Below are 115,343 nucleotides of genomic sequence, written 5' to 3'. Positions count from 1 at the left end.
CCGCGAGACTCCCACACCGGCCGGAGCGCACGTCGCAGGCGGCCGGCAGCGATGAGTTCTGCGGGGCGCGTGGGTCGTCGTCCTCGTGGAGACCATCGCCGAGAGGTACCGCCGTCGCGCCGCCGCGTTCGAGCGCACGGTCACCGCCGTGCGGGCCGACCAGTGGTCGCAGCCGTCCCCGTGCGCCGCCTGGACCGCCCGCGACGTCGTCGCCCACGTGGTGGGCATGCACGCGGAGATGCTGCGGCCGGTCGGGCGGACCCTGCCGCCGGCCGGCGACGACCCCCTCGTGGACTTCCGCGCGGCCCGCGCCGCGGTGGAGGCCGTCCTCGGCGACCTCGAGCTGGCCGCGACCGCCGCGGACACCCCGGCCGGCCGGCTGACCGTGGAGGAGCACGTCGACCAGGTGGTCAGCGACGACCTGGTCGTCCACCGGTGGGACCTCGCCCGCGCGACCGAGCAGGACGGCCTCATCGACCCGGGCGACGTGGCGCAGCTGTGGGCGGCCGCGACCGCCGTGCCCGCCGAGCTGATGCAGCGGTTCCGCACGCCGGGTGCGTTCGGGCCGGGCATCGAGGTGTACGGCGCCGAGGTCCCGGTCGACGAGGCGGCGCCGCTGCAGGACCGGCTGCTGGGCTTCCTCGGCCGCGACCCCCGCTGGAAGCCCTGAGCGGAGTCCCACGGCCGCACTTCCCGCGCCGTGGGACTCCGCGACGTCAGGAGGCGGCCTTCTGCGGCTCCTGCAGCAGGGACGTCAGCAGGGCGTGCAGGTTCTCCAGCAGGGCGACGTCGCGCAGCGGGGTCCGGCGGTCGGGGCCGACGGGCACCTTGAGCGAGATCGTCTCGACGGCGGCCTTGTAGGTGGCGCCGTCGGCGAGCCGGGCGAGACGCATCTGCTTGGACTCGGGCAGCGGGACCGGCGAGATGCGGATCGCCCGCCCCTGCAGCGACACCTCGGTGATGCCGAGCCGCCGCATGGCCGCGCGGAACCGGGCGACCGCCAGCATGTTCAGCACCGGGGCCGGCGGGGCGCCGTAGCGGTCGGTCAGCTCCTCGAGCACCGCCTGCGCCTGGTCGTCGTCCTGGACCGAGGCCACCTTGCGGTAGGCCTCCATGCGCAGCCGCTCCCCCGGCACGTAGTCGTGCGGCAGGTGCGCGTCGACCGGCAGGTCGACCCGCACCTCCAGCGGCTCGGCCGGCGCCGCCTCGCCGCTGACCTGCGCGCGGTAGTCGGCCACCGCCTCGCCCACCAGCCGGACGTAGAGGTCGAAGCCGACCCCGGCGATGTGCCCCGACTGCTCGCCGCCGAGCAGGTTGCCCGCGCCGCGGATCTCGAGGTCCTTCATCGCCACCGCCATGCCGGCGCCGAGGTCGGTGTTGTGCGCGATCGTGGTCAGCCGGTCGACCGAGGTCTCGGTCAGCGGCCGCCGCGGGTCGTAGGTGAAGTAGGCGTAGGCGCGCTCGCGACCCCGGCCGACGCGGCCGCGGATCTGGTGCAGCTGCGAGAGGCCGAAGGTGTCGGCCCGGTCGACGATCAGCGTGTTGGCGTTGGGGATGTCCAGGCCCGACTCGACGATCGTCGTCGCGACCAGGACGTCGTACTCCTTCTCCCAGAAGCCGACCATGATCCGCTCGAGCTCGTGCTCCTTCATCTGCCCGTGGCCGACGGCCACCCGGGCCTCGGGCACCAGGCCGCGGATCTTCGCCGCCGCCTTGTCGATCGACTGCACCCGGTTGTGGATGACGAAGACCTGGCCGTCGCGCAGCAGTTCGCGGCGGATCGCCGCCGCCATCTGCTTGTCGTCCCACGCGCCGACGTAGGTCAGCACCGGGTGCCGCTCCTCGGGCGGGGTGAGGATCGTCGACATCTCGCGGATGCCGGTCAGCGACATCTCCAGGGTGCGCGGGATCGGGGTGGCCGACATCGACAGGACGTCGACCGCCGTCCGCATCGTCTTGAGGTACTCCTTGTGCTCGACGCCGAAGCGCTGCTCCTCGTCGACGATGACCAGCCCGAGGTCCTTGAACCGGGTGGTCGGCTGCAGCAGCCGGTGGGTGCCGACCAGGATGTCGATCTGCCCGTCGGCCAGCTCCTGCAGGATCTGCCGCGACTCGGCGTCGGACTGGAACCGGGAGAGCACCCGCACCTTCACCGGGAACTGGGCGACCCGCTCGGAGAAGGTCTTGTAGTGCTGGTTGGCCAGCAGCGTCGTCGGCACCAGGACGGCGACCTGCTTGCCGTCCTGCACCGCCTTGAACGCGGCCCGCACCGCGATCTCGGTCTTCCCGTAGCCGACGTCGCCGCAGATGATCCGGTCCATCGGGACCGGCTGCATCATGTCGGCCTTGACCTCGTCGATCGCGGCGAGCTGGTCGGGCGTCTCCTGGAACGGGAAGGCGTCCTCGAGCTCGCGCTGCCAGACGGTGTCCGGCCCGAAGGTGTGGCCCCTGGTGGCCATCCGCGCGCTGTAGAGCCGGATCAGCTCGGCGGCGATCTGCTTGACCGCCCGGCGCGCCTGGCCCTTGGTCTTCTGCCAGTCGGCGCCGCCGAGCTTGGACAGCGCCGGCTGCTCGCCGCCGACGTAGCGGGTGAGCTGGTCGAGGGAGTCGGTGGGCACGAACAGCCGGTCCGGCGGCTGGTTCCGCTTGCTCGGCGCGTACTCGACGATCAGGTAGTCGCGCTGCCCGCCGTTGACCGTGCGGCTGATCATCTCGACGTAGCGGCCGATGCCGTGGTGCTCGTGGACGACGAGGTCGCCGGGCTGCAGCTGCACCAGGTCGACGGCGTTGCGCCGGCGGGCCGGCATCTTCACCGCGTCGCGCATGGTGGTGCCGCGCTGGCCGGTGAGGTCGTGCTCGGTGAGCAGCGCCAGCCCCACGCCCGGGAAGGCGAACCCGGTCTCGAGGTTGCCCTGGGTCACGTGCGCCAGGCCGGTCTCGGGGGCGGTGCCGATATCGGGGACCAGCCGGACGCCGAGGTCGGCCTCGGTGAACTGGTCGGCGGCGCGCTGCGCCGGGCCGGGACCGGCGAAGGTGACGACGACGGCCCACCCGTCGCGGGACCACGAGCGCAGCCGGTCGATCGCCTTGGGCAGGTCACCGGAGAAGCGGTCGACCGTGGTCGCGTCGAGGGTCACCTGCCGCTCGTCGTCCTCGGCCTGGAGGGTGAACGCGCCGGTCGTCCACCACGGCAGCCCGCGGCCGCGGGCGGCGGCCTCGACGTCGGCCAGCTCCCGGAAGGACGACGCCCCGAGGTCCAGCGGCGCCTCGCCGGCCTCCGCGGCGGTCGCCCAGGAGGCGGCGAGGAACTCCTCGGCGGTGCGCACCAGGTCGGCCGACCGGCTGCGCACCCGCTCGGGGTCGCAGACCAGCACGTGCGTGCCGCTCGGCACGAGGTCGGTGAGCAGCTGCAGCTCGCCGCGGATGAGGGCCGGCGTCAGCGACTCCATGCCCTCCACGGCGATGCCCTCGGCCAGCTTGCCGAGCACGTCGACCAGGCCCGGGTGCTCCGCGGCCAGCTCGGCGGCGCGGGCGCGGACGTCGTCGGTGAGCAGCAGCTCGCGGCACGGCGGCGCCCACAGCCGGTCGGGCCGCTCGTCGAGCGAGCGCTGGTCGGCCGCGGAGAAGTAGCGCAGCTCGTCGACCTCGTCGCCCCAGAACTCCACGCGCACGGGGTGCGGCTCGGTCGGGGGGAAGACGTCGAGCAGGCCACCGCGGACGGCGAACTCGCCGCGCTTCTCCACGATCTCGACGCGGGTGTACGCCGCCTCGACCAGGGCGCGGGCGACGTCGTCGAGCTCGGCGGAGTCCGCCGGCGCCAGCTCGACCGGGACCAGGTCGCCCAGCCCCGGGGCCAGCGGCTGCAGCACGCTGCGGACCGGGGCCACCAGCACGTCGATCGTGCCGTTCGCGCCGGGGTGGGTGAGGTCGCGGAGCACCGCAAGCCGGCGGCCGACGGTGTCGGCGCGGGGCGAGAGCCGCTCGTGCGGCAGGGTCTCCCAGGCCGGGAAGGTCTCGACCCGGCGCTCGGGGAGGAAGCAGCGCAGCTGGGCGGCGACGGCGTCGGCGTCGCGCTCGCCCGCGGTGACGACCAGCACCGGCACCCCGCCGTCGTCGCCGCCGCGGGCCAGGGCGGCCGCGACCAGCGGCTGCACCGGCGGCGCGGCGGTGACGGCCAGCTCGGCGGCCCCGGCCGACGCGACGACGCGCGCCATGCCCGGGTCGGTGAGGACGACGTCCAGCACGCCGCGCAGGGTCACGAGGATCGACTCCCGAGGATCACCGGCCCCGCGACGGTGCCGCCGAGTGCGGCGGGGGCCGGCACCCGAGGTTAGTCGTCTCCTCCGACACCTGCCGTCGGTGTCAGCGGACCGGGACCGCCCCGCTGAACACGGCCGGGAAGCGGTGCCCGTCGACGTCCACCGACAGGGTCACGCCACCGAGCTGGTCCTCCGGCACCGCGAAGGAGTAGACCGCGGTGGCCGTGCCACCCGGCTCGACGACGCCGGAGAAGTCGACCGTCCCGTCGTCGTAGAGCGGGCTCGCCTGGGTCGCCGCGGACCCGTAGGCCGCCTGCACCACGACGGCGCCGAGGTCCAGCGGCGCGCCGGAGCCGTTGGTCACCTCGAGGGTGAACACGACCTGGGGCTGCCCTGCGAGGGCGCCGGGACCGGTGTCGCTGGTGATCCCCTGCCGGGCCTCGACCAGCCGCACGGCGGCGCCGTCGGACCACCGGGCCGGCTCGGTGAAGTCCGCCGGCGTCGCCTCGACCGTGCGCGCCGACTCGGGCACTCCCTCGCGCAGCACCACGGGTGCCGCGGCCGCCTCGGTGGCCGGGGCGACCGGCTCCGTGGGCGTGGGGACGGCGTCCGGGTCGACCGGCTCCTCCTCGGCCGGCGGCGGCGCCGAGGAGGGAGCCGGCGCGGCCGCCGTCCCGGGGTCGTCGCCGCGGCCGAGGGTCAGCACCAGGGCGAGCGCGGCCGCGAGCAGGAGCACCAGGGCCGGGAGCAGCCGACGGCCGCGGGCCCGCAGACCCGCCGGGCCGCTCACGCGATCTCCCGGGCGACGAACTCGGTGAACCGCACGTCGACCGGCGCCGTGGCACTGCCGGACACGTACACCAGCAGTCCGACGCTGCCGGGGGCCTGCAGGGCCGCCGTGGTGTCGGTGCGGGTGAGGGTCGGGGTCGCCGGCTCGGTGGCCCCGGTCCACACCGTCGCCGTCAGCTGCGTGGTGCCGGTCCCGGCGACGGTGACCCGCACCTGGAGCTCCAGCCCCGGCGTGTAGGTCAGGCCCGTCACCGGCACCTCGGCGCCGATGAGCGTCTCGGTCGAGCCGGTTCGCCGCACCAGCCCGAGCCGCACGCTGCCGTCGCCCAGGACGCGCACCCGGCCGGAGTACTCCTCGCCGGCGGCGATCCGGCGGCCGGTCACGTACAGCGACGTCCCGCCGCCGGTCGGCACCGCGGACAGCGACACCACCGTCCGGACGTCGGCGGCCGTCTGCGACAGCGACCCGAGGAACGCGCCGGTGTTGGTGCCCCGGCCGGCGGCGAAGGTGGCGAGGCCACCGTCCACCGATTGCCGGGACGTGCCGGCCGACGCCGTCCACGCGCCACCGACGTCGGCGGTGCCCAGCCCAGCGGTGACCGACCGGTCGAAGGTGTCCGAGGCCAGCACGCCGTCGGCCGGCGGCTCCTCGACGTCGGGCTCGGTCACGGTGACCGACCGGGTGGCGGTGCCGGTGGCGCCGTCGTCGTCGGTGACGGTCAGCGTGACGGTGTAGGTCCCGGCCGCGGCGTAGGTGTGCGTCGCCGTGGTCCCCGAGCCCGCGGCGGTGCCGTCGCCCCAGTTCCACGACCAGGACGCGACGTCGCCGTCGGCGTCGGCCGAGGCGGTGCCGTCGACCGACACGTCGAGGTCGTCCGTGGTGGCGTCGAACGCCGCCGTCGGCGCCGCGTTGACCGGGGTGCCGCTCTCGACCGGGGTGACCCGGAAGGAGGTGACGCGCACGGCCGTGGCCGAGGTCGTCGACGACGGCCGGTAGGCCGCCAGGCCGACGCCGCCGGGCGCCTGCAGCGACGCGGTGGTGTCGGTGCGCACCAGCTGCGGGGACGCCGGCTCGGCCGAGCCCTCCGCCCACACCGTCGCCCGGATCTCCGTCGTGCCCGTGCCCGACACCTGCACCCGGGCGTTCAGCGTCGACCCGGGCGCGTAGGTCAGGCCCGGCACCTGGATCTCACCGCCCGGCCAGGACTCCGAGACGGCCAGCCGGGAGAGGGCCAGCCAGACCTGGCCCTCGGGCGTCACGCGCACGCGGACCCGGTAGTCCTGGTTGGCCGCCACCCGGCGGCCGCTGACGTAGACGTAGGTACCCGCGCCGGTCGGCATCGTCGAGAGGCGGAACGACGTCCGCACGTCGGCGGAGGTCTGGGACACGCCGCCGAGGTAGGAGCCGGTGTTGTTGCCGGCGCCGGGCAGGGCCAGCTCGGCCACGCCCGGGGTCACCGACTGGCGGGCGGCACCGGCCGCCACCGTCCACGGGCCACCCACGTCGGCCGTGCCGAGGCCGCCGGTGACCGACCGGTCGAAGCCGTCCTCGGCGAGCACGTCAGCCGCCGGGGCGGTCACCGTGACGTCGCGGGTCGCGGTGGCCGTCGCACCGTCGTCGTCGGTCACCGTCAGCGTCACCGGATACGTGCCGGCCGCGGCGTAGGCGTGCGTCGCGGTGGCGCCGGAGCCGGCGGCGGTGCCGTCACCCCAGTTCCACGACCAGGAGCCGACGCTGCCGTCCGGGTCGCTCGAGGCGTTCCCGTCGACGGAGACCTCCAGGCCGCTGACGGTCTCGGTGAACGAGGCCGTGGGCGCGGTGTTGGCCGCCGTCCCGGTGGCGAGGGCGAAGTGCTGCGCCACCTGCGCCGAGCTCAGCGCGACCGGGTAGACGGCCACCTCGTCGATCGCGCCCGTCAGGGACGGACCGGCGGGGGCGTCCGGGACGCCGGAGGCCACGGTGCCGCCGCCGAACATCCAGTACGCCGGCCCCACGCGGGTGTTGGCCCGGGTCATCGTGGCGTCGGCGGCCACCTGCTCGCCGTCGACGTAGAGCACCGTGCCGGTGCTGCCGACCGTGGCGACGAGGTGGTGCCACTGGCCATCGGTGACCGGCTCCGCGCTGCGGACGGTCTTGTACGTGGTCGCCCGTGGAGCGGTCGGCGCACGGGACGAGAGGCCGAAGGACACCCGGCCGCCGGAGTCGACGTACAGCGCCCGGTCCGTGTTCGCGACGTCGGCCGCGGCGAGGTCCTCCCCGTACTGGGCCACGAGGCCGCCGGCCGACGACGAGGTGCGCACCCACGCCTCGACCGAGAACGCGTCGCCGGGGGTGGTCACCGTGGCAGCGGTGGCGGCCAGGCCGGCGGTGGTCCCGTCGAGCGTGATGGCGGTGTCACCGGCGACGGCACCGGCGGTGCCGCGGGCGACGCCGGCGCCCTCGGTGAGGTTCGCCGTGCCGACGTGGTCGTAGGCCGTCGTGCCGGTCGACTCCCCGAGCCGCCAGTACTGGGCCGGCCCGTCGGCCAGGACGCCGTTGGCGTAGGCGCTGGTGGTCGAGGCCGCCGCCACCGAGTTCGACACCGCGCTGGTGACGGTGTTGCCGAACGGGTCGGTCACGACGACCCGGTACGTCGCGGTGGAGCCCGCGGGCACGGTGTCGGTGAACCGCTGCTGCGGCATCGTCCACCACGCGGAGGACACGGTCGCGGTGTGGATCGGCGTCGTCCCGCCGTTGCGGAACAGCTGGTAGGTGAGGTTCTCGTTGTCCATGTCCCACGACGACGGCCAGACGACCTCGACCTTGCCCGCGGTCACCGAGGTCGCCTGCGGGCGCATCTGGGCGGCCGACAGCTCGGGGCCCCGGTCGTTGGGGGCCACCGAGGACTTCGCGAAGCGGACCAGACCCGACTGCGCCCGCCCGTTCACCGAGGTGAACTCCCCGCCGAAGACGACGTAGTCGCCGCTGCCGGCGACCGACCAGGGGCCCTGGAACTGCTGCGTGTAGGTGCCGGCGTTGATCGTCGGCCAGAAGTGCAGGATGGTCGGGCTCGGCCGCCCCTCCCAGCTGGTGTAGCGCGGCAGGTCCGTGGTCGCGGTCAGCGTGCCGGTGGCGGCGACGGTCATCGCGGTGGCGCGCTGCCAGGTCCGCGGCGCGGGGTCGGGGAAGCTGCCGGCCGTGCTGCAGTCGTGGGCGTGGTTGGCGTTGTACAGGACGGTGCCGTCGGACCACGTGTCGTACGGGTCGCCGTGGCAGTCGTTCATCCACACCAGGTCCATCGTGGTGGGGTTGAAGGCGACCACACCCTCGACGTTGCCGACCTGGTAGGCGTAGACCGTCGCGTAGGCGACGCCGCCGTACATCTTCAGGCTCCAGGCACCGGCCGGGTCGCCGTGGTTGTTGATCCCCCAAGGCTGCGGCACGGTGTCGCCGCCGGAGGTGCTCACCGATGCGAGGGAGTAGGCGGTGACCCCGTTGACCTGGTCGAACTGGCCGCCCAGGACGATGCGGGTGCCGGTCGGGTCGACGACGATGCCCCGGACCGTGTTGTTGGCCGTGGGCGCCCAACCGGTCAGCGCGCCGTTCGTGGCCGAGAAGGCCGCCAGCCGGGTGCGGCTCTGCCCGCCCGCCGACGTGAAGTTGCCGCCGGCGTAGACCGTCGACCCCTGGACGGCGATCGAGTAGACCGCCTGGTTCGTCGTCGGCGCGAAGCCCGGCACGAGCGCGCCGGTGGCGACGTCGAACGCGGCGATGTGCCCGCGCGCGACGCCGTCGACGGTCGTGAAGTCCCCGCCCACGTAGATCCGCGAGCCGTCCGGCGAGGCGACGATGATCCGTCCCTGGCCGTTCAGCGTGTGGTTGAAGCTGTTGATCAGCGCACCCGTGCGGATGTCGAAGGCCAGCAGGTTCGCCCGCGGCGTGCCGGCGCCACCGCCGGCCGGCGTGGCGGTGGTGAAGCTGCCGGTGGCGTACACCGTGTTCCCCACGGCGACCATCGACCAGACGACCCCGTTGGTCTGCACGGTCGGCAGGGCGTCGGCGGACACGGTGCCCGGGGCCGGGGACGTGGGCGCGGTGTCGGCCCGGGCTGCGGATGCCGCGACGGTGCCGAGGGCGACGGCTCCCACGGTCAACGCCAGGCCGAGGCACGCGGCGACGGCTCTGCGGCCGAGACCGTTCACCATCGGAGATGCGGGATCGCTTCGCTTCACTGGCATGTCTCCCCGTCGAGATGGGTCGCCGCGCCGGTGCGGCGGACCGGGCGTGGGCTTCCCCGGCCTGTGGGCGATGGGTGGGTGCTGTCTCGGGACCGCGGTGCGGCGTCGCGGCTCGGAGAGGCCGGTCAGACGACGCGGGCGGGGCGGCCGGGCTCTCCGGCGCTGATCGCGGAGAGCGCCTTGCGCAGCATCGAGCTCGAGGTGTGCATCGTGTAGGGGAAGTACTTCACCTCGACCCCCACCGCGGCGAAGTCGCGCTCCAGCTTGTCGCCCTTGGGAGTGCCCCTCCAGTCATCACCCTTGAAGATGACGTCGAAGCGGACCTGCTCCCAGGTGTCGATCTTGTCCGGGACGACCTCCGCGTGGACGTCGTCGACGAAGCGCAGGCTGCGGACGATCTCCAGCCGCTCGGCCAGCGGGATGACCGGCAGGCGGCCCTTGGTCTGCAGCAGCATCTCGTCGGAGACGACTCCCGCGATGAGGACGTCGCAGTGCTCCTTGGCGTGCCTCAGGATGTTGAGGTGCCCGATGTGGAACAGGTCGTAGGCACCCGGCGCGTAGCCGACCACCGTCATGGGATCCCCCCGATCCTCCGCGGCCCGCCACTCCTCTGGGAGCCGTCGCCTGATGACAATGCGTCACGCAGGAACGACGACGGCGGCGCTCTGCTGCACGAACGCGGCGAAAGCTAACCGAGCCCGGTCACGCATGGTGATCTCTGGACGAAGCTTCACCCCATCGGGCGGCCGCGTCCCCCTCCTCGCGCCGACGGGGCCCCCTGACGGGTGAGGCGCTCCCCGGAGCGGGCTCCGACGGCCATCCACCGGGTTACGGTTTCGCTTTCCGACTGGGGCAACGGCCAGCGGAGCCGCGCCGGGACCGCCCCGCCGCCTCTGCTGCGAGTCGCACGGGGACAGGGAGCTGGGACGGGATGGAACTGAGGGACTACCTCGCGGCGGTGCGCCGGCACTGGGTGCTCTGGATCGCTGCCACGGTGGTCGGCGCGCTGGTGGCGCTGCTGGTCGTGGCGCAGACGCCGAAGACGTACGAGGCCACCTCGACGGTGTTCGCCTCCGTGTCACCGTCGATCCCGAACAACTCCTCGTTCGTGCAGTCGCGCGTGAAGAGCTATCCGGAACTCGTCGACAGCGCGGCGGTGCTCACCCCCGTCCTCGACGACCTCGACCTGGACGAGTCGCTGGCCGACCTGCGCTCCCGCGTCTCGGCGACCAACCCGGCCGACACGACCCAGCTGCTCGTGACCGTCAGCGGGCCCGACCCCGACGAGGCGGCCGCGGTCGCCAACGCGGTTGCGGACCAGTTCGCCGATGTCGTCGAGACGCTGGAGACGCCCTCGTCGGGCGACGAGCCGATCCACCTCACCCTCGCCGACCCGGCCGTGGCTCCGACGTCACCGTCCTCGCCGGTCACGCTCTACGTGGTTGCGCTGGGCGTGCTCGTCGGGCTCTTCCTCGGCCTGGCCGCAGCCGTCGTGCGCAGCCGGCTGGACCCGACCGTCCACGACGAGGACGACCTCCGCCGCGCGCTGGACGACGACGCACCCGAGCTGCTCGTGCAGCCGATCGGTCGCGGACGCCGCAGCGCGCTGACCGGGCATCCGGCGGTGACCCTCGCCCGCCGCCTCGAACTGCGTGCCGAGGAGCGGCCGATACGTGTGGTCCTCGCGTCGCCCTCGCCCGCCGAGACCCGGGCGACCCGCGCCTTCGCCGACCAGGTGGCCGAGGTCCTGCGCGGCCGCGGGCTGACGACCGCCGTGACCGGCCCGGACGATGCCGCCGGCGACGAGGAGGCGCGGGTGCGCCTGGAGATCGTCGACCCGCTCGTGCCGCAGCGGGTGTGGCAGCAGGTGGCGCGACGCTCCGATGTCGTGCTCGTCGTCGCCCGTGGCCGGGTCCAGGGCCGCGAGGTCCAGGAGATGCGCAGCATCCTGCGGGCGGTCGGCATCGTGCCGCTCGCCGTCGCGCTGGTGCCGCGTCGGCTCCGCCGCCTGCCGAAGGCCGCCGGACGGCCCCGCATTGACCCGCCGGCCGTACCGGGTGCCGGGCGGGGACCGGCCGACGCGCCGGCCCCGGTCGCCGGCCGTCCGGCCGAGGAGGAGCACGCCGGCGCGGAGCCGGCGGCCGCGTCGTCGGGTGGGGAGCACAGCCAGAGGTGGTGACGAGCTCCGCCACGCGCACCGGGCGTTCGGCGGAGGCCGCAGCGGCTGCACTGCTGCAGCGGCCGCCCCTCCGCCTCGTGGCGTGCACCTTCCTCCTGGTGCTCACCACGGTGGGCTGGCGGCGCGGGGAGTACTTCTCCGGTTCGCTGGACCCCGTGGTCCTCGCCAAGGGCCTGCTCAGCGTCACGGCCCTCGCCCTGGCGTTCCTCATGGCCCAGAAGGCGCGCCGGCTGGGCCTGGGGACCGGAAGCCTCTGGGTGCTGGCCGTGGTGCTCGCCACCTCCGCGCTGGGAGCGCTGACGCACGGCGTCGCGTTCGCCGGCGGGGTCGTGGCCGTGCGCGCGGCCATCCTGGCGGTGACCGTCGTGCTGCTGCTGCGCGCGTTCCCGTCTGCGCAGGTGTTCACGGCGCTCACCTGGTGCTGTGCCGCGCTCGGGGCCGTGGCCGCGACCACCGGGATCTCGACGCTGGGAGGCGGTCGGCTGTCCGGCGGCGTCCCGGAGATCGACCCCAACGAGCTCGCGCTGCTCGCGTCGTTCGTGGTGCTCCACGCCGCCTGGCGACTGGTCCTCGGCGGCGTGGGTCCCGTCGATCTCGCCGCCGCCACCGTGGCGTCCGGCGTGATCTGGGCGACCGGCTCGCGGACGGCGCTGCTCATGCTCGTCGCCGCGATCGTCGTCGTCCTGCTGCACGTCCGCCGTCCGCCGGTCGCGCTGGTGGTCGGCGGCCTGGTCCTGGCAGCCGTCGGCTGCCTGCTCGCCGCCACCGACCCCGGGGTGCTCACCGGGTTCCTGGAGCGGGACGGCGCGGGCACCAGCACCCTGGAGTCCCGCTTCATCGCCTGGGATGCGGCCACCACGTGGGCCGACGACGCCTGGCAGCTCGTCTTCGGAGGCGGCCTGTCGGTCAAGATCATCCCGGTCGCGGGCCAGTGGTGGGACACGCAGCCGCTGGACAGCAGCTGGGTGTCGCTCCTGGTGCAGACGGGCGTGCTGGGCCTGCTGGTCTGCGGCGCCTGGGCGCTCTGGGCCCTGCGCGGCGCCTTCCTGGCCCCCCGGGAGCACCGGGCCCTGTTCCTCGGACTCCTGGTCTTCCTGCTCGGCCGCAGCGTGCTGGAGAGCGGGCTGTTCGACGCCACGCCGGCCTTCCTGGGCTTCGTGGCGGTCTCCCTGCTCGCCGAGGGCGGGTCGCGCCGCCGGCTGGGCGACGAGCTGCGCCCGGCCGCGGTGGCCCCCTCCGCTCGCCCGGCCCCCGTGGACACCGTCCCGCACGCCGGCTGAGGGCTCGCCCCGCGGCCCGCTCCGCACGACCGCGCGAACGAGGGCCCCAGGCTCCGTCCTCTGCGCCGAGCCGGGACCCCGGCCGGGTTGGCGACCGGCGCCCGGCCGCCGGCGCGGTCAGGCGGGAACGGGCTCCGGCTGCCGGCGGGCTCGGCGGGTCATCGGCACGACCACTGCCTGCCGGACCGCGACCGCGGTCAGCGCGGGGCCGGCCGCGAGGGCGAGCGGCGCCCAGGCCACCGAGCCCGGCGCCAGGAGGACGAGGGCGGCCACGGCACCCAGGGAGCCGAACTCGAGGATGCGCAGCAGCAGCACCCGCTGCTGCCCGCCGTGGACCGAGGCCAGGGACGAGTACGGCAGCAGCACGGCACCGGCTGCGGCGTACGCGGTCCAGCCGATGACGGCCGCCACGGGGACCGCGTAGCCGCCGCCCGTGAGCGCGGGTCCGAGCCACGGCAGCGCGCCCAGCCCGGCGGCGCCGATCAGCAGGATGCCTGCGGTCAGCCCCAGTGCGGCACGGTCCGCGGTGCGCAGCGCCGATGGCGCCGCCGCCCCCCGGTCGCGCAGGACCACGAAGTGCGGGAGGAGGAACGACCCGACCCCTGCGACCAGGGTCAGCATGGGAGCGGTGTAGACCCGCGCGGCCTCCAGCGGTCCGTACGCGGCCGCGCCGACCGCGGCCACGACGAGCACGCGCAGCAGGGTCAGCGAGACCGGCCGGATGGTCTGGGCGGCTGCCCGCCAGGTGCCGAAGGCCGCGACGGCGCGCAGGTCCGGCCGCCGCCAGGGGCCGGACGGCCGCTCGGGCCCGGGCACCAGGAACCAGGCGACGACGGCGGCGGCGGTCTGCCCGGCCAGCAGGGCCACCACGAAGGAGCTCAGCGTGACCCCGCCGGCCAGCCCGGCCGCGCCGAGCGCGGCCATCGCGCCGACCAGGCTGGTCGTGTCGACCACCGGCAGCGCCCGGTACCGGCCGGTGGCCATGAGCAGCCGGCGCAGCGTGTCCTCGACGACGAAGGCGGCGCACGCGGGGCCGAGCAGCAGCCCCGCCCACACCGGTACCAGCCCGCTGACCAGGGCCGCGCCCGCGCCGGCGAGCGCGGCGGCGGTGGAGACGAGCACCGTCCAGACGTGCAGGCCGGCGCGCACCCCCCGCTCGCGCCGATCGAGGACGGTCAGGGAGTCGCCGACCATCCCGCTGCACACCGCGGTGACGAGGACGAGCGCGCCGTAGACGAGCGCGAAGACGGCGAGCCCACCGGCGCCGAGCAGCCTCGCGGCGGCGACCTGGAGCGCGAGGCCGGCCACCGCCTGCGTGCCCTGGCCCAGCACCGCCGCCGTCGCCCGCCGGCGCAGCAGTCGCAGCACCCAGGAGGTCACCGCGGGATCCTCCCGGACGTCAGCGGGCGTCCGCGGCGACGGCGCGCCGCTGGCGCAGGGAGTGCCGGACGAGCCGGGCGACGACGTGCCCCCGGGTGTCCCGCGGGCTCACGTAGCAGCGGGGCAGGGTGACCCGGTCCCCTGGGACGTAGTCCCCCGTCACGCAGGCGTTGTCGTAGCCCGCGGCGCGGACGGCGTCGGCCGCGGCCGCGTCGTAGGAGCCGTACGGGTAGCAGAAGCCGGGGACCTCGCGCTGCAGGACGTCCTCGAGCACCCGCCGGCTCTGCCCGACCTCGGCGGCGAGTTCGGCCGGGTCGGCATCTGCGAGCCGGGCGTGGGTCATGGTGTGGCTGCCGACCTCTTGCCCGGCGGCGGCCACGGCACGCACCTGGTCGGCGTCCATGATCCGGAAGCGCGGACCGGTGTCCCAGGTGTTCTCCCCGCCCATCCGCCCGGCGACGACGTACACCGTCCCGGTCATGCCGTGCCGCTCGAGCACCGGGACGGCGTGGTCGAGGAAGTCGGTGTAGCCGTCGTCGAAGGTGAGGCCGACCAACCGGTCGGCCGCACCTCGGTCGACGGCGCGCACCAGCTCGGTCTGCGAGACCCCGCGCAGGCCGAGCCGGCGCAGCAGCCGCAGGTGCCGGTCCAGCCGGTCGGGGTGCACCCGGAGGTGGTGCGGGTCCGGCTCCGTGGACGGGCTGATCGAGTGGTACATGAGGATCGGGGGGACGGGCAGCCGAGCGCCCGCGCCGCTCACCGGGAGCTCTCCGCGCTCGCGAGCGCCCCGGCCGCGGGCACCGCCACGGCGGCACCGCGCCCGGAGCCGGCGCCTCCCAGGGCGGCCACCGCCGCCACCAGCTCGGCGGTGTACCGCTCGGGAGCGTGCAGACGGCGGGCCCGCGCGGCGTCGGCCAGCGCGGCCTCGCGGCACCGGGGCCACTCGTCGACGATCTGCTGCACCGCGTCTGCCCAGTCGCCGGGCCGGCCGGGGTCGACGGCCCGCGCCGCGGCGTACCCCGCCACGGCCTCCCGGAGGCCGCTGTGGGCGCTCACCACCAGCGGCCGGGCGGCCTGCAGGGCCTCCACCGCGGTGTTGCCGAACGACTCGTCCCCGACCGAGGGCACCAGCACCACGTCGGCTTCGGCGAGGTGCGGCCAGACGTCGGCCCGGAAGCCCGGGAAGTCGACGCGCTCGTCGAGGTCGGCGTCGGCCACTGCGGAGCGGAGCTCCTCCTCGAACCACTCGTAGCCCGGGAACACGGAGCCGACCAGGGTGAGGTGGGCGTCCACGCCCCGGTCCAGCAGCTCGCGCAGGCTCGCCACGGCGACCTGCGGGCCCTTGCGGGGCGAGAGCCGGCCGACGTAGAGCAGCCGCACCGGACCGGACAGCTGCGCGCGGGCCGGGACGGGGTCGGCCGGCCCGCGGACGGCGTTGTGCACCACCGTGCTCCGGCGGCGCAGGCGGGGTGCCACCTCGGCGAGCACGTCGAGGGTGAAGCGGCTGTTGGCCACGATGCGGTCCGCCAGGGCGGGGCACAGCGCCATGCCGTGCCGCAGCAGACGCGGCGCCGACTGCTCGGCCTCGTGCACGTGGCACACCGACCGCCGGCCGGCGAGACGGGCCAGCAGCGGCCAGGACGGGAGGGTCAGGGTGCTGACGTAGACCCCGGCGGCACCGTGCCGGCGCAGCAGCCGCAGCGCGGGCAGGAAGCCCCGGACGGCCTGGCCGACGAGTGAGAGGGCACCGCGCGGGCGCAGCGCCGAGTTGCGCAGGACCGGCATCGGGCACTGCTCCACGCGCAGGCCGCGGGCCTCGAGCTCGCCGACCAGCGGGCCGGGGCCGGGCAGGGCGACGGTCACCGCGAAGCGGGTGGCGAGCGCCGTCGCGGACTCCAGCAGCACCCGGTCGGCGCCGTACAGCTCCGCGCCCGGGTGCACGACCAGGAGCGGGGGGCGGTTCGAGTCCTCCGCGCTGCTCATCGCGGCAACCGCCCCATCTCCCGGAACCACTTCACCGCGGCGAGGGCGAGGAACCCGGCGGCCGCCAGGAAGAGGACGGCGTAGACGGGGACGAACAGCCACGGAAGGCCGAACAGGACGAAGGCGCAGGCCAGCAGGCCGTAATCGGTCGGCAACGTCAGGAGGGAGCGGCCGATGCCGACCTTCTCGGCGGTCGGCTGCGCGCGGGTGGGCACCCCGTGCTGCGCGCGCAGCGCCTCGTTGAGCATCGTCCCGAAGTACGTCACCGCGTCGACGACGCAGTAGCCGAGCGGCACCAGCAGCCAGCGCGGGTCCACGTCGGCGAAGCGGTGGAGCCCGATGAGCACGCCCAGGTGCAGGCTCGAGGCCTTGGCGGCGTCGACCATGTGGTCGAGCCACTCCCCGGCCGGCGACCCGCCGCCGCGCAGCCGGGCCAGCTGCCCGTCAGCAGCGTCCAGCGCGTAGCCGAGCACCAGGCAGCCGGCCACGGCCAGCCCCATCGGCACCGACGGCGGGACGAGCGCGAGCAGGGCGATGCCCGTGGCCGTGAACACGGCGCTGATCGCGGTGACCGCGTTGGGGGTGAGCCGGGCGTGGAAGGCCAGCGCGGCGAACAGCCGGCCGAGCCGCCGGTTGACGAACCGGGAGTACGCCGGTGCACCGGCGGCCCCCTTCTGAGCGGCCGACAGCCTGCGCAGCGTCTCCCGCAGCCCCGCCGCGGCAGGCTTCCCCGGGCGGGAATCGACGACCGCCGTCACCTGTGCCTCCGTGTCCTCTGTCCGTGCGGGCACGCCACCGTCCACCGGGCGGCGTCCTGCCCGTGTGACCAGCATCGACGGCCGACGCCCCCAGAGGGGAGACCTGGCGGGTTCCCCTCACCCACACGGGTCAGCGCGGGCCGGCCGTCACCCGACCGGGGGAACGGTCAGGCTGTCGAACCGGCCGCCGGCGACGACCTGGGTCCCGCCGCCGGTCACCACGAGCGCCTCGACCACGTTGCTGGTGGCGGTGTTGCCGTCGCGGTTGCCCTCGACCGGGCCGACGCCGGGCACCGGCGCCCAGGGGAGCAGGCTGCCGTCGCCGGCGCTGACGGCGGCGAGCCGGCTGCGGCTGACCCCGCCGACCGCGGTGATCGCGCCCCCGAGGTAGGCCCTGTCCGCGGTGGCCGCGATGGCCCGCACCTGGCTGTTCACGGCCGGCCGCCAGCTGTCAGCAGCGTCCCGGTGGCCGTGTCGAACGCGGCGACCCGGTTGCGGGCCTGCCCGTCGACCTGGGGGCGAAGGAGGAGATGAGCTCGCCCGTGCGGATGTCATAGGCGAGCAGGTTGCTGCGCGGGGTCTCCTGCTCCCCCGCCGGGCGGGCCGAGGTGAACAGACGCGGCGGTGGTCCGTGCGCTGCTCAACCCGTTCTCCCCGCTCTCGGTCCGCGGCCCGGTCGAGGGACCGGGCCGCACGGCAGCCTGTCACGACCGGTGACGGGCATGGATCACTCGTTGCGGTGCATTCCTCCTGGCCACGAGCGAACAGCCCCCGCGACCGCACGGAGGGTCACGGGGGCCGTGCGTCGTCACCGCGCGGCGGTGACGCTCAGCTCGTCGAAGCGGACCGCGGTGGCGGCGGTGGCGCTGCTCGGCCGGTACGCGGCCAGGCCCACCCCACCCGGCGCCTGCAGCGCCGCGGTGCTGTCGGTGCGCGCCAGCTGCGGCGCGGCCGGCTCGGCCTGCCCGGCCACCCACACCGACCCGGTCACCGTCGTCGTCCCGACCCCGGAGACCTGCACCCGCACCGCCAGCGTCGTGCCCGGCGTCCAGGTCAGCCCCGGCGCCAGCACCTCACCGCCCGGGTAGGTCTCCACGTTCCCGGTCAGCCGCGACAGCGCCAGGTAGACCGCACCGTCGGAGGTGATCCGGGCACGCACCCGGTACTCCTCCCCCGCCCCGACCCGCCGGCCGGTCACGTACACGTACGTGCCACCACCGGTGGGAGCCGAGGAGAGCATGAACGAGGTGCGCACGTCGGCGCTGTCGGTGCTCACCGAGCCCAGGTACGACCCGGTGTTGTTGCCGGCACCGGGCAGCGCCAGCTCCGCCACACCACCGCTCACCGACTGCCGGGTCGCACCGGCCGCCACGGTCCACGCACCACCGACGTCCGCCGTCCCGAGACCCCCGCTGACCGTGCGGCCGAAGGTATCGGCGGCCAGCGCGATCGGGGCGTCGGGGGCACTGACCGTGACGGTGCGCGTCGCCGTGGCGGTGGCGCCCTCGTCGTCGGTCACCGTCAGGGTGACCGTGTAGGTGCCGGCGGCGGCGTAGGTGTGCGACGCCGTCGTGCCGGTGGCCCGGCCACCGTCCCCGAAGGCCCACTCCACCCGGGCCACCCGGCCGTCGCCGTCGGTCGAGCCGGTGGCGTCGACCGCGACGGTCAGGCCGGTCGCCTCGGCGGTCAGGGCCGCCGTGGGCACGCGGTTGACGTGCGGACCGGCGCCCACCAGCCCCACGCGGAAGCTGCTGAGGCGGACCGCGGTGGCGGCGGTGGCGCTGCTCGGCCGGTACGCGGCCAGGCCCACCCCACCCGGCGCCTGCAGCGCCGCGGTGCTGTCGGTGCGCGCCAGCTGCGGCGCGGCCGGCTCGGCCTGCCCGGCCACCCACACCGACCCGGTCACCGTCGTCGTCCCGACCCCGGAGACCTGCACCCGCACCGCCAGCGTCGTGCCCGGCGTCCAGGTCAGCCCCGGCGCCAGCACCTCACCGCCCGGGTAGGTCTCCACGTTCCCGGTCAGCCGCGACAGCGCCAGCCACACCCCGCCGTCCGCGGCCACGCGCACCCGCACCCGGTACTCCTCCCCCGCCCCGACCCGCCGGCCGGTCACGTACACGTACGTGCCGCCACCGGTGGGAGCCGAGGAGAGCATGAACGAGGTGCGCACGTCGGCGCTGTCGGTGCTCACCGAGCCCAGGTACGACCCGGTGTTGTTGCCGGCACCGGGCAGCGCCAGCTCCGCCACACCACCGCTCACCGACTGCCGGGTCGCACCGGCCGCCACGGTCCACGCACCACCGACGTCCGCCGTCCCGAGACCCCCGCTGACCGTGCGGCCGAAGGTGTCCTTGACCAGCGGCGCCGTGTCGATCGGCGCGGTGGCCGTGACCTGCCGGATCGCACCGCCGGTGCCACCGTCGTCGTCGGTGACGGTCAGCGTGACCGTGTAGGTGCCGGCGGCCGTGTAGCGGTGCGTCGCCGTGGCGCCCGTGCCGGTCGTACCGTCACCGAAGTCCCACGCGTACGCGATCACCGAGCCGTCGACGTCCAGACTGGCCGCCGCGTCGACGGCGACGTCCAGGTCCGCCGCGGTGGCGGTGAAGGCCGCCTCGGGGAGCTGGTTGACCGGCGCGGACGCCACGGAGACCAGCGTCGTCGCCGTCCTGGTCGCGCCCTTGTCGTCGGTCACCGTCAGCGAGACCACGTAGGCGCCGGCGGCGGCGTAGGTGTGCCGCGCGGTGCCGCCGGTGGCCCGCTGACCGTCCCCGAAGTCCCAGGCGTAGCCGGTCACGCTGCCGTCGCTGTCCACCGAGCGGCCGGCGTCGACGCTCACGGTCAGCTCGTCCGCGGTGGCGGTGATGCGGGCCGTCGGCGCCATGTTCGGCACGACGGCGCCCCCGCCGGTGGCGTGCGTCCTGATCTGCTCCGCCGAGAGCGCGCTCGGGTAGAGCGCGACCTCGTCGATGCGGCCGGTGAAGGTGTTCACCCCACCGAGGGCCCTGTCGCTGCCGACGCGCAGGTAGCCGTTGTACGACTGGCCGCTCGAGGTGTCGGCGCGCGAGCCCACGAGGACGCCGTCGACGTAGAGCGCCATGCCGGACGAGCCCATCGTCGCGGCCACGTGGTGCCATGCGCCGTCGTTGTAGGACGCGGTGCTGGTCACGGTCCGGGGCAGGGTCATGCCGAGGATCGACGGGGCGTTGACCCCGAAGTTCAGCCGGCCGTTCCCGTCCAGGTAGACCTGCCGGTCGTACGTGGAGCTGTTGCCGCTGGCCTTGCTGGCGAAGCCGATGATGCGGCCACCGCTGGTCGACGTGGTCTGGAACCACGCCTCCTCGGTGAACGTGTTGGGCACCGCGCGGGCCGTGCCGGTGGCCATCGAGGCCGACGAGCTGCCGTTGAAGCTGTACGCGGTGTCGCCGGCCACGGCCCCGGTCACCCCGCGGGTCACACCCGAGCCGACGGTCATGGGGCTGGTGCCGATGGCGTCGGCCGCGGTGCCCGAGCGCTCACCGAGCCGCCAGTGCGACGAGGCGCCGTCCGCGCGCACCGTCTCGGCGTAGGGCCGCGTCTGACCGGCCGTCGGCGCCGGGACGACGTCGACCGCGACCCACGGCGTCGCCACGGTGTTGCCGAACGCGTCGGAGGCGGTGACCCGGTAGCGCAGCGCACCACCGACCCCGGAGTCGGTGGCCGACATGGCCGACCGCTTCCACCAGGTCGACGCCTGCACCGTCTCGGCTACCGGCAGCTCCTCACCCTCGCGCTCGAGGCGGTAGACGAGGGCGGCGTTGTCCTGGTCGGAGGTGGCCGTCCAGGACACGGTCACCTGCCCCGGGGCCGGGGAGGTGGCGGTGGCCGTGAACCCGTCCACGGACGGGCCCACCTGGTTCGGCGCGAGGTCGCGCAGCGCGTAGCGCACCAGGCCCTGCTGGCCGACCCCGTTGACCCGCGGGAACTCGCCGCCGTAGACGACGTACCGGCCGTGCCCGGTGACCGACCAGCCGGCCTGCTCCTGGCCGGTGTAGGTGCCCGGCGTCATGGTCGGGAACCAGGGCAGCAGCGATCCGGCGGGCGAGCCGCGGAAGTTGCCGTTGGTGATGGTCGAGTTCCCGACGGTGCCGGTCGGCGCGAGCGTGAAGGCGACACCGAACTTGTGCACCCGCGGGCTCTGCTCCGGGAAGCCGCCGATGTTGGCGCAGTCGTGGCTGTGGCTGGCGACGTAGACGACGCCGTCGGACACGTGGTTCGAGTACGAGTCGCCACGGCAGTCGTTGATCTCGACGATCGCGCCGCCGTCGGCCTTGACCACGAAGGAGCCCTCGAGGTTGCCCGGGCCGAAGTAGTCGTAAGCGGTGCCGATGACCAGATCGCCGGAGGTGCTCAGGCTGTAGACCGCCGAGTTCACACCCTGGTTGGTCAGCTTCTGGTTGATCGCGAACGGGTTCGTCGCGCCGGTGACCGGGTCGAGCGCCGTCACACCGGTGGCCTTGACACCGTTCATGGAGTCGAACCGGCCGCCGGCGATGACCTGGCCGGTGCCGGCGACGGTCAGCGCGAGCACGGCGTCGCTCGTGCTGCGGTTGCCGTCGGAGTTGCCGGTGGTCGCGCCGACGCCCGGGACAGGGGCCCAGGGCAGCAGGCTGCCGTCGGCGGCGCTGACCGCGGCGAGCCGGCTGCGGCTGACGCTGCCGACCGCGGTGATGCTGCCGCCGAGGTAGACGGTGTCGTTCGTCGCCGCTAGCGCGGCCACCTGGCTCTGGACGGCGGGCGCCCAGTCCGCGACCAGCGCGCCGGTAGCGGTGTCGAAGGCCGCCACCCGCCGGCGGGTCTGCCCGTCGACGGTGGTGAAGTCGCCGGCGGCGTAGAGCCGCGTGCCGTCCGGGGACGCGGCGAGCGCGAGCACCTGACCGTTGAGGTCGTGCGCGAACGACGTGATCAGCTCGCCGGTGCGGATGTCGTAGGCGAGCATGTTGTTCCGCGGGGTCTCGTTCGTGCCGACGGCGGCGCCCGCAGGCCGCGCGCTGCTGAAGGAACCGCCGACGTAGACGGCGTTGCCGACGACGACCTGGGCCCAGGCCACACCGTTGATCTGCACCGTCGGCAGCGCATCCGCCGTGACCGTGGTCGGGGTGGCCGCCGAGGCGGTGAGCGGCAGCGAATCGGCGCGGGCCGTGCCACCGGGCAGCAGGGTCATCGCCCCCGCCGCCGTCAGCACGGCCATGAGGCCGGACAGGGCGCGCGCGGACGCGCGCGCCGAGAGTGCGGTCATGCCAGTTCCCCCGTGTCTCCCCCTGGCCGGACCGGGCAAGCCACCCGACCGACACGTACGGAGAGTGACCATGACACGGATCCGCGAGCTCTCGTGTCACACGTACCGGTGATGACCTGGGCAGATACCCCGGACGAGGGAGCCCATGGTGGCCGTGCGTGAGTGCCACGCCCGGACGCACGCACAGGTCAGCCCCGGGCGGCGCGTGCCGCCCGGGGCTGTCCTGCGGGTCTTGCTGGTGCGGGGGGGTCAGTCGACGGGGCCGCTGAACACCAGCAGCGGGGCACCGGCCTCGTACCCGACCTCGACGGTGACCAGGTCGCGCTGGTCCGCCGGCACGGTGAAGACGTAGACGCCGTCCGCGGTCCCTCCCGGCTCCACCATGTCGAGGCCGAAGGGCCGCTGGGACGGATCATCCAGCGGGGAAGCGGGAGTGCGGTCGGCGCCGTAGTACATGTTGACCGCCGCGCCCGCCACCGCGATCGGCTGCGTCGTCCCGTTCTCGATGCGGACCGTCACCCGGACCGCCGGCCCGGCGATGTTGCCCGGGCCGTTCGCGGTGCCCTCGATCGCCTCGACGGCTGTCAGGGTGGCGACCACGCCGTTGCCGACGGGGGCCGGCGAGTCCAGCGCGACCTCGGGCAGTTCCGGCGGTAGCTGGTCGACGACCTCCGTCGGCCCGGTGGGCGTCGGCGTGGGCGGGTTCGGCACGACGCCGGCCTCCGGCGCGGTACCCGCGGTGCTCGAGGCGGCCGCGCGGTCGGAGTCAGACGTCCCGCCGTCCCCGTCGAGGACCACCAGCAGCGCCACCAGGGCCGCCACCACGACGGCCGCGACGGCGGCCAGGACGACGGTCCGCCGGTGGCGGCCGGGGGCGTCCGGCGCCGGACCCCTGGTCGGCGATTCGGTCGTGGTCACGCGGTCCACCCCCCGTGGACGCCCGTGCGGGCGTCATCCGTGCTGGAACTGATCGCGGCGAGGTCCTCCACGGGGCGGGCCGGGGTGGGCACGAGCAGGTCCCCCAGGGGGACGTCCTCGGGCCCGCCGGCGGCGACGCGTCGACCGGAGGGTCGCCGGCGCGGGACGTCGCGGGCGGCGAGCCGCAGCGCCAGCTGCTCGTAGCCGTCCGCCACGTCGTCCCAGTCGTAGCCTGCGGCGAGTTCCCTCGCCCGGGTACCAGCCTTGGCGACCGCGTCCGGGTCGGCCTCGGCAGCGTCGATCCGCGTGGCCACCTCGGCGGCATCGGCGAAGTAGCGTCCGGCATCGGCGACGACCTCGCGGTTGAAGTCGACGTCGAAGGCGAGGACCGAGGCGCCGGCACCGATGGCGCGCAACAGCGACGGGTTGGTGCCGCCGACCGAGTGCCCGTGCAGGTAGGTGAACGAGTGCGCGTACAGCTGGTCGAGCTGGACCTGGTCCCAGACGCCGCCGAGGAACCGGACGCGGTCGTCGGCGAGGCCGTGCACCGTGGCTGTGTACTCGTCGGAGTAGGGCGCCGAGCCGACCACGACGAGCGGCTTGCGGGCGTCACTGCGCACGTAGCCGTCGACGATGACGTCGACGTGGTTCTCGGGCTCGAAGCGGGCGACCACGAGGTGGTAACCGCCAGGCTCGAGGGCCAGTTCGGCCAGCCGGTCCGCGCCGGGCTCGATGAGCGGCGCCCCGTAGGCGAGCAGGGTGGTGGGCGCCTCGAACTCCCGGTCGTAGTAGTCGGCGATGCCCTGGGCGTCGGCGATGAGCACGTCCGACCAGCGCACGGCCAGTGACTCGGCGAGCCGGTAGTAGCGCCGGCCGGTCCTCCCCCACTTCGCGCGCTTCCACTCCAGCCCGTCGACATGCGTCGCGACCGGGATCCGCGCCAGGCGGAGGGCCGGCAGCAGCGGCGCGTTCGCGGCGTTGAAGACGATCGCGGCATCGGTGCGGCGCCGCACGAGGTGCGCGACGGAGAGCGCGGAGTGGCTCAGCGTCTCCAGCGAGCGCTTGCGGGCCGCGGGGAGGTGGACCAGCTGCATCCCGAGGTGCTCGGCGGGGCGGTCCTCCTGCCCGGGGACCGTGCGGCAGTAGACGACCACCTCGTGGCCGCGCTCGGCCAGCCGGCGGCCGACCTCCTCGACGGCGGTCTCGAACCCGCCGTACCGGGCGGGGACGCCGCGCGTCCCGACCATCGCGATCCGCATCGTTTCCCGTCCGTTCTCATCGCAGCGCTGTCCACGTGGCAACCGCTCACGCGGTCGAGCGCTCCTACTGTCGGTGCTCGGGGTCTCCTTCGACCCCGGACGGCGGAAGGGCGTCACCCTCAGGAGTGACGCCCTTCCGGCGGTCGGTGCGAGGGCTCAGTAGGCCCCGGAGCGGCTGAGCACCGCCCGTCCGGTCTTCCACAGGATCAGCAGGTCGAGGGCGAGCGACCAGTTCTCGACGTAGCGGAGGTCGAGGCGGACCGACTCCTCCCAGGACAGGTCGCTGCGCCCGGAGATCTGCCACAGGCCGGTCAGGCCGGGCTTCACGAGCAGCCGGCGGCTGACCTGGGAGTCGTAGTTCGCGACCTCGGCGGGCAGCGGCGGCCGCGGGCCGACCAGCGACATGGAGCCGCCGAGGATGTTGAACAGCTGGGGCAGCTCGTCGAGCGACAGCCGGCGCAGCCAGCGGCCCACCGGGGTGACCCGCGGATCGGCGCGCATCTTGAACAGCAGGCCGTCGGAGATGTTGTCGCCGCGCAGCTCCTCGAGCCGCCGGTCGGCGTCGGCGACCATGCTGCGGAACTTCAGCATGGTGAACGACTGCCCGTTGACGCCGATCCGCTCCTGGCGGTACAGCACCGGACCGGCGCTGGTCAGCCGCACGGCGAGCGCGATGCCGATCATCACGGGGGCCAGCAGCAGCAGCGCGAACGCGGCGGCGGACCGGTCCACGCCGCCCTTGACCACCCGGCGCCACCCCTCGAAGCACGGCTGCTCCACCGAGAGCAGCGGCAGACCCTCGAACGGGCGGATGTGCAGCCGGGGCCCGGCGACCTCGATCAGACCGGGGGCCACCAGCAGCTCGATGCCGGTGCCCTCCAGCTGCCACGACAGCTGCCGGAGGTACTGGGCAGCGGTCTCGCTGGCCGACGTCACGGCGATGGTGTCGGCGCCGAAGCGGCCGGCGAAGGCGACGACGTCGTCGAGTCCCCCGACGGGGACGCCCGTGCCCTCGGCGACCGTGACCCGGTCGGCCGGCGTGACGCAGGCGGCGACGACCTCGAGACCGGCGAAGTGCTCGCGCTCGAGCCGGGCGACCATCTCGAGGACCGCCCCGCCGCGGCCGACGACGACGACCTTCTTCGTGCAGCGGCCCAGGCTGCGCAGGTGGCGCAGGTACCCCCGGGCGGCGTAGCGCCCGAGGGCGGTGACCACGACCAGCGTCGGCAACGCGATGACCACGAAGGCGCGGCTGAGCTCGAGCACCATGGCGTAGGAGACGAACCCGGTGATCGCCAGCAGGAGGAAGCCGGCCCGCCCGACCCGGCGGTACTCGTCGCTGCCGGTGCCGAAGACCCGCTCGGAGTGCGCGCCGCTGACGGCCAGCAGCGCCGGCCAGGCGGCCACGAGGGCCACGGCCGACCAGAAGAGGTTGCTGCTGACGTCGATCCCGCCCGGGCGGGTCAGCACGACGGCGGCACCGGCGACCGCGGCGGCGAGCGCCTCGAACCCGACCAGCGCCGCCGAGTAGGCGCGGACCCAGCCCGGTGCGGCACGGCGGCCGAGCCGCCGGGACCTGGGCGGGGCGACCGCCGCCCCCGGCCGGCCGAGCAGAGACAGCTCCGCCGGACCGCGTTGGCTCTGCTGGAGCAACATGACTTCCCCCGTTGTCGTGACACTCTGTAGCCGACGCCACAGCCGGTGCTCCGACCACACGCACACCAACAGGTGGAATGCGAGGCCTCCGGCTCAATGAGAGGAAAACACTCACAGAGCGTCACAGGAGCGTCAATACGACCACCCGGTGCTTCACCCGTTCGGGAAGCCGTTCACCCCTTTGCGCAGCCGGGCACCGCGCAGCGTCATCAGCGCGGGTGGACCTCGTTCTGCGCCGCCTCGAGGCCGCGGGCGAGCAGCAGCTCGGCGGCGTCGGCGGCCTCGGAGACCAGGAACGGCAGTTCCTTGCGCTCGGTGGCGGAGAAGTCCTTGAGGACGAAGTCGGCCGGGTCCTGCCGGCCCGGCGGGCGGCCGATGCCGACCCGCACCCGGAGGTAGTCCTTGGTGCCGGTGGAGCGGGTGATCGACCGCAGCCCGTTGTGCCCGCCCTCGCCGCCGCCGCGCTTGAGCCGGACGCTGGCGAAGGGGATGTCGAGCTCGTCGTGCAGCACGACGAGGTCGGCGGGGTCGAGGTGGTGGTAGTCGAGCAGACCGCGGACGGGCCCGCCGGACTCGTTCATGTACGTCGTCGGCCGGGCGAGGACGACACGGCGGCCGGCCAGCCGCCCCTCCCCGGAGAGCGCACGTGCCCGCGCGCCCTTGCCGGGCGAGAGCCGGATGCCGGCCCGGGAGGCCAGCTCCTCGAGCACCATGACGCCGACGTTGTGCCGGTTGCCGGCGTAGCCCGGCCCGGGGTTGCCGAGCCCGACGACCAGGAAGGGGCCTTCGGGCACGACGACGGGGGCGCCGGCGGTGCCGGCGCCCCCGCGGGTCGTGTTCTCGCTCAGCGGGACCCTCAGCTGTTCTCGGTGGACTCCACCGACTCGCCGCTGCCCTGGTCCTGCGGCTCGGGGACGACGTCGCCCTCGCCGACGCCCTCGGCGGCCTCGGCCGACTCCTCGCGCTCGATGCCGGCCTCGGCCTCGGCCTCGGCGAGCTCGGCCTCGAGGGCCTCCGCGGACTGCGCGGCCGACACGTTGACGACGAGCGCCTCGGCGTCGGTGAGCAGCGTCGCGCCGCCCGGCAGCGCCAGCTCGCCGGCGGTGACGCCGTGGCCGGCCTCGCGGCCGGTGACGTCGACCTCGATCGTCTCGGGGATGCTGGTCGCGGCGACCTGCACCGAGACGGTGTTGAGCTCGATGTTGACGATCGTCTCGGCGGCGGCGTCCCCGACCACGGTCACCGGCACGTCGACGGTGACCTTCTCGCCGCGGCGGACGATCAGCAGGTCGGCGTGCTCGTGCTGGCGGGTCAGCGGGTCGCGCTGCACGGACTTGGTCAGCGCCAGCTGCTCCTTGCCGTCCAGGACGACGGTGAGCAGGGCGTTGCTGCCGCCGTTGCGCAGCGCCGCGGCGAACTCGCGGGCCGGCAGCGACAGGTGGACGACGTCCTGGCCGTGCCCGTAGAGGACGGCCGGGATGCGGCCCGCGCGACGGGTCCGGCGGGCGCTGCCCTTGCCGAACTCGGTGCGGACCTCGGCGTCGAGGCGGAAGTCAGCCACGGTGGTGTGCTCCTTGGTATCGGGTCTGCGGTCCGGCGCACGGCGCGCAGCACACCCGCGGAGGGCACACGCACGTCGATCACGGAGCACGAGCTCCCTCGCCGGGCTGTGCTCGAGGGTACCCCAGCCCGCGGGACCGCCGTCCGCCCGCCTCGTGGGGCGCACCGCCCGCCGTCCCCCCGCCTCGCCCGCGCTGCAGGACGGGTGGAGCGTGCGAAGAGCGGGCTCCGCGAGCCGTGCCCGCTACGAGGCGCCGCCGAAGAGCGACGTCACCGAGCCGTCCTCGAAGACCTCCTTGATCGCCCGCGCCAGCAGCGGGGCGATGGACAGGACGGTCAGCTTGTCGAACTGGCGGGCCGGCTCGATCGGCAGCGTGTTGGTGACGATGACCTCGCTGACCCGGCTGTTCTTCAGCCGGTCCACGGCCGCGCCGGAGAGCACCCCGTGCGTGGCGGTGACGATGACGTCGGCGGCGCCGGCCTCGAACAGCGTCTCGGCCGCCTTCACGATCGTGCCGCCGGTGTCGATCATGTCGTCGACCAGGATGCAGACCCGGCCCTCGACCTCGCCGACCACGCGGTTGGCGACCACCTCGTTGGGGCGCATCGGGTCGCGGGTCTTGTGGATGAAGGCCAGCGGGACCCCGCCGAGCTTGTCGCTCCACCGCTCGGAGACCCGGACCCGGCCGGAGTCCGGGGAGACCACCGTGAGGTCGCGGTCGCCCCAGCGCTCGCAGACGTGGCCGACCAGCAGGTCGAGGGCGAAGAGGTGGTCGACCGGCCCGTCGAAGAAGCCCTGGATCTGCGCGGTGTGCAGGTCGACGGCCATCAGCCGGTCGGCGCCGGCGGTCTTGAACATGTCGGCCACCAGGCGGGCCGAGATCGGCTCGCGGCCGCGGTGCTTCTTGTCCTGGCGGGCGTAGGGGAAGAACGGGGCGACGACGGTGATCCGCTTGGCCGAGGCGCGCTTGAGCGCGTCGACCATGATCAGCTGCTCCATGAGCCAGGTGTTGATCGGCGCCGTGTGGCTCTGCACGACGAAGGCGTCGCAGCCGCGTACCGACTCCTCGAAGCGCACGAACAGCTCGCCGTTGGCGAACTCGTAGGCGGCGGTCGGCGTGGGGGTGACGCCGAGGTGACCGGCGATCTCGGCCGTGAGCTCGGGGTAGGCCCGGCCGGAGAAGAGCATCAGGCTCTTGCTGGTGGTCTGCCGGATGACGCTCATCGGCTCGTCTGCCCCTAGTTCTCAGTCCGTGGTGGTGCCTCCGGGCGTGCCGGCGTCGGACTCCGCGGCCCGCGCCTCGGCCGCCTCCGCGGCCTCCGCGGCGGGTGTCCCGGCTCGGCGGCGGCGCACCCAGCCTCCCACATTCCGCTGCTGCGCCCGCGCGACGGCCATGGCCCCCGGTGGGACGTCGGACACGATGACCGAGCCCGCGGCGGTGTAGGCGCCGTCCCCGACGGTCACCGGGGCGACCAGCATGGTGTCGGACCCGATCCGCACGTGGTCGCCGACCGTGGTGTGGTGCTTGGCCACGCCGTCGTAGTTCACGAAGATCGTCGCGGCGCCGATGTTGGCGCCCGTGCCGATGGTCGCGTCCCCCACGTACGACAGGTGCGGCACCTTCGAGTCCTCGCCCACGGCGGCGTTCTTGGTCTCGACGAAAGCGCCCACCTTCGCCCCGCGGGCCAGCCGGGTGCCCGGGCGCAGGTAGCTGAAGGGACCCACGCTGGCCGCGGGGCCGATCTGCGCGCCGGAGCAGTGCGAGCGCACCACCTCGGCACCCTCGCCCACCTCGCAGTCGGTCAGCGTGGTGTCCGGGCCGACGACGGCGCCGGCCGCCACCGACGTGCGCCCGAGCAGCTGGGTGCCCGGCTGCAGGACGGCGTCGGGCTCGACGGTGACCGTCACGTCCACCCACGTGGTCGCCGGGTCGACGACGGTCACGCCCGAGACCATGAGCTCGTCGAGCACGCGGTCGTTGAGCGTCCGTCGACGCGCGGCGAGCTCGCGCCGGTCGTTGCAGCCGAGCACGTCGGCCGGGTCCTCGGCGACGTGCCCGCCGACCCGCGCCCCGTCGCGCACCAGCAGGGCCAGGACGTCGGTCAGGTAGATCTCGCCCTGCTCGTTGTCGCCCTTGACCTCGCGCAGCGCGTCACGGACGGCGGCGATGTCGCCCACGTAGACGCCGGCGTTGACCTCGGCGATCGCGCGCTGGCCAGGGTCGGCATCGCGCTCCTCGACGATGGCGCGCACCGCCCCGTCCCGGTTGCGGACGATCCGCCCCAGCCCCGTCGGGTCGTCGACCACCGCGGTGAGGACGGTCAGCGCGTTGCGGTCCTCCTGGTGGGTCGCCACCAGGTCGACGACGGTGGCCGGCCGCAGCAGGGGCGCGTCGCCGTTGACGATGAGCACCGCGCCCTCGATCCCGGCGAGCGCGTCGAGGCCGATCGCCGCGGCGTGGCCGGAACCCCGCTGCTCCTCCTGCACGGCCGGCACGGCGTCCGGGGCGATCCCGGCCAGGTGCTCCTCGACGGCCTCCCGGCCGGCCCCGACGACGACCACGGTGCGCGCCGCCCCCAGCGGCTCGGTCGCCGCGAGCACGTGGCCCAGCAGCGACCGGCCGCCGAGGGTGTGCAGCACCTTGGGCAGCCGCGAGCGCATGCGGGTGCCCTGGCCGGCGGCGAGGACGACGACGGCGGCGACCGTCGGGGCGGGCTGCGGGCTCACGGGACTCCTCATGCCTGTCGGACGGTGCTCTCGGCTGGGGGACTCGGACTCGAACCGAGACTTCCCGGCTCCAAAGGCCGGCGGGCTGCCGATTACCCCATCCCCCACCGGGCGGCGGCTCGCACCGGGCGCCCGGGAGCAGCCTAGGCCGTCGGCGATTCGCGGCGCGGACGGTTGGGGAGGCGGAATCGCGGGCATCCCTACGGCCACGTAGGTTACGGCGACGTAGCTTCGGTCGGCCCCGCCCCGGAGCCGGTTCCCCCCTGTCCGCCCCGCGCTCCCGGAGGCCCCTTGTCCGCTCCCTCGCTCGACCGGCCCGCCCGCCCCCGCGTTCCCCGGCCCGCCGGTCCCGCCGATCCGGACGCCGGGCTGCCGGCCAACGCCCTCGGGGAGGTGAAGCGCCCCGGCGAGCAGGTGGCCCTCTACGTCTTCGTGCTCGTGCCGTTCCTCGCCCTGGCCGCCGTGGTCCCGGCGGTGTGGGGCTGGGGGCTGTCGTGGACCGACGTCACGCTGTTCGCCGTCTTCTACGCGATCGGGCTGCTCGGCATCACCGTCGGCTACCACCGGCACTTCACGCACGGCTCGTTCAAGGCGAGCCGGCCGCTGCGCATCGCGCTCGTCATCGCCGGTTCGGTCGCCGTCCAGGGCCCGGTCGTGCAGTGGGTGGCCGACCACCGCCGCCACCACGCCTTCTCCGACCGTGCGGGCGACCCGCACTCGCCCTGGCGCTACGGCGACGACCTGCGGGCGCTGACCAAGGGCATGTTCCACGCGCACATCGGGTGGCTGTTCGACAAGCGCCAGACCAACCCGCAGCGCTACGCCCCCGACCTGCTCAAGGACACCGCGCTGCTCCGCACCAGCCGGCTGTTCGTGCTGTGGGCCGGCCTCGGCTTCTTCCTGCCGGCGCTGATCGGCGGCCTGGTCACGATGAGCTGGACCGGCGCCTGGACGGCGTTCTTCTGGGCCGGCCTCGTGCGCGTCGCCCTGCTGCACCACGTGACGTGGTCGATCAACTCGCTCTGCCACACGATCGGCAACCGGCCGTTCGCCGCCCGCGACCGGTCCACCAACTTCTGGCCGCTGGCGATCCTCAGCGCCGGGGAGTCGTGGCACAACCTGCACCACGCCGATCCGACCTGCGCCCGGCACGGCGTGCTGCGGGGCCAGATCGACATCAGCGCCCGGGTCATCTGGATCTTCGAGAAGCTCAGCTGGGCGCGCGACGTCAAGTGGCCCGACCCGGTCCGGCTCGCCGCAAAGCGACGCACCCCCGAGCCGGCGACGACGTGACCCGAGCCGACCCCCCCCCTCCTCCGCCCGGGCGACCCGGCCGCCGCCGGACGCCGGGGCGGAGCGCTTCCCGGGGCACGATGGCAGCCATGAGCAGCAGTGCGGCCCGCCCCCGGGTGCGGATGACCGGTGCGCAGCGGCGGCAGCAGCTGCTCGACATCGGCCGGGAGCTGTTCGGTCAGCGCGGCTACGAGGCCACCTCGATCGAGGAGGTGGCCGCCCGCGCCGACGTGAGCAAGCCGGTCGTCTACGAGCACTTCGGCGGCAAGGAAGGGCTCTACGCCGTGGTCGTCGACCGGGAGATGCAGCTGCTGCTCGACCGGTTCACCTCGGCGCTGTCGACGCCCGGCACGCCCCGCGAGCTGCTCGAGCGGGCCGCGCTCGTCCTGCTCGACTACATCGAGGACGACACCGACGGCTTCCGCGTGCTCACCCGTGACCTGCCGGTCACCAACAGCGCCGGCACCTTCTCGACGCTGATCGGCGAGGTGGCCAGCAAGGTCGAGCACATCCTGGCCGACCAGTTCGACCTGCGCGGCTACGACCCCCAGCTGGCCGAGCTCTACAGCCAGGCGCTGGTGGGGATGGTCGTGCTGGTCGGGCAGTGGTGGCTCGACACCCGGTCACCGGGCAAGCGCGAGGTCGCCGCCCACCTGGTGAACCTGGCCTACAACGGCGTCTCCCACCTGGAGCCCTCCCCCGGTCTGGTCGGCGAGGCCTGAGGACCCTCAGCCCACGAGGCGGGCGCCGGGCACCGGGCCGTGCACGGCCCGCACGGTCCGGAAGACGCCCTCGCCGGCCAGCGTGGCGGCCAGCCGGACCGCGGCCTCCTCGTCCTCGGCCAGCGCGGCCACGGTGGGACCGGATCCGCTGAGGAAGGCCGCCAGCGCGCCGGCGTCGGTCGCCGCCCGCAGCGCCCGCCGCAGCTCCGGGCGCAGGCTGACCGCCGGGGTCTCCAGGTCGTTGGCCAGCGCCTGGGCGAGCGCGGACGGCGGACCGCTGCCGAGCGCGGCGATGACCGGCTGCATCGACGGTGCGTCGGTGCCGTCGGGCAGCCGCCCGGTGGCGCGCAGCCGGTCGAGTTCGGCGTAGACCGCGGGCGTCGACAAGCCCTCGCGCGCGATGCCCAGCACCCAGTACGACTGCCGGCGTGCCAGCACCGGCGAGAGCCGCTCCCCGCGGCCGCTGCCCAGCGCCACCCCGCCGAGCAGGCTGAACGGGACGTCGCTGCCGAGCTGCGCGGCCAGGTCGGCGAGGTCGCCGCGGGTCGCGCCGGTGTTCCAGAGCGCGTCGAGGGCGACCAGCGCGGCCGCGGCGTCGGCGCTGCCCCCGGCGAGCCCGGCGGCGGCCGGGATGGCCTTGGCGATGTCGATGGCGGCGTGCGCCTTGACCCCGGCGTGCTCGGCCAGCAGGACGGCGGCGCGCCAGACGAGGTTGCGGCGGTCGGTGGGCACGTGGTCGACGCCCGTGCCGGGCGCCGTCCCCTCCCCCGAGACGGTCAGCGACAGCCCCTCGGCCGGCCGGGCCGTGACGGTGTCGAACAGGGAGACGGCGAGGAAGACGGTCTGCAGGTCGTGGTAGCCGTCGGGCCGCAGCGGACCGATCGACAGGTGCACGTTGACCTTCGCCGGCGCACGGGCCACCACCGCGCCGTCCCCGGCGATCCGCCCCGGGCCGCCGTGCGTCGACCAGCTCACGGTTGGCCATCCTCCGCCACCGGGGTGGCTGCGAGGCGGGCGAAGTCCACCACCGAGAGCTGCTCGCCGCGGGCCGCGGGGTCGATGCCCGCCGCGCGCAGCCGCGCCTCGGCGGCGGCGGGGCTGCCCGCCCACCGGGCGAGCGCCCCGCGCAGGCTCTTGCGCCGCATGGCGAAGGCCGCGTCGACCACGGCGAACGTCGCCGCGCGGTCCCCCGGCGGAGGCGGACGGCGGACCAGGGCGACCAGGCCCGAGTCGACGTTGGGCTCGGGCCAGAAGACCCGCCGTCCCACCGACCCGGCCCGGCGCACCTCGCCGTACCAGGCCGCCTTGACCGACGGGACCCCGTAGGCGGGGGTGCCGGGCTCGGCGGCCAGCCGCTCGGCCACCTCGGCCTGGACCAGGACCAGCGCCCGCTGCAGCGACGGCAGCAGCTCGAGCAGGTGCAGCAGCACGGGCACGGCGACGTTGTACGGGAGGTTGGCCACCAGGGCGGTCGGCGGCGGCCCGGGCAGCTCCTCGACGCGGAGGGCGTCGGCCCGGACGACGGTGAGCCGGTCGGCGAGCGCGGGCAGCCGCTCGGCCACGGTCCGCGGCAGCAGGTCGGCCAGCCGGGGGTCGATCTCCACCGCCACGACCGAGGCCGCGGCCGGCAGCAGGCCGAGGGTGAGCGAGCCCAGGCCGGGGCCCACCTCGCAGACGACGTCGTCGGGACGCACCCCGGCCGTGCGGACGATCCGCCGGATGGTGTTGGCGTCGTGCAGGAAGTTCTGCCCGAGCGACTTGGTGGGCCGCAGGTCGAGCTGCCGGGCCAGGTCGCGGATCGCGGCCGGACCCAGCAGCCCGTCGGCGGGCTCGGGCGACGTGCTCAGCGCGACCGGGTCACAGGTACCGGCCGCAGTGCGGCCACGAACTGGCACCGGTGCGCTGGTAGAGCAGCTGCGCCCGGTAGGTCTGCTCGTCGGGGGACGCCTCGGACGGCAGGCCCGTACCGCCGACCGAGCGCCACGTGGAGACGGAGAACTGGTAGAGGCCGTGGTAGAGGCCGTTCGCGCTGACGATGCTCGGGTTGCCGCCCGACTCGCAGCGCGCCAGCGCGGCCCAGTCGAGACCGTCGGCGGACGGGGTGTTCGCCGGGCGCTCCTTGGTGCCGACCGTGACCAGCTCGTCCACCGGCGGCTTGGTGACGGTGGAGGACAGCTGCTGGCGGCCGGTCTCGACGCCGTCGACGACCGTCACCCGCCACACCGTCGTCTGCTCGCCGTCCGCCCCCGGCTGGGTGACCGTCTCGTCGCCCTCGAACGCCTCGGGGTCGGGGGTCTCGACCCGGCCGTGCGGGACGGCGGTGACCTCGGTGACGTCGGAGACCTGGACCCGGAAGACCTGCAGCCGCATCCGGTCGAGCAGCGCCTGGGTGGGGTAGAGGCTGGTGCGGTCGGTCTCGCTCAGCACCACCCCCTGCTCGGCGAGCAGGTCACCGGCGGTCGCCGCGGTGGTGGTGACCAGGCGCTCCTGGCCGTCGACGACCAGGATGACCTCCTTGGGCGTGGTGATCGACAGCTGCATGCCGTCCAGCGGCAGGCGCTCGCTGCGGCTGGCGGAGAGCACCAGGTCCTGGGCGCGGAAGCCGAGCTGGTCGAGCGCCTCGTCGACCGACAGCGCGGTGACGTAGACCTCGCTGCTCACGCCGTCGACGGTGAGCTGCAGCGGGCGGGCCCGGTTGAGCACGACGGTGTCGCCGTCGCCGACCTCGGCGTCCTCGGCCGGCAGGACGACGTCGTGCGCGGCGGGCTCGAGGCCCTCCTCCTCCAGGACCTCCCCCACGGTGTCGGCGTAGGTGGTGACCGACCGGGACTGCCCGTCGATGGTGAGGGTCAGCGACTTCTGGGCCAGGTAGTAGGCCACCGAGCCGCCGACGAGCCCCACGAGCACGAGGGCGAAGAGGCTGAGCTGGAGGGAGCGGCGCACGACACTTCCACTGGGTCACGGAACCCGGGCAGGAGCCGGACCGCGCGCACCACCGGGAGGAGGAGTCCCGGTCGGTGAACGCCGCCCGGGTCGGTCTCCACCCCGGCTGTCAGTCACGACACGATAACGAACACGGTGCGAGGAGCAAGGTGCGACGGCAGTCAACCAGGTGATCGCCATGTCGCCTTGTGGGCGCGCCGATACGTAGAGTGACGGACGTGCCGGGTGTGACCGCTGGGACGGGTGCGCACGGTGGGTTCGGCCGGTGACCGACGCCACAGTGTGGCCGCCCTCTCGGGCGGGCAGGGGGACGGGTTCGCTCAGCCGGCGAGGGCGCGCTCGTCCACCCGGACCGGGCGCAGCCAGGTGAGCAGGAACCCGCCGACGGCGACCCCGGCGGCCAGCGCCGAGAAGCCGCCCGCGACCAGGGCCACCGGGAGCAGGTCGAAGCCCTCCGTCACCTGGTCGCCGCGCTCGATGCCGGCCAGCAGCAGGAGCGCGCCGAGGGGCAGCAGCGCGAGCACGCTGGCCGCCGCGGCGACGAGGTGGGCGGTCCAGGTGCGCAGCGCCTCGTCCACGGGGACGTCGGCACCCTCCGCGGGCAGCGGGCGGACGACCGCCCGCAGCAGGGCGACCTCCGCGAGCAGCCAGGCGACGAGCGGGACCACGAGGGCGACCCAGCCCACCGCGTCGGCGAGCTGGCCGTCGCGCCAGAGCAGGACGGCCGCGAGGACCTCGGCGGCGACGACCGCGCGCATGGTCCACAGCAGCCACGCCGAGATCAGCTCGCCCAGGCGGGGGCGGCGGGGCGGGGCGGTCAGCGGCCAGCGCGGCCGCGGCCGGGTGGCCTCGGCGAGCAGGACCCCGACGAGCAGCCCGACGGCCAGCGCCGGCACCCACAGGAAGACCGAGGCCTCGGCGAAGAGCACGATGCTGCCGACGATGCCGAGGACGCCCAGCAGGAAGCCGAGCCGGCGGACCCGGCGGCCGTGCTGCGCCTGCCGGCGCAGCGTCGCGACGCCGTCCTGGTCGGGGGTGGCGAACTCGACGGCGGCGGAGGCGACGGCCCGGCGGCCGGCCGCCAGCCACCAGGCCCGGGACAGCAGCACGCCGGGCACCAGGACGGCGATGAACAGCACGACGGCGATGAGGCGGCCCACGGCGTCCAGTGTGCATCGGTTCGCCGTGCGCCGGGATCCCTAGTCCCCCCAGGGGCCGAAGATGCGCTCCGCGTTGCCGGTCAGGGTCGCGCAGAGCTGCTCGAGCTCCACGCCGGTCACCTCCGCCAGGGCGCGGACGGTGTGCGGCACCAGCCGCGAGGCGTTCGGGCGGCCGCGGAACGGCACCGGGGTGAGGAAGGGCGCGTCGGTCTCGACGAGCAGCTGCTCGACCGGCGTGAGCGCCGCCGCCTCGCGCAGGTGGGCGGCGTTGGCGAAGGTCAGCGTGCCGGCGAAGGAGAGCACGTAGCCGCGCTCGACGCAGGCCTTGGCGAAGGCGGCGTCGCCGGAGAAGCAGTGGAAGACGGTGTGCTCGGGAGCGCCCTCGTCCTCGAGCACCCGCAGGATCTCCTCGTGCGCGTCGCGGTCGTGGATGACCAGCGCGATCCCGTGCTCCTTGGCGATGCGGACGTGCGCCCGGAAGGACGCCTCCTGCGCCGTCCACCCCTCCGGCCCGGTGCGGTAGCGGTCGAGGCCGGTCTCCCCCACGGCGCGCACCCGGGGGTGGGCGGCGAGCCGGTCGATCTCGGTCAGGGCGTCGTCGGTCGCCCGGCCGGCGCCGGCCTCGTTGGGGTGCACGGCGACGGCGGCGAGCACGTTCGGGTGCCGGGCGGCGAGCTCGGCCGACCACCGCGACGAGGCGACGTCCACGCCCACCTGGACCAGCCGGGGGACGCCGACCTCGGCCGCCGCGGCGATCTCGGCGTCGACGTCCTCGGGCGCCGGGAGGTCGCCCTCGTCGTCGTCCCCCGGGCGCGCGCCCAGGACGATGTCGAGGTGGGTGTGGCTGTCCAGCGCAGGGGACGGCAGCGGCTCCGGGGACGGCGGGAGCTCCCCGCGCCGGTTGGCGCGGGACGCGGCGGAGCGACTCACTCGCCCTCTTCCAGCCGGCGCAGCTCCTCCTCGACGACCGACTCGTCGAGCTTCTTGAACACCGGCGTCGGCGGCTGCAGCGGCGTCCCCGCCGCCAGCGGCCGCGAGGCCCACACCGCCTGCGCGGCGGCGTAGTCGCCGGTGATGATCGGGTACGGCGAGCCGTCGTCGAGGTCCTCGGTCTCGACCACCTGCGGTGCCGGCGACCACACGCCGGTGCCGCCGAGCAGCTCGTGCACCTTCTGCGCCGAGTGCGGCAGGAACGGCGTGAGCAGCGTGTTGCAGTCGCTGACCGCCTGCAGCGCGGTGTGCAGGACCGTGTCCCGCCGGACCGGGTCCTCCTTGAGCTTCCACGGCGCCTGGTCGGACAGGTACTTGTTCGCCTCGCCGACCACGCGCATCGCCTCGGTCGCCGCCGCCTTCTGCCGGTTGCGCGCGAGCAGGTCGCCCACGGTGGCGAACGCGGCCCGGGTGGTGGCCAGCAGACCGTGGTCGGCGTCGGTCAGCTCGGCCGGCGTGGGGACGGCGCCGACGTTCTTGGCCGCCAGCGACACGCTGCGGTTGACCAGGTTGCCCCAGCCGGCCACCAGCTCGTCGTTGTTGCGGCGGCGGAACTCCGACCAGGTGAAGTCGGTGTCCTGGGTCTCCGGCCCGGCGACGGCGATGAAGTAGCGCAGCGCGTCGGCGTCGTAGCGGGCGAGGAAGTCGCGCACGTAGATGACGACCTGGCGGCTGCTGGAGAACTTGCGGCCCTCCATGGTGAGGAACTCGCTGGAGACGACCTCGGTGGGCAGGTTCAGCCGGCCGAGGTCACCGGCGGACCCGCCCCTGTCGCCCTCGCCGTTGTAGCCGAGCAGCTGCGCGGGCCAGATCTCGGAGTGGAAGACGATGTTGTCCTTGCCCATGAAGTAGTAGGCGTCGGACTCCGGCGACTGCCACCACTGCCGCCAGGCCTCGGGGTCGCCCGAGCGGCGCGCCCACTCGATCGACGCCGAGAGGTAACCGACGACGGCGTCGAACCAGACGTAGATGCGCTTGTCGGGGCGGTCGCGCCAGCCGTCGAGCGGCACCGGCACGCCCCAGTCGATGTCCCGCGTGTAGCTGCGCGGCTTGAGGTCCTCGAGCAGGTTGACGCTGAAGTTCAGGACGTTGGGCCGCCAGCTCTTGCGGGTGGCCAGCCAGTCGCCCAGCGCCTTGGTGAACGCGGGCAGGTCGAGGAAGTAGTGCTCGCTCTCGACGAACTTCGGGGTCTCGCCGTTGATCCGGCTGACCGGGTTGATGAGGTCGGTCGGGTCGAGCTGGTTGCCGCAGTTGTCGCACTGGTCGCCGCGGGCGCCGTCGTAGCCGCAGATGGGGCAGGTGCCTTCGATGTAGCGGTCGGGCAGGGTGCGCCCGGTCGACGGGCTGATCGCGCCGAGCGTGGTCTTCGGGAAGACGTAGCCGTTCTTCAGCAGGCCGAGGAAGATCTCCTGGCTGATCCGGGCGTGGTTGACCGTCGTCGTCCGCGTGAACAGGTCGTAGGACAGCCCGAGGCTGGCCAGGTCGCCCACGATGATCCGGTTGTTGCGGTCAGCGATCTCCCGCGGCGTCACGCCCTCGGCGTCGGCGGCGACGGTGATCGGCGTGCCGTGCTCGTCGGTGCCGCTGACCATCAGCACGTCGTCCCCGCTCATGCGGTGGAAGCGGCTGAAGACGTCGGACGGGACGCCGAAGCCGGAGACGTGGCCGATGTGCCGCGGACCGTTGGCGTAGGGCCAGGCCACGGCGGTCAGGATGTGCCGATCACTCACGGCACGAGAGTAGTGAGCCCCGTCGAGCGGGTTCCGCTCAGCGGGTGGAGGAGACGGTCCCGCCCGGCATGCCGGCGTCGTTGCCGCCGGTCGTCGGGCCCAGCAGCGCGACGGCACCCAGGACCACGCCGATCACGGCGAGGGTCGCCACGCACACCCCCCGGTGGGTGGCCACCGGGTCGGGACGGCGCTCGCGCGGCCGCGGGCCGGCGGCCACCCAGTCCACCGCGGTCGGGGCGCCGGCGAGCAGCAGCTTGCCCACCGGCAGGGCGAGGGCCAGGAGGGCCACCGCGGGCAGGGGCAGGGCCCGCGGCAGGTAGGCGTCCAGGTCGGTCGTGAACAGGCCGACGAGGAAGAGGAGGGCGACCAGCGCCAGCTCGAGGTGGGCGACCCACGCGAGGATCCCGCGGCCGGCGCCGTCGACGAGGGTGGCCGCGCCCCCGGCGCAGCCGACGATCCAGGAGGCCAGCGCCAGCAGCACCAGCACGACCACGCCGCCGCTGGGCCGGTCGGGCGAGGTGAGCACCCCGTCCAGGCCGGTGAGTGCGCCGGCGAGCAGCGCCACCGCCTCGAGCAGCGCGATCGCGGCCGCGCCGACGACGGTCGCCGGCAGCCGGCGGACGGCCGGGGCGGTCTCCGGCGCCACCGGGCGGGTGTCGCGGGCGTCGAGGACGCTGGTCGCCACGGGGAGCTCCTAGGACGGGGACTGCTGTCCCCGGTTCCGTCGGTGCTCCCGCGGCGGCGCTGGATCCCCCGCGCGGGGGGCCTCACCCCTGGGGGTGAGGTCAGGTCTGCCCGGCCTCCTCCGGCGCCCGCTCGCGCCCGGCCAGCCGGCTGCGGCGGTACCCGTAGAGGAAGTAGGCCACGAGGCCGGCCGCCATCCAGATGAGGAACCGCACCCAGGTCTCGACCGGCAGGTTGGCCATCAGCCACAGGCAGGCGGCCGCGGAGAGCAGGGGCAGAGCCGGGACCAGCGGCACGCGGAAGGTGCGGTGCAGGTCCGGGCGGGTGCGCCGCAGGATCCAGACGCCGATCGACACGAGGAAGAAGGCGAACAGCGTGCCGATGTTGACCAGTTCGGCCAGTTCGCTGAGCGGGATGACCCCGGCGAGGACGGCGACGACCACGCCGGTAATCAGCGTGATCCGGTAGGGCGTGCCGTGCTTCGGGTGCACCTGGGCCAGGCCGGGCGGGAGCAGCCGGTCGCGGCTCATCGCGAAGAGCACGCGCGACTGGCCGAGCATGAGGATCATGACCACCGAGGTCAGCCCGGCCAGGGCGCCGACCGAGATGATGCTGGCGAAGATCGGCAGGCCGACGTCGGAGAAGGCGCCCGCGAGCGGCGCGTCGGGGTTGAGCTCGGTGTAGTTCTGCATGCCCACGACGACCAGCGAGACGGCGACGTAGAGCACCGTGCAGATGGCCAGCGAGCCCAGGATGCCGCGCGGCATGTCCCGCTTCGGGTTGCGGGTCTCCTCGGCCGCCGTCGCCACGATGTCGAAGCCGATGAAGGCGAAGAACACGATCGACGCCCCCGCGATGACGCCGCCCCAGCCGAACGTGGTGTAGCCGAAGCCGAACAGCGACTGGAGCAGCGGCGCGTCCCACCCGCTGGCGCCCTCCGCCGGTGGCTGCGCCGGCGGCACGAACGGCGAGTAGTTGTCGGCGGTCAGGTAGAAGACCCCGACGACGATGACCAGCAGGACGATCGCCACCTTGATCGCCACGATGATCGCGGTGACCCGGCTCGACAGCTTGATGCCGAGGATCAGCACGCCGGTCATGAGCAGGACGACGAAGATCGCCGGGATGTTGAACGACGCGGTCTCCCCCGCGATCGACTCCGGCAGGGGGATGCCGATGTCGTCGAGCAGCTGGTTGAGGTAGCCCGACCAGCCGACCGCGACCGTGGCGGCACCCAGCGCCAGCTCGAGCACCAGGTCCCAGCCGATGATCCAGGCGATGAACTCGCCGAAGGTCGCGTAGGAGAAGGTGTACGCCGAGCCGGCGACCGGGACGGTGGAGGCGAACTCGGCGTAGCAGATGGCGGCCAGACCGCAGACCACTCCGGCGATCACGAAGGAGATCGCGACCGCCGGGCCGGCCTGCTCCTGAGCGACCACGCCGGTGAGCACGAAGATGCCGGTGCCGATGATCACGCCGACGCCGAAGACGGTGAGGTCGAGGCCGGAGAGGTTCTTCTTCAGCCGGTGCTCGGGCTCGTCGGTGTCGCGGATGGACTCCTCGACCGTCTTGATCCGGCGGTTGGCAGCACTCACGGCGTCCCCCTCTGGGTGCGGGTGCGTGATCGACTTCCCCCGACACGCTGGGGGTAACCGCCGACCTACGCTGGCGTGCCGACGAGGAGGGCCGATGAGCGCGACGGATTCCCCGGGCACCCCCCTGGGGCTGCCCCCGACCCAGCGGCCGCGGCCGGCGGGTGCCACGCGGCCGCACCGGGTCACCCGCGAGTCGGAGAGCCCGGTCGTCGACTGCGCGGTGTACGTCGAGGGCCGGCGGCAGGAGGACGTGGCCCCGGAGGACGCCCTCGCGGTCGCCCGCGAGCGCGGTGGCTTCGTCTGGTTGGGGCTCTACGAGCCGACGCAGGAGGAACTGGACGCGATCGCCCAGCAGTACGGCCTGCACCCCCTGGCGGTGGAGGACGCCGTCGAGGCCCACCAGCGGCCGAAGCTGGAGAACTACGACGAGGCGCTGTTCATGGTGCTCAAGACCGGCCGCTACGTGGAGCACGACGAGCTGACGGCGACCAGCGAGGTCGTCTCCACCGGAGAGGTGATGGTCTTCGTCGACGGCGACTACGTGATCACCGTCCGGCACGGCGACCACGGCGGGCTCAACGAGCTGCGCCGCATGCTCGAGGAGCAGCAGGACCTGCTATCGCTCGGGCCGTCGGCGGTGCTGTACGCGGTCGCCGACTTCGTGATCGACCGCACCACCGACGTGGCCACCGCCGTCGAGGAGGACGTCGAGGAGCTCGAGGCGTCGGTGTTCAGCCCGGAGCGCACCGACGACATCAGCCGCATCTACCAGCTCAAGCGCGAGCTGATGCAGCTGCGCCGGGCCGTGACGCCGCTGGAGATCCCGCTGCAGAAGCTGGCCGAGCGGCAGATCGGCGTCATCCCGGAGACCATGCGCTCGTACTTCCGCGACGTGCTCGACCACGCCCTGCGGGTGCGCGAGCAGGTCGGCGCGCTCGACGAGCTGCTGTCGTCGATCCTGCAGGCCTCGCTGGCGCGGACCTCGCTGTCGGACAACGAGGACACCCGCAAGATCTCGGCATGGGCCGCGATGATCGCCGTCCCCACGCTGATCACCGGCGTGTACGGCATGAACTTCGAGTTCATGCCGGAACTGGGCTGGCGGTACGGCTACTTCGCGGTGCTGCTGCTCATCGTCGTCGTCTGCTGGGCCCTCTACCGCGGCTTCAAGCGCAACGGCTGGCTGTAGCCCGACGCCGGTGTGCGCCCAGTGCCCTTTCCGGCAGGGCGAAGGGGAACTGCGCGCACAGCATCAGCGCCGAGGAGATCCGCGAGCCGGGCGAGGATCTCGCCGGGCCGGTGCAGATCGGCCGCGGTCACGAATAGGACCCGCCAGCCGGCCGCGTGCAGCCGGTTGAGCCGCCGGCGGTCACGGGCGAACTGGCCGGGCTGGGCGTGCCACAGCCCGTCGTACTCGACGGCGACGCGCTGCCCGGGCCAGGCGAAGTCGACGCGGGCCACGAACCGCCCGTCGCCGTCCCGGACGTCGAACTGCGCGACGGGCGGGGGGAGGCGGCCGCGGAGCATGAGCAGCCGCAGGCGGGACTCCTGAGGCGACTCCGCCCGCCCGTCGGCCAGGGAGCAGACCTCCCGCGTCCTGCCTGCTCCCCTCCCCTGCAGCTCGGCGGCGAAGTCGCGCAGGCCCGCGACGTCGAGGAGCTGCGCAGCGGCGAACCGGTCCACCGCGACGACGGCTTCCTCCAGCGACAGCAGCTGCGCGAGCCTGGCCACGGTGGCCTGCGGGGTGGTCAACCGGACCCCGAGCCTGTGGCCGGTCCACTCGGCCGGCACCGCTGCCCGGCGCACCCTGAGGCCCGGGATGCGGACCGGGTTGCTGCCCGGCGGGAGGGTCAGCTCGACGACGTCCTCCTCCGGGACGATGTCGACACCCCACACCGCCGCGGCGCTCAGCCCGGTGATCAGGGCCTGCGGGAACAACAGGCCGGCCGCCGCCCGCGCCCGGAGCACGTGGTCGACGGGCACGTCCCGGTGCGCGTAGACGTCGGGGAACAGGCGCTGCCAGACCGGCCCGTGCAGCTCGCGCTTGGTGAGCAGCCCGGCCCGGAGTGCCTGCGTGCCGCGGAAGACCCGGCGCCGCAGGTGGTCGGGGACGTGGGGCGGCCGTGGCACCGGCGAAGGCTGCCGGACGGAGGCGGGCGGCCGCTGGCGATGTCCACAGCGCCGCCCCGCTGTGCGCGCAGTTCCCTTTCCCCGGCGCGGAAAGGGCACTGAGCGCACTCGTACGCGCGGCTCAGGAGCCCTTCGCGGTGACGACGGCGTCGTAGACGGTGCGGCGGGGCAGCCCGGTGCGGACGACGACGGCGCGGATGGCGTCCTTGCGGGAAGCGCCCGCGGCCTCCTCGGCGGCCACCGCGGCGGCCAGCTCCGCCGGGCCCAGCTCCACCGGCGCGGCCACCGCCCCGGCGACGACGAGGGTGATCTCGCCGCGCACCCCGTCGGCGGCCCACGCGGCGAGCTCGCCCAGCGGGCCCCGGCGGACCTCCTCGTGCGTCTTGGTCAGCTCGCGGCAGACGGCGGCGGCGCGATCGGACCCGAAGGCCGCAGCGGCGTCGGTGAGGGCGTCGGCCAGCCGGTGCGGGGACTCGAAGAAGACCATCGTGCGGCGCTCGTCGGCGAGCCCGGCCAGCCGCGACCGGCGCTCCCCGCCCTTGCGCGGCAGGAACCCCTCGAAGCAGAACCGGTCGCAGGGCAGCCCCGACACCGCCAGCGCCGTGGTCACCGCCGACGGGCCGGGCACCGAGGTCACGGCGACGCCGGCCTCGATCGCCGCGCGCACCAGGGTGTAGCCGGGGTCGGAGACCGACGGCATGCCGGCGTCGGTGAGCAGCAGCACGGTGGCGCCGTCGGCCAGCGCGGCCAGCAGCCCGGGCAGCCGCGCCCGCTCCACCGACTCGTGGAAGGTCACCACCCGCCCGGAGAGCGAGACGGAGAGGTCGGACGCCAGCCGGTGCAGCCGCCGGGTGTCCTCCACCGCCAGCACGTCGGCCGACGCCATCGCCTCCCGCAGCCGGGGCCCGACGTCGCCGGGCTGGCCCAGCGGCGCGCCGCCAAGCACCAGCCGTCCAGTCACGCCCGCAGCCTGTCACGACGGCGCCGACCCGGCCGCCACATACCCTGGCCCCCATGGCCGTGCCGGTGGACGAAGCCGCGCCGGCGGCACCCCCCGACGAGCCGCCCGCCGTCGCGGCGCCCGCGCGCGCCCGCCGCTGGCCGCCGCCACGGCCCCGGCGCGACGGCCACCCGCCGCTGCCCACCGACCGGCGCCTGGCGTGGGCGCTGGCTCTCGGGCTGGGCCTGGTCAGCTTCGTCGTCCGCCTGTGGGACATCAGCTACCCCGCCGACGAGCTGTTCGACGAGGCCTACTACCCGCCCGAGGCCCGCGAGATCCTGATCTGGGGCTTCGAGTACAACCGCGGCTACACGTTCATCGTCCACCCGCCGCTGGGCAAGTGGCTGATCGCCGGCGGGGAGTGGCTGTTCGGCTACAACTCCTTCGGCTGGCGGTTCCCGTCGGCGGTGGCCGGCTCGATCGCCGTCGTCGTCCTGGTCCGGCTGGCCCGCCGGCTGACCGGGTCCACCCTGCTGGGCTTCCTGGCCGGGCTGCTGCTGGCCCTCGACGGCTTCTCGTTCGTCATCTCCCGCACCGGCCTGCTCGACGTCTTCCTCCAGGTGTTCGTGGTGGCCGCCGTCGCGTGCCTCGTCGTCGACCGCGACAAGGTGCGGGAGCGCATCCGCGCCGCCGGGCCGCTGACCACCGGCTTCCGCCTGGGGCCGCGCGGCTGGCGGATCGCGGCCGGGTTCCTGTTCGGCTGCGCCTGCGCGGTCAAGTGGAGCGGGATCTGGTTCCTGGCCTTCTTCGCCGTCCTGTCGCTGTTCTGGGAGCGCGGCGCGTGGCGCGGCGCCGGCGTCGGCAGCCCGACACGGACGACGCTGCGCCGCGGCCTGCCCGGGGCGCTGTGGGCGCTGGCCGTCGTCCCGGTGGCGACCTACATCGCGAGCTTCACCGGCTGGTTCCTCGGCGAGACCAGCCAGGGCCGGCACTGGGCCGACCAGCACCCGGAGACGTCGTTCCCGTTCATCCCGGGCCCGCTGCGCTCGCTGTGGCACATGCACACCGAGTGGTGGACGTTCCACAACAACCTCTCCAGCCCGCACCCGTGGGAGTCGGGACCGTGGTCGTGGCTGGTGGACGGCCGGCCGATCCTGCTGTGGAACCCGCAGGGCCTGACCGACGAGTCCGGCGGGCAGGTCGTCCGCTACATCCTCATGGTCGGGACGCCGACCCTCTGGTTCGCGTTCGCGCCCGCGCTGCTGTGGCTGGTCTGGCGGATCGTCGCCCGCCGCGACCCCGCCGCGCTCACCGTGGGCGTGGCGATCGCCGCCGGGTGGCTCACCTGGTTCCTCAACCCCGAGCGGACCATGTTCATCTTCTACATGGCCCCGGTCGTGCCGTTCTTCGTGCTGGCGGTCACCCTCGCCCTGCAGGACGTGCTCGGCGCCCGGCACCCCGAGCCATGGCGGCGCCAGCTCGGGCTGGGCGCGGTCTGCCTGTACGTCGCCGTGGTCGCGGCGACCTTCGTCTTCTTCTACCCCGTGCTCACCGGCCAGCCGCTGCCGCACGCGGAGTGGCTGCAGCGGATGTGGTTCCCGTCATGGTTCTGAGGAGTGGCCGCACCAGATAGTTGGGCGTTCCAACGCCCGCGAGGTGGCCGACGAGTTCGGCGGCGCCCCGGGCGCCCTCGACGAGGAACGCCACGCCGTGCGGCCCTGAGCGACCCTCGCCTACGGTGACCCCGGCAGGCGCAGACGGCGGGAGGACGGCGATGACCTCGACCGACGAGCGGCCCCGGGTGCTCACCGAGGTCGACGGCCACGTCTGGCGGATCACGCTGGACCGCCCGGAGGCCGGCAACGCCCTCGACCCGGCGCTGGCCCACCAGCTGGCCGCCGCCCTGCGCGACCGGCCGGCGCAGACCCGGGTGGTGCTGCTGCTCGCCAACGGGCCGCGCTTCTGCGTCGGCGGCGACATCGGCTACTTCGTCGCCGCCGACGACCCCGGGGCGCAGGTCGGGCAGCTGGCGCACGACTGGCACGAGGTGATCCGGCTGCTGCTGCACTGCCCGGTGCCGGTGCTCGCCGGGGCCCAGGGCGCGGTCGCCGGCGCCGCGGTGGGGCTGATCGGCGCCTGCGACATCGTGGTCTGCGGCCGCTCGGCGAAGATCCGCCCCGCCTACCTCGGGATCGGGTTCTCCCCCGACGGCGGGTCGTCCTGGGCCCTGACCCGCGCGCTCGGCGCGCCGCGGGCGCTGGACCTGCTGCTCACCGACAGCGCGCTCAGCGCCGCCGAGGCGCACACCTTCGGCCTGGTCAGCCGCCTGGTCGAGGACGCGGACCTGCACAGCGAGGCGATCGCGCTGGCGCACCGCGTGGCCGCCGGACCGGTGCGGGCGATGGTCCGCACCCGCGCCCTGGTCCGGCGGGCCGCCGTCCGCACCCTCGACGAGCAGCTGGACGACGAGGCCCGCCTCATCGCCGAGTCCGCCGCCGACCCCGAAGGGCGGGAGGGCGTGCGTGCCTTCCTCGAGAAGCGGAAGCCCGACTTCCCCGGCGCGGTCTAGCGCCCCTCAGCAGCCGCCGATCGAGATCCCCCGCGCCGTCAGCCACGGCACCGGGTTCACGCGGTTGGCGTAGAGGCCGCCCATGTGCACCTCGAAGTGCAGGTGCGGGCCGGTGGACTGGCCCTTGTTGCCGACCTCGGCGATCTGCTGCCCGGCCGACACCACCTGGCCGGCGCTGACGAAGAACCGGTTGACGTGCCCGTAGAGCGTGATCGACCCGTCGCCGTGCTGCACGTAGACCGCCTGGCCGAAGCCGTTGGCGGCGCCGGCGTGCAGCACCGTCCCGCCCTCGGGCGCGTAGACCGGCGTGCCGATCGGCGCGGCGATGTCGACGCCCTGGTGCATCGTCCCCCAGCGCGGCCCGTAGCAGGAGGTCACGCGGCCGACCGTCGGGGGGACGGCGCCGCCGCCGGCCGCCGCGGCGGCGACCGTCTGCGCGGCGGCCTGGGCCGCGGCCTGCTCGGCCGCCTCCCGCTCGGCGAGGTCGGCGTCCGGGTCGCTGGAGCCGGTGGCGGCCAGCAGCGCGATCTGCGCCTCGCGGAGGGCGGCCTCGTGCGCGGCCTTCTCGGCCACGGCGGCGTCGTAGGACTGCTGGGCGGCGGTCAGCCGGGCGGCCGCGGCCTGCTCGGCGCTGGCGGCCTCGCGGGCAAGGGCGTCGCGCTGGGCCACCGCCTCCCGGGCGACCTGGTCGGCCTGCTGCTGCCGGGCCTCCACGACCTCGTGCTCGGCGAGGGTCTCGGCCCGTTCGTCGCTGAGCAGGTCGAGGGTGAGGGCGCGCTGCAGCACCCCCTCGGGCCCCCCCTCGCCGAGGAAGACCATGGCCGAGCCCATGGGGTGCTCACCCATGTAGCTGCGCCGGCCGAGGTCGGCGACGTCCTCGCGGGTCTCGGTGACCGCGGCGGTGGCCGCGGCGAGCTCGGCGGCGGCCGTCTCGGCCGCGGTCTGCGCCTCGGTGAGCGCCGCCTGGGCCTGGATGCTGGCGTCGGAGGCGGCCTCGGCCTCGACGGTGAGCCGCTGCAGCTCCGTCTCGGCGGTCGCCACGAGCGCCGTCAGGCGGGCCACCTCGGCGGCGGCGACGCGGGCGTCGTCCGCCGGTGCCGCCTGGGCGTGGCCGCCCGACAGCAGGACGGCGAGGCTCACGGCGACGGCCACGATCCCGGACTCGGGGGTCCGGGAACGGCGCTTGTTCGTGTTCTGGGCAGGGCTGTGCGGGCGGTGCAGGGTCGCCAAGACCGGCGGGCTCCTTCTTCCTCGCCGCCTACCGGGTTAGCTGACGGGTTCGGGCGGGAAGACGCCCTACCTGCGCACCCCCGTGCGCGCAGGATTCACCCCAGGGGAACCATGGGTCCCCGGTCCGACCCGAGGGTCGGTTCGGCGGGGCCGGCCAGTGCCCAGCGGGTTGCTGGGACGTGGTGCAGCCGGACCGCCGGGAACGGTACCCCAGATCACGGCGCGATCACGAACCGAGAGCTCACGCCCCATGAGCCACACCGGGAACCGCCCGGACGACGACGCCGCCGGGGCGGGTGCCCCGACGACGTGGGCGGAAGGGTGGGAGCAACGGTATGCAGTTCGAAGCATGCGACCCTGCTGAAGCGCCTTGCCAAATGCTCTGCCAGCGCTCCTCCGCGCCAACCCTCGCGCACGTCCGAGCCGTCGACCGCCACGGCAGTGGCGCTCTGTCCCGCCTCCAGAACGCCCGCCGCTCCTGCTGCAACTCCACACCACGCACCACGCCCGACCCCCAGCTCAGCAGGGCGTTGCGTTCACCCCTTGAGCCCCGGGTGGTCAAGCAAGCGGGGGTGGGACGGTCTGCCCCACCCCCGCCACCATCACACGATGGCCTGCGACCCGCGGAACGTCGGCTGGTAAGCCGCGTTGCTGCTGCCACGGGCCGTGCCTTGCACCGCTGATTCCGTCATGGCGAACGTCAGCAGGGCATGCGCAATGGCGTCCGTCATCTCATCCAGCGCGATGAGATTGATGTTGTCGAGGTCGTCGCAGGCCGCGTGGTAGCAGGGGTCAAAGGCGATACCGGCGGTGCCGCCCCACTTGGCCGCCTGTTCAGCGGTCTTGATGTCCTCGGCGCCGGTGAACAGGCCGCCAGCCGGGATACCGGCCGCCACGAAGGCGTCATAGTCCGAGCGCCCATCGAAGGCCGTCGGCTCGACTTCACGACCGATGGACGCGAAGTAGTCGAGGAAGACGTCCTCCACCACGCCGGATCCCGTCGAGCCAGTCGATGCCGTGTCCGAGGCGTCGCCGTCGTAGACGAACCAGCCCGGGTTCGGCGAGCCGACCATGTCGAAGTTCAGCATGACGGCGATGTCCTTCAGCTCGCGCTTGGTGAGCTGGCTGACGTAGTAGGCCGAGCCGACCAGGCCGGCTTCCTCGGCGCCGAACCAGATGAAGCGCACCTGGTTGACCGGCTCGATACCCAGCTCGGCCATCTGCAGGGCGACCTCGAGCTGGGCCGCCGAGCCGGTGCCGTTGTCGTTGATGCCGGGCCCCTCGATGACGGAGTCGAGGTGGGCGCCGGACACAACCACCCGGTCGGTGCGGCCGGTCGTCGTCTCAGCGATGACGTTCTCGGACGTGCGGACCTCCGACACGGTGCTGGTGCTGACCGTCAAGGTCACCTGACGGCCGGCGGCGGCCTCCGCCTCGATGTACTCCACCAGGGCGGCACCGGCCTCGGCGCTCATCTCGATCACCGGGACGTCCTGCGGGAACGAGGCTTGACCGAAGTCGACGCCAAGTCGCTCGTCGCTGTTGCCCTCGTTGAAGATGATGACGGCCTGGGCCCCCGCCTCGACCGCGTTGGCGATCTTCTCGTAGAAGAAGCAGGTGCCGCGCTGGATCAGCGCGATGTCGCCGGTGAAGTCGACGAAGTCGGCATCCGTACAGCCGGCGCTTGACGTGCTGTCGGGCTGGCCGACTGGCAAGGGGACGATGTTGCCCTCGACGCCCTGCACCACACCCGTCACCGTGCCGCTGCCGGAGTAGTCCATGGTCGAGATGTCCACGCCGTTCTCGTACGTGAACGGAAAGCCTGGCGACGTGCTGGTGACAGTCGGGGCGGCCAGTTCCTCGAAGAAGTTGTACTCGAACGGCTGGCGGCTCACCTCGTACCCGGCCGCCCCAAGCAGGCCGGCGACGTAGTCCGCCGAGAGCTCGTAGCCCAAGGTGCTGGCCTCGCGTGTGCCGTCGCTGAGATCGGCGAACTCTTGGAACTCGGCCAGGTGCCCCAGCACGGCTTCGACCGTGACTGCGTCCCGCAGGTCGCTGGTGTCGGTCACGGGGGCCGCATACGCCCCGGTGGCCGGCGCACAGACAAGGGTCCCGGCCATCAGCGCGGCAACGGCCCAGCGTCGCTTCACCATGCATGCCTCCATGCACCATGCCGACCCGCCTGGCGCAGGGCCAGCAGATTCCGGGGAGCCTATCCCCGATTCCGGCAGCCCAACGGGGCGAGCAGCGGGCCAACTTCGGCATCACGCAGTCGCTGGTGCGGTTGGGTGAACTAGGCCCTGTTTGATACGTCGCGGAGATGGATGTTGATGTTGGTGATCTCCACAGTGGCGTCGTAGCGGACGGCGAGCTTGTCCTACCGGGTGGCGAAGGCGCGGCTCTGCTCGTGCCGGTTGATGCCGCACTCCACGGCGTGCCGCTGCTTGCCGCGCTCTCGGGCGAGCGTCGGCGGCCGGGCCGCCGGCTGAGCCCTTCGCCCGGTGATGGGCCGACTGGTCCGTCTTGTTCGGGATCGTCGCCGGCACGCCGCGTCGACGCGGTTGGGCGCGGTTGACGCGACTGGAGTAGGCCCGATCGGCCAGCACGCGGTCCGGCCGGCTCCGGGGGCCGTCCGGGCCCGGAGCGTCGCGGCACCCGGATGCGGTCGAGCACCACGGGCAACTGCGGACCGTCGGCGCCTGCCCGGCGGTGAGCACCGTGGCCAGCGGCCTGCGGCCGGCCTCGACGGCCAGGTGCACCTCGGTCGTCAGGCCGCCCCGGGACCGGCCGAGCGCATGATCGGCCGGCTCCCCGACCGGCGGCTGGACCTGCTGCTCGGGGTGGGCGGCGGGCGCCGGCGGCGTGCTGATGGGCTCGGTTGACGGTGGAGTCCACCGCCACCACCCAGTCGATCAACCCGACCTCGTCGGCCAGAGCCTGCAGCGCGATCTCGATCGCTGCCCAGCGACCGGCCGGCTGCCAGGCCCGGAACAGGCCGTAGACGCACTGCCGGGTGCCGTAGCGCTCGGGCACGTCCCGCCACGGGCAGCGGGTGCGGGTGCGGAACCGGATGCCGTCGCTCAGCTGTCACAGCGTCCAGCGACGGGGGCGGCCCGTCCGCGGCCTGACCGGAAGCAGCGCCGCCAGGATCAGCCACAGCTCGCCGGTCAGGTCGTGGCGGGCACCGGCCGGTAGGGCCCCGTCCACGAGGTCTCCGTGGTGAGGGTCTCCCTGGTCGTCGACCCCTCTACCGGAGACACGCTCGATCGGCGCGCCGAGCGACTTTCTCAAACAGGGCCTAGACGGCCTGCAGGACGTCGTCGAGCAGGAACAACGACGCCGCCGGGGCGGGTGCCCCGACGGCGTCGGTGGAAGGGTGGAGCTGAGGGGATTTGAACCCCTGACCCCCTCGATGCGAACGAGGTGCGCTACCGGACTGCGCCACAGCCCCTCGGACGGAAAGACTACCTTCCGCCGGCGGCCCTCCTGCAGGGGCCCGCCGCGAGCTCGCGAGCGGTGGGGGGCAGGAGGGCCCTTTCTCAGCCGTTGACGACCCGGGCCGGGCGGTACTCGTCGATGTCGGCGAAGCCGATGTCGTCGTCGTCCAGGCCCACGACGGCGCTGTTCTGCCAGCCGGCCGGGGCCGCGGTGCGGGCGGCCACGACCCGACCGGGCCGCAGCGGGTGCACCGGGGCCAGGGGGAGGCTGGGGTGCGGCAGCGACGGCAGCGCCTCCTGCACGCCGGTGGGCTGCTCGGCCACGGCCGGCACCGGCGCCGGCCGGCGCTCGCTCGCCCGCGGAGCGGTTGAGGAGAGGAACGCCTCCCGGGCGGCCTGCCGCGCCGCGCGGCGGGCGGCGAGCCGCTCGCGGCGGGCGGTCCGGCGCAGCACCAGCACGTAGCCGACGACGGCGAGGTCGAGCAGCAGCTGCGCCGGCCACACCCAGGCGCTCACCAGCAGCGCACCGGCCAGGCCGAGCAGCGCCAGCGCGACCAGGGCCGCGAGGGTCCGCCGGCGCAGCTTGTGCACGTCCACCTTGAGCTCGCCGGTGGCGTGCAGCGCCTCGCGGTCGATGGCGACCCGCTCGGTGGCGGCGGTGACCACGGGGTCCACCGTGCGCCGCCGCTGCAGCGTGCGGCCGGTCGAGGCCAGCTCACCCCGGGCCGACTGCGCGTCGCCGCGTGTCACCACCATGGGCACCAGCACGACGAACCACAGCACGACCAGAGCGGCCAGCAGCGCGCCCGATCCCATCCTGAACACCACCTGTCACACGAGTCACCGGCTCCGGCAGGTTATGCAGGAAGTTCGCCCGACGCGGGGAGGCGCGCTGGAGTGTCGCGATGCGTGTCGTGGAACGGGTGTGACGACCGGGTCGGCGTGTCGACATGAGGACCGCGCGCGGGGCGGGTCAGCGTGGTATGCGCTGCCGCCAGCGGGTCAGGACGCCGCCGGGGACGTCCTCGGCGAGCAGCGCGAAGGTCAGGTGGTCGCGCCAGTCGCCGTCGATGTCCAGGTAGCGGCGCAGCAGCCCCTCGCGGGTGAAGCCCAGCCGCTCGACCAGCCGCTGGCTGGGGCCGTTCTCGGGGCGGATGTCGGCCTGCAGCCGGTGCAGGCCGACCGGGCCGAACGCGTGGTCGCACACCAGCGCGACGGCCAGGGAGGCCATCCCCCGGCCGGCCTCCGCGCGGTCGATCCAGTACCCGAGGTGCCCGGAGCGCATCGCGCCGCGGACGACGTTGTCGATCGTCACCTGCCCGGCCAGCCGACCGTCCACCCGGATCGCCCAGGGCAGCGACGCCCCCGCCCGGGCGCGGCGGGCGACGGCGCGGCGCATCACCCGGTAGGCCGCCGGGGTGTGCCGCAGCCGCCACGGCTGGGCCGCCGACGGCTCCCACGGCGCGAGCCACTCCTCGTTGGCCAGCCGCAGCCGGCTCCACTCCGCGGCGTCGCGCCGGCGCAGCGGGTGCAGCTCGACGGGCCCGTGGGACAGCGTCGCCGGCCAGCCCGGGTGGAGCAGCGGATCGGTCACGACCGGCGGTCAGCCGCCGAGCAGCAGCGGCATGACGGTGACCAGCCCGCCGGGGGCCACCTCGGTCACGTCCTCGTCGACGACGATCAGGCAGTTGGCGCGGGCCATGCGGGCCAGCTGCGCCTCGCTGCCGTCGCCGACCGGCTCGACGACGTAGCCGCCGTCGGGGTGCCGCATGACCGTGCCGTGCAGGTACTGGCGGTAGCCCAGCGGCGAGACCAGCTGCTGGGCCGAGATGGCTTGCACCGTGCGGCGGAAGAGCTGGCGCTTGCCGAGCATGAGGCGGATCGCCGGGCGGACGAACACCTCGAACGACACCAGCGCCGACACCGGGTCGCCCGGCACGCAGATCACCGGCACCGAGTCGCGGCCCAGCCGGCCGAAGCCCTGCACCGGCCCGGGGTGCATCGCGACCGGCGTGAAGGCGGTCGGCCCGAGCTCGGCGAGCACCTGGGGCACGGTGTCGAAGCCGTCGCTCGAGAAGGTGCCCGAGACCAGCACCAGGTCGCTGCGCAGCAGCGCGCTCTCCAGCCGCTCGGTCAGCCGCTCGCGGTCGGTGGGCAGGATGCCGCCGCGGTAGGCCTCCGCGCCGGCGTCGCGGGCGGCCGCGGCCAGGGCGTAGGAGTTGACGTCGACGGCCTGCCCCGGGCCGGGGTCGGCGCCCACGTCGACGAGCTCGGTGCCGGCCGAGAGCACGGTGATCCGCGGCCGCGGGCGCACGTGCACGCGGTCGCGGCCGACCGCGGCGAGCAGGCTGATCTGCGCCGGGCCGATCGGGGTGCCGACCTGCACGGCGGAGTCGCCGAGCGCGACGTCGTCCCCCACCTGCCGGACGTAGCTGCCGGCCGGGGGTGCGGCGTGGACGGCGACGCGCACCTCCCCCTGGTCGGTCCAGACCGCCGGGACGACGACGTCGGCCCCGGCGGGCAGCATCGCGCCCGCGGCGACCATCTGCGCCAGACCGGGGCCGATGGACGACTGCGTGGGGCTGCCGGCGGTGCTCACCCCGACCACGGCCAGCTGGACCGGCGCCTCGAGGGTCGCGTGCGCGACGTCCTGGGCGCGGACGGCGTAGCCGTCGAGGGCAGCCTGGTCGAAGGCGGGCAGCGCGCGCTTGCTGACGACGTCCTCGGCGCAGAGCAGCCCCTGCGCGTCCAGCACCGCGAGCTCGATCGGGTCGACCTGCGGGGCCGCGGAGAGGATCTCCTCGAGGTGCCGCTCCACCGTGCGCACCTGCGGGGTGGCCGGGGCGGGCGGCGACGGCAGGCGGTCCAGCCCGATCTGGGTGGTGTCGCGGGCGGCCCGGGCGTGCCGCGCGAGGGGCTCGCGCACCACGGTCCCCCGCCGCAGGTCCATCTGCGACGTCTCCCGCTGCGCTCCGGGCCCCCCGCTCGTGCCGTTCTCCGTCATGCCCACGGACCCGATGGTGCCTCCTGTCGCCCGCGCTCAGGCCGGCGACGCGCCATCGGCCGGCAGCTCGGCCACGAACTCGGCGAGCCAGGCGCGCAGCGGCGGACCCAGGTCGTCGCGCTCGGAGGCCAGCCGGATGACGGCCTTGAGGTAGTCCAGCCGGTCACCGGTGTCGTACCGCCGCCCGCTGAAGACCACGCCGTGCACCGGCTCACCGCGCTCGACCAGCGTGGCCAGGGCGTCGGTGAGCTGGATCTCGCCCCCGCGGCCGGGCGGCGTCTCCCGCAGCACGTCGAAGATCTCCGGGGCGAGCACGTAGCGGCCGATGATGGCCAGGCTGCTCGGCGCCTCGTCGACCGGCGGCTTCTCGACCAGCCCGGTGATCCGCACCACCTCGTCGCCGTCGGAGGAGTGCCCGCTGGGCTCGACCGCCACCGCGCCGTACTTGTCGATGTTCTCGCGGCCCACGTCGAGCAGGGCGATGACCGAACCGCCGTGCTCAACCTGGACGGCGAGCATCTGCTCGAGCAGGTGGTCGCGGGCGTCGATGAGGTCGTCGCCGAGCAGGACCGCGAACGGCTCGTGCCCGACGAAGGCCGCGCCCTGCAGCACCGCGTGGCCCAGGCCGCGCGCCTCGCCCTGGCGGACGAAGTGCACCTGGGCGACGTCGGTCGACGCGTGGACGGCGCCGAGCCGCTGCTCGTCGCCCTTCTTCTCCAGCGCGGTCTCCAGCTCGGGGACCCGGTCGAAGAAGTCCTCGATCGCCGACTTGTTGCGGCCGGTGACCATGAGCACCTCGCCGAGCCCGGCCCGCGCCGCCTCCTCGACGATGTACTGCAGCGCCGGGCGGTCGACCACCGGGAGCAGCTCCTTGGGGACCGCCTTGGTGGCCGGCAGGAAGCGGGTACCCAGCCCCGCCACGGGGATGACCGCCTTGCGGGTCGGGCGGGAGCTCGAGGTCGGCATGCAGGGGAGCCTAACTAGGCTTCGGCGGTGACTTCCCCGCACGACCCGGTCGCGGCCAAGGCGGCGCTGCGCGAACGATTCCTCTCCCGCCGCCGCACCCGACCGGCGCCGGAGCGGGCCGCGGCCGCCGCTGCGGTCACCTCGGCGCTGCTGCGCCGGCTGGCCGGCACCCGCACCCTGGCCGCCTTCGCCCCCGACGAGACGGAGCCCGGCCACGGCCGGCTGCCCGCCGCGTACACCCAGCTCGGGGCGCGGGTGCTGCTGCCGGTCGTGCCGCCGGAGGGCGGCGAGCTGACCTGGGCGGTGGACACCGGCCGGCTGGCGCCGGGGCGGTACGGGCTGCTCGAGCCGCTCGGGCCCCGGCTCGGATCCACCGCGATCGGCGCCGCCGACGTCGTCGTCGTCCCGGCGCTGGCCGTCGACCGCCGGGGCGTGCGGCTGGGCCGCGGGGGCGGCTACTACGACCGGGCGCTGGTGCACGCCCGCCCCGACGCCGTCCTGGTCGCGGTCGTCTTCGACGACGAGTTCACCGACGCGCTGCCCGCCGAGGAGCACGACCGGCGGGTGACCGCCGTCGTCACGCCCGCCGGGGGCTGGCAGGAGCTCACCCGGCAGCCCTGAGGCCTCGCTGGAAAGGTGATCGCCGACCCCACCTCGACGTCGCGGGAGGGACCGTGTCCCCGGAGATCGTCACCATCCTCGCGCTGGTCGTGATCTTCGCGATCGCCTCCTTCCTGCCGATCAACATGGGGGCCCTGGCGTTCGTGGCGGCGTTCCTCGTCGGCACCCTGTCGGTGGGGCTGACGACCGAGGACATCCTCGCCGGCTTCCCCGCCGAGCTGGTGGTGACGCTGATCGGGGTCACCTACCTGTTCGCGATCGCGCAGAACAACGGCACCGTCGACCTGCTGGTGCGGGGTGCGGTGCGCCTGGTCGGCGGCCACGTGGCGGCGATCCCGTGGATCATGTTCTTCGTCACCGCGCTGCTCACCGCGATCGGCGCGCTCTCCCCCGCCGCGGTGGCGATCATCGCCCCGATCGCGCTCACCTTCGCCGCCCGCCACGGGATCAACCCGCTGCTCATGGGCATGATGGTGATCCACGGCGCGCAGGGCGGCGGCTTCTCGCCGATCAGCGTCTACGGCGTCACCGTGAACGAGATCGTCGAGGCCGAGGGGCTCCCGGACTCGTCGGTCGCCGTGTTCCTCGGCAGCCTCTTCTTCAACCTGGCGATCGCGGTCGTGCTCTTCCTCGTGTTCGGCGGCCGCCGGCTGCTTGGCCGCAAGGTGGCGGTCGCCCCGGCGGCCCCGGCGGCCGAGGAGGCGGAGACCACGACGGTGCGCGGGCACGGCGCCGAGCCCGGCCCGGCCGTCGGCGGTGGCGACCGGGGCGATCAGGACGAGGACGGCGACGTCGTGCGCGCCCAGCCGGTCACGCTCGACCAGGTGCTCACCCTCATCGGCCTGGCCGCCGTCGCCGTCCTGGCCCTGGTGTTCGACCTGGACATCGGCTTCGTCTCGATCACCGTGGCCACGATCCTGGCGATGTTCGCCGCGGCGCGGCAGAAGGGCGCGGTCAGCCAGATCAGCTGGTCCACCGTGCTGCTCATCGCCGGCGTGCTGACCTACGTGTTCGTGCTGCAGGAGGCCGGCACGATCGACTACATCGGCGAGGCCGTCATCGGCCTGGGCGCCCCGCTGCTCATCGCCCTCCTCCTCTGCTACATCGGAGGGGTGGTGTCGGCCTTCGCGTCGTCGACCGCGATCATCGGTGTCGCCATCGCACTCGCGGTGCCGTTCCTGCAGGAGGGCAGCATCGGCGCCGTGGGGGTGGTGGTCGCCCTGTCGGTGTCCTCGACCATCGTCGACGTCAGTCCGTTCTCGACGAACGGCGCGCTGGTCCTGGCCAACGCGCAGGACGTCGACAAGGACCGCTTCTACAAGCAACTGCTGGCCTACGCCGGGGTCGTCGTCGCGGCCGGACCGTTCCTGGCCTGGCTGGTGTTCGTCGTGGTCCCCAGCTGGTTCTAGACGATCGGAGTCCCTGTGTCCGGACCGCTCGACGGCGTCCTCGTCGTCGACCTCACCCGCGCCCTGGCCGGCCCGCACGCCGCGATGATGCTCGGCGACCTGGGGGCCCGGGTGATCAAGGTGGAGAGCCCGGGCGCGGGCGACGACACCCGCGGGTGGGGGCCGCCCTTCGTGCAGCCGGACTCGGGGGACCGGGAGTCGACGTACTTCCTGGCGGCGAACCGCAACAAGGAGTCGATCACCCTCGACCTCAAGGACGACGGCGACAAGGCGGTGCTCACCGAGCTGCTGCGCCGCGCCGACGTGCTGCTGGAGAACTTCCGCCCCGGCACCCTGGCCCGCCTGGGCTTCGGCACCGACGTGCTCGCCGAGCTCAACCCGCGGCTGGTCACCCTGGCCATCAGCGGGTTCGGTCACGACGGGCCGGAGGGCGGGCGGGCCGGCTACGACCAGATCGCCCAGGGCGAGGGCGGGCTGATGTCGGTGACCGGCCCCTCCCCCGACGACCCGCAGCGCGTGGGCGTGCCGATCGGCGACCTCCTGGCCGGCATGTACGGCGCCTACGGCGTGCTCGCCGCGCTGCTGGAGCGGGAGCGGACCGGCCGCGGCCAGGTGGTGCGCACCTCGCTGCTGGCGGCGATCGTCGGCGTGCACGCCTTCCACGGGACGGCGTGGACGGTGGCCGGCCAGGTCGGCCGCGCGCAGGGCAACCACCACCCGTCGATCGCGCCCTACGGGCTGTTCCACTGCCAGGACGGCAGCGTGCAGGTGGCCTGCGCCAACGAGTCGCTGTGGCGGCGGCTGTGCGCCGAGTTCGGCTTCGACCCCGAGGCGCCGGGCATGGCCACCAACGGCGAGCGCGTGGTGAACCGGCCCCAGGTCATCGCCCTCCTGGAGGGCGCGTTCGCGACCATCCCCGCCGAGGAGCTGCTGGAGCGGCTGAACAAGGTGGGCATCCCCGCCGGCAAGGTGCGCACGATCGACGACGTCTACGGCTGGGACCAGACGCAGTCGCAGGGCCTGCTCGTCGACGTGGAGCACGAGACCCTGGGCGCGCTCACGATCCCCGGGCCTCCCCTGCGCTTCTTCGCCCCGGGTCCGGACGGCGAGACCGAGACCACCCGGCGCGACCACCTGCCGCCGCCGGTGCTGGGCTCGTCGAACGAGGCGGTGCGCCGGTGGCTCACCGACGGGGTGCCGCAGCCGGACGAGGACGACGTGGAGGACGGGCACGCCACATGAGCGAGCGCCCCAAGCGGCTCGACGCCCGCACGCTGCGCGACCTGGTGCTCGACCCCGGCTCGTGGAAGTCGTGGGACGCGCCGGTCCAGCGGCGCGACGTCGACCCGGACTACGCCGCGGAGCTGGCCGCCGCGGCGGAGAGGACGCGGCAGGACGAGGCGGTGGTCACCGGCGAGGGCACGCTGCGCGGGCGGCGGGTCGCGGTGATCGCCGGGGAGTTCGGGTTCCTGGCCGGCTCGATCGGGGTGGACGCCGCCGAGCGGCTGATCCGCGGGGTGGAGCGCGCCACCGAGGAGGGGCTGCCGCTGCTGGCCGCGCCGGTGTCGGGCGGCACCCGGATGCAGGAGGGCACGGTCGCGTTCCTGCAGATGATCGGCATCACCGCCGCGATCGCCCGGCACAAGCGGGCCGGGCTGCCCTACCTGGTCTACCTGCGCGACCCCACCTTCGGCGGGGTGCTGGCCTCGTGGGGGTCGCTGGGGCACGTGACCATCGGCGAGCCGGGCGCCTCCATCGGTTTCCTGGGCCCGCGCGTGTACGCCGCGCTGTACGGCGAGCCGTTCCCCGCCGGGGTGCAGACCGCCGAGCACCTGGCCGCCCGGGGGCTGCTCGACGCGGTCGTGCCGCACGAGGAGATCGCCGACGTCGCCGACCGGGCGCTGCGGGTGCTGGCCGCGCGGCAGACCTGGCACCTCGACGTCCGCGGCGCCGAGCGGCCGCGGCCGGCCGACGGCACCGACGCCGACGATCCCGAGGACCACCGCACCGCCTGGCAGGTGGTGACCGCCTCCCGGCGTCCCGACCGGCCCGGGGTGCGGCGGCTGCTGCGCACCGCGGCCACCGACGTGGTCGGCCTGTCCGGCACCGGCGCCGGGGAGAAGGACCCCGGGCTGCTGCTGGCGCTGGCCCGCTTCGGCGGGGCGCCGTGCGTGGTGCTCGGCCAGGACCGGCGCGGCCAGTCGCTGTCGGCCCCGCTGGGCCCGGCGGCGCTGCGCGAGGCCCGCCGCGGCATGCACCTGGCCGCGGAGCTGCGGCTGCCGCTGGTCACCCTGATCGACACCCCGGGTGCGGCGCTGTCGAGGGAGGCCGAGGAGGGCGGGCTGGCCGGGGAGATCGCCCGCTGCCTGGAGGACCTGGTGATGCTGCGGGCGCCGACGATCGCGGTGCTGCTCGGGCAGGGCACCGGCGGCGGCGCGCTGGCCCTGGTGCCGGCCGACCGGGTGCTGGCCGCGGCGAACGGCTGGCTGGGCCCGCTGCCGCCGGAGGGCGCCTCGGCGATCGTGCACCGCGACGTCGACCACGCCGACGTGATGGCCGCCCGGCAGGGGGTGCGGGCCACCGACCTGTGGCGGGCCGGCATCGTCGACCGGGTCGTGCCCGAGCGCCCCGACGCCGCCGACGAGCCGGGCGAGTTCTGCGGCCGGCTCGGCCGGGTCCTCGGCGAGGAGCTCGCCGGGCTGCTCGGCCGCGACGACACCGAGCGCTTCCGCCGCCGGCTGCACCGCTACCGCCACCTGGGCCGCAGCGGCTAACCGCGCTCCGTCAGCTCGGCGCCGTGCTCGACGCGCAGGCTGTGGTCGGGGTCGAGCCGCTCCAGCACGGTGTCGAGCACCTCGCGCAGGGCCTTGGTCTGGTCCGGTGTCAGGGGGTCGAAGAACGCCGTGCGGACGGCGTCGACGTGCCCCGGCGCGACGCTGCGGACGACGTCCCAGCCGCTCTCGGTGAGGACGGCGACGTTGCCGCGGCCGTCCTCGGCCGACCGCTCGCGGCGCACCCAGCCGCGCTCCTCCAGCCGGGCGACGGTGTGCGAGAGCCGGCTCTGCGACTGGTTGGCGCGGCGCGCGAGGTCGCTCATCCGGCGGCTGCGGCCGGGCGCCTCGGAGAGCATGGCCAGCACGACATAGGCGGCGTGGGTCAGCCCGGCGTCGCGCTGGAGCTGCGCGTCGAGCACCCGCGGCAGCAGCTCCGAGACGGTCAGCCAGGCCCGCCACGTGCGCTGCTGCTCGTCGTCGAGCCACCGCTGCGTCACGGCGGGAACGGTACCGGGCTGCCCGCCCGCGGTGATCACCGTCATCCGGCGAGCTGCGCGGACGACGCCGCCCCGGGGTCGACCGCCGCACGCCACGCGGTCGGGCTCACCCCGAACCGCCGGCGGCACCAGCGGGAGAAGGCGCTCGGGGCGGCGAAGCCCAGCTGGTCGGCGATGTCGGCGACGGCGTACCGCGGGTCGTCGAGGTAGCGCTCGGCGAGACCGGCCCGGACGTCGTCGACGATGGCGGCGAAGCTGTCCCCCTGGGCGGCGAGGTGGCGGTGCAGGGTGCGCTTGCTCATGCCGAGGCCGCGGGCGACCTGGGACATCGAGCAGCGGTGCAGCGGGAGCAGGGCGGTGACCAGCTCGCGGACCCGGTCGCCCGGGTCGTGGGCAGCCGGGGGCGGCAGGGTGAGCAGGAACTGGCGGGTGTAGGTGCGCAGGCCCGGGTCGGCCGGGTCCGCCAGCGCGTTCGGGGCGTCCAGGTCGGCGGAGTGGACGACGAGGCCGTCGAACCGCTGCCCGAAGCGCACGGCGGGGCCGAGCAGCCGCCGGTGCTCGGTCGGGTCGGCGGGGGTCGGGTGCACGAAGCAGACGGCCAGCGGCTGCCACTCCTCACCGCGCAGCCAGCGGAGACCGTCGAGCAGCGCCGCCACGGCCAGGTCGAGCACCTGGCGCACGGGCACCGGTTCGCCGAGCTCGAACCAGACCTGCACCGTGCCCACGCCGTCCGCCTCGGACAGCCGGATCCGGACGGCCTCGCTGTAGGTGTGCTCGTAGCGCATCAGCAGCTCGAGGGCACTGCGCAGGTCCGGCTCCTCGCGCAGCACGATGCTCAGCGGCCCGACCGTCGAGAGCCGTCGCCACTGCGCGAGCTGCAGACCGAAGTCCTCCCGCCCAGCCGCCACCGCCGACGCGTCCAGCAGCCGGGCGACGGCCGCGGCACTCACCCACCGGTCGGGCGAGGCCAGATCGGCGGGCTCCAGCCCCGCGCGGGCCAGCAGGGCGTCGACGTCCAGTCCGGTGGACGTCGCCAGCTGCGCGTACCCGTGCAGGACGGCGGAGCGCGAGAGCGGACGCATGAGGGCACCTCGGGGCGGGCTGCGGGAGAGGCTAGCCGGATCCGGCCGCCCGAGGGGCGTCGACGCCGGTGGCCTCAGCGGGACGGGAATTCGTCCTCAGCGGTACACCCGGAGCGGGGCGGCGCGGGGAGGCTGGCAGCGGAAAGGCCCGACCCGAGGTGACCACGCCCCGCCCGCTCGGCCCCACCCCGGCCGGGAGACGCAGCCGATCCCAGGCGCCCCGCGGGCACCGCGGTCCGTTCGGACCGGCACGGGTGGGTGGTCGACACGGGCCCGGGACCACCGGGGCCGGGCCCGGTCGCCACCACTCGAGGAGGAGCCATGAGCGATCGCGTCACGTGGGAGCCCTGTCCCCGGTGCGGCGGGACCGCCGCCGTGGGCTGGGCGCCCGACACCGGGGACGGCGCCGGACCGGCCGGCGAGGTCCCCGTCGAGTTCGACTGCACCAGTGGCTGCAGCTTGACCCCGGCCGAGCTGCGGCTGGTCGCGCGGCGCCGCGAGCCGTGATGCGACCGGCCGGGTGACCGACGCCGTCAGCGGCTCGCCGTCACGGCGTAGAGCGCGGCGGCGGGAGGGCCGATCCGCTCCGGTGGGTGCGGCTGCAGGCCCGCCTCGCGCAGCTGACCGAGCAGCACGTCGACGGCCGGCAGCTCCGTGCGCTCCTCCTGCGCCCGCAGCAGCAGGTCCAGGTGCCGGCTGAACAGCTGCGGCCCCGCCACGGTGGTGACGACCACGAGGGCACCGCCGGGTGCGAGCAGGCGGGCGACCGCGCGCAGCAGCCCCGCCCGCTCGTCGACCGGCACGTAGTAGATGACGTTGGCGAGCAGGACCAGGTCGATGCCGTCGGTGAGGGCGCCCGGGCGACCGGCGGCGAGCGCCTTGCGGATGTCGACCACCTCGACGCCGGCCCGGTCGGCCAGACCTCGCTCGCCCAGCGTGCGCCGGGCCAGTGCCGCGGCGTCGGGGTCGACGTCCACGCCGACGCCGGTGGCGTCCGGGGCCGCCTCGAGGACCGCCGCCAGGTACAGGCCGGCACCGCACCCGATGTCGAGCACCCGGCGCGGCCGGCGCTCGGTGACCGTGCGGACCAGCTGGTGGCGGATCAGCGGGTACATCGCGGTGGAGATCCGGGCGATCACCTCGCCGTGCTCCGCGGTGTCGCGCCGCCCCGGGCCACCGCGCAGCAGCACCGGCAGACCTCGGTAGAGCTCGGTGTGGTAACCGCCGAAGCCCTCGTACGACGCGCGCACCACGTCGTCGTCGACGACCGCGCGGCCGAACCGGGTGAGCCGCCACGGGTCCTGTCCGGCGATCAGCCCCGCGGCAGCGAGCACGCGGAGGTAGGCGGCCAGCAGGTCGTGGTCGACCACATCGAGGCGGGCGGCCAGCTGCTCGGTGCCGGCCAGGCCCTCGCCGAGCGCGTCGAGCAGGCCCAGGTCGAGCGCGGCGGCGATCTGCTGCACCCGGACCGCGGTCAGACCCGCTCGCGCGGCGCGCAGCCGCGCGCGGAGGTTCCCGCTGCGCAGCACCTCGGCCAGCACCGCCGGGTCGGGCATCCTCGCCATCGGGCACCCCCTCGGCCAGAGAGCGCGACGGTAGCGCACCTCGACCGCGCGGACGGCTGACGAGCGCGCCCTGGCACCGACTGCGCTGCTGGGCGAGGGGCTTCGCACAGCGGGTGTCGGCGGCTACCGTCGGCGGGGCCGGCGCTGCCGGCGGCGGCTCAGCCACGGCCCCTCGAACGCGCACACCGGAGGCGCGTCGTGCCGGTCGAGGTCGTCGAGTTGTCCATCCGGGAGCCGGATGTCGCCCAGGCCGTGCTCACCGAGCTCTACCACCCGGAGCGCCCGCTCGCGTTCTCCGGCGTCCGCGGGTCGTTCACCTGTGAGATCCGGTCGGCGACGGCCGGCGACGTGGGCGCGGACCGGCTGCGGTTCACCGCGGGCATGCGCTGCGCGGTGACTCCGCTGAGCGAGCTGGTGGTGGCCAGTCCGGTGAGCGGTGGGTGCCGGTACGTGGCGGGCCGGGAGGAGGTCACCACGCGACCGGGCGTGGTGTTGCGGTGCCCGACCGGCGTGCCGTTCACGAACGAGTGGGACGACGTGGACGTGGGCATCGTGCGGCTGCCGCTGGCGGTGATCGAGCGGGTGGCCGAGGAACGGCTGGGCGTGCCCGGGACCGATGTGCGGTTCGACGGGATGAGCCCGGTGTCCGAACCGATGCGCCGGACCTGGCTGGGGCTGATGCGGTTCGTGCACCAGCAGATGGCCGACCCCGGCAGCGGGCTGGCCGAGCCGCTGGTCGCCGCGCAGCTGGCCGAGCTGGTGGCGGCGGCCGCGCTGGCGGCGTTCCCGAACACCACATTGACGTCGGGCTACCTGCCCGGCACCGGCGCGGTGGCGCCGGCGGTGGTGCGGCGGGCGGTGGCCTTCATCGACGCGCACGCCTCGTTACCGATCACCGTGTCCGACATCGCCCGGGCCGCCGGTGTGGGCCCGCGGGCGCTGCAGCTGGCCTTTGCCCGCCACCTGGGGCTGAGCCCGATGGGCTACGTGCGTCGGGTGCGGATGGAGGGCGCGTACCGGGAGCTGCAGGCCGCCGACCCGACCGCCGGGGACACCGTCGCGGCGATCGCAGGCCGGTGGGGGTTTGCCAGGCCCGATCGGTTCGCCGCCGCCTACCGGGCGGCCTACGGCGTGCCGCCCAGCCGCACCCTGCGCACCTGACCCCACCACCGCCGCGCCCCCCCGAGGAGAGGGTCGTGACCACGGAGACCGCCCCGCCCGTCCCAGCGCCGCGGCGCAGTCACTTCGCCATGTCCGACCCGCTGGAGGTGCGGGACTTCCTTGATCAAGCCTTCGGCGGCAGGCTGCGGCTGGACGGACTCGGCGACGGCGAGCCGCTGGTGACTGTCGACCGGGTAGACACGGGCGCGTTCAGCGTCACGGACGTCCGTATGGCCGCCGATCTCGTCTTCCAGGTCAGCGGTCAGGACGAGTTGCTGATCAACATGGTGCTCGCCGGCCGGTTGGGCCAGGACAGCGGCAAGGTCACGGACCGCTACCGATCCGGGGACGTGTGCATCGGCAACCACCCTCACGCGCATCTCGTCGCCCGGTCCCATGACCTGCGCATGCACACCGTCGTGCTGCCGGCGGGCGTGCTGACCGAGGTGGCCGGGGGCGCGTCCGGGCCGGCTGGCCGGTCGTGGGAGCTGCTGTCCCGGCGACCGACGGCCGGGGGCACTGCACGGTGGTGGGCGACCAGCCGGTTCGTCGACGACCTGCTCGTCGAGCCGGCGGCCGTCACCGCACCGCTGCTGGTCGGGCCGGCTGCGCGGCTACTGGCCGCGACCGTGCTAACGATCTTCCCGAACACCCTCGCGCCACCGCCCGTCGCCAGGGACCGCGTCGACGCCCACCCCGGCACGCTGCGCCGAGCCGTGGCCTACATCGAGGCCAATCCCGACCTCGATCTCTCCGTCGCCGACATCGCCCGGGCCGCCTGCGTCACCCCGCGCGCGGTGCAGCTGGCGTTCCGCCGGCATCTGAACACCACCCCGACCGCCTACCTGCGCCAGGTGCGGCTGGCCCAGGCGCACCGGCAGCTACGCGACGCCACCCCCGGCGACGGGCTCACCGTGACCGCCGTCGCCGCCCGCTGGGGCTTCACCCCCAGCCGGTTCACCGAGCGCTACCGCGCCGCCTACGGCGTGCTGCCCAGCCGCACCCTGCGCACCTGACCCACTCGGTGCGCCCCGCAGCCGACGGACCTCGAACTGCCGGCGCAGCGCCTCCGCCCGCTGCTGGCAGGCGTCGGCCTCGGCGCCGAGCTTGACTGCGGAGCGCCGGGCCCGTTCGGCCGCGGCGCGACGCATCGCCGTCTGGGACCGGTCCCTCGGCCCCGCGCGCTGCGCGTGCCCCCAGCTGTCGGCCATGGCGCCCACCGGTGCCCTCGCTCCCTGCTGATGGGCGCCGCGCGCGGGGGCACACCGCCTGCGCTCAGCGGCGTCCCGCCTGTTCGAGAGACCGATCCGCGCGCGGCCACCCGGGACCAGCGAACGCGCCGGACGCGCGCTCCGCCGAACGCGCGGGCACACGGCTGCGCACCGTGGGGGCGTTGGTTCGCCTGCCCGGGACCTGCCGGTCAGCGCGCGGCTGCCTCGAGCGCGTCGGCCCGTGCCCACATCCGCAGCGCCAGGCGGCGTTCGACGTCGGCCCGGGCGCGCGCCCACGCCGCCCGCTCCAGGTGCGGTCCTGGCGGGTCGGTCGTGGCGGCGACGTCCGCGGCGGCCGCGACGTCGTCGTAGCTCAACGCCACCAGTTCGGTGGTCGCGGCGGCCTCCCGGATCGCCGCCACCGAGGCGCGCAGGGCGGCCACGCGCCGCTCCATCGGCGGCGACTGCGTCGGCGACACCGTCACGGCGCGAGCGTGACCGGCGGTCCGCACGCCGGCTAGACCGCAGGCGAACAGCAGCGCCCACCGTTTCGCCCGCAGGCGAAGCAGCGCCCGTCGCACCTCCTGTCGAGACGAACGATGGCCCGGGCCCGGGCGCTGATCGAGCACCCCGCTCGTCGAACCCCGAACGTGACACTCACCGCCGGTGTGTGGACGCGGTGCGCGAGACGGCGCATGATTAGCAGTCGACAGGGACGAGTGCCAATCCGGCTCACCCGACGAGGAGCGCAACCGCCGTGCCCACGTACCAGTACGTCTGCACCAACCCCGACGGCAAGCACGATTTCGAGCTCGTGCAGTCGTTCACCGACGAGCCGGCGCAGCAGTGCCCGGTCTGCGGCAGCACGGTGCGCAAGGTCTACGGCTCGGTGGGCGTGGTGTTCAAGGGCTCCGGCTTCTACCGCACCGACAGCCGCGCCGGCAGCAGCAACGGCTCCTCCTCGTCGAGCAGCTCGTCGTCGGACGGCGGCTCGTCCTCCTCGTCGTCGTCGTCGAAGGACTCGTCGTCCTCGAAGGACTCGTCCTCGTCATCCAGCTCCTCCTCGGGCGGCACGGCGAAGGCCGCCGCCGGCTGAGGCTGCCGCAGACCTCCCTCCCGGGCCCGCGCGCTGTCCACAGCCGCGGGCCCGGTCCACAACCCGGCGGCGGACGCCGGTCGGCACCCGCCCGCGAGGAACGCTGCGGGGGTGCTGCGTCTCCGCCGTCCCCGATCCCCCGTCGTCGCGCTGCGCCGCCTGGTCGCGGCGCTGCTGGCGGCGACCGCGCTGGTCCTCGCCCTCCGTCCACCTCCGCCGGCGGCGGCCGACGGCCTACGGCCGGCGTCCGTGGTCGTGGCCGCGGCCGACCTGCCGCCGGGTGCCGTGCTCCGCAGCGCCGACCTGGCGGTCGCCCGGCTGCCGGCCGGGGCCGTGCCCCGCGGCGCGGTGGCCGACCCGCGGGAGCTCGCCGGCCGGCGGCTGGCCGGCGGGGTGCGGGCCGGTGAACCGCTGACCGACGTGCGGCTCGTCGGTCCGGGGCTCACCGCCGGGCTGCCCGCCGGCCAGGTCGCGGCACCGGTGCGGCTCGCCGACCTCGCGGTGGCCGGCCTCGTCCGCACCGGCGACCGCGTCGACGTCCTGGCCACCGCACCCGACGCCGCGACGGCCGAGGTCGTCGCGGCGGCCGCGCTCGTGCTCGCGGCTCCGGCCCCCGCCCCGGAGGCGGACGAGGACGCCGGGCTGCTGGTGCTCGCCGTGGACGCGGCGACGGCAGCCCGCCTGGCCGCGGTGGCCACGACGGCGACGCTGACCGTCAGCCTGCCGCCCCCGTGACGCGCCGCCGGCTTGGCGTGTCCGGAGTGGCTGTGCGTGGATACCCGGGTGCTTCGAGGCTTCAAGGACTTCCTGCTCCGCGGCAACGTCGTCGACCTGGCGGTCGCGGTCGTCATCGGTGCCGCCTTCACCGCCGTCGTCACCGCGTTCGCCGACTCGTTCCTGACCCCGCTGATCGCGCTGGTCGGCGGCGGCGGCCAGTTCGGCGGCACCTTCACCGTCAACGGGCAGACGTTCACCTACGGCGCGTTCATCAGCCAGGTGATCACGTTCGTGCTGACCGCCGCGATCGTCTACTTCGTCGTCGTGGTGCCGATGAAGCGGATCATCGAGCGGCGGCAGCGCGGCGACGAGCCGGGCCCGGTCGCGCCCACCGAGGTGGAGCTGCTCGTGGAGATCCGCGACCTGCTGCGCGCCCAGCAGGGCCTGGAGCCCGGCCTCGACCCGGCCGGCGCCGGCACCACCACGCTGCCCGGTCGGCTGTAAGGGCTAGTCGCTGCCCCAGTGCGGGGGGCGGTCCTCCAGGTAGCGGCGGTCGTCGTCGCCGGGGTCGTGCGGCCGCTCGCCCCAGCCGACGTCGCTGTCGTCGGGCGCGCGCTCCGGCCGGGGCGGCGCCGGGGGCGGCGGCGCGAGCGGCTGCCCCAGGCCGTCGAGCACCTGGGCGGTCGGCAGCCGGGCGAGCACGGCGCCCGGGATGGCGAGCTTGCTGCCGCGGGTCCCGGAGCCGACCACCACCAGCTCGGCGGCGGCGACGGCCGCGTCGACCAGCACGGGCCAGCTCGCCGGCAGCCCGATCGGTGTGATGCCGCCGTAGGCCATCCCGCTCTCGGCGACGGCGACGTCCTGCGGCGCGAACGAGGCCTTGCGCGCGTCCAGGTGCCGGCGCACCAGACCGTTGACGTCGGCGCGGGTCGTCGCGAGCACGACGCAGGCGGCCAGCGTGGTCACGCCCGCCCGCCGAGCCGCCACGACGACGCAGTTCGCCGAGGCCTCGGGCGGCACCCCGTAGGCGTCGGTGAAGGCGGCGGTGTCGGCCAGCGCGTCGTCGATCGCGGCCACCCAGACCGGGCCGCCCACCTGCGCCAGCGCGGCGGCCACCGGCTGCCCGAGCAGGTCGGTCCGCGCGGCGGCCGGGTACCAGGTCAGCGTGCCCAGCGTCGGCGCGGTCACGGGGCGGGCGAGGGTCGCGGAGCGCGGGACATGCTGCGATCGTGCGGCACCGGCACGGGCGGCCGTCGGCCGGGGTGGCCGGATCGCTGCGCCACGGGTCCGGGATCCGGCTGTCGCGAACCGGCTGGTGGGCGTGAGGATGGGCGCATGATCGGCCAGTTGCACTCCGTCGTCATCGACACACCGGACCCGTACGCGCTCGCCACCTTCTACGCCGCGCTGCTGGGGATGGAGATCAAGGGCTCGCCGGGCGACGACTGGGTCGTCGCCACCGGTGCGGGGCACCGCCTGGCCTTCCAGGAGGCGCCGGACCTGGAGCCGCCGGACTGGCCCGATCCCGAGCGCCCGCAGCAGTTCCACCTCGACGTCTACGTGCGCGACGTCGACGAGGCCGAGCCGAAGCTGCTGGCGCTCGGTGCCCGCCGGCTCCCCGGTGGCGGCGGCGACTTCCGCGTCTACGCCGACCCGGTCGGGCACCCCTTCTGCCTGGTGTGGGACGCGTGAGCGCCGAGCTGCCGTCGGTCGACCTCTCCGCGGCGAGCCGGTTCGTCGCGGCGTCGGGGTTCGAGGTCACCGGCATCTCCGGCGCGGAGGTGACCGGCTTCGTCGACCTGGGCCCCGACCAGCACACCCCGTGGGGTGTGGTGCACGGCGGCGTCTACTGCACGGTCATCGAGTCGGCGGCCAGCATCGGCGCGAGCGCGGCGGTGCTCGACCGCGGCCAGTTCGCGGTGGGGGTGAACAACCAGACCGACTTCCTCCGGCCGATGAGCACCGGCCGGGTCGACGTCCGCGCCGAGCCGATCCAGCAGGGCCGCACGCTGCAGCTGTGGCTGGTCACCCTGACCCGCGCGGACGACGGCAAGCTCGTCGCCCGCGGCCAGGTCCGCCTGCAGAACGTGCCGCTGCCCGGCGCGTGAGGCCGCCGGTCGCGCGGGTCGCCGCGGCGCTGTCGGCGGCCCGCGCGGTCGCGGCCGCGCACGGTCTGCGCACCGACGCCGCGCGGGTGCTGCACGACGGCGCCAACGTCGTCGTCGACCTCGCCCCCGCGCCGGTCGTGGCGCGGGTGGCGACCCTGACCGCGGTGGTGCGGCCGGACGTCGGCGTGCCGTTCGGCCGCGAGGTCGCCCTCGCCACCGCGCTCGCCGCGGCGGGTGCGGCCGTGGTCCCGCCGAGCGACGTCCTCCCGCCCGGACCGCACCGGCACGCCGGCTCGGTGCTGTCCTTCTGGACACGGGTCGAGGTGCTCCCCGACCGGCCGGGCCCGCGGGAGGCGGGCGGGGCGCTCGCGCGGCTGCACGAGGTGCTGCCCGCGCTGCCCGTGCCGGCGACACCGCCGCTGGACACCCCGCTCGACGACCTGGCCGCGTTCGCCGCCCACGGCGCCCGGTGGCGGGTGCCGGCGCCGCTGCTCGACCGGCTCGCCGACCGGCTGGCCGAGCTGCGGCCCCGGCTCGCCGGCGGCGTCCGGCAGCTGCACGGCGACCCGCACCCCGGGAACCTGCTCGCCACCCCGACCGGCTGGCTGTGGGCCGACCTCGAGGACACCTGCGGCGGCCCGCCGGAGTGGGACCTCGCCTGCCTGCGCAGCACCCGCCGGCTCGACGGCCGGGCCGCGCTCGACGCCTTCCCCGGGGCGCCGTCGGACGACGCGCTCGCCCCGTGGCTGGAGCTGCGCCGGCTGCACGCCGCCGTCTGGGGCGTCGTCATCGACGCCGAGCACGGGCGGTCCCCCGCGCGCGACGGCCTGGAGGCCGCGCTCGCCGGCCGGTCAGCCCGGTAGGGACGCGGGGTCGAGGACGACGGAGAACAACGCCCGCGGGTCCTGCAGGGTCGCCGGCGGGCGGGCGGCGGCCCGCGGGACGACGCGGTCCCAGCGGGCCGGCCGCCGGTGCGGCAGCAGCTCGCGCCCCTGGAACAGGTACTTCCCCACGACCTCGCCCACCAGCAGCCCGGCGCCGCCCTCGACGGGCAGCCCGACCGGGTCGCCCGGGCGCAGCTCGTCCAGGAACGCGGACAGCTGGCGCAGGTCCTTGGCCGGCCGCCGGCCGGACAGCTCCTTGGACAGCGCGCGCAGCTCGGCCGGCGCCAGGCCGGTCGCGTCGACGTCGATCCCCGACTGCGTGCCCAGCCCGACGACGCCGGCGGCCAGGCAGGCGCCGAGCTCGGCGTGCGAGCGCGGCCGCACCACCCACACCCGCACGCCGTCGGGCCCGGGCGCGGGCGGGACGTCGTCGGCCTCGGGCCAGACGTAGGGCAGGTCGTCGGGCTCCGGACCGAACCGCTCGGTGAACCGCGGCCGGTAGAACTCCGGCTCCTTGGCCAGCAGGTTCGAGCGGTGCGACAGGTGCAGCGCCTCGTCACCCACCCAGGACGGCAGCAGGCCCTCGGCCGCCAGCTCCGCCTGGGGGCGGCCGGCGATCTCCGGCGCGAACTCGGTGATGAGCGTCCGGGTGCTGTCGGCGAAGCCGCGCTCCCGCCAGACCCGCACCATCGCCAGGCCGTAGGCGACCAGGGCCGGCGTGCGGCCGCGCCACATCCTCACCACCGGGTGGGTGGCCCAGCCGTAGTCCGGCAGCTCCAGCGCGCGCAGCACCTGCAGGGTCTCGACGCGCTGCTTGCCCAGCCGGGGCGAGTCGAGCAGCCGGGCGCTCTCCTCGAAGTCGGCCACCGGCAGGAAGGTCTGCATCGCGGTCCATCCTGACCGAGCGACCGGCGGCCTGCCGGGTCAGCCGCCGTCGAGGTCGCGCAGGGCGGTCTCCCACCGCCGGCGCCGCGCGGCGTCGTCCTGCTCCCACCAGGCCGGCCCGCGCTCGCCGAGCCCGGTCTTGGCCAGTTGCACGCGGGCGCGGGCGGCGGCCACCGCGGCGTCGTCCCCGGCCCGGCCGGCGGTGCGCACCGCCGCCCGGGCGCGGCCGAGGTGCCGCTGCAGCCGGGCCCGCACGTCCTCCGGCAGGGCCGGGTCGCTCGCCCGCCAGCGGCGGCCGTCGACGACGACCCACCGGCCGTCTGCGGTGCGCTCGACGCTCACCCGGCGCAGCGGGTGGCGAGCTCCGGCAGGACGACGCCGAGCGGGGCGTCGACGCGCACGTCGGCCTTGGCGTCGCCCCGGGTCGGCCCGACGTTGACGATCGCCACGGGGATGCCGCGCTGGGCGGCGCGCAGCACGAACCGGTAGCCGCTCATCACCGTCAGGGACGAGCCGAGGACCAGCAGGCAGCCGGCGTCCTCCACCAGGTCGAAGCAGGCGTCCACGCGATCACGGGGCACCGTCTCGCCGAAGAACACCACGTCGGGCTTGAGCCGGCCGGAGCCGCAGGCCGCGCAGTCGACCATGACGAAGCCGTCGAGCACCTCGTCGGGCAGCTCGGCGTCGCCGTCGGGGTTGATCTCGTCGGTCCGCGGCCCGAAGCCCGGGTTGGCCGCCCGCAGCCGCTCGTCGAGCGCGGCGCGGGAGGCGACGTCGCCGCAGGCCAGGCAGACCGTGCGGTCCAGCCCGCCGTGCAGCTCGACGACGTCGCGCGCCCCGCCGGCCTGGTGCAGCCCGTCGACGTTCTGCGTGATGATGCCGCCGACCAGGCCGGCGCCCTGCAGCTCGGCGACCGCCCGGTGCCCGGCGTTGGGGCGAGCGCCCCGGATCCGGCGCCAGCCCACGAAGCTGCGGGCCCAGTAGCGGTGCCGGCCCCGGGGATCGCGGGTGAACGTCTGGTAGGTCATCGGCGTGTGCCGGCGCAGCGAACCGGTGGCGCCCCGGTAGTCGGGGATGCCGGAGTCGGTCGACAGCCCGGCGCCGGAGAGGACGACGACGTCGCCGTCGGCGACCAGCTCGGCCAAGGCCTCCGGGCAGGCGGAGGCGGCTGCGCCGGTGCTGGTGGAGACGGTGGTCGGCGCGGCGGTCACCCCGCCATGGTCCCCCGTCGGCGGCGGGCGTGCCGGGAACTCAGACGAGCTCGCGCTCGAGGCGGGTGAGCAGGTCGGTGTGCACCCGCCGCAGGCCCTTCGGCGCGAAGGTCCGCTCGAAGAAGCCGCCGACGCCGCCGGCACCGTTCCAGGTGGTGCGCACCCGCACGGTCGTCACGCCGGCGTCGGCCGGGCGCACGGTCCAGGTGGTCACCATCGAGGAGTTGGTGTCCCGCTCGACCAGCGTGGTGTCGTCGGGCTCGCTCACCTCCACGAGCTGGTCGCGCACCCGCTTCGACGTCGCCGCGAACCGCCAGTGCACCCGGGTGCCGGCACCCGTGCCGCCGGCCTCCACCCGGTAGTCGCTGAACTGCTCGGGCATCGCCCGGCGGCGTGCGCCCTCGTAGTCGGCCAGCGCGGCCTTGACCCGGTCGGCAGGGGCACGGACGACGTGCTCGGCGGTGGCCACGACCTCGCTCATGGCCCCCATCGTGCCCGGCGGTCACCGGCCGCCCCGGCGGCGGGGCACCCAGTTGTCGCACGGCTGCGACGCCCGTCCCCCCCGAGCACGCCGGGGCGGTGCGCGGGCCAGCGCAGGTGGCCGTCGCCGTCGCCGTCGCGCTCGTGCCGCTGCGGGTCGGCGTCGGTCGGGATCGTCGTGTCCACGGGTTCCTCCTCGGTGTCGGGAGGACCGGTGTACCGACGGGGCGGGACGGGCTGCCCGGACGCGTCCGCAGCGGGCGCCGCCGTCCCCGGGTTCAGCAGCCCAGTTGCGCGGCGAGGTCGGCCAGGTCGTCGGCGACCACCAGGCCGGGCAGGTCCGGCGGGTCCTCCGGCACGCCGGTCCCCCACTCGCCGGGACGGTGGACGAACAGCGGCCGCAGGCCCACGCCCGCCGCGGCCACCAGGTCACCGGCGTGCGCCGCCACCATGCCGACCTCGTCAGGGGCGCAGCCGAGCAGCTCCGCGCCGCGCCGGTACACCCGCGGGTCGGGCTTGTAGCTGCCCGCGAGCTCGGCGGAGAGGACGGCGTCGACCCGCCAGCCGCCGGACCGCAGCAGGTCGACCAGCAGCGCCACGTGCCCGTTCGACAGCGTGGCGGTGCGCACCCGGGAGCGCAGGCGCTCCAGCCCGGGTGCGGTGTCCGGCCACGGCCGCAGCCGCCGCCACGCCCGCACCAGCCGCTCGCGGTCACCGTCCCCCAGGGCGATCCCGTGACGGGTCAGGACGTCGTCCAGGGTGTCGCGGTGCACGGCGTCGAGGTCCCGCCAGACCGGTTCGCCGATCTCGCGGTCGAGCGCGGGTTGGTAGGCCCGCCGCCAGTCGTCGACGACCGCCGGCCAGTCGGCGTCCCGGCCGAGGGCCCGTGCCTCGTCGACGAGGCTGGAACGCCAGTCGACGAGGGTGCCGAAGACGTCGAACACCAGTGCACGGAGCTCGGCCACCCGCGCACCCTCGCACCGCCGCCCCCGCGAGTGGGCACCGTCACGACTGCCGGGGGCCCGGAGCGGGGTACCCACGGGACGGTGACCGCCCCTCCCCGCACCGCCCCCCTCTCCATGACCCGTACCGGGCAGGGCGAGCCGCTGCTCCTCCTCCACGGCATGGGCAGCTCGCGCCGCGACTTCACCGCCGTGCTGCCCGCGCTGGCCGAGCGCTTCGACGTGCTCGCCCCGGACCTGCCCGGTGTCGGCCGGTCACCCGCCCTCGACCGGCGGCCCACGGTCGCCGCGCACACCGACGCGGTCGAGCGGACCCTGGACGCCGAGGAGGTCGGCACGGTGCACGTGCTCGGCAACTCGCTCGGTGCCCGGATCGCGCTGGAGCTCGCCCGGCGGGGCCGGGCCCGGTCCGTGGTCGCGATCGCGCCGTCGGGCCTCAACCTGCCGCCGGAGCGCGCGGTCCAGGGCGCCGGGATGGCGCTGGCCCGGGTCGTCGCGCGCACCGCCGCACCGCTGATCGAGCCGCTGTCCCGGTCGGCGCTCGGCCGCACGGCGCTGCTCGCACCGCTCAAGGCGCGGCCGTGGGCGACCAGCCGCGAGGAGGCCGTCGGGGCGCGGGAGGGGTTCGCCGACGCCCGGGACTACTGGCGCACCCTGCTGCACGCCCTGCTCGTCGACGTCCCGCGCGGGATGGACCGCATCGACCGCCCCGTCACGCTGGTGCAGGGCTTCGCGGACTGGATCGCCTCCGGGCAGACGATCCGGTGCCTCCCCCTGATCCCGGGCGCCCGGTTCCGCCCCCTGCTCGCCGCCGGCCACGCACCCCAGTCGGACCGGCCGCGGACGATCGTGCGGCTGGTCGAGGAGACCGCGGCGCGGGCTACTCCCGCGACTCCTCCGCGTTGAGGTAGGCGCAGCGGAAGCGCGCGTTCGCCATCGCCTCGGTGAACCGGGCCTCCCAGGCCGGGTCGTCGGCGGGGAAGGTCTCGAAGACCCGCTCCTCCAGCACCACCGGTCGCCCGTCCAGACCGGCGTGCCCCTTGCGCAGCAGCACCCGCGTGAGGCCGTCCAGCTCGTCGTGCGCGACCGTCCACCGGGCCGCGGCGATCTGCGCCGCCAACCACGCACGGTCGCGGGCGGGCAGCGCCGCCGTGCCCGTCAGGGCACCCCCTCGCAGCGCCCGCCAGGCGGCCCAGGCACCCAGCCCGAGCAGCACGACGACCAGCGCGACCAGCGCCAGCTCGAGGATGACCAGCACGCACCCGACGGTAGTTCGAACGGGTGCTTGCGGCGCAGCCCCTTACGCAGCGTGGTCCTGTCCCCGTAGCCTGCCGCGCCAGTGCGAGGGGGGTGGTGCGAGGAGGCGTCATGCGGGTCCGGACGATCGCGGAGCTGGCCGTGGTGCTGGTGCTGGTGGCCTTCGTCGGCGCCTCCACCGCGCAGGGCGCCGGCGAGCCCGGCGTGGTGCGGTTCACCGCGGCGGGCGACTACGGCACCAACAGCGCCGCCACCGCCGTCTTCGACGCGATCGCGGACGCCGACCCCGACCTGCACCTCGCGCTCGGCGACCTGCTGCAGGCGGTGCCCGGCACCGAGCAGGGCTGGTGCGACCTGGTCAAGTCCCGCCTGGGCGAGGCGTTCCCCTTCGAGCTCATCGGCGGCAACCACGACAGCGGTGCCGACGGCGTGCACATCAACAACTTCTCCTCGTGCCTGCCCAACCAGCTGCCCGGGCTGGTCGGCACCTACGGCCGGCAGTGGTACGTCGACGTCCCGCAGGTCGACCCGCTCGTCCGCTTCGTGATGCTCTCCCCCGACATGCCGTATCCCGACGGGCACTGGATCTACCCGGCCGGCAGCGCCCGCTACAACTGGGCCGCCGCGGCGATCGACGGTGCGCGCGCGACCGGCGTGCCCTGGGTGGTCGTCGGCATGCACAAGCCCTGCCTGTCGCTGGGCCAGTACGGCTGCGAGATGGGCCCGGACCTGTTCCAGCTGCTCATGAGCAAGCGGGTGGACCTCGTCCTGACCGGGCACGAGCACCTCTACCAGCGCACCCACCAACTGGGGGCGCGCACCGGCTGCGCCGCCGTCCAGCCGGGCAGCTACGACGCCGACTGCGTCGCCGACGCCGACGCCACGATGACCGCCGGGGCCGGCACCGTGTTCGCGACCGTCGGCACCGGTGGCACGGCCCTGCGGACCGTCGTCACCGGCGACGCCGAGTCGGGGTACTTCGCGGCCCGCTCCGGGGCCAACCTCACCCCGGCGCACGGGATCCTCGACGTCTCGGTGACGGCCGACTCGCTCACCGCGGCGTTCGTGCCGGTCGACGGCGCCTTCACCGACGGCTTCGCCATCCACCGGGGTGCGCCGCCGCCCAACGCGGGGCCGACGGCGGCGTTCACCTCGACGGCGCAGGGGCTGACGGCGTCGTTCGACGGCTCCGGCTCGAGCGACCCCGACGGCACCGTCACGGGCCACGCCTGGAACTTCGGCGACGGCACCACGGGCACCGGGGCCACGCCGCAGCACGCGTACACCGCCGCCGGCACCTACCAGGTCACGCTCACCGTCACCGACGACGACCAGGCCACGCACTCGGTCACCCAACCGGTCACGGTCACCGAGGTGACCGGCCCGGTCGACTTCGTCACCGACACCTTCACCCGCACGGTCACCGGCGGTCTGGGGACGGCGGACGTCGGCGGGGCGTGGACGACCAGCGGCACCGCCGCCAACTTCTCGGTCAACGGGCAGACGGGGAACATCACGCTGCCCGCGGCGGGCAACACGCGCTCGGCCTGGCTCGGCGCGACCACCCGCACCGACACCGACTACCGCGTGACGATCGCGCTGGACAAGGTGCCGACGGGCAGCGGCGCCTACCTCGACGTGGTCGGCCGGCGGGTCGGCCAGAACACCGAGTACCGCGCGCGGCTGGTGATGGCGGCCAACGGCCGGATCACCGTCCAGCTCACGGCGCTGCGCGGAACGGCGTCCCCGGTCGCGCTGGCCACGGCGGTGATCCTGCCGACGACGACCACCTATGCCGCGAACACGCAGCTCAACGTGCGGATGCAGGTGACCGGCACGAACCCGACGACGGTGCGGCTGAAGGTCTGGCCGGCGTCGCAGCCCGAGCCGACGGCCTGGCAGACCACCGCGACCGACACGTTCGCAGCGCTGCAGGCGGCCGGGTCGGTGGGCATCACCGCCTACCTGTCGGGCAGCGTGACAAATGCGCCGGTCGTGCTGCGGGTGTCCGGTATCAGCGCCCGCCCCACGGCCTGAGGTCGCGACGCACGGTCGCCTCGCCGGCGGCTGGTCGGGGGGTGCTCGCGGATCCCGGTTTCGCGGACGTGCCACGATGAACCCCGCCCAGGCGGTCGTCGACGGCGACGTGGACGCGTCCGCCCCCGTAGCTCAGGGGATAGAGCAACGGTTTCCTAAACCGTGTGCCGCAGGTTCGAATCCTGCCGGGGGCACCACGACGTCGTTGGTCAGCGCGATCGGCGGGGGCCGACCTCTGTGTCAGGTGCCGTACACACGCGTACCCTCGGCGGGGTGCCAGGGGGAGCCGCCGCCGAGCCGCGGCAGCCGTTCCGGGTCGTCGTGCTGGCGGCGTCGACCGGTGGCGTGCCCGCCCTGCGCTCCCTGGTCGCCGGGCTACCGGCGTCCCTGCCCGTGCCGGTGCTGATCGTGCAGCACCGCGCCGCCCAGGTGGGCGATCTGCTTCCGCCGCTGCTGGCGCGGGGCGCCGCGCTGCCGGTGCGCGCGGCCGCCTCCGGGGTGCTGCTCCCGGGAGTCAGCGTCCTGCCGCCGGCGACCACCGCCGACCTCACCCCGGACGGCGGACTGCGCCTGCAGCCGGCTCCGACCGTCGAATGCGCCGACCGCCTCCTGGCCTCCGCCGCGCAGGCCTACGGCCCGGGCGTGCTCGCGGTCGTGCTGACCGGCCGGCTCGCCGACGGCGCCGCCGGTGCCCGCGCGGTCCGGCAGGCGGGCGGCCGGGTGCTCGTGCAGGACCCCGCCGAGGCGGCGGCGCCGGGGATGCCGAACGCCGCGTTGGCCACCGGCTGCGTCGAGCACGTCCTGCCCCTCCGGCTGATCGCCCCGGCGATCACCGCCTACACGATGGCCCCGGGCGCCGCCGAGCTGCTGACCGTGCCGCTGCCGCCCTGGGTCCGCTTCGACCGCGGCTCCGTCCCGGTCTGACCGGGACGAGCCCTGCCGCGATCCCGAGCCCAGGGAGGACCGCCCCCGACCCCGGGAGCCGCACCTTGTCCCCACCACCGCAGCCCCCACCACCGCAGCCGGACCGGCAGCCTCCGCAGTCCTCCGAGCCGCTCGACCCGCGGCGCAACCTGATCCTCCGCGCCCTGCCCGACCGGGAGTACGACCGCCTGAGCGAGGCGATGGAACCGGTCGCGCTCGAGATCCGCGACCACGTCTACTCGCGCAACGGGGACATCGACGCGGTCTACTTCCCGGTCGACGCGGTCCTCTCCCTCCTGGCCACCGTCGAGGGCGAGGCCGCCGTCGAGGTGGCCACCATCGGCTACGAGGGCATGTCCGGCCTGCCGGCCTTCCTCGGTACGGCCACCAGCCCGCACGACTGCTTCGCGCAGGTCGAGGGCCACGCCATGTGCCTGCCGACCCACCGCCTGCGGAAGGTGCTCCAGAACGACGGCGCGCTCCACAACCTGCTGCACTCCTACACCCAGGCCACCGTGGTCCAGCTCTCGCAGGGCGTCGCCTGCAACCGGCTGCACACCACCGAGGAGCGCTGCGCCCGCTGGCTGCTGCAGACCCGCGACCGGGTCGGAGCCGACGAGTTCACGCTCACCCAGGAGTTCCTCGCCCAGATGCTCGGGGTGCGGCGTGGCACGGTCTCCCTCACCGCCGGCGTCCTGCAGCAGGCCGGGCTGATCCGCTACAGCCGCGGGAAGATGCGGATCATCGACCCCGAGCGCCTCCACGAGGCGTCCTGCGACTGCTACGACGTCATCGAGGAGGAGTACCGGCGGGTCGGTCTCCTCCCTCACCCTGACGACGGCGGTGGGTGAACAGCCCGGTCGGTGGTGATCGTCGGCGTCATGGCTGCCGACCAGCGGGCGGTTGAGGACGTCCAGCGGCTGAGCGACCGCATCGCGGTCATGTCGCCCGGAGCGGCACAGGACCGGGCACGGTCGCTCCGCGGCCCGGCGCAGGTGCTGCGCGAACAGGCCGCGGCGGAGCGGCAGCGCGCGGCCGACCGCCGGCGGACGGAGCGGCTCCGCGTCGGTCCGGCTGCGGAGAGGGCCCGGTTCTCGCCCGGGCAGCTCCAGGCGGCCGAGGCGCGGGCCACGAACCTGGAGAAAGTCAAGCTGTGCAAGATCGCCGAGAGCGTCATCCACACCGGAGACCTGTAGTCCACGGTCTCGCGGTCAAGCCACAGTCAGCGCCCGCTCTCCCCTCGACCGCGGGACGGCTCCGGCAGCGCCCCCGTGGCGCACAGCTGCTCGGCGATGTCGACCAGCTTGCGGTTGGCGCGTGACGAGGAGGCGACCAGGAGCCGGAACGCCTCGTCCCCGGTGATCTTGTAGCGCTCCATCAGGATGCCCTTGGCCTGCCCGATCACGTCCCGGCTGGCGATCGCGCCGCGCAGGTGCTCTTCCTGCTGCGCGCCGGACAGCGCGATGGCGGCGTGACTGGCGAACACCAGCCCGATGGACTCGGACTCCTCGTCGAACGAGTGCGCGCCCCGTGCGTAGAGGTTCAGGGCACCGAGCGTGCTGCCGGTGACGAACAGCTGGAAGGACAGCATGCTCCGCATGCCGGTGCCGGCGGCCTCGGCGGCGAACCGCGGCCACCGGTCCTCGCTGTGGATGTCCTCGATGCGCACGGTCTTCTGCTCCCAGACCGCGTCGAGGCAGGGGCCCTCGCCGAGCCGTCCCTGGAGCCCGTCGATCTCGCGGGGCAGGTCACCGGTCGGCGCCCGCGACTCCACCTGCCGGCGCTCGACGACGAGGGAGATGCCGCACTCGTCGGTGCCGGGCACCGAGTGCACCGCCGCGGCCGTGATCGCCTCCAGCGTCGCCTCGACGTCGCGGTGCTCCTCCTGCAGCGAGCGGGCCACCTGGCCCATGATCTCGCCGAGGTTCTGCACGGCTCCCCCGCCGTCGGGACCGCTCCCGGACGCCGGCGCCGGCTGCTGGGTCTCCTCGCTCTGCTCGGACCGGTCCGCCCGGTCGGGGCCGTCACCCATCCCCGCACCCTAGGCCCGCGGCGCTCCGACCAGCGACCCTCGCCGACCGCAGGTGCCCGCGGCAACGCCACGTCACTCGCGGTGGCGCACGACGTTCACGACGTTGCCGTCCGGTGCCCGCACGAAGAACCGGCGCACGCCCCAGGCCTCGGTGGTCAGGGGGTGCACGATCTCGTAGCCGAGCTCCCGGGCCCGCGCGTGGGCGCCGTCGACGTCGTCCACGCGCAGGGAGATGACCGGGTTCTCCGGGGCGCTCGCGTCCCGGGTGACCAGCTGGAGGTGCGCCCCGGTGTCCGGCGAGGTGAAGCGCGCCACCCAGCCCAGGTCGAACTCCACGGTGCTCAGCCCCAGGTAGTCGGTGTAGAACGCCTTGGCCGCCGGGATGTCGGCGACCTCCAGGTCGGCGGTCACCCGGCGGACCCGCACGCCGCCCTTCGCAGCCGGCGCGGCATCGCCGGAGGCGGTGTAGGGCTTGCCCGGCCAGTACGCCCACTCCTCGAACGCCTCGACCCGTCCGTCGTCGGCGAAGCGCAGCACCCAGAGGTCCCGGTACTCCTGGGTCACGGGGTCCCCGTACCGCACCTCGAGCCGGACGACAGCGTCCCGCCCCTCCACCGCGACCGGTTCGGCGGACACCGTGAACGGGATCCCCTCGTCGTCGCGCCAGAACGCCTGGATCTCCGCGTGCCCGACCTTCGGCGGGTCGGCGTAGGGCGAGACCCGGTAGCGGGCGTCCTCGGAGAACAGCCGGGGCACCGCGTCGAGGTCGCCCGCCCGCCAGCCGCGCTCGTACTCCGCGACCCACCGCACCACGTCGTCCCGGTCCACGACCGGAGGTTCTCACGAGTCACTACAGCCACGGCGCGTTCCTGCCGATCACCCGTACAGGTGACGCAGGGCCCTGCGTCCGGACCGGCGGCAGGGGGTGGAACGGCGATGCCGACGTCCCCTGCACAGGGTGACCGGCCCGGCGGCCACCGGCTCGCCCTCGCCCTCTACGCGGTCGCACTCGCCGCCACCTGCGCCGCGTTCGGCGTCGACCCGGTCCTCGGCTTCCTCGCCGGAGCCCTCAACGTCGTCTTCGCGCTCTACTTCTTCCGGCACCTGGCCTTCGCCGTCTCCGCCGCCCGCTGGGCCGGGGCCGACCTGCTGGCCGCCGACGTCGACCTCGACGGCTGGGCCCCGCCGGTCGCCGTCTTCGTCGGCTGCAAGAACGAGGAGCTGGTCGTCGACGGCATGGTCACCGCGCTGCTGGCGCTGGACTACCCGGCCGACCGGCTGACCATCGTCGTCGTCGACGACGGCTCCGACGACCGCACCGGCGAGATCCTCGACCGCCGGGCGGCCGCCGACGCGCGGCTCAAGGTGCTGCACCGCCGGCCCGGCGCGGGCGGCGGCAAGTCCGGGGCCCTGAACGACGCGCTCGCCGGCGTGGACGCCGAGGTCGTCCTGGTCTTCGACGCCGACCACGAGCCCGACCCCTACGTGCTGCGGCGGCTGGTGCGGCACTTCCGCGATCCCTCGGTCGGCGCCGTCATGGGTCGCTGCATCATCCGCAACGGGCACGAGTCGACGATGGCCACGACGGTCTTCGTCGACTTCCTGTCGGGGTACCTGGTCAACGAGTACGGCCGCCAGGCGATGTTCGAGCTGCCCGCCTACGGCGGCGCCAACTGCGCGGTGCGGATGTCCACGCTGCGCGAGCTCGGCGGCTGGAACCCGCACACCGTCACCGAGGACACCGACCTCACGCTGCGGGTGCTGCTGCGCGGGGAGCGGGTCCGCTACGACGTCTCCGCGGTCGACTACGAGGAGGCGGTGGTGAGCGCCCGCCGGTTCTGGACGCAGCGCTACCGCTGGGCCCGCGGCCACCAGAAGTGCTTCCGCGACTACTGGAAGCCGATCGTCCGCTCGCCCCACCTCTCCCTGGTGGAGAAGGGCGAGTCGATGATGTTCCTGCTCGGCTACCACGTACCGGTCCTGACCGGTCTCGGCGTCCTGCTGAGCGTCCTGCGGGCCTTCGGCATCGGCGACCAGCCGGTCATCGGCCTGCTGCCGCTGTCGATGCTGCTGTTCGTCGGCCCGCTCGCCGAGCTCTCCGTCGGCCTGCTCGTCGGCCGGGTGGAGCGCCGAGCCGCCTGGTCGCTGCTCGGCTTCCTCCCGGCCTTCGCGCTGTCGATCTGGATCACCACCCGCGCGTACGTCGACGGCATGCTCGGCCGCCCCTACACCTGGGTGAAGACCACCCGGTCCGGGTCGGTCTCGACGGTCACGCCGAGGCAGGTGGCGGTGAGCAGCCGGTGACGATCCGGGTGGACACCCGCCGGCGGCGGCCGTGGCGCACCGGGGGCGGACGGCGACGGCTGTCGGTGACCGCCGAGCTGCTGCTGGCCGCCGCGGTCTGCGTGGCCGGCTACCGCTACCTGGCCGGCTGGTTCCAGGTGCACGAGGCGCAGTGGGTCGCGGGCTTCCTGAACCTGGTCGGCGTCGACCAGGTCTCCGACGTCCTGCCCGGCCGGATCCTCGTCTTCCGCGACAACGGCGAGCTGCTCAACGCCGAGGTCACCGCGTCCTGCTCGGCGGTGCTGTCGGTGCTGGGCCTGACCGCGCTCACCCTCACCGTGCTGCGCAGCCGCCGGCTGCACGCCCTCGCCGGCCTGGCCGCCGCCGTCGCCGGCGTCGTCCTGCTCAACGACGTGCGGCTGGTAGTCTCCACCCTCGCCGGGCTCTGGTGGGGCCACGGCGCGCTCGTGCTGTTCCACGACTGGGTGGGCACGATCTGGACGTTCGCGTCCACGCTGGTCGGCTTCCTGCTCATGGTCTGCCTGACCCTGCCGGCCGCCGAGCGCGCCGAGCAGAACGTGGCCGGCCACCACACCGCCCGCCGGCCGAGCAGCTGGGCGCGCCCCGGCCTGGGCTACCGGCTGCCCGAGCTCGACGAGGCCGTCCCGACCCGGCGCCGCACCCTGACCAGCCTGGTCCACCGCTTCCTCCTCCCCGGCGCGGTGTCGCGCCGGCTGGCCGCCCGCCGCGAGGCCGGCCGGATCGACTACCGGCTGGGCCACCTGCCGGCCGCGCAGCGGATCGCCCGCGTGCACGACCTCGCCGCCGACGGGCTCGGCGCGCACACCGCGACCCTGCTCGCGGTCGCCACCTACGAGCAGGACACCCGAGTGCTCGACGCCCTGGCCGAGGCGGTGGCCGCCCGGCAGTGGGAGCCGGTGGTCAACGACCGCGTCGCCGCGCTGCGCCTGTGGGCGCGCGGCTGGCTGTTCCCCCGCACCGCCGCGCCACCCGCGCCGGCGCCCCCGCCCGACCCCGCCCGCCGCTACGCCCGCCTCACCGCGGAGCTGGTGGCGGGCCCCGTCCCGTTCCACGACACCCGACCCGTTCCGATCGACCCCAGGGACCTGCGATGACCCTCTCCCCGCCCCTCCTGCCCGCGCCGCCGCTCGCGGCGTGGCCCGACCGGCCGCCGGCGGTCCTCGTGACCGGCGCCGGCGGTCCCGCGGGGGTCGCCGTCGTCCGCCGGCTCGTCGCGCTCGGCTCCCGCGTGGTCGCCGTCGACGCCGACCCGGCCGCCGCGGGGCCGGCCCTGGCCGACGTCGGGCTCGTCGTCCCCCGCGCCGACGCCCCCGGGTTCGTCGACGCGCTGCTGGGCGCGTGCGCGCGGTACGGCGCCGACGCGCTCGTGCCGACCGTCGCCGAGGAGCTGCCGGCCCTGGCCGCCGGCGCCGCCCGGCTGTCCGCCGCCGGGGTGGGCACCTGGCTGCCGGCCCCGGACGCCGTCGACGTGTGCTGCGACAAGGCCGCCTTCGCCGCCCGCCTGCACGCCGCCGGCGTGCCGCACCCGGAGACCGCGTACGAGCTCGCGGGGGTCGCGGCGGTGCCCGGCCCGTGGATCGTCAAGCCGCGCTCGGGCCGCGGCAGCCGCGGGGTGCAGGCCCTCGACGACCGCCGGACCGTGGTCGCCGCGCTGCACGCCGACCCCGGGCTGATCGTCCAGCGCCGGCTCGACGGCCGGGAGTTCACCGCCGACGCGCTCGTCGCCCGCGACGGCCGGGTGCTGGCCGTCGTCCCCCGCTGGCGGGACGAGACCAAGGCCGGCATCTCGGTCAAGGGGACGACGTTCGGCTCCCCCGCCGTGACCGCCACCGTCGCCGCCGCGCTCGCCGCGGTCGGGCTGACCGGCCCGGCCAACGTGCAGGGCTTCGTGGACGACGACGGCGCCGTCACCGTCGTGGAGATCAACCCGCGCTTCTCCGGCGGCCTGCCGCTGACCCTCGCCGCGGGCGCCGACGTCGTCGGGACCTACCTGGCCGGGGTCCGCGACCCCGGCGCGGCGCTGCCGGAGCTGTCGTTCCGCCCCGGGGTGCGGATGAGCCGCTACTTCGCCGAGACGTACTCGAGCGAGGACGGCGCCCCCGTGGCCGACCCGTGCACCCCGGCGGTGACCGCGTGACCCGCAGCCGGCACGTGCTCGTGCCCTTCGGCACCCGCCCGGAGGTGGTCAAGCTGGCCCCCGTGGTGGCCGCGCTGCCGGCCGCCGGCCACCGGGTCACCGTGGTCGACACCGGCCAGCACACCGACCCGGCGATGAGCACGGGCCTGCAGGAGGCGCTCGGCCTGGCGGTGACGCACCGCTTCGCGCTGCCCGCCGAGCCGGCGGCGCGCACCGGGGCGCTGTTCGCCGACGCGGCGACCGCGGTCCGCCGGTTCGCCCCCGACCTGGTGCTCGCCCTCGGCGACACCAACACGGTGCCCGCGTACGCGCTCGCCGCCCGCGCCGCCGGGGTGCCGTTCGCGCACGTCGAGGCCGGCCTGCGCAGCTTCAACCCGCGCAGCGTCGAGGAGGTCAACCGGCGGGTGGCCGCCGCGGCGGCGCAGCTGCACTTCGCGCCGACCGAGCGCGCCGCCGCCTTCCTCGCCGGCGAGGGGGTGCCGGACGAGCGGGTGTTCGTCGTCGGCAACCCGGCGATCGACACGCTCGTGGCCCGCGGGGTCCACCCGACGCCGGTCGGCGAGCGGGCCGGCGTGCTGGTCACCGCGCACCGGCCGACCAACGTCGACGACCCGGTGCGGCTGCGCCGGCTGGTCGCCGTCGTCCAGCAGCTGGCCGACCGCATCGGGCCGGTCACCTTCCCGGTGCACCCGCGCACCGCCAAGCGGCTGGCCGACGAGGGGCTGACCCTCGAGCTGGCCGACCACCCCGGCGTCACGCTCACCGGCCCGGCCGACCACGACGCCCTGCTCGCCGCCCTCGGGTCGGCGCGGCTGGCGGTCACCGACTCCGGCGGCATCCAGGAGGAGGCCGCCCACCTCGGCGTCCCGGTGGTGGTGCTGCGCGGCTCCACCCCGCGCTGGGAGGGGGTCGAGGCGGGGACGACGACGCTGGCCACCCTCGCCGACGACGGTGCGGCCGCCGCCGTGCTCGCCGCCGCCGAGGCGCACACCCGCCCGGAGGCCCAGCAGCGCGCCGCCGCGCTGCCCTGCCCGTACGGCGACGGCAGCTCCGGCCGGCGCATCGCCGAGGTCCTGGCCGACCCGGCCACCGACCGGCTGCTCGCGCTGCCCGAACCGGACTTCACCGACGGGCGGCTGCCCTGGTGAGCGCCCCGCTCGGGGTGGTCGTCGACCTCGACGACACCCTCTACCCGCAGGCCGACTACCTCGCCGGGGCCGCTGCCGCGGTCGGCCGGGCGGCGGCCGCGGCGGGCCTGGACGGCGCCGCGGTGCACGCCGCGCTCGCCGCCGAGCTGGCCGCCGGCTCCGACACCGGCGGCACCATCGACCGGGCCCTGCTCGCCGCCGGGGTGCCGGCCGGCGACCTGCCGGCGCTGGTGCCCGGCCTGGTCGCCGCGTTCACCGGCCACCGGCCCGAGCGGCTCGACCCCTACCCCGGCGTCCGCGCGGCGCTGGCGGCGCTGGCCGCCACGGCCCCGCTCGCCTGCCTGACCGACGGCAACCCCGTCATCCAGGAAGCGAAGCTGGCCGCGACCGGCCTGGGCGACCTGCTGCCGGTCGTCGTCGTCACCGACGCGCTCGGCGGCCGGCAGCTGCGCAAGCCGCACCCGGCCGGGCTGCTCGCCGTCGCCGAGCGGCTCGGCGTGCCCGCCGACCGGCTGCTGGTCATCGGCGACCGGCCGGGCAAGGACGTCGCCGTCGCCGCGGCCGTGGGCGCCCGCGCCATCCGCGTCCGGCAGGGCGAGCACGCCGGCGCGGCCGACGACCCGCGCGCCGCGGCCGTCACCGGCTCGTTCCCCGCCGCGGCCGAGCTGGTCCTCGCCGAGCTGGCCGGCGTCCCCGCCTGACCCCTTCGGGGGGAATCCCCCGTCCGGGTGTCCAGCGAACGGGGCGGGATGCCGATGGGACGGGGTCGGGCGATCGCCGCCCGGGACTCGGGGACGCAGGTGGACGGCACGCGCAGCGCGACGCTGCGAGCGGGGTGGCGCACGCGCGCCGCGGCGCTCGTCGGCGCCCTCACCGCTGCCGTCGTCCTCGTCCTCCCCGGCACCGCCGCGGCCACCCCGGGCTACACGCCCGGGCACGGCGACGTCGTCCCGCTGCTGAGCTGCGTCACCCCCGACGGCCGCGGCGGGTTCACCGCGTGGTTCGGCCACGAGAACACCGGGACGGCGACCGAGCACGTCTCGCCCGGCCCGGCCAACCGCATCTCGCCGAGCCGGTACGACGGCGACCAGCCGACCAAGTTCAAGTCGGGCACCTTCCACCGCGTCTTCCCGGTCACCGTCTCCAGCGGCAGCGTCAGCTGGACCCTGGACGGCGACACCGTGACGGCCGACGCGAGCAGCTCGCCGCGGTGCACCACGAGCACGCCGACCCCCACCCCGGCGCCCACCCCGGCGCCGGACACCGGCGAGGTGGTCCCGATCGTCGACTGCATCGAGCAGGAGGACGACCGGGAGTACACCGCGGTGCTCGGCTACGCGAGCACCCACCGGAACACGGTCACGATCCCGCTCGGCGCGGACAACACGGTGCTGCTGGCGCGCGACCGGCAGCCGACCTCGTTCGCGCCCGGCACCCACCACGGAGTCGTCAGCGTGCGGATCACCTTCGTCGGCGCGCTGTGGGTGCTCGACGGCAACGCCGTGTACGTCGCACCGGGCCGCGCGCCCGCGTGCCCGGACGAGACCCAGATGCCCGCCGAGGGCAACGACACCGCCCCGGCGCTCGCGCTGGCCGGTGCCGCCGTCGTCGGCGCACTGCTCGTCCGGCGGGCCCGCACGCGGCTCGCCGGCGGGCGGACCAGCTCGGAGCAGGAGGACGGGAATGCGTAGCGTGCTGGCCGTCGGGGCCCACCCCGACGACATCGAGCTCGGCTGCGGGGCCACGCTGCTGGCCCACGCCGCCGCCGGCGACCGCGTGACCATGCTGGTCGTCACCGGCGGCGAGAACGGCCCCGGCGACGCCGGGCAGGTCGTCGGCCGCCGCGCCGAGCAGACCGCGGCCGCCCGCACCCTCGGCGCCGACCTGCGCTGGGGCGGGCTGCGCGACTGCGCCGTCCCCAACGACGGCGGCACCGTCCACGTCGTGGAGCAGGTGCTGCGCGACGTCGACGCCGAGCTGGTGTACGTGCACGCCCCCGACGACAGCCACCAGGACCACCGCACGGTCGCCGCGGCCACCCTGGCCGCGGCCCGGCGGCTGCCCCGGGTCCTGCACTACCAGAGCCCGTCGACGCTCACGTTCACGCCGACCGTCTTCGTCGACGTCACCGCGCACCTGTCGGGCAAGCTGGCCGCCCTGCGCTGCCACGCCTCGCAGGTCGACCTGTCCGCGATGGTCGAGCCGGACGCCGTCGTGGCCTCGGCCCGGCACTGGGGCGCGCACGCCCGCATCGGCTACGCGGAGGCCTTCGCCCCGACGCGGATGGTGCTCGACCTCGCGCCGTCCCCGCGCCCGGCGGTCGACGCCGCCGCGGCGGCCCACCGGCTGCCCCTGCTGACGCCGCACTCCTGACGCCGCAGCGCTGACGCCGGGTCAGGCCTGCCGGCGGTCGTAGCCCTCCCGGGCCGCGACGACGTCGGCGAAGTGGGCGCGCGTCCAGTCCTCGAGCGCGGCGATGGGACCGGACAGCGTCCGCCCCAGGTCGGTCAGCTCGTAGTCGACGCGCACCGGCACGCTGGCCTGCACCGTGCGGGTGACCAGCCCGTCGCGCTCCAGCCCGCGCAGCGTCTGGGTGAGCATCTTCTGGCTGATCCCCCCGATCCGGCGGGCCAGCTCGGTGAAGCGCCGGGAGCCGCCGGACAGCTCCAGCAGGATCAGCACCGTCCACCGGTCACCGATCCGGTCGAGCACCTGCCGGCTCGGGCAGTCCACCGCGTACGGGTCCACCTCGACGCTCACCTGGTCACTCTCCTCCGGGTACCTACCGCACTTCGAAGTGCCTGCTCTCCCACGGGAAGCGGACCCCCATCTTCCCGGTTCGGGTGTCCGGGCCGCGACGGACGCGGTCCGGGAGGAGAACCGCGCATGTCGATCGTCGTCACCGGCGCCACCGGCCACCTGGGCCGCCTGGTCGTCGAGGCCCTGCTGGCCCGCGGGGTCCCCGCCGCCGAGATCGTCGCCACCGGCCGCCGCGTCGAGCGGCTCACCGACCTCGAGCAGCGCGGCGTGGCCGTCCGCCGCGCCGACTTCGACGACCCGGCCTCGCTGGCCGCCACCTTCGCCGGCGCGGAGCGGCTGCTGCTGGTCTCGGGCAGCGAGCCCGGCGTGCGCGTGGCGCAGCACGCCCGCGCGATCGCCGCGGCGGCGGACGCGGGGGTGCGGCTGATCGCCTACACGAGCATCGCGAACGCCGACACGTCCACGCTGCTGCTGGCGCAGGACCACCGGGCGACCGAGCAGCTGCTGCGGGACTCGGGCGTGCCCTGGGTGTTCCTCCGCAACAGCTGGTACCTGGAGAACTACACGCCCCAGCTGCCCGCCTACCTCGAGCACGGGGTCGTCGGCGCCGCGGGCGACGGTCGGATCAGCGCCGCCACGCGCGCCGACTACGCCGGGGCCGCGGCCGCGGTGCTCGCCACGGAGGGGCACGAGAACGCCGTGCACGAGCTCGGCGGCAGGGGTTTCACGATGGTCGAGCTGGCCGCGGCGGTGTCCGCGGCCACCGGCCGGGACGTGTCGTACACCGACGTCCCGGTGGACACGTACCGGGAGATCCTCGTCGGCGCCGGCCTGCCCGAGGGGGTCGCGGCGGGGATCGCCGACGGCGACCGCGGCGCGGCCGCGGGCGAGCTGTTCGTCGAGGGGGACGACCTGGCGGGCCTGCTCGGCCGGAACCCCACCTCGCTCGCCCAGGCGCTCGCCGCCGCCCTCTGACGACCGGGTCGTCCGGCCTCCCCGACGTTATGCGAGAATGATTCTCATGACGAGGTGGTCGCGGAGCGTCGGGGTGGTCGCGGCGGCGGCCGTCGCCGTGGCGGTGGCGGGGTGCGGCAGCGACGGCCAGGGCGACGACGGCGGGCTGACGGTGGTCGCCGGCTTCTACCCCCTGGAGTGGGCCACCCAGCAGGTCGGCGGTGACCGCGTCTCCGTGTCGTCGCTGACCCCGTCGGGCGCCGAGCCGCACGACCTCGAGCTCTCGCCGCAGGACGTCGGCGCGGTCGCCGACGCCGACCTGCTCGTCTACCTCGACGGGTTCCAGCCGGCGCTGGACGAGGCGGCCGAGAACGAGGCCGGCGACTCCGCCTGGGACGCCGGGCGGTACGCCGACCTGATCACGGGCGAGCCCTCCCACGAGGAGGAGGACGGCCACCAGGAGGAGGCCGGCGACGCCGACCCGCACGACGACGAGCCCGCCGTCGACCCGCACTTCTGGCTCGACCCGCTGCGGCTGGCCGACGTCGGCGACGCGCTGGCCGACCGGCTGGCCGAGCTGGACCCCGACGGCGCCGCGACGTACGAGGCGAACGCCGCCGCGCTGCGCACCGAGCTCGAGGCCCTGGACGGCGAGCTGGCGCAGGGGCTGGCGAACTGCGCGGTGACCACCCTGGTCACCGGGCACGACGCCTTCGGCTACCTCGCCGACCGCTACGGTCTCGACGTGGTCGGCATCAGCGGGCTCAGCCCCTCGCAGGAGCCCGATCCCGCCCAGCTCGCCGAGATCTCCGCGCTCGTCGCCGAGCGGGGCGTCACGACGGTGTACACCGAGACGCTGGTCGACCCCGCCGTGGCCGAGACCGTCGCCGACGAGGCCGGCGCGCGGACCGCCGTCCTCGACCCGCTCGAGGGGCTGACCGACGAGTCGGCCGGCGACGACTACGTCGCGGTCGTGCAGGCCAACCTCGCCACGCTCCGGGAAGGCCAGTCCTGCACGTGAGCGCGGCAGACCGCGGGCCGGCCATCCGGCTGCGCGACGTGACGATCGGCTACGGCGACGTGCCGATCGTCCGCAACGTCGACCTGGAGGTGGGGCACGGCGAGGCGGTGGCCGTGCTCGGCTCGAACGGGTCTGGCAAGACCACGCTGGCCCGCGGCCTGCTCGGGCTGTCGACCGTGCTGGGCGGCGAGGTCGTCCTGCTCGGCTCCCCCGTCGGCCGGCTGGCCGACCGCGGCCGCGTCGGCTACGTCCCGCAGCGGCACACCGTGAGCGGCGCGGTGCCGGCGACGGTCCGCGAGGTGGTGGGCGTCGGGCGGCTGGCCCGCCTCGGCCTGTTCCGCCGCCTCGGCGCGGCCGACCGCGAGGCCGTGGCCCGGGCCGTCGAGGCGGTCGGGCTCGCCGACCGGCTCGGCGACCCGGTGGCGTCGCTGTCCGGCGGACAGCAGCGCCGGGTGCTGGTCGCCCGCGCGCTGGCCGCCGAACCCGAGCTGCTGATCATGGACGAGCCGACCGCGGGCGTGGACGCCGCCAGCCAGGAGGCGCTGGCCGCCGTCCTGGCCGGGGTGTCGGCCACCGGGGCGACGCTGGTCGTGGTGACCCACGAGGCCGGCCCGCTCGCGGGGGTGCTCACCCGTGCCGTCGTGGTCGACCACGGCCGCATCTGCTTCGACGGGCCGCTCGCCGGCGCCGAGCCGTACTCCGGGGCGGGGCACCACCACGCCGACGAGCCGGAGCAGGCGCCGGCCGCCGGGTACCGGCTCGACCAGCCGCGCGTGACGCCGCACGCCCGAGGGGAGCACTGACGTGGAGGTCCTCGAGTACGGCTTCATGCAGCGGGCGCTGCTCGCCTCGCTGATGGTCGGCCTGGTGGCGCCGGCGGTCGGCGTGTTCCTCGTCCAGCGCCGGCTGTCGCTGCTGGGCGACGGCCTGGGCCACGTCGCGCTCACCGGTGTCGCCCTGGGCGTGCTGACCTCGACCGCGCCGGTGGGCACGGCCCTGGTCGCGGCCGTGCTGGGAGCGGTGCTCATCGAGCTGGTCCGCGCCCGCGGCCGCACCAGCGGCGACGTCGCGCTCGCCGTCCTGTTCTACGGCGGCATCGCCGGCGGCGTGGTCCTGCTCAGCCTCGCCCCGCGGGGGCAGGCGACCAACCTCGAGGCCTACCTCTTCGGCGCCATCACCACCACGACGGCCGCCGACGTCGCGGTGTTCGCCGTCATCACGGTGCTCGTCCTGGGCGTGGTGTGGCTGCTCGGGCAGCGGCTGTACGCGGTCAGCGACGACGAGGAGTACGCCCGCGCGGTGGGGCTGCCGGTGCTGGGGCTCAACATCGTGCTCGCCGCGCTGGTGGCGGCCACCGTCGTCCTCTCGATGCGGGTGGTCGGGCTGCTGCTGATCAGCGCGCTGATGATCCTGCCCGCCGCCGTGGCGCAGCTGGTCGGGCGCAGCTTCCGCCGCACGCTGTACCTCGCGTGCGGCATCGGCCTGGTGGTCAGCGTCGCCGGGACGACGGCGTCGTACTACGCGGGGACGCCGTCGGGCGGCACGATCGTGCTGCTGGCCATCGCGCTGTTCCTGGTCGTCACCGCCGCGGTCGCGCTGCGCGACGCGACCGCCCGCCGCCGCCACCGCCGCCGCGCCGACGTGCACGCGGCCCACCCGCACGAGCACGGCGAGGGCTGCGGGCACCGGCCGGTGCTGCACGAGGACCACGTCGACTACGACCACGACGGCCACCTGCACGCCCCGCACCGGACCGGCGCCGGCGTGCACTACGACGAGCACGGCGCGCACGCCGCCGCGCCGCCGGCCGGACGGGCGGGGACGCCGTGACCGCGGCCGGGGTCGACGGCGCCTCGCGCCGGCGCCCCACCCGCCAGCGCACCGCCGTCCAGGCCCTGCTCGAGGAGCTCGACGGCTTCCGCAGCGCCCAGGACCTGCACGCCCTGCTGCGGCAGCGCGGCGACGGCGTGGGGCTGGCGACGGTGTACCGCGCGCTGCAGGCCCTGGTGGACGACGGCCTGGTCGACGTCCTGCGCAGCGACGACGGCGAGGCCGTCTACCGGCGCTGCTCCCCCGCGCACCACCACCACCTCGTGTGCCGGTCCTGCGGGCGGACCGTCGAGGTCGCCGACCCGCCGGTCGAGCGGTGGGCCGCCCGGATCGCCGCCGAGCACGGCTTCGCCGACGTCCAGCACCAGGTCGAGGTCTTCGGCACCTGCGCGAGCTGCCTCGCCACCCGCTGAGCGGCTGCCCGCGACGCCTTTCCGGACGGCGTTGTCCGCAGGGCCTTTGGGCCGTGGCTCCTGTGCGTCTGCTGGGAGTACCACAGGAGCGCACGGTGACGTGGGCGTCGCCGTCGTCCCGGGGGACAGAAGACAACGGGAGGCGGCGATGTCCTGTCCCGCACCTAGGCAGTCACGACCACCCACCGGCCAGCGCGCCCCACCGCGCGGGCACTTGCGCCCTGCCGTGCCGGGCGCAGCGCCACGTCCCGGTCGGGCAAGGACCGAGACGTGGCCTGGAGGATCCCCATCGCCTCGTAGCAGGACCTCGGGAACCCGTCAGCATCATATGTCGATCCGCCCCGCGGACCAGCCCCGTTCCTAGGGGGACGGGCTCCCGAGGTCGCGTCGACCGGGAGCGAGCTGCTCGCCGGCCGTCCCGCACGACCGCCGCTGACGGCCTCTCGCCGCGTCACAGCCAGCCGCGGTCCCCCCTCCCGGGCGGTCCCACCGCCCGGCCCCTCCCAGGATCGGGAGAAGCGACATGAACAGCGGTCCTCGCACGCACCGGCCTCTCGCCCGGACACCGCGCAGTGCGCTCCTCGTCGCCCTCGTGCTCTTCGCGGCGACCGTGGGGACGAGCAGCAGCGCGCTGGCCGCCCACGGGCTGGCGACCCTCACCGGCAGCAACTTCGAGATCGACGAGAACGCGAACCTCAAGCTCGACCACGCCCCACCTTCGACGGACTGGGGATCCCTGGCTCATCCGGACGGCCCCGAATCGCGCGCCCCCGATGCCCCGACCGGGCGGAACGACGACTCCTACCAGGGCGGGGTGAAGGAGGACACCGCGTGTCCCGGTGAGGTGACCGGCAGCATCCCCAACAACAAGAGCGACCTGCTGACCTTCCACGTCTACGAGGAGCCGGGCACCGCTCCCCACCCGGGCTTCCTCAACCTGGCGTGGAGCCGGGTGAGCGACCCGAGCGGCACGACGCTGATGGACTTCGAGTTCAACCAGTCCGAGGAGAACTGCGCCCAGGGGCCGAACAAGGTCCGCACCGCCGGTGACCTCCTGATCGAGTACGCGATCGACCAGGGTGGGGCCCGCGCCAACATCACCGGCCGCTTCTGGACCGGTACGGCGTGGGGACCGCCTCAGGACCTCGACAACGGGACAGCGTGCGGCGGCGGCCCGTGCGCCGTCGGCACCATCAACAGCACGGCCATCCCGGCCGCGGATGCCGACGGGCTGGGGGACAAGCAGCCGCGCACCTTCGGTGAGGCGCAGATCGACCTGCGGCTGATCTTCCAGGCGGACGAGTGCGTGTCCTTCGGCAGCGCGATGCTGAAGAGCCGGTCTTCGGACTCGTTCACCTCGCAGCTGAAGGACTTCATCAGCCCGGTCGACATCGACCTGCAGAACTGCGGGAACGTCATCATCCGCAAGGAGACGATCCCTGAGGAAGATCCGAACACGACCGAGTTCGGCTACACGAAGACCTTCCCGACGGCCCCGGCGAGCGAGGACACCTTCACGCTGACGGACGACGGTGTGCAGGACTACCAGGACACCGTCCTCTTCGGCGCCGGATACACCGTCACCGAGGACGTGGTCCCCGACAACTGGGCGTTCGACAGCGTGGACTGCGCGGCGAGCAGCGGGGTCGCCCCGACGATCGACGGTGCCACGGTGACCTTCGACATCGACTCGGACAGCGACGTGCTCGACTGCACCTACTACAACGCACTCCAGCAGGGGGCGCTGAAGATCCTGAAGAACAGCACCAAGGGTGGCCCGGTCACCCAGGCCGGTGCCGTGTTCTCGTTCGACGGCTCGAGCGTGACCGACAACGGGGCCGGCGACCTCGACCCGGCCATCGGCATCGTGTGCGTCGAGGGTGTGGCCCCCGGCGACTACACCGTGAATGAGACGACGCCGCCGCCCGGATACGGGCCCGCTGCCGAGTCCGACCTGCCGGTGACGGTCACCAACGGGACGAACTGCACCGACGACCAGCCGTCGGGAGCCGGTGTGGTGACGTTCGTCAACGCCCCGCTCGCGGACATCCAGGTCAACGTCCGCGACGGCGGCTCCGGTGAGACCAGCGCCACCTCGATCACCTGCGAGAACACCGGCACGGACCCGGACGGCACGACCGCCGACGGCTGGGAGCAGTCGGTGACCCACTCGGGCATCGCGGTCGACCCCTCGCCGCGGACCGTCGTCTGCACCATCGTCCTCGACCCGTGACGTGACGGGAGGACGAAGCTCCACCGCACCACCACGGGGGCCGCCCGGCGCGCCGGGCGGCCCCCGTGCCGTGCCGGCCCGGAGCTGCCAGGGTCGGGGGAGCACCGACGTCCCCGGGGGTGGCCCATGGCACTGGTCCGCTGCGACTTCTTCTCCGACGTCCTGGAGCTGAGCACCTCGATGACGGTGGTGCTGCCCCAGTCGACGTCGTCCCAGATCGGCATGACCGGCGCGGCGGGGGCCGGCGACGCCCCGACGCTCTACCTGCTGCACGGCCTGTCGGACGACGACACCATCTGGCTGCGCCGCACCTCGATCGAGCGCTACGCCGCCCCGCTCGGGCTCGCGGTCGTCATGCCGCAGGTGGCGCGCAGCTTCTACACCGACGAGGCGCACGGCAACCGCTACTGGACGTTCCTCTCCGAGGAGCTGCCGGAGATCGCCCGGTCGTTCTTCCGGCTGTCCGACCGCCGCGAGGACACCTTCGTCGCCGGCCTGTCGATGGGCGGCTACGGCGCGGTCAAGTGGGCGCTGCGGCAACCGGACCGGTTCGCCGCCGCGGCCACGCTGTCCGGCGCCGTCGACGTCGTCGCGCTCGCCGGCCTCGACCACGAGCCGGGCCGCGACCGGCTCTGGCACACCGTCTTCGGCGGCCGGACGACCGAGGGCACCGACGACGACCTGTTCCACCTGCTCGAGCGGGTCGACCCCGCACGTGCCCCGGAGCTCTACGTCGGCTGCGGCACGGAGGACCGGCTGCTGGCGCACAACGAGCGCTTCCTCGACGCCGCGCGCGCCCGCGGCCTCGACGTCACCGCCGACCTGCGCCCGGGCGAGCACGAGTGGGGGGTGTGGGACGCGATGGTCCAGGACGTCCTCGCCTGGCTGCCCCTGCGGGGGCAGGCGCGGACGGTTGGCTGACGCACCCGCGGGGAACACCAGCGACACTTCACGCGTCGGTCTTGGAGATGGCCGGCGTCGGGCCGGGCACGGGATACCGTGCTCCGGCACACCGCTCCGGCAACGGCGCCGGGCGACGGGAGGACGAACGAACGATGGAGACCAGCGTGGTCGACGTCCCCGAGCGGGGGCGCTTCGAGATCCGGCTGGGCGACCGTGTGGTCGGTCTCGCCAGCTATCACGTCGAGAACGGCACGATGACGCTGCCGCACACCGAGGTCGACCCCGCCATGGGCGGCCGCGGCCTCGGGACCGCGCTCGTGGCGGGCGTGCTCGAGGCGGCGCGCGAGCGCGGGCTGCACGTGCTCCCCTACTGCTCCTTCGTCCGGCGCTACATCCAGCAGCACCCGGAGACGGTCGACCTCGTCGCCGAGGACGACCGGCCGCACTTCGGCCTGGAGCCCGCCACCCGCTGACCTGCACGTCGGTTGCGCACCACCTAATCTGGCGCAGGTGCCGACGTCGCTGCTGTGGTTCCGCCGTGACCTGCGGCTCTCCGACCACCCGGCGCTGGTCGCGGCGCGCGACGACGCCGGGCCCGACGGCTCGGTGCTCCCGGTCTTCGTGCTCGACCCGCGGCTGTGGGAGCCCGCCGGGCCGCCCCGCCGGCGGTTCCTCTTCGACTGCCTGGCCGCCCTCGACGAGTCGCTCGACGGCGCGCTCGTCGTCCGCACCGGCGACCCGGCGCGGGTGCTCCCCGCGCTCGTGCGCGAGGCCGGCGCCGCGGCCGTGCACGTCTCGGCCGACGCGGGCCCCTACGGCCGGGCGCGCGACGCCGCGGTCGAGCGGGCGCTCGGCGACGTCCCGCTGGTCCGCACCGGGTCGCCGTACGCGGTGACGCCCGGCCGGATCACCAAGGACGACGGCAGCCCCTACCGGGTCTTCGCCCCCTTCGCCCGCGCCTGGCGGGAGCACGGCTGGCGCGCACCGGCGCCGCGGCCGCGCGGCGTCCCCTGGCAGCGCGGCGTCCCCTCCGACCGGCTGCCCGAGGTGGACGTCGACGGCGTCCGGCTGCCGCCCGCCGGGGAGGCCGCCGCCCGCGCCGCGTGGCGGCAGTTCCGCGACGAGCGGCTGGCCGGCTACGGCGACGCCCGCAACCTGCCGGCCACCGACGGCACCAGCCGGCTCTCGGTGCACCTGAAGTACGGCACGGTGCACCCGCGCACGCTCCTGGCCGACCTGGCCGCCGCCGGCGACGTCCCGCGCGAGCACGTCCGCCGGTTCACCGACGAGCTGGCCTGGCGCGAGTTCTACGCCGACGTCCTCTGGCACCGCCCCGAGACCGCGCACCGGGCGTTCGACGAGCGGATGGGCCGGCTGACCTACGACACCGGACCCGACGCCGACGCCCGCTTCGCCGCCTGGGCCGAGGGCCGCACCGGCTACCCGATCGTCGACGCCGGGATGCGCCAGCTGCTCGGCGAGGCCTGGGTGCACAACCGGGTGCGGATGGTGGTCGCCTCGTTCCTCACCAAGGACCTGCACGTCGACTGGTGGCGCGGCGCCCGCCACTTCCTGCGGCACCTGGTCGACGGGGACCTCGCCAGCAACAACCACGGCTGGCAGTGGGTGGCCGGCACCGGGACCGACGCCTCGCCCTACCACCGGGTGTTCAACCCGGTGCGGCAGGGCCAGCAGTTCGACCCCGACGGCGGGTACGTGCGCCGGTGGGTGCCCGAGCTGCGCGACGTCCCGACCCGGTGGGTCCACGAGCCGTGGCGGTCCCCCGACGGCGTCCCGCCCGGCTACCCCGAGCCGATCGTCGACCACGCCGCCGAGCGCGAGGTCGCCCTCGCCCGCTACGAGCAGGTGCGCGCCGGTGCCTGAGGGCCACACCCTGCACCGGCTCGCCCGCCAGCAGACGACGCTGTTCGCCGGCCGCCCCGTGCGCGTCACCAGCCCGCAGGGCCGGTTCGCCGCCGGCGCCGCGCTGCTCGACGGGCGGGTGCTCGACCGCGCCACCGCCCACGGCAAGCACCTGTTCGGCCACTTCGGCGGCGACGTGCTGCACGTCCACCTCGGGCTGTACGGCAGCTTCACCACCGGCACCGGCACCCCGCCGGCGGCGCGCGGCGCGCTGCGCATGCGCTGGGTGGGCGACGGCCCCGACGGTTGCGGCGTGTGGACCGACCTGCGCGGCGCCACGGCCTGCGAGGTGCTCACCCGCCCCGAGGTGCGGGCGATCCTCGACCGGCTCGGCCCCGACCCGCTGCGCCGCGGGGCCGACGGGGGGCTCGCCTTCCGGCGGCTCGCGGCCAGCCGGACCGCGGTCGGCGCCCTCCTCATGGACCAGTCCGTGCTCGCCGGCGTGGGCAACGTCTACCGCGCCGAGCTGCTGTTCCGGCACCGGGTCTCCCCGTTCCGCCCGGGCCGCGCGGTCGACGAGGAGCTCTGGGCGCGCATGTGGGCCGACCTGGTGCGGCTCATGCGCGACGGCGTCCGGATCGGCCGGATCGTGACCACGGAGCGGGCCGACCGCGCGCGCCGGAGGGGTGCGGCCGCGCCCGAGGACGCGCACTATGTGTACCGACGCACCGGGTTGCCGTGCCGGATCTGCGGCACCGCGGTGCGCACGGAGGTCATGGTGGGGCGCAACCTCTACTGGTGCCCGGTGTGCCAGGCAGCGTGACAGCAGCGTCACCCGGACGGGTCCCCGGAGGTGCCCGGAGCCGTCGATGAGGCGTGCGTGCCGTGTACCTTTCCGCCCGATGAGACGTGCGGTGCGAGCACTGCTCGTCACGGGGGCAGCCGCGGCCGCGATGGCCGTCCTCCCCGTGACGAGCGCTTCCGCCGCGCCCGCGGACGTCCCGGCCGACCTCGGCGTCGACGTCTCCCACCCCCAGTGCGGGGAGCAGCTGCCCCGCGGCCAGGCCTTCGGCGTCGTCGGCGTCAACGGCGGGCTGGCCACGCTGCCCAACCCGTGCCTGGAGTCGCAGCTGGAGTGGGCCGCGCGCTCGACCGGCCGCCTCGAGGCCCAGCCCCCGGTGCAGCTCTACGTCAACACGGCGAACCCGGGCGAGGTCCGCGAGCTGGTGAGCACCTGGCCGGCCTCCGGCGACACGCCGTACGGCGAGTGCGACGGCCGCAACTCCACGGCCTGCTCGTGGCAGTACGGCTGGGAGCGCGCCCGCACGACCGTCACCGAGTTCTTCGCCCCGGCCGCGCAGGACGCGGGGCTGGCGGACGACCCCGCGGCCTACACCTGGTGGCTCGACGTCGAGGACGCGAACACCTGGCAGTCCGGCTCCCCCGGGGCGCAGGCCCGCAACCGCGCGGCGCTCGAGGGCATGGCCGCGTACCTGCGGACGCGCGGCGGCACGGTCGGCCTCTACGCCGTCCCGCAGCAGTGGCGCGACATCGCCGGCGCGGTCGCCTGGGACAGCACCCTGTACCGGCTGGACAGCTGGCTGCCCGGCGCGGTCTCGCGGGCCGGCGCCGAGGAGAACTGCGCCCAGGCCCCGCTCGCCGCCGGCGGCGAGGTCGTCATGGCCCAGTACGTCGACGACGGCCTGGACCACGACGTCTCCTGCGTCTAGATGGCGCCCTTCCCCGGGTCGCCGGCCGGCACGGCGGTGAACGTCCGCACCTGCGGCCCCCCGGTCAGCCGCCCGGCGAGCGCCGCCCCGAGCTCGGTGAGCGCCGCCGCGGAGCCGTGCACCCGCAGCGCCTCCGGTGACGCCCAGCGCTCGACCACGAGGAACTCGCCCTTCCCCTCGTGCAGGGCGTAGAGCTCGCAGCCGGGTTCGTCGTGCACCTGCGGGACGGCGTGCAGCAGCGCGTCGCGGACGGCGTCCTCCTCGCCCGGGCTCGGCGTGATGGTGGCGACGACGACGACGGACACGGGCGACCTCCGCGGGTGGGACGGCGGGTGGCCTGGTGCGCACCCGCCCGTGGGGTCAGGATGCCAAGGTGACCGACGACGGTGTCGAGGCATCACCCACTCCCGACCGGCCCCTGCGCGTGGCGGTCGTCGGCGCCGGCCCGGCCGGCATCTACGCGGCCGACGCGCTGACCCGGCAGTCCGACGTCCCGGTGGCGGTCGACCTGGTAGACCGGCTGCCGACGCCGTTCGGCCTGGTCCGGCACGGCATCGCCCCCGACCACCCGAAGATGCGGGCCATCCGCGACACCCTGCACCGCTTCCTCGACCACCCGCTGGTGCGCTTCGTGGGCAACGTCGACGTGGGCACCGACATCCCGCTGGCCGACCTGCGCCGGCACGTCGACGCGGTGATCTACACCTACGGCGCCTCGCGCGACCGGCAGCTCGGCATCGACGGCGAGCAGCTGCCCGGCAGCCTCGCCGCCACCGACCTGGTCGCCTGGTACTGCGGCCACCCCGACGCCGACCGCGAACTGGTCGAGTCGGCGCTGCGCGGCGCCCGCTCCGCCGTCGTCATCGGCGTCGGCAACGTGGCGCTCGACGTCGCCCGGGTGCTCTCCCGCACCCCGGCGGAGCTCGACCCGACCGAGATGCCGCAGCACGTGCTCGACGCGCTCGCCGCCGCGCCGGTGCAGGAGGTGACGATCCTCGGCCGGCGCGGCCCGGCGCAGGCGAGCTTCACCACCCAGGAGCTGCGCGAGCTCGACGGGCTGGCCGGCGCGCAGGTGCTCGTCGACCCCGCCGACCTCGAGCTCGACCCCGACGCCGAGGAGCGCGCCCGGGCCGACCGGGTGATCAGCCGCAACCTGGCGGTGCTGCGCGAGTGGGCCCACCACTCGCCGGACCCCGCCCGCAACCCGCTGCGGCTGCAGTTCTTCAGCCGCCCGGCCCGGCTGCTGGGCACCGACCGGGTCGAGGCGATCGAGATCGAGCGGACGGCCGTCGACGGCGACGGGCGGGCCGTGGGCACCGGGGAGCTCGAGGTGCTGCCGGCCGACCTCGTCGTCCGCTCGGTCGGCTACCGCGGGCTGCCGCTGCCCGGCCTGCCGGTCGACGAGCGCACCGGCACCGTGCCCAACGAGGAGGGCCGCGTGCTGCGCGACGGCGCCCGCTCGCCCGGCGAGTACGTGGCCGGCTGGATCAAGCGCGGGCCGACCGGCGTGGTCGGCACCAACAAGCACGACGCCCGGGAGACGGTCGCGAGCCTGCTGGCCGACGCCGCCGACGGCACGCTGCGGCCCGGCGGCCCCGTCGACGACCTGGTGGACACCCTGCTGGCCCGCGGGCTGGAACCGGTGCTGCTGGAGGACTGGCGGGCGATCGACGCCGCCGAGGTCGCCCTCGGCGCCACCCGCGGCCGGGCCCGCACGACGCTGCACGAGCGCGAGTCCCTGCTGGCCGCGGTGCGGGAGGCGACGGCGCGAGCCTGACCGGAGTCCCAGGGGGCGCACGCCCCGCGCCGTGGGACCCTGCTCAGCGGAACTCCGCCAGCAGCTTCTCGGCGTCGGCGGGGGTGCCGGCGGCGACGAAGCGGAACTGCTGCTCGGTGTCGGGGCGCAGCCGCAGCTCCGCGCCGTCGGGGGTGAGCGCCACGCCTCCCGCCGCGGCCAGCAGCGCCAGCGCACCGGCGACGTCGTGCACGTGCGTGCCGCCGCGGTCGAGGTCGTGCCAGGCGGCCGCCGAGCCGTCGGCGACCAGGCACAGCTCGACGGCGGTGCAGCCGGTGACCCGCACCCGGCGGGCCGGCCCCGGCACGGTCACCGAGCCCCCGCTGGGCGCCGACGGGACGACGACGGTGGTGCCCGGCCGCGGGCGGACCGGCAGGCCGTCGCGCCAGGCGCCGTGGCCGTCGGTCCACCAGCGGCGGCCCGACGAGAGGTCGACGACGACGCCGGCGATGGCCCGCCCGCCCTGCACCAGCCCGGCGGAGAATGCCCAGGGCGGCAGGCCGGAGAGGAAGTTGCCGGTGCCGTCGAGCGGGTCGAGGACCACCCACGGCGCGTCCTCGTCGACCCGCTGGTCGGTGCGCTCCTCGCTGAGCACCGGCACGCCGAGGGCCTCCAGCACCCGCGCGGCGGCCTGGTGCGCGGCCTCGTCGGCGGCGATCGAGGGGCTGCCGTCGGCCTTGACGCGGTCCTGGCCGGTGCCGCGGGCCAGCGACACCGCCGTCTCGACCCGGGTCGCCGCCAGCGCCGCGAGGTGCACGAACCGGTGGCCCACCGGCACCTGCGGGCCGGCCACCACCACGGGGACGACGCCCCGCCCGCCCGGGCGGTCGCGGACGCGGTCGCAGCCCCACGTCGCCGCCGTCGCCAGCACGGCCGGGGTGTCGGGCCCGATGCCGGCGGCGGCCAGCACCACGGCCTCGGCGACGCCCGCCGGCGTCCACTGCCGCCGCAGCAGCGCCGCCGAGCCGTCGTCGCCGACCAGCACGCGGTAGGCCGGGTCGCTGACCGCCGGCGCCAGCGCGGCCGGGGCGAGGGCCAGCGAGGCCGCGGCACGTGCCAGGTCCGGGCCCCCCGCGGCCGCCCGGTGCTCAGCCACTGTTGCGCAGCGCCGTCGCGATGCCGTTGATGGTCAGCTGGATGTTGCGGCGGGTCAGCTCGTCGTCGTCCCCGCCCCGGCGCCGCCGCAGCATCTCGACCTGCAGGTGGTGCAGGGGCTCGAGGTACGGGAAGCGGTTGCGGATGGAGCGGGCCAGCGACGGGTTGTCGGCCAGCAGACCGTCGTCGCCGGTGACCGCGAGCAGCATGCGGCTGGTGCGCTCGTGCTCGGCGGTGATCTCGTCGAACACCTGGTGCCGCAGCCGCCGGTCGGGCACCAGCTCGGCGTACCGGGCGGCCAGGCCCAGGTCGGTCTTGGCCAGCACCATGCCCATGTTGGACATGATGGTGCGGAAGAACGGCCACCGCTGGTGGAGCTCCCGCAGGCGGGCCAGGCGGTCCTCGTCCCCGTCGACGAACCCCTCCAGCGCGGTGCCGGTGCCGTACCAGCCGGGCAGCATGATCCGCGCCTGCGACCAGCTGAACACCCACGGGATGGCCCGCAGGTCGGTGATCTTGTCGCCGGCCTTGCGCGAGGGCGGGCGGCTGCCGATGTTGAGCTCGGCCAGCTCGCCGATCGGCGTCGCCGCCCGGAACCACTCCACGAAGCCGGGCGTCTCGTGCACCAGCGCCCGGTAGGCGCGCTCCGCGCGGGCGGCGAGGTCGTCGAGCAGCTCGTAGGCCTGCTCGGCGTCGTCCCCCAGCCCCTCGATGTCGAGCAGGGTCGACTCCAGGGTGGCCGCGACCAGCGCCTCGAGGTTGCGGCGGGCCCGGTCGCGCTCGCCGTACTTGGCGGCGATGACCTCGCCCTGCTCGGTGATCCGCAGCTGGCCGGCGACCGACCCCGGCGGCTGCGCCCGGATCGCGTCGTAGCTGGGCCCGCCGCCGCGGCCGACGGTGCCGCCCCGGCCGTGGAACAGCCGCAGCCGGATCCCCTCCCGCCGGGCGACCTCGACCAGGGTCAGCTCGGCCCGGTACAGCGCCCAGTTGGCGGCGAGGTAGCCACCGTCCTTGTTGCTGTCGGAGTAGCCGAGCATCACCTCCTGGACGTCGCCGCGGCCGGCGACCAGCGCCCGGTAGAGCGGCTGCTCGAGGACGGCGGAGAGGGTGCGGCCGGCGTTCTGCAGGTCCTCGATGGTCTCGAACAGCGGCGAGATGCCGACCGGGCAGGTCGGGCCGTCCTCGCCGTCCGGGTCGAGCAGGCCGACCTCCTTGAGCAGGACGGCGACCTCGAGGACGTCGCTGACCGAGTCGCACATGCTGATGACGTAGTTCGGGATCACCCGCGGGCCGAGCAGGGCGATCTGCCCTGCGGCGGCCTCCAGCACGTCGAGCTCGCCGCGGACCCGCTCGGACAGCTGTGCGCCGGGGCGGACGAGCGGACGGCGCAGCCGCAGTTCCTGGGCCAGCAGCGCGACCCGCTCCTCCTCCCCCATGGCCGCGTAGTCGGCGGTCACCCCGGCCCAGGCCAGCAGCTCGGCCACCATCTCCTCGTGGACCTCGGCGTTCTGCCGCATGTCCAGCCCGCAGAGGTGGAAGCCGAACACCTCGACCGCCTCGCGCAGGCGGGCGAGCCGGTCGTCGGCGAGCGCGCCGGCGCCGTGGCTGCGCAGCGAGGCGTCGACGGTGTCGAGGTCGGCGCGCAGCTCGTCGGGGCTGTCGTAGGGCGGCAGCTCGACCGTCGGCTCGGGGCCGTGGATGTGCCCGACGGCGCGCCGGGTGGTGGCGACGACGCGGGCGTGCACGCCGTTGAGCGCCCGCCGGTACGGCTCGTCGGCGCGGAACGGGGAGTCGTCGCGGGAGGCCTCGGCCAGGCGGTACAGCTCCCGGGTCGGGGTGACCAGGCGGTCGGACATCGACAGCTCGATGCGCAGCTCGTCGAGCTCGTCGAGGTAGTGGCGCAGCGCCGTCTCGGCCTGGCGGGTGGTGGCCCGCCGCAGCGCCTCGGCAGTGACGAAGGGGTTGCCGTCGCGGTCGCCGCCGATCCAGGAACCGGGCAGCAGCATCGGCCGCTCGAGCAGCCCGGCGTCGGGCCAGCGCTCGTTCAGCGCCGTGCGGAGCTCGGCGTTGATGGCGGGGATGACGTCGAACAGCGACAGCTCGTAGTAGCGCAGCGCCTCGTCGATCTCGTCGGACAGCCGCAGCCGGGACAGCCGCAGCAGCGCCGTCTGCCAGAGGGTGAGCACGGCCCGCCACAGCTTGGCCGACCACTCGTCGTCGACGTCGCCGAGCGCCGACCGGTCCCGCTCGCGGATCAGGTCCGCGACCTGCCGCTGCACCTGCGAGATCGTCTTGCGCCGCACCTCGGTCGGGTGCGCGGTCACCACGGGGACGACGAGGGCGCCGGCCAGCTCGCGGGCGACGGTGTCGGCGTCGAGGTCGGCCCGGTCGAGCAGCTCGAAGCTGGCAGCGAGGCTGCCCAGCTGAGGGGGCGAGCCCTCGCGCCGGTGGTGGCGCCGGCGCCGCTCGTGGTGGATGTCCTCGGCCAGGTTGGCCAGCAGCGAGAAGTGGCTGAAGGCGCGGATGACGTGGTTCGCGCTGCGGATGTCCAGGCCGGCCAGCCGGGCGGCCAGCTCCTCGCGGTCGACCTCGGAGCGGCGGATCCGGAAGGCCTCGACGCGGGTGGACTCCACGAGCTCGAGCACGTCGGCGCCGGCCTGCTCGCCGATCACCTCGCCGAGGACGCGACCGAGCAGCCGGATGTCGTCCCGGAGCGGGGCGTCATCGGCGCGGTCGTCGGAGGGTCCGGACCCTGCGTGGCGGCGCAGGTCGGCGACGTCGACGGTGGCTTCCGACATGCGCAGGATCATCCCCTGCGCATGTGAACGCCTCATGTCGGAGGCCCCCGCGGGGCCCCTACGGCGCCAGCGGGCCCTCGAACTGCTCCAGCGCGCGCAGGGCCAGGTCGTCGCCGGCGGCCACGCCGAGGCGGAACTGCTCGACCGCTCCGTCGACGTCGCCGCGCTCGACGAGCAGCAGGCCGAGGTTGTGGTGGCAGTAGACGTCGCCGGCGCGGATGCCGGCGCGGTAGGCCTCCTCCGCCGCCTCCTCGTCGCCCAGCTCGTCGCAGTAGAGGTTGCCCAGCGGCAGCCACGACTCGGTCTCGCCCAGCTTCGCCCCGTGCTCCAGCACGCGGCGGGCCTCGTCGACCCGGCCGGTGTCGCGCAGCAGCCGGCCGAGGTCGGCGCGCGCCGACGGGTAGTGCGGCGCGCCGGCCCGCAGGTCGGGCTCCAGCGCGGGGTCGAAGGAGGCGGCCCAGGTCCAGCTCGCGGCGACGGCGGCGGCGGTCGGGTCGCCGAGCGCGGCGCCCTCCCGCGCGGCGGCCAGCGCCTCCTCGCGCTCGCCCTGCTCGCGCAGGAGGAAGGCCAGCCCGAGCCAGCCGGTGGGGTCGCCGGCCGCGGCCGCCCCGCGGTAGGCCCGCATGGCACCGGCCAGGTCGCCGAGCTCCTCGAGCACCAGGCCGAGGTTGCGCCAGGCGTCGGGCTCGCCCGCGGCCAGCGCGGTCTCGTAGGCGTCGACCGCCTCCTCGCAGCGCCCCTGCGCCGCCAGGGCGTTGCCCAGGTTGAACGACGCGATGGAGTCGCCGAGCTCGGCGGCGCGCCGGAAGCACGCCTCCGCGTCACGCTGCCGGCCCGCCTCGGCCAGGTCGCAGCCCAGGTCGATCAGCTCGGCGGGGTCCCCGGAGGCCCGGAGCCGCCGGAGGCGCCGGTCCAGGTCCTCTCGCACGAGCTGATCATCACGGCACACGGGGCCGTGCGGGACTGCTCGGGCGACGGTCTCACCCCTATGGGCGGCTGATTTCTGGGGGGATCAGCCGCCGAAGGCCTCGCGCCAGGCCGGCAGGAGGGTCGAGCGGGTCCACTCGAGGTACGGCTGCTGCTCGTCGCCGCCGATCTGCACGAGCGCCAGGTGGGTGAAACCGGCGTCGGCGTAGGCCTTCGCCGCCTCGATCACCGCGTCGACGTCGTCCCCGCACGGGATGCTCCCCGCGACGTCCTCCTCGCGCACGAACTGGCTGGCGGAGTCGAACGCGGTCGGCCCGGGCAGCTCGGCGTTGACCTTCCAGCCGAGGCCGAACCAGCGGAACAGCGAGTGCGCCCGCTTCACCGCGGCGTCGCGGTCGGTGTCGTAGCAGACCGGCATCTGGCCGACCTTCGGCTTCCCGGCACCGCCGGCGCCCTCGAACATCTCGACCAGCTCGCCCTCGGGCTCGACGGCGATCACCGCGTCGCCGAGCTCGCCGGCGATCCGCGCCGACTGCGGCCCGGAGATGGCGATGCCGATCGGCACCCGCTTCTCCGGCCGGTCCCACAGCTTCGCCGACTCGACGTCGAAGTGCTCGCCGCGGAAGTTGACGTACCCGCCGTCGAAGAGCTCGCGGATCACCCGCACGGCCTCGACGAACATCTCGTGCCGGACGTCGGCGCCGGGCCAGCCGCCGCCCACGACGTGCTCGTTGAGGTTCTCGCCGGCGCCCAGGCCGAGGGTGAACCGGCCGCCCGAGAGGATCTGCAGCGTCGCCGCCTGCTGGGCCACCACCGCCGGGTGGTAGCGGAACGTCGGGCAGGTCACGTAGGTCATCAGCGGGATGCGGCTGGTGGCCTGCGCCGCCGCGCCCAGGGTCACCCAGGCGTTGGGCGAGTGCCCCATCTCGTCGAGCCACGGGAAGTAGTGGTCGCTGCTGACCGCGAAGTCGAAGCCGACGTCCTCGGCGCCGACCACGTGGCCGACGAGGTCGGCCGGTCCGGCCTGCTCGGTCATCATCGTGTAGCCCAGCTGCATCGCCATGCCGCCCGCCTACCCCCGACCGGCGGCGCGCAACCTGGTCACGCGCGCTCGGACGCCAGCGCCTCCCGCAGCTTGACCCGGCCGCCGGTGCGCAGCAGCGCCCCGGAGTAGACCCGCCCGCCCAGCCGCACGATGAGCGCGATCGCGACCAGCATGAGGACGACGGCCAGGCCGATCTCCCACGCGGCCGCCTCCCCCGCCGCGGTGCGCACCGGCATCACCAGCGGCGAGAGGCCGGGCACGTAGGAGGTGACCGTGGCCAGGGTGCTCGCCGGGTCGCCGGCGGCCTGGATGGCGATGATGAAGCCGGCGACGAGCAGGATCGTCGTCGGCGTCAGCACGCTGCCGAGGTCCTCCTGCCGGCTGACCAGCGACGCGGCCACGGCGAAGACCGACGCGTAGAAGGCGTACCCGAGGACGAACCACAGCACGACCGACACCACCGTGCCGAGCACTTGCCCCGGGACGTCGACGACGTCGAAGGCGAGCGCCCCGACGACGCCGACCACCCCGAGGATGACGATCTGCCCGAAGCCGAGCAGGCCGAGGCCGAGGATCTTGCCGGCGAGCAGCTGCCAGGGCTTCATCGTGGCCAGCAGCAGCTCGACCACGCGGGAGGCCTTCTCCTCCACGACGCCCTGGGCGACGAACTGGCCGAACATGATGAGCAGGAAGTAGAGGAGCCCGACGCCGACGATCGCCACGACCGTCGCCTGGGTGCGGTCCTCGCCGTCGGCCTGCAGCGCGACGACGTCGACCCGCGGCGGCGGGTCCAGGGTCACGTCCGCCTGCTGGAGCTGGTCGGCGACTGAGACCGCGGCCACCGCGCTCTCCACGAGGGCCTGCGTCTCCCCGCCCCCGGTCTGCACGAGCAGGCGGGGGTCCGCCCCCTCGGGATCGATCACGGCGGCGTCGACGTCGCCGGCGTCGACCGCGCGCCGGGCGGCGTCCTCGTCGGCGAGGGTGCGCACCTCGACGTCGGTGCCGAAGGCCTCGCCCTGCGACACGAGGGCCGGCTCGACGGTCGCGCTGCTGCCGACGACGCCGATCGTGGTGCTCGACCCGCCGCTGTTGACGACGATCTGGAACGCCATCACACCGAGGACGAGGAGCAGCAGGACGGCGGTGCTGATCAGGAAGCCCTTGTCGCGCAGGCGGGTGGAGATCTCCCGGCCGGCGACCAGCCGCACGAGGGCGGCGCTGCTCAGCCGCTCCTGTCCGCTCACGCCGCCACCTCCTGAGGCTGCGCCGGGTCGGCGACGGCCTCGCGGAACAGCTCGACCAGGCTCGGCTCGCGCCAGGCGAAGTGGGTGACCCGGCCGGTCTTCAGCGCGACGGCCAGCACCTCCTGGTCGTCGGCGCCGCCGGCGAGCTCGAGCAGGGTGTCGCCGGCCTGCTGGGACACCACGCGCACGCCCGGCAGGCCCTCGGCCCAGCCCGGGCCGGCGTCGGGGACGACGACGCGCAGCAGACGGCCGGCCTCGCGGCGGCGCAGGTCCTCGACGGTGCCGGCGGCGACGATCCGGCCGTGCGCCAGGATGCCGACGGAGTCGCAGAGCCGCTCGACCAGGTCGAGCTGGTGGCTGGAGAACAGCACGGGCACGCCGGCGCGGACCTGCTCGAGCAGCGCCTCGGCGAGGGAGTCGACGCCGACCGGGTCCAGGCCGGAGAAGGGCTCGTCGAGGATGAGGACCTCCGGACGGCTGACCAGCGCGGCGGCGAGCTGGACGCGTTGCTGGTTGCCCAGCGACAGCTTCTCCACGCGGTCGCCGCTGCGCTCGCCGAGCCCCAGCCGGCCGATCCACTCGTCGCTGGCGCGCGCCGCCGCCGCGGCGCCCAGGCCGTGCAGCCGGGCGAAGTAGGTGACCTGCTCGCCGACCCTCATCTTCGGGTAGAGCCCGCGCTCCTCCGGCATGTAGCCGATGCGGCGGCGCGCGGCCTCGTCCAGCGGGCGGCCGCGCCAGCGCACCTCGCCGGCGTCGGCCCGGGCCAGGCCCATCGCGATCCGCATCGTCGTCGTCTTGCCGGCGCCGTTGGCGCCGCAGAACCCGAACATCGACCCCTCGGGGACGGCGAAGCCGACACCCTGGAGCACGGCGTTGGCGCCGTAGCTCTTGTACAGCCCGTCGAACTCGAGCATCGACCTCTCCTGATGTGCGGACGGCCAACGAGACCGTAGCGGTCCGCCCCCTCGCGCCAGGCGTCGTCCTGCGGTGTCATCAGGGCATGAGCGAGCGCAATGGGATCGCCCAGCCGCCGTCGGGCGTGGGGCTGGAGGGTCTGCGCGCGGCCGCGGCCGGGTGCCGCGCGTGCGAGCTGTGGGAGCCGGCGACGCAGACCGTGTTCGGCGAGGGACCGGAGACCGCGCGGGTGGTGTTCGTCGGCGAGCAGCCCGGTGACCAGGAGGACCGCAAGGGCGAGCCGTTCGTCGGCCCGGCCGGGCGGCTGCTGGACAAGGCGCTGGCCGAGGCGGGCATCGAGCGGCGCGACGTCTACATCACCAACGCGGTCAAGCACTTCCGGTTCACCCCGACGCCGAAGCGGCGCATCCACCAGACGCCGGGGCCGGAGCACCTGCGGGCCTGCCGGCCCTGGCTGGAATCGGAGTTCGAGGTGCTCCAGCCCGAGGTGGTGGTCTGCCTGGGCGCGACCGCGGCCAAGGCGCTGATCTCGCCCTCCTTCCGGATCACCAAGGAGCGCGGGCAGCTGCTGCCGTGGACCCCGCCCGGGGTGGCCGCGGAGGAGGACGAGGAGGACGCCCCGCACCAGACCTGGATGCTGGCGACCACCCACCCGTCGGCCGTGCTGCGGACGCCGGACGAGTCGCGCGGCGCCGCCTACGACGCGCTGGTCGCCGACCTCAGGGTCGTGGCCGGGGCGCTCGCTTGACCGGGTGCTGAGCGGGTACCCGCCCGCCATGCAGCGGCTCTACACCGCAGAAGCGACCGCGTACGGCGCCCGGCACGGGGCGGTGGTGAGCTCCGACGACCGGCTCGACCTCAAGCTGTCGCGGCCGGCCGCGATGGGCGGTGACGACGGCCCCGGCACCAATCCCGAGCAGCTCTTCGCCGCCGGGTACGCGGCCTGCTTCCACAGCGCGATGCGCTTCGCCGTCCGGGAGGTGGGTCTCTCCCCCGCGGCCCTGGAGGGTTCGCGCGTCACCGCGCGGGTGCACTTCCTCAAGACGCCGCCGATGGAGTTCGGCCTGGCCGTCGAGCTGGAGCTGCACGCGCCGGGCATCGACGCCGAGCGGGCCTACGAGGTCATGGAGCTGACCCACCAGATCTGCCCCTACTCCAAGGCCACCGACGGCAACGTGGAGGTCGAGCTGCTGGTCGCGCAGACCGCCCCCACCGACGCCGGCTGAGCACCGAAGGGGATGGTCGTGCGACCACGCCCGACCCGACGGTGGTGTGCGTGATCGGCGCACTTCCGCGCCGGGGGTGCGCCGGATCGGCACACCGCTCCACCGGCCGGTGATCAGCGGGCGGAGCGGGAGGCGCGGAAGAACCAGAACGACGGGACGACGAGCGCGACCACGACCATCGCCAGGACGACGACGACCCCGCCGGACACCATCGCCACGGTCACCGAGGTGGCGCTGGCCAGCGCACCGGCGCGCAGGTCGCCGAGCCGGGGCCCGCCGGCCACGACGACGATGAAGACGCCCTGCATGCGCCCGCGCATGTCCTCCGGCGCGGCCAGCTGCAGCATCGACGTGCGCAGCACGGCGCTGACCATGTCGGCGCCGCCGGCGATGGCCAGGAAGACCACCGCCACCCACAGCGCCGGCGCGAAGCCGAACCCGATGATCGCCAGCCCCCAGGCGACGATCGCCCCGAGCACCACCGCGCCCTGCCGGTCGACGCGGGCCACCCAGCCCGACGTTAGGCCCATCACCAGCGCACCGATCGAGACGCCGGCGAACAGCCAGCCGAGGCTGTTGGGCGAGTCGAGGAACCGGGTCTCCGCCAGCTCGGGGAACACCGCCTGGGGCCAGGCGAAGAGCATCGCGATGATGTCGACGACGAAGGTCATCAGCAGCACCGGCTGGGTGCGCAGGAAGACGAAGCCCTCCCAGACGCCGCGCACCGCGCTGCCGAGGCGCAGCGGCCCGGCCGCGCCCCCCGGCGGCAGCGCCGGCAGTCCGCGCAGCAGGAGGACCGCCACCAGGAACCCGAGCGCGTCGACGGCGTAGGTGACGAACAGCTCGCCCACGCCGATGAGCACGCCGGCCAGCAGGGGGCCGACGATGACGCCGACCTGCCGCACGGTCATCGCCAGCGCGTTGGCCCCGGCCACGCCCTCCGGCCCCACCAGCGCGGGAATCACCGCGCCGCGCGCCGGCTGGTTGACCGCGGCGAAGCCCGAGACCGCGGCGGTCAGCACCCACAGCACCACCAGGTTCCCGCCGCCGGGCAGCAGCGCCTGCACCGCGAGCAGCGCGCTGGTGACCGCGGCGCCGACCGAGGTGACCAGCATCAGCTTCTTGCGGTCCATGGCGTCGGCGATGGCGCCGCCGAGCAACCCGAAGACGACCAGCGGCACCAGCGCCACGACCGACGTGACGCCGACCAGCAGCGACGAGCCGGTCAGCTGGAAGACCTGGTACGGGACGGCGACCAGCGTCATCTGCTGGCCGAGCATCGTCGCCGCCGTCCCCCAGAACAGCCGCCGGTAGGCCGGGTTGCGCAGCGGCGTGGTGTCGACCGCCCACGCGCGCGGCCTGCGGGGTTGGGCGACGGGTTCGGCGACCTTGCCGGCCCCCTCGACGGGATCGACGGGTGCGCTCACGGGGCGAGCCGCTGGACGATCCAGCCGCCGCCCTCGGCGTCGTCGCGCACGAACCGGAGCCGGTCGTGCAGCCGGTCGGCCCCGCCCTGCCAGAACTCCACGCGCTCGGGGACGACGCGGTAGCCGCCCCACACCGGCGGCCGGGGCACCGGCCCCTCCCCCGTCTCCTCGTCGAGCAGCTGCACCCGCTCGGCCAGCTCCTCCCGGGAGTCGACGACGGTCGACTGCACCGAGGCCACCGCGGCCAGCTGGGCGCCGCGGGGGCGCGGGTTCCACAGGTCGTCCGAGGCGGCGTCGCCCACCCGCTCGGCCCGGCCGGCGACGCGGACCTGCCGCTGGATCGCGTGCCACGGGAAGACCAGCGCCGCCCGCGGGTTGGCCGCCAGCTGGGCGCCCTTCGTCGAGGCGTAGCTGGTGACGAAGACGAAGCCGAACTCGTCGTAGCCCTTCATCAGGACGGTGCGGGCGTCGGGGGCGCCGTCGGCGTCGGCGGTGGCGACCACCATCGCGTTGGGCTCGGGGAGCTCGGCGGCCACGGCGTCGGCGAACCAGCGGTCGAACTGCTCGACCCAGCTCGCGGCCAGGTCCTCCTCGCGCAGGCCGCGCCCGCCGTAGTCCCGGCGCATGCGGGAGAGATCGGGCACGCAGCCATGCTGTCACCGCCCCGGCCCGGGCGCCGTCGCGGAGCGGGGAACCACCCCCGTGAGGGCCCTCACACCGGCGCCGGACCGGGGGACACTGGAACCAGGGTCGGCTGTCGGCGGTCCCCGGGCACCGCCTAGGGTCCACCCAGTCGTGCGCGCATTCTCGTGCACGCACAGGTTTTCGCGCGCAGAGGAGCATGCGAGATGGCCGACGACTTCGTACCCGGTCTGGAAGGCGTCATCGCCTTCGAGACGGAGATCGCCGAACCGGACAAGGACGGCGGCGCCCTGCGCTACCGCGGCGTCGACATCGAGGACCTGGTCGGGAAGATCACGTTCGGCAACGTGTGGGCGCTGCTGGTCGACGGCAAGTTCGGCCCCGGCCTGCCGCCCGCCGAGCCGTTCCCCATCCCCGTGCACACCGGCGACGTGCGCGTCGACGTCCAGGCCGCGCTGGCGATGCTGACCCCGATCTGGGGCTACAAGCCGCTGCTGGACATCAGCGCCGAGGAGGCCCGCGAGGAGCTCGCCCGGGCGGCCGTCATGGCGCTGTCCTACGTGGCGCAGTCCGCCCGCGGCATCGGCGTCCCCGCCGTGCCCCAGCGCCGCATCGACGAGTGCAACACGATCGTCGAGCGGTTCATGACCCGCTGGCGGGGGGAGCCCGACCCCCGCCACGTCGCCGCCGTCGACGCCTACTGGACCTCGGCGGCCGAGCACGGCATGAACGCCTCCACGTTCACCGCCCGGGTGATCGCCTCGACCGGCGCCGACGTCGCCGCCTCCCTCTCCGGCGCCATCGGCGCGATGTCCGGCCCGCTGCACGGCGGCGCGCCGTCCCGGGTGCTGCACATGCTCGACGGCGTCGAGGAGAGCGGGGACGCGGAGAAGTACGTCAAGGACCTGCTGGACCGCAAGGAACGGCTGATGGGCTTCGGCCACCGGGTCTACCGGGCCGAGGACCCGCGCGCCCGCGTGCTGCGCAAGGCCGCCCAGGAGCTGGGCGCCCCGCGCTTCGACGCCGCGCTGGCGCTGGAGCAGGCCGCGCTCAAGGAGCTGCGCGAGCGCCGTCCCGACCGGCCGATCGAGACCAACGTGGAGTTCTGGGCGGCGATCGTCCTCGACTTCGCCGAGGTGCCCGCGCACATGTTCACCTCGATGTTCACCTGCGCCCGCACCGCCGGCTGGTGCGCGCACATCCTCGAGCAGAAGAACACCGGTCGCCTGGTGCGCCCGTCGGCCCGCTACATCGGCCCGGAGCCCCGCCGGCCCGAGGAGGTCGAGGGCTTCGACTCGATCACCACCAAGTCCGTGAGCGCGGCCGCCCCCGCCTGAACGATCGAAAGAGGCTCCCCCGCCGATGACCATCCAGATCCCCGCCGAGCTGCTGCCCGCCGACGGACGGTTCGGCTGCGGCCCGTCCAAGGTCCGCCCCGAGGCGCTGCAGGCGCTGGCCACCGACGGTGCCGCGGTGATGGGGACCTCGCACCGGCAGGCGCCGGTGAAGAACCTGGTCAGGCAGGTCCGCGAGGGGCTGACCGCCCTGTTCGACCTGCCCGAGGGCTACGAGGTCGTGCTGGGCAACGGCGGGACGACGGCCTTCTGGGACGCCGCGGTCTTCGGTCTGATCCGAGACCGCAGCGCGTTCGGCACCTACGGCGAGTTCTCGGCCAAGTTCGCCTCGGCGGCGGCCGAGGCGCCGTTCCTGGCCGACCCGGTGATCGCCAGGGGCGAGCCCGGGTCGCTGGCCCTGCCCAAGGCGGAGGCGGGGATCGACGTCTACGGCTGGGCGCACAACGAGACCTCGACCGGCGTGATGGCGCCCGTCGTCCGCCCGGCCGACGCCGACGACGACGCCCTGGTGCTCATCGACGCCACCAGCGCCGCCGGCGGCCTGCCGGTCGACGTCGCGCAGACCGACGTCTACTACTTCGCGCCGCAGAAGAACTTCGGTGGCGACGGCGGGCTGTGGATCGCGCTCATGTCGCCCGCGGCGCTGCAGCGGGTGGCCGAGATCAAGGCCTCGGGCCGCTGGATCCCCGGCTTCCTCGACCTGTCGATCGCCGTCGACAACTCGAGCAAGGACCAGACCTACAACACCCCGGCCGTCGCCACGCTGTTCCTGCTGGCCGACCAGGTCCGGTGGCTGCTCGGCCTGGGCGGGCTGTCGGGCGCGGTGGAGCGCACTCGGGAGTCGTCGAGCCGGCTGTACCGGTGGGCGGAGGCCAAGGACTACGCGACGCCGTTCGTGGCCGACCCCGACGAGCGCTCCTTCGTCGTCGGCACGGTCGACTTCGCCGAGGGCGTCGACGCCGCCGCGATCGCGAAGACGCTGCGGGCCAACGGCGTCGTCGACGTCGAG

Annotated in this window: 106 protein-coding genes, 3 tRNA genes, 1 pseudogene and 1 riboswitch (1 of these 111 cut by a window edge); of the genes and pseudogenes, 50 read left to right on the top strand and 60 right to left on the bottom strand. The window is 75.0% G+C overall.

All coding sequences use genetic code 11. The features are described 5' to 3' along the window. The first annotated feature begins 85 nt into the window (after positions 1-85). Entirely contained in the window at positions 86-670 is a 585-nt protein-coding gene (locus ACI797_RS03470) for a TIGR03086 family metal-binding protein (protein ID WP_456857118.1), read from the top strand. A 46-nt stretch (positions 671-716) separates the two neighbouring features. On the opposite strand, the gene mfd is transcribed toward ACI797_RS03470, so the two are convergent. From mfd to ACI797_RS03450, 4 genes are all read right to left on the bottom strand, one after another. Next, positions 717-4,259 carry a transcription-repair coupling factor gene (gene mfd, locus ACI797_RS03465; protein ID WP_456857117.1) on the bottom strand — a complete coding sequence of 1,181 codons (3,543 nt, stop codon included), beginning with the start codon at positions 4,257-4,259 and terminating at the stop codon, positions 717-719. 103 nt (positions 4,260-4,362) lie between these two features. Next, positions 4,363-5,049, bottom strand: coding sequence for a hypothetical protein (locus ACI797_RS03460; RefSeq protein ID WP_456857116.1), 687 nt, complete (start codon positions 5,047-5,049; stop codon positions 4,363-4,365). Continuing rightward, positions 5,046-9,176 carry a PKD domain-containing protein gene (locus ACI797_RS03455; RefSeq protein ID WP_456857115.1) on the bottom strand — a complete coding sequence of 1,377 codons (4,131 nt, stop codon included), beginning with the start codon at positions 9,174-9,176 and terminating at the stop codon, positions 5,046-5,048. The genes ACI797_RS03460 and ACI797_RS03455 overlap by 4 nt, the downstream gene beginning before the upstream one ends. Before the next feature lie 215 nt (positions 9,177-9,391). Beyond that, positions 9,392-9,841: an adenylyltransferase/cytidyltransferase family protein gene (locus ACI797_RS03450; RefSeq protein WP_456857114.1), complete on the bottom strand. Its 450-nt coding sequence runs from the start codon at positions 9,839-9,841 to the stop codon at positions 9,392-9,394. A gap of 356 nt (positions 9,842-10,197) precedes the next feature. On the opposite strand from ACI797_RS03450, the gene ACI797_RS03445 reads away from it, so the two are divergent. Continuing rightward, complete coding sequence (locus tag ACI797_RS03445) at positions 10,198-11,445, top strand: YveK family protein (protein ID WP_456857113.1); 1,248 nt, start codon at positions 10,198-10,200, stop codon at positions 11,443-11,445. A gap of 77 nt (positions 11,446-11,522) precedes the next feature. Continuing rightward, complete coding sequence (locus ACI797_RS03440) at positions 11,523-12,725, top strand: O-antigen ligase family protein (RefSeq protein WP_456857112.1); 1,203 nt, start codon at positions 11,523-11,525, stop codon at positions 12,723-12,725. A gap of 117 nt (positions 12,726-12,842) precedes the next feature. Here ACI797_RS03440 and ACI797_RS03435 read toward each other — a convergent pair whose 3' ends face one another. From ACI797_RS03435 to ACI797_RS03370, 14 genes are all read right to left on the bottom strand, one after another. Then, positions 12,843-14,105 (bottom strand): oligosaccharide flippase family protein, encoded by a 1,263-nt coding sequence (locus ACI797_RS03435; RefSeq protein WP_456857111.1) that lies wholly within the window; start codon positions 14,103-14,105, stop codon positions 12,843-12,845. A 19-nt stretch (positions 14,106-14,124) separates the two neighbouring features. Beyond that, the gene (locus ACI797_RS03430) at positions 14,125-14,865 is read right to left on the bottom strand and encodes a polysaccharide deacetylase family protein (protein WP_456857110.1); all 741 of its coding nucleotides are present in this window, start codon (positions 14,863-14,865) and stop codon (positions 14,125-14,127) included. Continuing rightward, a complete protein-coding gene (locus ACI797_RS03425; protein WP_456857109.1) occupies positions 14,862-16,088 on the bottom strand; it encodes a glycosyltransferase family 4 protein in 1,227 nt (408 codons plus the stop codon). The genes ACI797_RS03430 and ACI797_RS03425 overlap by 4 nt, the downstream gene beginning before the upstream one ends. Beyond that, positions 16,085-16,846, bottom strand: a complete 762-nt coding sequence (locus tag ACI797_RS03420) for a CDP-alcohol phosphatidyltransferase family protein (protein WP_456857108.1) — start codon at positions 16,844-16,846, stop codon at positions 16,085-16,087. The genes ACI797_RS03425 and ACI797_RS03420 overlap by 4 nt, the downstream gene beginning before the upstream one ends. 147 nt (positions 16,847-16,993) lie before the next feature. After that, the gene (locus tag ACI797_RS03415) at positions 16,994-17,281 is read right to left on the bottom strand and encodes a hypothetical protein (protein ID WP_456857107.1); all 288 of its coding nucleotides are present in this window, start codon (positions 17,279-17,281) and stop codon (positions 16,994-16,996) included. 373 nt (positions 17,282-17,654) lie between these two features. Continuing rightward, positions 17,655-22,121, bottom strand: coding sequence for a PKD domain-containing protein (locus ACI797_RS03410; RefSeq protein WP_456857106.1), 4,467 nt, complete (start codon positions 22,119-22,121; stop codon positions 17,655-17,657). Between the two features lie 249 nt (positions 22,122-22,370). Next, positions 22,371-23,039 carry a hypothetical protein gene (locus ACI797_RS03405; protein ID WP_456857105.1) on the bottom strand — a complete coding sequence of 223 codons (669 nt, stop codon included), beginning with the start codon at positions 23,037-23,039 and terminating at the stop codon, positions 22,371-22,373. Next, the gene (locus tag ACI797_RS03400; RefSeq protein WP_456857104.1) at positions 23,036-24,298 is read right to left on the bottom strand and encodes a DUF1972 domain-containing protein; all 1,263 of its coding nucleotides are present in this window, start codon (positions 24,296-24,298) and stop codon (positions 23,036-23,038) included. The genes ACI797_RS03405 and ACI797_RS03400 overlap by 4 nt, the downstream gene beginning before the upstream one ends. A gap of 156 nt (positions 24,299-24,454) precedes the next feature. Further along, entirely contained in the window at positions 24,455-25,954 is a 1,500-nt protein-coding gene (locus ACI797_RS03395; protein ID WP_456857103.1) for a sugar transferase, read from the bottom strand. Positions 25,955-26,163: 209 nt separating this feature from the next. Further along, the gene (pth, locus tag ACI797_RS03390; RefSeq protein ID WP_456541509.1) at positions 26,164-26,748 is read right to left on the bottom strand and encodes an aminoacyl-tRNA hydrolase; all 585 of its coding nucleotides are present in this window, start codon (positions 26,746-26,748) and stop codon (positions 26,164-26,166) included. A gap of 62 nt (positions 26,749-26,810) precedes the next feature. After that, positions 26,811-27,515 (bottom strand): 50S ribosomal protein L25/general stress protein Ctc, encoded by a 705-nt coding sequence (locus tag ACI797_RS03385; RefSeq protein WP_456857102.1) that lies wholly within the window; start codon positions 27,513-27,515, stop codon positions 26,811-26,813. A 243-nt stretch (positions 27,516-27,758) separates the two neighbouring features. After that, a complete protein-coding gene (locus ACI797_RS03380) occupies positions 27,759-28,739 on the bottom strand; it encodes a ribose-phosphate diphosphokinase (RefSeq protein WP_456541511.1) in 981 nt (326 codons plus the stop codon). 21 nt (positions 28,740-28,760) lie between these two features. Continuing rightward, on the bottom strand, positions 28,761-30,242 hold the full coding sequence (glmU, locus tag ACI797_RS03375) for a bifunctional UDP-N-acetylglucosamine diphosphorylase/glucosamine-1-phosphate N-acetyltransferase GlmU (protein WP_456857101.1): 1,482 nt from the start codon (positions 30,240-30,242) through the stop codon (positions 28,761-28,763). Positions 30,243-30,276: 34 nt separating this feature from the next. After that, positions 30,277-30,349: transfer RNA gene (locus ACI797_RS03370), tRNA-Gln, on the bottom strand. 184 nt (positions 30,350-30,533) lie between these two features. Here ACI797_RS03370 and ACI797_RS03365 point away from each other — a divergent pair. Together ACI797_RS03365 and ACI797_RS03360 are read left to right on the top strand one after the other, a co-directional pair. Next, positions 30,534-31,535: an acyl-CoA desaturase gene (locus ACI797_RS03365; protein ID WP_456857100.1), complete on the top strand. Its 1,002-nt coding sequence runs from the start codon at positions 30,534-30,536 to the stop codon at positions 31,533-31,535. Between the two features lie 89 nt (positions 31,536-31,624). Beyond that, on the top strand, positions 31,625-32,257 hold the full coding sequence (locus ACI797_RS03360) for a TetR/AcrR family transcriptional regulator (RefSeq protein ID WP_456541514.1): 633 nt from the start codon (positions 31,625-31,627) through the stop codon (positions 32,255-32,257). Between the two features lie 6 nt (positions 32,258-32,263). On the opposite strand, the gene ACI797_RS03355 is transcribed toward ACI797_RS03360, so the two are convergent. From ACI797_RS03355 to ACI797_RS03320, 8 genes are all read right to left on the bottom strand, one after another. Beyond that, positions 32,264-33,232 (bottom strand): 4-(cytidine 5'-diphospho)-2-C-methyl-D-erythritol kinase, encoded by a 969-nt coding sequence (locus ACI797_RS03355; RefSeq protein ID WP_456857099.1) that lies wholly within the window; start codon positions 33,230-33,232, stop codon positions 32,264-32,266. Next, positions 33,229-34,152 (bottom strand): 16S rRNA (adenine(1518)-N(6)/adenine(1519)-N(6))-dimethyltransferase RsmA, encoded by a 924-nt coding sequence (rsmA, locus tag ACI797_RS03350; RefSeq protein ID WP_456857098.1) that lies wholly within the window; start codon positions 34,150-34,152, stop codon positions 33,229-33,231. Before rsmA ends, ACI797_RS03355 begins: the two co-directional genes overlap by 4 nt. After that, on the bottom strand, positions 34,115-35,200 hold the full coding sequence (locus tag ACI797_RS03345) for a ubiquitin-like domain-containing protein (protein WP_456857097.1): 1,086 nt from the start codon (positions 35,198-35,200) through the stop codon (positions 34,115-34,117). Before ACI797_RS03345 ends, rsmA begins: the two co-directional genes overlap by 38 nt. A 320-nt stretch (positions 35,201-35,520) precedes the next feature. Continuing rightward, positions 35,521-36,360, bottom strand: a complete 840-nt coding sequence (locus ACI797_RS03340) for a hypothetical protein (RefSeq protein WP_456857096.1) — start codon at positions 36,358-36,360, stop codon at positions 35,521-35,523. A gap of 39 nt (positions 36,361-36,399) precedes the next feature. Further along, positions 36,400-37,290, bottom strand: coding sequence for a TatD family hydrolase (locus ACI797_RS03335; RefSeq protein WP_456857095.1), 891 nt, complete (start codon positions 37,288-37,290; stop codon positions 36,400-36,402). Then, on the bottom strand, positions 37,287-39,080 hold the full coding sequence (gene metG, locus ACI797_RS03330) for a methionine--tRNA ligase (RefSeq protein WP_456857094.1): 1,794 nt from the start codon (positions 39,078-39,080) through the stop codon (positions 37,287-37,289). Before metG ends, ACI797_RS03335 begins: the two co-directional genes overlap by 4 nt. Positions 39,081-39,117: 37 nt before the next feature. Then, positions 39,118-39,765, bottom strand: a complete 648-nt coding sequence (locus ACI797_RS03325; protein ID WP_456857093.1) for a hypothetical protein — start codon at positions 39,763-39,765, stop codon at positions 39,118-39,120. 100 nt (positions 39,766-39,865) lie between these two features. Next, positions 39,866-41,359 (bottom strand): amino acid permease, encoded by a 1,494-nt coding sequence (locus tag ACI797_RS03320; protein ID WP_456857092.1) that lies wholly within the window; start codon positions 41,357-41,359, stop codon positions 39,866-39,868. Between the two features lie 94 nt (positions 41,360-41,453). Here ACI797_RS03320 and corA point away from each other — a divergent pair, with 94 nt between their 5' ends. Further along, positions 41,454-42,548: a magnesium/cobalt transporter CorA gene (gene corA / locus ACI797_RS03315; protein ID WP_456857091.1), complete on the top strand. Its 1,095-nt coding sequence runs from the start codon at positions 41,454-41,456 to the stop codon at positions 42,546-42,548. Here the strand turns inward: corA and ACI797_RS03310 are convergent. Both ACI797_RS03310 and rsmI read right to left on the bottom strand, forming a co-directional pair. Next, positions 42,515-43,489 (bottom strand): endonuclease domain-containing protein, encoded by a 975-nt coding sequence (locus ACI797_RS03310; RefSeq protein WP_456857090.1) that lies wholly within the window; start codon positions 43,487-43,489, stop codon positions 42,515-42,517. The genes corA and ACI797_RS03310 overlap by 34 nt on opposite strands. A 121-nt stretch (positions 43,490-43,610) precedes the next feature. After that, entirely contained in the window at positions 43,611-44,450 is an 840-nt protein-coding gene (rsmI, locus tag ACI797_RS03305; RefSeq protein WP_456857089.1) for a 16S rRNA (cytidine(1402)-2'-O)-methyltransferase, read from the bottom strand. 53 nt (positions 44,451-44,503) lie between these two features. On the opposite strand from rsmI, the gene ACI797_RS03300 reads away from it, so the two are divergent. After that, entirely contained in the window at positions 44,504-46,042 is a 1,539-nt protein-coding gene (locus tag ACI797_RS03300; protein ID WP_456857088.1) for a dolichyl-phosphate-mannose--protein mannosyltransferase, read from the top strand. A gap of 161 nt (positions 46,043-46,203) precedes the next feature. Beyond that, positions 46,204-46,998: an enoyl-CoA hydratase/isomerase family protein gene (locus ACI797_RS03295; RefSeq protein WP_456857087.1), complete on the top strand. Its 795-nt coding sequence runs from the start codon at positions 46,204-46,206 to the stop codon at positions 46,996-46,998. Between the two features lie 6 nt (positions 46,999-47,004). Here the strand turns inward: ACI797_RS03295 and ACI797_RS03290 are convergent, their stop codons facing one another. The 8 genes and pseudogenes from ACI797_RS03290 to galU all read right to left on the bottom strand — a co-directional run bounded on the left by ACI797_RS03290 (position 47,005) and on the right by galU (position 55,635). Further along, positions 47,005-48,228: a M23 family metallopeptidase gene (locus ACI797_RS03290; RefSeq protein ID WP_456857086.1), complete on the bottom strand. Its 1,224-nt coding sequence runs from the start codon at positions 48,226-48,228 to the stop codon at positions 47,005-47,007. A gap of 11 nt (positions 48,229-48,239) precedes the next feature. Beyond that, a riboswitch (cyclic di-AMP (ydaO/yuaA leader) is annotated at positions 48,240-48,385 on the bottom strand. A 445-nt stretch (positions 48,386-48,830) separates the two neighbouring features. After that, entirely contained in the window at positions 48,831-50,381 is a 1,551-nt protein-coding gene (locus ACI797_RS03285) for a M28 family metallopeptidase (RefSeq protein ID WP_456857085.1), read from the bottom strand. 140 nt (positions 50,382-50,521) lie between these two features. Next, positions 50,522-51,435 (bottom strand): annotated as a pseudogene (locus ACI797_RS03280) (IS5 family transposase). 170 nt (positions 51,436-51,605) lie between these two features. Further along, a tRNA-Ala gene (locus ACI797_RS03275) sits at positions 51,606-51,679 on the bottom strand. Between the two features lie 88 nt (positions 51,680-51,767). Next, the gene (locus tag ACI797_RS03270; protein WP_456857084.1) at positions 51,768-52,481 is read right to left on the bottom strand and encodes a hypothetical protein; all 714 of its coding nucleotides are present in this window, start codon (positions 52,479-52,481) and stop codon (positions 51,768-51,770) included. A 157-nt stretch (positions 52,482-52,638) separates the two neighbouring features. Beyond that, positions 52,639-53,259: a GNAT family N-acetyltransferase gene (locus tag ACI797_RS03265; RefSeq protein WP_456857083.1), complete on the bottom strand. Its 621-nt coding sequence runs from the start codon at positions 53,257-53,259 to the stop codon at positions 52,639-52,641. Positions 53,260-53,268: 9 nt separating this feature from the next. Further along, positions 53,269-54,669 carry a molybdotransferase-like divisome protein Glp gene (glp, locus tag ACI797_RS03260; RefSeq protein WP_456857174.1) on the bottom strand — a complete coding sequence of 467 codons (1,401 nt, stop codon included), beginning with the start codon at positions 54,667-54,669 and terminating at the stop codon, positions 53,269-53,271. Between the two features lie 36 nt (positions 54,670-54,705). After that, positions 54,706-55,635, bottom strand: coding sequence for a UTP--glucose-1-phosphate uridylyltransferase GalU (galU, locus tag ACI797_RS03255; RefSeq protein WP_456857082.1), 930 nt, complete (start codon positions 55,633-55,635; stop codon positions 54,706-54,708). Positions 55,636-55,662: 27 nt separating this feature from the next. Between galU and ACI797_RS03250 the strand changes: the two genes are divergently transcribed. Genes ACI797_RS03250 through ACI797_RS03235 form a run of 4 tightly spaced genes read left to right on the top strand, consistent with a single transcriptional unit; the run spans position 55,663 to position 60,439 of the window. Further along, positions 55,663-56,256: a 5-formyltetrahydrofolate cyclo-ligase gene (locus ACI797_RS03250; RefSeq protein WP_456857081.1), complete on the top strand. Its 594-nt coding sequence runs from the start codon at positions 55,663-55,665 to the stop codon at positions 56,254-56,256. A 53-nt stretch (positions 56,257-56,309) separates the two neighbouring features. Then, positions 56,310-57,665: an SLC13 family permease gene (locus ACI797_RS03245; protein ID WP_456857080.1), complete on the top strand. Its 1,356-nt coding sequence runs from the start codon at positions 56,310-56,312 to the stop codon at positions 57,663-57,665. A gap of 15 nt (positions 57,666-57,680) precedes the next feature. Next, positions 57,681-58,907, top strand: coding sequence for a CaiB/BaiF CoA transferase family protein (locus ACI797_RS03240; RefSeq protein WP_456857079.1), 1,227 nt, complete (start codon positions 57,681-57,683; stop codon positions 58,905-58,907). Next, entirely contained in the window at positions 58,904-60,439 is a 1,536-nt protein-coding gene (locus ACI797_RS03235; RefSeq protein WP_456857078.1) for a carboxyl transferase domain-containing protein, read from the top strand. Before ACI797_RS03240 ends, ACI797_RS03235 begins: the two co-directional genes overlap by 4 nt. On the opposite strand, the gene ACI797_RS03230 is transcribed toward ACI797_RS03235, so the two are convergent. Together ACI797_RS03230 and ACI797_RS03225 are read right to left on the bottom strand one after the other, a co-directional pair. After that, positions 60,436-60,936: a MarR family winged helix-turn-helix transcriptional regulator gene (locus tag ACI797_RS03230; RefSeq protein WP_456857077.1), complete on the bottom strand. Its 501-nt coding sequence runs from the start codon at positions 60,934-60,936 to the stop codon at positions 60,436-60,438. The two genes, ACI797_RS03235 and ACI797_RS03230, sit on opposite strands and share 4 nt — an antisense overlap. A 41-nt stretch (positions 60,937-60,977) precedes the next feature. Continuing rightward, complete coding sequence (locus ACI797_RS03225; protein ID WP_456857076.1) at positions 60,978-62,018, bottom strand: AraC family transcriptional regulator; 1,041 nt, start codon at positions 62,016-62,018, stop codon at positions 60,978-60,980. A gap of 321 nt (positions 62,019-62,339) precedes the next feature. Between ACI797_RS03225 and ACI797_RS03220 the strand changes: the two genes are divergently transcribed. Further along, the gene (locus ACI797_RS03220) at positions 62,340-62,525 is read left to right on the top strand and encodes a hypothetical protein (RefSeq protein ID WP_456857075.1); all 186 of its coding nucleotides are present in this window, start codon (positions 62,340-62,342) and stop codon (positions 62,523-62,525) included. 26 nt (positions 62,526-62,551) lie between these two features. Here ACI797_RS03220 and ACI797_RS03215 read toward each other — a convergent pair whose 3' ends face one another. Next, positions 62,552-63,583, bottom strand: a complete 1,032-nt coding sequence (locus ACI797_RS03215) for a class I SAM-dependent methyltransferase (protein ID WP_456857074.1) — start codon at positions 63,581-63,583, stop codon at positions 62,552-62,554. Between the two features lie 198 nt (positions 63,584-63,781). Between ACI797_RS03215 and ACI797_RS03210 the strand changes: the two genes are divergently transcribed. Next, a complete protein-coding gene (locus ACI797_RS03210; protein WP_456857073.1) occupies positions 63,782-64,744 on the top strand; it encodes an AraC family transcriptional regulator in 963 nt (320 codons plus the stop codon). A 35-nt stretch (positions 64,745-64,779) separates the two neighbouring features. Further along, positions 64,780-65,760 carry a helix-turn-helix transcriptional regulator gene (locus ACI797_RS03205; protein WP_456857072.1) on the top strand — a complete coding sequence of 327 codons (981 nt, stop codon included), beginning with the start codon at positions 64,780-64,782 and terminating at the stop codon, positions 65,758-65,760. 404 nt (positions 65,761-66,164) lie between these two features. Here ACI797_RS03205 and ACI797_RS03200 read toward each other — a convergent pair whose 3' ends face one another. Next, positions 66,165-66,440, bottom strand: a complete 276-nt coding sequence (locus tag ACI797_RS03200) for a hypothetical protein (RefSeq protein ID WP_456857071.1) — start codon at positions 66,438-66,440, stop codon at positions 66,165-66,167. Between the two features lie 272 nt (positions 66,441-66,712). Between ACI797_RS03200 and ACI797_RS03195 the strand changes: the two genes are divergently transcribed. The 3 genes from ACI797_RS03195 to mscL all read left to right on the top strand — a co-directional run bounded on the left by ACI797_RS03195 (position 66,713) and on the right by mscL (position 68,272). Beyond that, positions 66,713-67,051, top strand: a complete 339-nt coding sequence (locus ACI797_RS03195; protein ID WP_456857070.1) for an FmdB family zinc ribbon protein — start codon at positions 66,713-66,715, stop codon at positions 67,049-67,051. A gap of 111 nt (positions 67,052-67,162) precedes the next feature. Next, positions 67,163-67,786: a Flp pilus assembly protein CpaB gene (gene cpaB, locus ACI797_RS03190; protein ID WP_456857069.1), complete on the top strand. Its 624-nt coding sequence runs from the start codon at positions 67,163-67,165 to the stop codon at positions 67,784-67,786. A 48-nt stretch (positions 67,787-67,834) separates the two neighbouring features. Next, positions 67,835-68,272 carry a large conductance mechanosensitive channel protein MscL gene (gene mscL, locus ACI797_RS03185; RefSeq protein ID WP_456857068.1) on the top strand — a complete coding sequence of 146 codons (438 nt, stop codon included), beginning with the start codon at positions 67,835-67,837 and terminating at the stop codon, positions 68,270-68,272. Between the two features lie 3 nt (positions 68,273-68,275). On the opposite strand, the gene ACI797_RS03180 is transcribed toward mscL, so the two are convergent. Then, on the bottom strand, positions 68,276-68,956 hold the full coding sequence (locus ACI797_RS03180; protein WP_456857067.1) for a YbaK/EbsC family protein: 681 nt from the start codon (positions 68,954-68,956) through the stop codon (positions 68,276-68,278). A gap of 147 nt (positions 68,957-69,103) precedes the next feature. Here ACI797_RS03180 and ACI797_RS03175 point away from each other — a divergent pair, with 147 nt between their 5' ends. From ACI797_RS03175 to ACI797_RS03165, 3 genes are read left to right on the top strand one after another with little or no spacing between them, the layout of a single operon-like run. Further along, entirely contained in the window at positions 69,104-69,460 is a 357-nt protein-coding gene (locus tag ACI797_RS03175; protein ID WP_456857066.1) for a VOC family protein, read from the top strand. Continuing rightward, entirely contained in the window at positions 69,457-69,876 is a 420-nt protein-coding gene (locus ACI797_RS03170; RefSeq protein WP_456541546.1) for a PaaI family thioesterase, read from the top strand. Before ACI797_RS03175 ends, ACI797_RS03170 begins: the two co-directional genes overlap by 4 nt. Further along, positions 69,873-70,739, top strand: a complete 867-nt coding sequence (locus tag ACI797_RS03165; RefSeq protein WP_456857065.1) for a phosphotransferase family protein — start codon at positions 69,873-69,875, stop codon at positions 70,737-70,739. Before ACI797_RS03170 ends, ACI797_RS03165 begins: the two co-directional genes overlap by 4 nt. Here the strand turns inward: ACI797_RS03165 and ACI797_RS03160 are convergent. From ACI797_RS03160 to ACI797_RS03135, 6 genes are all read right to left on the bottom strand, one after another. After that, positions 70,728-71,645 (bottom strand): MSMEG_6728 family protein, encoded by a 918-nt coding sequence (locus ACI797_RS03160; RefSeq protein WP_456857064.1) that lies wholly within the window; start codon positions 71,643-71,645, stop codon positions 70,728-70,730. The genes ACI797_RS03165 and ACI797_RS03160 overlap by 12 nt on opposite strands. 39 nt (positions 71,646-71,684) lie before the next feature. Continuing rightward, positions 71,685-71,987: a biopolymer transporter Tol gene (locus ACI797_RS03155; RefSeq protein WP_456857063.1), complete on the bottom strand. Its 303-nt coding sequence runs from the start codon at positions 71,985-71,987 to the stop codon at positions 71,685-71,687. Then, a complete protein-coding gene (locus ACI797_RS03150) occupies positions 71,984-72,856 on the bottom strand; it encodes an NAD-dependent protein deacetylase (protein WP_456857062.1) in 873 nt (290 codons plus the stop codon). The genes ACI797_RS03155 and ACI797_RS03150 overlap by 4 nt, the downstream gene beginning before the upstream one ends. Before the next feature lie 40 nt (positions 72,857-72,896). Then, positions 72,897-73,337, bottom strand: a complete 441-nt coding sequence (locus ACI797_RS03145; protein ID WP_456857061.1) for an SRPBCC family protein — start codon at positions 73,335-73,337, stop codon at positions 72,897-72,899. Next, positions 73,334-73,522, bottom strand: coding sequence for a hypothetical protein (locus ACI797_RS03140; RefSeq protein WP_456857060.1), 189 nt, complete (start codon positions 73,520-73,522; stop codon positions 73,334-73,336). The genes ACI797_RS03145 and ACI797_RS03140 overlap by 4 nt, the downstream gene beginning before the upstream one ends. Before the next feature lie 92 nt (positions 73,523-73,614). After that, entirely contained in the window at positions 73,615-74,301 is a 687-nt protein-coding gene (locus ACI797_RS03135) for a haloacid dehalogenase type II (protein WP_456857059.1), read from the bottom strand. Positions 74,302-74,382: 81 nt separating this feature from the next. Between ACI797_RS03135 and ACI797_RS03130 the strand changes: the two genes are divergently transcribed. Next, on the top strand, positions 74,383-75,204 hold the full coding sequence (locus tag ACI797_RS03130; protein WP_456857058.1) for an alpha/beta fold hydrolase: 822 nt from the start codon (positions 74,383-74,385) through the stop codon (positions 75,202-75,204). Here ACI797_RS03130 and ACI797_RS03125 read toward each other — a convergent pair. Beyond that, the gene (locus tag ACI797_RS03125) at positions 75,179-75,556 is read right to left on the bottom strand and encodes a hypothetical protein (protein WP_456857057.1); all 378 of its coding nucleotides are present in this window, start codon (positions 75,554-75,556) and stop codon (positions 75,179-75,181) included. The genes ACI797_RS03130 and ACI797_RS03125 overlap by 26 nt on opposite strands. 110 nt (positions 75,557-75,666) lie before the next feature. On the opposite strand from ACI797_RS03125, the gene ACI797_RS03120 reads away from it, so the two are divergent. From ACI797_RS03120 to ACI797_RS03100, 5 genes are all read left to right on the top strand, one after another. Continuing rightward, the gene (locus ACI797_RS03120) at positions 75,667-77,592 is read left to right on the top strand and encodes a PKD domain-containing protein (protein WP_456857056.1); all 1,926 of its coding nucleotides are present in this window, start codon (positions 75,667-75,669) and stop codon (positions 77,590-77,592) included. Positions 77,593-77,713: 121 nt separating this feature from the next. Beyond that, positions 77,714-77,789, top strand: a tRNA-Arg gene (locus tag ACI797_RS03115). A gap of 76 nt (positions 77,790-77,865) precedes the next feature. After that, entirely contained in the window at positions 77,866-78,516 is a 651-nt protein-coding gene (locus tag ACI797_RS03110) for a chemotaxis protein CheB (protein ID WP_456857055.1), read from the top strand. A gap of 65 nt (positions 78,517-78,581) precedes the next feature. Continuing rightward, entirely contained in the window at positions 78,582-79,367 is a 786-nt protein-coding gene (locus ACI797_RS03105; RefSeq protein WP_456857054.1) for a Crp/Fnr family transcriptional regulator, read from the top strand. Between the two features lie 12 nt (positions 79,368-79,379). Beyond that, positions 79,380-79,712, top strand: a complete 333-nt coding sequence (locus tag ACI797_RS03100) for a hypothetical protein (RefSeq protein WP_456857053.1) — start codon at positions 79,380-79,382, stop codon at positions 79,710-79,712. Between the two features lie 26 nt (positions 79,713-79,738). Here ACI797_RS03100 and ACI797_RS03095 read toward each other — a convergent pair whose 3' ends face one another. Both ACI797_RS03095 and ACI797_RS03090 read right to left on the bottom strand, forming a co-directional pair. Beyond that, a complete protein-coding gene (locus ACI797_RS03095) occupies positions 79,739-80,548 on the bottom strand; it encodes a GAF and ANTAR domain-containing protein (protein ID WP_456857052.1) in 810 nt (269 codons plus the stop codon). Positions 80,549-80,620: 72 nt separating this feature from the next. Beyond that, positions 80,621-81,376 (bottom strand): VOC family protein, encoded by a 756-nt coding sequence (locus ACI797_RS03090; protein ID WP_456857051.1) that lies wholly within the window; start codon positions 81,374-81,376, stop codon positions 80,621-80,623. Positions 81,377-81,484: 108 nt separating this feature from the next. On the opposite strand from ACI797_RS03090, the gene ACI797_RS03085 reads away from it, so the two are divergent. Genes ACI797_RS03085 through ACI797_RS03055 form a run of 7 tightly spaced genes read left to right on the top strand, consistent with a single transcriptional unit; the run spans position 81,485 to position 88,531 of the window. Next, positions 81,485-82,852, top strand: coding sequence for a glycosyltransferase (locus tag ACI797_RS03085; RefSeq protein ID WP_456857050.1), 1,368 nt, complete (start codon positions 81,485-81,487; stop codon positions 82,850-82,852). Then, positions 82,849-83,967, top strand: a complete 1,119-nt coding sequence (locus ACI797_RS03080; protein WP_456857049.1) for an exosortase/archaeosortase family protein — start codon at positions 82,849-82,851, stop codon at positions 83,965-83,967. Before ACI797_RS03085 ends, ACI797_RS03080 begins: the two co-directional genes overlap by 4 nt. Then, positions 83,964-85,010, top strand: a complete 1,047-nt coding sequence (locus ACI797_RS03075; protein ID WP_456857048.1) for an ATP-grasp domain-containing protein — start codon at positions 83,964-83,966, stop codon at positions 85,008-85,010. Before ACI797_RS03080 ends, ACI797_RS03075 begins: the two co-directional genes overlap by 4 nt. Next, the gene (gene wecB / locus ACI797_RS03070; protein ID WP_456857047.1) at positions 85,007-86,158 is read left to right on the top strand and encodes a non-hydrolyzing UDP-N-acetylglucosamine 2-epimerase; all 1,152 of its coding nucleotides are present in this window, start codon (positions 85,007-85,009) and stop codon (positions 86,156-86,158) included. Before ACI797_RS03075 ends, wecB begins: the two co-directional genes overlap by 4 nt. Next, positions 86,155-86,859, top strand: a complete 705-nt coding sequence (locus ACI797_RS03065; RefSeq protein ID WP_456857046.1) for an HAD family hydrolase — start codon at positions 86,155-86,157, stop codon at positions 86,857-86,859. The genes wecB and ACI797_RS03065 overlap by 4 nt, the downstream gene beginning before the upstream one ends. Before the next feature lie 54 nt (positions 86,860-86,913). Next, positions 86,914-87,849, top strand: a complete 936-nt coding sequence (locus ACI797_RS03060) for a hypothetical protein (RefSeq protein WP_456857045.1) — start codon at positions 86,914-86,916, stop codon at positions 87,847-87,849. Further along, positions 87,842-88,531, top strand: coding sequence for a PIG-L deacetylase family protein (locus tag ACI797_RS03055; protein ID WP_456857044.1), 690 nt, complete (start codon positions 87,842-87,844; stop codon positions 88,529-88,531). Before ACI797_RS03060 ends, ACI797_RS03055 begins: the two co-directional genes overlap by 8 nt. 21 nt (positions 88,532-88,552) lie before the next feature. Here the strand turns inward: ACI797_RS03055 and ACI797_RS03050 are convergent, their stop codons facing one another. After that, a complete protein-coding gene (locus tag ACI797_RS03050) occupies positions 88,553-88,918 on the bottom strand; it encodes a winged helix-turn-helix transcriptional regulator (protein WP_456857043.1) in 366 nt (121 codons plus the stop codon). 126 nt (positions 88,919-89,044) lie between these two features. Here ACI797_RS03050 and ACI797_RS03045 point away from each other — a divergent pair, with 126 nt between their 5' ends. From ACI797_RS03045 to ACI797_RS02995, 11 genes are all read left to right on the top strand, one after another. Beyond that, complete coding sequence (locus ACI797_RS03045; protein WP_456857042.1) at positions 89,045-89,893, top strand: SDR family oxidoreductase; 849 nt, start codon at positions 89,045-89,047, stop codon at positions 89,891-89,893. Between the two features lie 46 nt (positions 89,894-89,939). Continuing rightward, positions 89,940-90,893, top strand: a complete 954-nt coding sequence (locus ACI797_RS03040) for a metal ABC transporter substrate-binding protein (RefSeq protein WP_456857041.1) — start codon at positions 89,940-89,942, stop codon at positions 90,891-90,893. Beyond that, the gene (locus ACI797_RS03035; RefSeq protein WP_456857040.1) at positions 90,890-91,696 is read left to right on the top strand and encodes a metal ABC transporter ATP-binding protein; all 807 of its coding nucleotides are present in this window, start codon (positions 90,890-90,892) and stop codon (positions 91,694-91,696) included. Before ACI797_RS03040 ends, ACI797_RS03035 begins: the two co-directional genes overlap by 4 nt. A 1-nt stretch (position 91,697) precedes the next feature. Further along, complete coding sequence (locus tag ACI797_RS03030; RefSeq protein ID WP_456857039.1) at positions 91,698-92,723, top strand: metal ABC transporter permease; 1,026 nt, start codon at positions 91,698-91,700, stop codon at positions 92,721-92,723. After that, the gene (locus ACI797_RS03025; RefSeq protein WP_456857038.1) at positions 92,720-93,136 is read left to right on the top strand and encodes a Fur family transcriptional regulator; all 417 of its coding nucleotides are present in this window, start codon (positions 92,720-92,722) and stop codon (positions 93,134-93,136) included. The genes ACI797_RS03030 and ACI797_RS03025 overlap by 4 nt, the downstream gene beginning before the upstream one ends. Positions 93,137-93,659: 523 nt before the next feature. Then, entirely contained in the window at positions 93,660-95,369 is a 1,710-nt protein-coding gene (locus tag ACI797_RS03020; protein ID WP_456857037.1) for an MSCRAMM family protein, read from the top strand. A 126-nt stretch (positions 95,370-95,495) separates the two neighbouring features. Beyond that, positions 95,496-96,290: an alpha/beta hydrolase gene (locus tag ACI797_RS03015; protein ID WP_456857036.1), complete on the top strand. Its 795-nt coding sequence runs from the start codon at positions 95,496-95,498 to the stop codon at positions 96,288-96,290. 134 nt (positions 96,291-96,424) lie between these two features. After that, complete coding sequence (locus tag ACI797_RS03010; protein ID WP_456541698.1) at positions 96,425-96,745, top strand: GNAT family N-acetyltransferase; 321 nt, start codon at positions 96,425-96,427, stop codon at positions 96,743-96,745. A gap of 37 nt (positions 96,746-96,782) precedes the next feature. After that, positions 96,783-98,156, top strand: coding sequence for a cryptochrome/photolyase family protein (locus tag ACI797_RS03005; RefSeq protein WP_456857035.1), 1,374 nt, complete (start codon positions 96,783-96,785; stop codon positions 98,154-98,156). Then, entirely contained in the window at positions 98,149-98,958 is an 810-nt protein-coding gene (locus ACI797_RS03000; RefSeq protein ID WP_456857034.1) for an Fpg/Nei family DNA glycosylase, read from the top strand. The genes ACI797_RS03005 and ACI797_RS03000 overlap by 8 nt, the downstream gene beginning before the upstream one ends. 145 nt (positions 98,959-99,103) lie before the next feature. Further along, positions 99,104-99,865 carry a hypothetical protein gene (locus ACI797_RS02995; protein WP_456857033.1) on the top strand — a complete coding sequence of 254 codons (762 nt, stop codon included), beginning with the start codon at positions 99,104-99,106 and terminating at the stop codon, positions 99,863-99,865. On the opposite strand, the gene ACI797_RS02990 is transcribed toward ACI797_RS02995, so the two are convergent. Beyond that, the gene (locus ACI797_RS02990) at positions 99,862-100,170 is read right to left on the bottom strand and encodes a putative quinol monooxygenase (RefSeq protein WP_456857032.1); all 309 of its coding nucleotides are present in this window, start codon (positions 100,168-100,170) and stop codon (positions 99,862-99,864) included. The genes ACI797_RS02995 and ACI797_RS02990 overlap by 4 nt on opposite strands. A gap of 68 nt (positions 100,171-100,238) precedes the next feature. Here ACI797_RS02990 and ACI797_RS02985 point away from each other — a divergent pair, with 68 nt between their 5' ends. Continuing rightward, on the top strand, positions 100,239-101,642 hold the full coding sequence (locus ACI797_RS02985; RefSeq protein WP_456857031.1) for an NADP oxidoreductase: 1,404 nt from the start codon (positions 100,239-100,241) through the stop codon (positions 101,640-101,642). A 43-nt stretch (positions 101,643-101,685) separates the two neighbouring features. Here the strand turns inward: ACI797_RS02985 and ACI797_RS02980 are convergent, their stop codons facing one another. The 6 genes from ACI797_RS02980 to ACI797_RS02955 all read right to left on the bottom strand — a co-directional run bounded on the left by ACI797_RS02980 (position 101,686) and on the right by ACI797_RS02955 (position 109,683). Next, positions 101,686-102,756 carry an inositol monophosphatase family protein gene (locus tag ACI797_RS02980; protein WP_456857030.1) on the bottom strand — a complete coding sequence of 357 codons (1,071 nt, stop codon included), beginning with the start codon at positions 102,754-102,756 and terminating at the stop codon, positions 101,686-101,688. Beyond that, positions 102,749-105,553 (bottom strand): phosphoenolpyruvate carboxylase, encoded by a 2,805-nt coding sequence (ppc, locus tag ACI797_RS02975; protein ID WP_456857029.1) that lies wholly within the window; start codon positions 105,551-105,553, stop codon positions 102,749-102,751. The genes ACI797_RS02980 and ppc overlap by 8 nt, the downstream gene beginning before the upstream one ends. 58 nt (positions 105,554-105,611) lie before the next feature. Continuing rightward, positions 105,612-106,481, bottom strand: coding sequence for a tetratricopeptide repeat protein (locus ACI797_RS02970; protein WP_456857028.1), 870 nt, complete (start codon positions 106,479-106,481; stop codon positions 105,612-105,614). A gap of 84 nt (positions 106,482-106,565) precedes the next feature. Next, positions 106,566-107,543: an LLM class F420-dependent oxidoreductase gene (locus ACI797_RS02965; protein WP_456857027.1), complete on the bottom strand. Its 978-nt coding sequence runs from the start codon at positions 107,541-107,543 to the stop codon at positions 106,566-106,568. Positions 107,544-107,581: 38 nt separating this feature from the next. Continuing rightward, positions 107,582-108,769, bottom strand: coding sequence for an ABC transporter permease (locus ACI797_RS02960; protein ID WP_456857026.1), 1,188 nt, complete (start codon positions 108,767-108,769; stop codon positions 107,582-107,584). Next, complete coding sequence (locus tag ACI797_RS02955) at positions 108,766-109,683, bottom strand: ABC transporter ATP-binding protein (protein WP_456857025.1); 918 nt, start codon at positions 109,681-109,683, stop codon at positions 108,766-108,768. The genes ACI797_RS02960 and ACI797_RS02955 overlap by 4 nt, the downstream gene beginning before the upstream one ends. 86 nt (positions 109,684-109,769) lie before the next feature. On the opposite strand from ACI797_RS02955, the gene ACI797_RS02950 reads away from it, so the two are divergent. Both ACI797_RS02950 and ACI797_RS02945 read left to right on the top strand, forming a co-directional pair. Continuing rightward, the gene (locus ACI797_RS02950; RefSeq protein WP_456541710.1) at positions 109,770-110,432 is read left to right on the top strand and encodes a UdgX family uracil-DNA binding protein; all 663 of its coding nucleotides are present in this window, start codon (positions 109,770-109,772) and stop codon (positions 110,430-110,432) included. 28 nt (positions 110,433-110,460) lie between these two features. Then, the gene (locus ACI797_RS02945) at positions 110,461-110,910 is read left to right on the top strand and encodes an organic hydroperoxide resistance protein (protein ID WP_456857024.1); all 450 of its coding nucleotides are present in this window, start codon (positions 110,461-110,463) and stop codon (positions 110,908-110,910) included. Between the two features lie 113 nt (positions 110,911-111,023). Here the strand turns inward: ACI797_RS02945 and ACI797_RS02940 are convergent, their stop codons facing one another. Together ACI797_RS02940 and pdxH are read right to left on the bottom strand one after the other, a co-directional pair. Beyond that, positions 111,024-112,337: an MFS transporter gene (locus ACI797_RS02940; RefSeq protein WP_456857023.1), complete on the bottom strand. Its 1,314-nt coding sequence runs from the start codon at positions 112,335-112,337 to the stop codon at positions 111,024-111,026. Continuing rightward, a complete protein-coding gene (gene pdxH, locus ACI797_RS02935) occupies positions 112,334-112,981 on the bottom strand; it encodes a pyridoxamine 5'-phosphate oxidase (protein WP_456857022.1) in 648 nt (215 codons plus the stop codon). Before pdxH ends, ACI797_RS02940 begins: the two co-directional genes overlap by 4 nt. Positions 112,982-113,185: 204 nt before the next feature. Here pdxH and ACI797_RS02930 point away from each other — a divergent pair, with 204 nt between their 5' ends. Together ACI797_RS02930 and serC are read left to right on the top strand one after the other, a co-directional pair. Beyond that, positions 113,186-114,316, top strand: a complete 1,131-nt coding sequence (locus tag ACI797_RS02930) for a citrate synthase 2 (RefSeq protein ID WP_456541714.1) — start codon at positions 113,186-113,188, stop codon at positions 114,314-114,316. Positions 114,317-114,341: 25 nt separating this feature from the next. Then, positions 114,342-115,343: the 5' portion of a phosphoserine transaminase gene (gene serC, locus ACI797_RS02925; protein ID WP_456857021.1), read on the top strand. It continues 114 nt past the right edge of the window; 1,002 of the gene's 1,116 nt are visible here — the first part of the coding sequence; its start codon is at positions 114,342-114,344; its stop codon lies off the right edge, out of view.

It is taken from the genome of Geodermatophilus sp. SYSU D00691, assembly GCF_054050275.1.
This window is presented reverse-complemented; position numbering and strand designations above follow the sequence as displayed.

Excerpts from the sequence above, each read along its gene's own strand:
- ACI797_RS03450 (WP_456857114.1), bottom strand. The coding sequence starts at position 9,841 with ATGACGGTGGTCGGCTACGCGCCGGGTGCCTACGACCTGTTCCACATC.
- ACI797_RS03445 (WP_456857113.1), top strand. The coding sequence starts at position 10,198 with ATGGAACTGAGGGACTACCTCGCGGCGGTGCGCCGGCACTGGGTGCTC.
- ACI797_RS03425 (WP_456857109.1), bottom strand. The coding sequence starts at position 16,088 with ATGAGCAGCGCGGAGGACTCGAACCGCCCCCCGCTCCTGGTCGTGCAC.
- ACI797_RS03410 (WP_456857106.1), bottom strand. The coding sequence starts at position 22,121 with ATGACCGCACTCTCGGCGCGCGCGTCCGCGCGCGCCCTGTCCGGCCTC.
- ACI797_RS03400 (WP_456857104.1), bottom strand. The coding sequence starts at position 24,298 with ATGCGGATCGCGATGGTCGGGACGCGCGGCGTCCCCGCCCGGTACGGC.
- ACI797_RS03395 (WP_456857103.1), bottom strand. The coding sequence starts at position 25,954 with ATGTTGCTCCAGCAGAGCCAACGCGGTCCGGCGGAGCTGTCTCTGCTC.
- ACI797_RS03380 (WP_456541511.1), bottom strand. The coding sequence starts at position 28,739 with ATGAGCGTCATCCGGCAGACCACCAGCAAGAGCCTGATGCTCTTCTCC.
- ACI797_RS03360 (WP_456541514.1), top strand. The coding sequence starts at position 31,625 with ATGAGCAGCAGTGCGGCCCGCCCCCGGGTGCGGATGACCGGTGCGCAG.
- corA (WP_456857091.1), top strand. The coding sequence starts at position 41,454 with ATGAGCGCGACGGATTCCCCGGGCACCCCCCTGGGGCTGCCCCCGACC.
- ACI797_RS03300 (WP_456857088.1), top strand. The coding sequence starts at position 44,504 with ATGGCCGTGCCGGTGGACGAAGCCGCGCCGGCGGCACCCCCCGACGAG.
- ACI797_RS03295 (WP_456857087.1), top strand. The coding sequence starts at position 46,204 with ATGACCTCGACCGACGAGCGGCCCCGGGTGCTCACCGAGGTCGACGGC.
- ACI797_RS03285 (WP_456857085.1), bottom strand. The coding sequence starts at position 50,381 with ATGGTGAAGCGACGCTGGGCCGTTGCCGCGCTGATGGCCGGGACCCTT.
- ACI797_RS03270 (WP_456857084.1), bottom strand. The coding sequence starts at position 52,481 with ATGGGATCGGGCGCGCTGCTGGCCGCTCTGGTCGTGCTGTGGTTCGTC.
- glp (WP_456857174.1), bottom strand. The coding sequence starts at position 54,669 with ATGACGGAGAACGGCACGAGCGGGGGGCCCGGAGCGCAGCGGGAGACG.
- galU (WP_456857082.1), bottom strand. The coding sequence starts at position 55,635 with ATGCCGACCTCGAGCTCCCGCCCGACCCGCAAGGCGGTCATCCCCGTG.
- ACI797_RS03235 (WP_456857078.1), top strand. The coding sequence starts at position 58,904 with ATGAGCGAGCGCCCCAAGCGGCTCGACGCCCGCACGCTGCGCGACCTG.
- ACI797_RS03225 (WP_456857076.1), bottom strand. The coding sequence starts at position 62,018 with ATGCGTCCGCTCTCGCGCTCCGCCGTCCTGCACGGGTACGCGCAGCTG.
- ACI797_RS03220 (WP_456857075.1), top strand. The coding sequence starts at position 62,340 with ATGAGCGATCGCGTCACGTGGGAGCCCTGTCCCCGGTGCGGCGGGACC.
- ACI797_RS03215 (WP_456857074.1), bottom strand. The coding sequence starts at position 63,583 with ATGGCGAGGATGCCCGACCCGGCGGTGCTGGCCGAGGTGCTGCGCAGC.
- ACI797_RS03175 (WP_456857066.1), top strand. The coding sequence starts at position 69,104 with ATGATCGGCCAGTTGCACTCCGTCGTCATCGACACACCGGACCCGTAC.
- ACI797_RS03160 (WP_456857064.1), bottom strand. The coding sequence starts at position 71,645 with ATGCAGACCTTCCTGCCGGTGGCCGACTTCGAGGAGAGCGCCCGGCTG.
- ACI797_RS03145 (WP_456857061.1), bottom strand. The coding sequence starts at position 73,337 with ATGAGCGAGGTCGTGGCCACCGCCGAGCACGTCGTCCGTGCCCCTGCC.
- ACI797_RS03120 (WP_456857056.1), top strand. The coding sequence starts at position 75,667 with ATGCGGGTCCGGACGATCGCGGAGCTGGCCGTGGTGCTGGTGCTGGTG.
- ACI797_RS03095 (WP_456857052.1), bottom strand. The coding sequence starts at position 80,548 with ATGGGTGACGGCCCCGACCGGGCGGACCGGTCCGAGCAGAGCGAGGAG.
- ACI797_RS03085 (WP_456857050.1), top strand. The coding sequence starts at position 81,485 with ATGCCGACGTCCCCTGCACAGGGTGACCGGCCCGGCGGCCACCGGCTC.
- ACI797_RS03075 (WP_456857048.1), top strand. The coding sequence starts at position 83,964 with ATGACCCTCTCCCCGCCCCTCCTGCCCGCGCCGCCGCTCGCGGCGTGG.
- ACI797_RS03060 (WP_456857045.1), top strand. The coding sequence starts at position 86,914 with ATGGGACGGGGTCGGGCGATCGCCGCCCGGGACTCGGGGACGCAGGTG.
- ACI797_RS03055 (WP_456857044.1), top strand. The coding sequence starts at position 87,842 with ATGCGTAGCGTGCTGGCCGTCGGGGCCCACCCCGACGACATCGAGCTC.
- ACI797_RS03045 (WP_456857042.1), top strand. The coding sequence starts at position 89,045 with ATGTCGATCGTCGTCACCGGCGCCACCGGCCACCTGGGCCGCCTGGTC.
- ACI797_RS03040 (WP_456857041.1), top strand. The coding sequence starts at position 89,940 with ATGACGAGGTGGTCGCGGAGCGTCGGGGTGGTCGCGGCGGCGGCCGTC.
- ACI797_RS03020 (WP_456857037.1), top strand. The coding sequence starts at position 93,660 with ATGAACAGCGGTCCTCGCACGCACCGGCCTCTCGCCCGGACACCGCGC.
- ACI797_RS03015 (WP_456857036.1), top strand. The coding sequence starts at position 95,496 with ATGGCACTGGTCCGCTGCGACTTCTTCTCCGACGTCCTGGAGCTGAGC.
- ACI797_RS03010 (WP_456541698.1), top strand. The coding sequence starts at position 96,425 with ATGGAGACCAGCGTGGTCGACGTCCCCGAGCGGGGGCGCTTCGAGATC.
- ppc (WP_456857029.1), bottom strand. The coding sequence starts at position 105,553 with ATGTCGGAAGCCACCGTCGACGTCGCCGACCTGCGCCGCCACGCAGGG.
- ACI797_RS02965 (WP_456857027.1), bottom strand. The coding sequence starts at position 107,543 with ATGGCGATGCAGCTGGGCTACACGATGATGACCGAGCAGGCCGGACCG.
- ACI797_RS02955 (WP_456857025.1), bottom strand. The coding sequence starts at position 109,683 with ATGCTCGAGTTCGACGGGCTGTACAAGAGCTACGGCGCCAACGCCGTG.
- ACI797_RS02950 (WP_456541710.1), top strand. The coding sequence starts at position 109,770 with ATGAGCGAGCGCAATGGGATCGCCCAGCCGCCGTCGGGCGTGGGGCTG.
- ACI797_RS02945 (WP_456857024.1), top strand. The coding sequence starts at position 110,461 with ATGCAGCGGCTCTACACCGCAGAAGCGACCGCGTACGGCGCCCGGCAC.
- ACI797_RS02930 (WP_456541714.1), top strand. The coding sequence starts at position 113,186 with ATGGCCGACGACTTCGTACCCGGTCTGGAAGGCGTCATCGCCTTCGAG.